The 115,343-nt window shown below is 57.3% G+C and carries 91 protein-coding genes and 1 tRNA gene (2 of these 92 cut by a window edge); 56 read left to right on the top strand and 36 right to left on the bottom strand.

Annotated elements, in window-relative coordinates:
• Both OHL21_RS12875 and OHL21_RS12870 read left to right on the top strand, forming a co-directional pair.
• Positions 1–996: the 3' portion of an ABC transporter permease gene (locus OHL21_RS12875; RefSeq protein ID WP_263417677.1), read on the top strand. The gene continues 366 nt to the left of window position 1, outside the view; 996 of the gene's 1,362 nt are visible here — the last part of the coding sequence; its start codon lies off the left edge, out of view; it ends in the stop codon at positions 994–996.
• Positions 997–1,004: 8 nt separating this feature from the next.
• The gene (locus OHL21_RS12870; protein WP_263417676.1) at positions 1,005–2,609 is read left to right on the top strand and encodes an ABC transporter permease; all 1,605 of its coding nucleotides are present in this window, start codon (positions 1,005–1,007) and stop codon (positions 2,607–2,609) included.
• A gap of 61 nt (positions 2,610–2,670) precedes the next feature.
• Here the strand turns inward: OHL21_RS12870 and OHL21_RS12865 are convergent, their stop codons facing one another.
• Positions 2,671–4,257, bottom strand: a complete 1,587-nt coding sequence (locus tag OHL21_RS12865) for an amidohydrolase (protein WP_263417675.1) — start codon at positions 4,255–4,257, stop codon at positions 2,671–2,673.
• A gap of 34 nt (positions 4,258–4,291) precedes the next feature.
• Complete coding sequence (locus tag OHL21_RS12860; RefSeq protein ID WP_263417674.1) at positions 4,292–7,660, bottom strand: TonB-dependent receptor; 3,369 nt, start codon at positions 7,658–7,660, stop codon at positions 4,292–4,294.
• Between the two features lie 328 nt (positions 7,661–7,988).
• Between OHL21_RS12860 and OHL21_RS12855 the strand changes: the two genes are divergently transcribed.
• The 4 genes from OHL21_RS12855 (at position 7,989) to OHL21_RS12840 (ending at position 12,556) form a co-directional block, all read left to right on the top strand.
• Positions 7,989–9,212: a hypothetical protein gene (locus OHL21_RS12855; RefSeq protein ID WP_263417673.1), complete on the top strand. Its 1,224-nt coding sequence runs from the start codon at positions 7,989–7,991 to the stop codon at positions 9,210–9,212.
• Between the two features lie 244 nt (positions 9,213–9,456).
• A complete protein-coding gene (locus OHL21_RS12850) occupies positions 9,457–11,049 on the top strand; it encodes a carboxylesterase/lipase family protein (protein WP_263417672.1) in 1,593 nt (530 codons plus the stop codon).
• Positions 11,050–11,115: 66 nt separating this feature from the next.
• Positions 11,116–11,192, top strand: a tRNA-Val gene (locus OHL21_RS12845).
• A 209-nt stretch (positions 11,193–11,401) separates the two neighbouring features.
• Positions 11,402–12,556, top strand: a complete 1,155-nt coding sequence (locus OHL21_RS12840) for an ROK family protein (protein WP_263417671.1) — start codon at positions 11,402–11,404, stop codon at positions 12,554–12,556.
• Positions 12,557–12,674: 118 nt separating this feature from the next.
• On the opposite strand, the gene OHL21_RS12835 is transcribed toward OHL21_RS12840, so the two are convergent.
• From OHL21_RS12835 to truA, 5 genes are all read right to left on the bottom strand, one after another.
• Positions 12,675–13,259 carry a hypothetical protein gene (locus OHL21_RS12835; protein ID WP_263417670.1) on the bottom strand — a complete coding sequence of 195 codons (585 nt, stop codon included), beginning with the start codon at positions 13,257–13,259 and terminating at the stop codon, positions 12,675–12,677.
• A gap of 152 nt (positions 13,260–13,411) precedes the next feature.
• Positions 13,412–13,957, bottom strand: a complete 546-nt coding sequence (locus OHL21_RS12830) for a peptidoglycan-binding domain-containing protein (RefSeq protein ID WP_263417669.1) — start codon at positions 13,955–13,957, stop codon at positions 13,412–13,414.
• Positions 13,958–13,992: 35 nt separating this feature from the next.
• Positions 13,993–15,579, bottom strand: a complete 1,587-nt coding sequence (locus OHL21_RS12825) for a trypsin-like peptidase domain-containing protein (protein ID WP_263417668.1) — start codon at positions 15,577–15,579, stop codon at positions 13,993–13,995.
• A gap of 176 nt (positions 15,580–15,755) precedes the next feature.
• Positions 15,756–16,946, bottom strand: coding sequence for a M20/M25/M40 family metallo-hydrolase (locus OHL21_RS12820; RefSeq protein WP_263417667.1), 1,191 nt, complete (start codon positions 16,944–16,946; stop codon positions 15,756–15,758).
• Complete coding sequence (truA, locus tag OHL21_RS12815; RefSeq protein ID WP_263417666.1) at positions 16,946–17,740, bottom strand: tRNA pseudouridine(38-40) synthase TruA; 795 nt, start codon at positions 17,738–17,740, stop codon at positions 16,946–16,948. Before truA ends, OHL21_RS12820 begins: the two co-directional genes overlap by 1 nt.
• A gap of 322 nt (positions 17,741–18,062) precedes the next feature.
• Here truA and OHL21_RS12810 point away from each other — a divergent pair, with 322 nt between their 5' ends.
• Both OHL21_RS12810 and OHL21_RS12805 read left to right on the top strand, forming a co-directional pair.
• The gene (locus OHL21_RS12810; protein WP_317889981.1) at positions 18,063–20,126 is read left to right on the top strand and encodes a TolC family protein; all 2,064 of its coding nucleotides are present in this window, start codon (positions 18,063–18,065) and stop codon (positions 20,124–20,126) included.
• 292 nt (positions 20,127–20,418) lie between these two features.
• Positions 20,419–22,557, top strand: a complete 2,139-nt coding sequence (locus OHL21_RS12805) for a thioredoxin domain-containing protein (RefSeq protein WP_263417665.1) — start codon at positions 20,419–20,421, stop codon at positions 22,555–22,557.
• 92 nt (positions 22,558–22,649) lie between these two features.
• Here OHL21_RS12805 and OHL21_RS12800 read toward each other — a convergent pair whose 3' ends face one another.
• On the bottom strand, positions 22,650–23,588 hold the full coding sequence (locus OHL21_RS12800) for a mechanosensitive ion channel family protein (RefSeq protein ID WP_317889980.1): 939 nt from the start codon (positions 23,586–23,588) through the stop codon (positions 22,650–22,652).
• Positions 23,589–23,628: 40 nt separating this feature from the next.
• Here OHL21_RS12800 and OHL21_RS12795 point away from each other — a divergent pair, with 40 nt between their 5' ends.
• The 4 genes from OHL21_RS12795 to OHL21_RS12780 all read left to right on the top strand — a co-directional run bounded on the left by OHL21_RS12795 (position 23,629) and on the right by OHL21_RS12780 (position 30,019).
• Positions 23,629–24,000: a hypothetical protein gene (locus OHL21_RS12795; protein WP_263417664.1), complete on the top strand. Its 372-nt coding sequence runs from the start codon at positions 23,629–23,631 to the stop codon at positions 23,998–24,000.
• A 179-nt stretch (positions 24,001–24,179) separates the two neighbouring features.
• Entirely contained in the window at positions 24,180–26,351 is a 2,172-nt protein-coding gene (locus tag OHL21_RS12790; RefSeq protein WP_263417663.1) for an alpha-ketoacid dehydrogenase subunit alpha/beta, read from the top strand.
• A gap of 81 nt (positions 26,352–26,432) precedes the next feature.
• Positions 26,433–28,601, top strand: a complete 2,169-nt coding sequence (locus OHL21_RS12785; RefSeq protein ID WP_263417662.1) for a DUF1800 domain-containing protein — start codon at positions 26,433–26,435, stop codon at positions 28,599–28,601.
• A 176-nt stretch (positions 28,602–28,777) separates the two neighbouring features.
• Positions 28,778–30,019 carry a DUF1501 domain-containing protein gene (locus OHL21_RS12780; protein ID WP_263417661.1) on the top strand — a complete coding sequence of 414 codons (1,242 nt, stop codon included), beginning with the start codon at positions 28,778–28,780 and terminating at the stop codon, positions 30,017–30,019.
• Positions 30,020–30,317: 298 nt separating this feature from the next.
• Here OHL21_RS12780 and OHL21_RS12775 read toward each other — a convergent pair whose 3' ends face one another.
• Positions 30,318–30,734 (bottom strand): DoxX family protein, encoded by a 417-nt coding sequence (locus OHL21_RS12775; RefSeq protein ID WP_263417660.1) that lies wholly within the window; start codon positions 30,732–30,734, stop codon positions 30,318–30,320.
• Positions 30,735–30,829: 95 nt separating this feature from the next.
• Here OHL21_RS12775 and OHL21_RS12770 point away from each other — a divergent pair, with 95 nt between their 5' ends.
• The 4 genes from OHL21_RS12770 to carB all read left to right on the top strand — a co-directional run bounded on the left by OHL21_RS12770 (position 30,830) and on the right by carB (position 36,246).
• The gene (locus tag OHL21_RS12770) at positions 30,830–31,144 is read left to right on the top strand and encodes a Rieske (2Fe-2S) protein (protein ID WP_263417659.1); all 315 of its coding nucleotides are present in this window, start codon (positions 30,830–30,832) and stop codon (positions 31,142–31,144) included.
• A 143-nt stretch (positions 31,145–31,287) separates the two neighbouring features.
• Positions 31,288–32,424, top strand: coding sequence for a glutamine-hydrolyzing carbamoyl-phosphate synthase small subunit (gene carA, locus OHL21_RS12765; protein WP_263417658.1), 1,137 nt, complete (start codon positions 31,288–31,290; stop codon positions 32,422–32,424).
• Complete coding sequence (locus OHL21_RS12760) at positions 32,421–32,945, top strand: hypothetical protein (protein WP_263417657.1); 525 nt, start codon at positions 32,421–32,423, stop codon at positions 32,943–32,945. The genes carA and OHL21_RS12760 overlap by 4 nt, the downstream gene beginning before the upstream one ends.
• 13 nt (positions 32,946–32,958) lie before the next feature.
• Complete coding sequence (gene carB / locus OHL21_RS12755; RefSeq protein ID WP_263417656.1) at positions 32,959–36,246, top strand: carbamoyl-phosphate synthase large subunit; 3,288 nt, start codon at positions 32,959–32,961, stop codon at positions 36,244–36,246.
• Positions 36,247–36,332: 86 nt separating this feature from the next.
• On the opposite strand, the gene OHL21_RS12750 is transcribed toward carB, so the two are convergent.
• Positions 36,333–36,824, bottom strand: a complete 492-nt coding sequence (locus OHL21_RS12750) for a hypothetical protein (RefSeq protein ID WP_263417655.1) — start codon at positions 36,822–36,824, stop codon at positions 36,333–36,335.
• Between the two features lie 138 nt (positions 36,825–36,962).
• On the opposite strand from OHL21_RS12750, the gene OHL21_RS12745 reads away from it, so the two are divergent.
• Entirely contained in the window at positions 36,963–37,976 is a 1,014-nt protein-coding gene (locus OHL21_RS12745) for a dihydrodipicolinate synthase family protein (RefSeq protein WP_263417654.1), read from the top strand.
• A gap of 73 nt (positions 37,977–38,049) precedes the next feature.
• Here OHL21_RS12745 and OHL21_RS12740 read toward each other — a convergent pair whose 3' ends face one another.
• The 6 genes from OHL21_RS12740 to OHL21_RS12715 form a co-directional block, all read right to left on the bottom strand.
• Positions 38,050–39,027 carry a tetratricopeptide repeat protein gene (locus OHL21_RS12740; RefSeq protein WP_263417653.1) on the bottom strand — a complete coding sequence of 326 codons (978 nt, stop codon included), beginning with the start codon at positions 39,025–39,027 and terminating at the stop codon, positions 38,050–38,052.
• 108 nt (positions 39,028–39,135) lie between these two features.
• On the bottom strand, positions 39,136–39,882 hold the full coding sequence (gene pal / locus OHL21_RS12735; RefSeq protein WP_263417652.1) for a peptidoglycan-associated lipoprotein Pal: 747 nt from the start codon (positions 39,880–39,882) through the stop codon (positions 39,136–39,138).
• Positions 39,883–39,996: 114 nt separating this feature from the next.
• The gene (gene tolB, locus OHL21_RS12730) at positions 39,997–41,352 is read right to left on the bottom strand and encodes a Tol-Pal system beta propeller repeat protein TolB (RefSeq protein ID WP_263417651.1); all 1,356 of its coding nucleotides are present in this window, start codon (positions 41,350–41,352) and stop codon (positions 39,997–39,999) included.
• Between the two features lie 49 nt (positions 41,353–41,401).
• Entirely contained in the window at positions 41,402–42,190 is a 789-nt protein-coding gene (locus OHL21_RS12725) for a TonB family protein (RefSeq protein WP_263417650.1), read from the bottom strand.
• A 3-nt stretch (positions 42,191–42,193) separates the two neighbouring features.
• Positions 42,194–42,604: an ExbD/TolR family protein gene (locus tag OHL21_RS12720; RefSeq protein WP_263417649.1), complete on the bottom strand. Its 411-nt coding sequence runs from the start codon at positions 42,602–42,604 to the stop codon at positions 42,194–42,196.
• Between the two features lie 14 nt (positions 42,605–42,618).
• Positions 42,619–43,413 (bottom strand): MotA/TolQ/ExbB proton channel family protein, encoded by a 795-nt coding sequence (locus tag OHL21_RS12715; RefSeq protein WP_399258334.1) that lies wholly within the window; start codon positions 43,411–43,413, stop codon positions 42,619–42,621.
• A gap of 101 nt (positions 43,414–43,514) precedes the next feature.
• On the opposite strand from OHL21_RS12715, the gene recN reads away from it, so the two are divergent.
• The 9 genes from recN (at position 43,515) to OHL21_RS12670 (ending at position 55,782) form a co-directional block, all read left to right on the top strand.
• Entirely contained in the window at positions 43,515–45,224 is a 1,710-nt protein-coding gene (gene recN, locus OHL21_RS12710; RefSeq protein ID WP_263417648.1) for a DNA repair protein RecN, read from the top strand.
• Between the two features lie 15 nt (positions 45,225–45,239).
• Positions 45,240–45,851, top strand: a complete 612-nt coding sequence (locus tag OHL21_RS12705) for a YdcF family protein (protein WP_263417647.1) — start codon at positions 45,240–45,242, stop codon at positions 45,849–45,851.
• Between the two features lie 488 nt (positions 45,852–46,339).
• Complete coding sequence (gene dnaE, locus OHL21_RS12700) at positions 46,340–49,858, top strand: DNA polymerase III subunit alpha (RefSeq protein WP_263417646.1); 3,519 nt, start codon at positions 46,340–46,342, stop codon at positions 49,856–49,858.
• A gap of 347 nt (positions 49,859–50,205) precedes the next feature.
• Positions 50,206–51,948 (top strand): DUF885 domain-containing protein, encoded by a 1,743-nt coding sequence (locus OHL21_RS12695; protein ID WP_263417645.1) that lies wholly within the window; start codon positions 50,206–50,208, stop codon positions 51,946–51,948.
• Positions 51,949–51,962: 14 nt separating this feature from the next.
• Positions 51,963–52,373 (top strand): DoxX family protein, encoded by a 411-nt coding sequence (locus tag OHL21_RS12690; RefSeq protein ID WP_263417644.1) that lies wholly within the window; start codon positions 51,963–51,965, stop codon positions 52,371–52,373.
• Positions 52,373–53,218, top strand: a complete 846-nt coding sequence (locus tag OHL21_RS12685; protein ID WP_263417643.1) for an acetyl-CoA carboxylase carboxyltransferase subunit alpha — start codon at positions 52,373–52,375, stop codon at positions 53,216–53,218. Before OHL21_RS12690 ends, OHL21_RS12685 begins: the two co-directional genes overlap by 1 nt.
• 15 nt (positions 53,219–53,233) lie before the next feature.
• Entirely contained in the window at positions 53,234–54,292 is a 1,059-nt protein-coding gene (locus OHL21_RS12680) for a CPBP family intramembrane glutamic endopeptidase (RefSeq protein ID WP_263417642.1), read from the top strand.
• 67 nt (positions 54,293–54,359) lie between these two features.
• The gene (locus tag OHL21_RS12675; RefSeq protein WP_263417641.1) at positions 54,360–55,448 is read left to right on the top strand and encodes a DUF2845 domain-containing protein; all 1,089 of its coding nucleotides are present in this window, start codon (positions 54,360–54,362) and stop codon (positions 55,446–55,448) included.
• A gap of 154 nt (positions 55,449–55,602) precedes the next feature.
• Positions 55,603–55,782, top strand: a complete 180-nt coding sequence (locus OHL21_RS12670; RefSeq protein WP_147648351.1) for an Rcat domain-containing protein — start codon at positions 55,603–55,605, stop codon at positions 55,780–55,782.
• A 50-nt stretch (positions 55,783–55,832) separates the two neighbouring features.
• Here OHL21_RS12670 and pyrF read toward each other — a convergent pair whose 3' ends face one another.
• Together pyrF and OHL21_RS24400 are read right to left on the bottom strand one after the other, a co-directional pair.
• On the bottom strand, positions 55,833–56,567 hold the full coding sequence (pyrF, locus tag OHL21_RS12665; protein WP_263417640.1) for an orotidine-5'-phosphate decarboxylase: 735 nt from the start codon (positions 56,565–56,567) through the stop codon (positions 55,833–55,835).
• A gap of 10 nt (positions 56,568–56,577) precedes the next feature.
• Complete coding sequence (locus OHL21_RS24400) at positions 56,578–57,129, bottom strand: septal ring lytic transglycosylase RlpA family protein (RefSeq protein ID WP_317889979.1); 552 nt, start codon at positions 57,127–57,129, stop codon at positions 56,578–56,580.
• Positions 57,130–57,334: 205 nt separating this feature from the next.
• Between OHL21_RS24400 and thiD the strand changes: the two genes are divergently transcribed.
• Entirely contained in the window at positions 57,335–58,186 is an 852-nt protein-coding gene (gene thiD, locus OHL21_RS12655) for a bifunctional hydroxymethylpyrimidine kinase/phosphomethylpyrimidine kinase (protein ID WP_263417639.1), read from the top strand.
• Between the two features lie 139 nt (positions 58,187–58,325).
• Positions 58,326–58,547: a sulfur carrier protein ThiS gene (gene thiS, locus OHL21_RS12650; RefSeq protein ID WP_263417638.1), complete on the top strand. Its 222-nt coding sequence runs from the start codon at positions 58,326–58,328 to the stop codon at positions 58,545–58,547.
• 3 nt (positions 58,548–58,550) lie between these two features.
• Here thiS and OHL21_RS12645 read toward each other — a convergent pair whose 3' ends face one another.
• From OHL21_RS12645 to OHL21_RS12635, 3 genes are all read right to left on the bottom strand, one after another.
• Complete coding sequence (locus OHL21_RS12645; protein ID WP_263417637.1) at positions 58,551–59,687, bottom strand: glycosyltransferase family 77 protein; 1,137 nt, start codon at positions 59,685–59,687, stop codon at positions 58,551–58,553.
• 8 nt (positions 59,688–59,695) lie between these two features.
• A complete protein-coding gene (locus OHL21_RS12640) occupies positions 59,696–61,222 on the bottom strand; it encodes a lipopolysaccharide biosynthesis protein (RefSeq protein ID WP_263417636.1) in 1,527 nt (508 codons plus the stop codon).
• Positions 61,223–61,443: 221 nt separating this feature from the next.
• On the bottom strand, positions 61,444–62,781 hold the full coding sequence (locus tag OHL21_RS12635) for a sensor histidine kinase (RefSeq protein WP_263417635.1): 1,338 nt from the start codon (positions 62,779–62,781) through the stop codon (positions 61,444–61,446).
• Between the two features lie 111 nt (positions 62,782–62,892).
• On the opposite strand from OHL21_RS12635, the gene ribA reads away from it, so the two are divergent.
• Positions 62,893–63,537 (top strand): GTP cyclohydrolase II, encoded by a 645-nt coding sequence (gene ribA / locus OHL21_RS12630; protein ID WP_263417634.1) that lies wholly within the window; start codon positions 62,893–62,895, stop codon positions 63,535–63,537.
• Between the two features lie 309 nt (positions 63,538–63,846).
• On the top strand, positions 63,847–65,325 hold the full coding sequence (locus OHL21_RS12625) for a porin (protein WP_263417633.1): 1,479 nt from the start codon (positions 63,847–63,849) through the stop codon (positions 65,323–65,325).
• A 5-nt stretch (positions 65,326–65,330) separates the two neighbouring features.
• On the opposite strand, the gene OHL21_RS12620 is transcribed toward OHL21_RS12625, so the two are convergent.
• From OHL21_RS12620 to OHL21_RS12600, 5 genes are read right to left on the bottom strand one after another with little or no spacing between them, the layout of a single operon-like run.
• Positions 65,331–65,810 (bottom strand): DinB family protein, encoded by a 480-nt coding sequence (locus OHL21_RS12620; RefSeq protein ID WP_263417632.1) that lies wholly within the window; start codon positions 65,808–65,810, stop codon positions 65,331–65,333.
• Between the two features lie 20 nt (positions 65,811–65,830).
• Entirely contained in the window at positions 65,831–66,712 is an 882-nt protein-coding gene (locus tag OHL21_RS12615) for a glycine betaine ABC transporter substrate-binding protein (RefSeq protein ID WP_263417631.1), read from the bottom strand.
• Complete coding sequence (locus OHL21_RS12610; RefSeq protein WP_263417630.1) at positions 66,709–67,341, bottom strand: ABC transporter permease; 633 nt, start codon at positions 67,339–67,341, stop codon at positions 66,709–66,711. Before OHL21_RS12610 ends, OHL21_RS12615 begins: the two co-directional genes overlap by 4 nt.
• Positions 67,338–68,105 carry an ATP-binding cassette domain-containing protein gene (locus OHL21_RS12605; protein ID WP_263417629.1) on the bottom strand — a complete coding sequence of 256 codons (768 nt, stop codon included), beginning with the start codon at positions 68,103–68,105 and terminating at the stop codon, positions 67,338–67,340. Before OHL21_RS12605 ends, OHL21_RS12610 begins: the two co-directional genes overlap by 4 nt.
• Positions 68,106–68,132: 27 nt before the next feature.
• Positions 68,133–68,918, bottom strand: coding sequence for an ATP-binding protein (locus OHL21_RS12600; RefSeq protein WP_263417628.1), 786 nt, complete (start codon positions 68,916–68,918; stop codon positions 68,133–68,135).
• 263 nt (positions 68,919–69,181) lie between these two features.
• Between OHL21_RS12600 and gap the strand changes: the two genes are divergently transcribed.
• From gap to OHL21_RS12565, 7 genes are all read left to right on the top strand, one after another.
• Complete coding sequence (gene gap / locus OHL21_RS12595) at positions 69,182–70,186, top strand: type I glyceraldehyde-3-phosphate dehydrogenase (protein ID WP_263417627.1); 1,005 nt, start codon at positions 69,182–69,184, stop codon at positions 70,184–70,186.
• 5 nt (positions 70,187–70,191) lie between these two features.
• Positions 70,192–70,566 carry a cupin domain-containing protein gene (locus OHL21_RS12590; protein ID WP_263417626.1) on the top strand — a complete coding sequence of 125 codons (375 nt, stop codon included), beginning with the start codon at positions 70,192–70,194 and terminating at the stop codon, positions 70,564–70,566.
• The gene (locus tag OHL21_RS12585) at positions 70,563–70,937 is read left to right on the top strand and encodes a RidA family protein (RefSeq protein WP_263417625.1); all 375 of its coding nucleotides are present in this window, start codon (positions 70,563–70,565) and stop codon (positions 70,935–70,937) included. The genes OHL21_RS12590 and OHL21_RS12585 overlap by 4 nt, the downstream gene beginning before the upstream one ends.
• Before the next feature lie 23 nt (positions 70,938–70,960).
• A complete protein-coding gene (locus tag OHL21_RS12580; RefSeq protein WP_263417624.1) occupies positions 70,961–72,175 on the top strand; it encodes a phosphoglycerate kinase in 1,215 nt (404 codons plus the stop codon).
• Positions 72,176–72,179: 4 nt separating this feature from the next.
• The gene (locus OHL21_RS12575; protein WP_263417623.1) at positions 72,180–72,401 is read left to right on the top strand and encodes a hypothetical protein; all 222 of its coding nucleotides are present in this window, start codon (positions 72,180–72,182) and stop codon (positions 72,399–72,401) included.
• A 24-nt stretch (positions 72,402–72,425) separates the two neighbouring features.
• Complete coding sequence (tpiA, locus tag OHL21_RS12570; RefSeq protein WP_263417622.1) at positions 72,426–73,172, top strand: triose-phosphate isomerase; 747 nt, start codon at positions 72,426–72,428, stop codon at positions 73,170–73,172.
• Between the two features lie 122 nt (positions 73,173–73,294).
• Positions 73,295–75,040 (top strand): thiamine pyrophosphate-dependent enzyme, encoded by a 1,746-nt coding sequence (locus tag OHL21_RS12565; protein WP_263417621.1) that lies wholly within the window; start codon positions 73,295–73,297, stop codon positions 75,038–75,040.
• Between the two features lie 421 nt (positions 75,041–75,461).
• Here the strand turns inward: OHL21_RS12565 and OHL21_RS12560 are convergent, their stop codons facing one another.
• Both OHL21_RS12560 and OHL21_RS12555 read right to left on the bottom strand, forming a co-directional pair.
• Positions 75,462–76,286, bottom strand: coding sequence for a fumarylacetoacetate hydrolase family protein (locus tag OHL21_RS12560; protein WP_263417620.1), 825 nt, complete (start codon positions 76,284–76,286; stop codon positions 75,462–75,464).
• A gap of 12 nt (positions 76,287–76,298) precedes the next feature.
• On the bottom strand, positions 76,299–78,257 hold the full coding sequence (locus OHL21_RS12555) for a YjhG/YagF family D-xylonate dehydratase (RefSeq protein ID WP_263417619.1): 1,959 nt from the start codon (positions 78,255–78,257) through the stop codon (positions 76,299–76,301).
• 251 nt (positions 78,258–78,508) lie between these two features.
• Between OHL21_RS12555 and OHL21_RS12550 the strand changes: the two genes are divergently transcribed.
• The 5 genes from OHL21_RS12550 to OHL21_RS12530 all read left to right on the top strand — a co-directional run bounded on the left by OHL21_RS12550 (position 78,509) and on the right by OHL21_RS12530 (position 84,316).
• Positions 78,509–79,507 (top strand): HPr kinase/phosphorylase, encoded by a 999-nt coding sequence (locus OHL21_RS12550; RefSeq protein ID WP_263417618.1) that lies wholly within the window; start codon positions 78,509–78,511, stop codon positions 79,505–79,507.
• A 96-nt stretch (positions 79,508–79,603) separates the two neighbouring features.
• Positions 79,604–80,335, top strand: a complete 732-nt coding sequence (locus tag OHL21_RS12545; protein WP_317889978.1) for a response regulator transcription factor — start codon at positions 79,604–79,606, stop codon at positions 80,333–80,335.
• Between the two features lie 14 nt (positions 80,336–80,349).
• Positions 80,350–82,134, top strand: coding sequence for an ATP-binding protein (locus OHL21_RS12540; RefSeq protein ID WP_263417616.1), 1,785 nt, complete (start codon positions 80,350–80,352; stop codon positions 82,132–82,134).
• Positions 82,131–83,615, top strand: coding sequence for a hypothetical protein (locus OHL21_RS12535; RefSeq protein ID WP_263417615.1), 1,485 nt, complete (start codon positions 82,131–82,133; stop codon positions 83,613–83,615). Before OHL21_RS12540 ends, OHL21_RS12535 begins: the two co-directional genes overlap by 4 nt.
• On the top strand, positions 83,615–84,316 hold the full coding sequence (locus OHL21_RS12530; protein ID WP_263417614.1) for a hypothetical protein: 702 nt from the start codon (positions 83,615–83,617) through the stop codon (positions 84,314–84,316). Before OHL21_RS12535 ends, OHL21_RS12530 begins: the two co-directional genes overlap by 1 nt.
• A gap of 57 nt (positions 84,317–84,373) precedes the next feature.
• Here the strand turns inward: OHL21_RS12530 and OHL21_RS12525 are convergent, their stop codons facing one another.
• The gene (locus OHL21_RS12525; RefSeq protein ID WP_263417613.1) at positions 84,374–84,649 is read right to left on the bottom strand and encodes a hypothetical protein; all 276 of its coding nucleotides are present in this window, start codon (positions 84,647–84,649) and stop codon (positions 84,374–84,376) included.
• Complete coding sequence (locus OHL21_RS12520) at positions 84,649–85,563, bottom strand: hypothetical protein (RefSeq protein WP_263417612.1); 915 nt, start codon at positions 85,561–85,563, stop codon at positions 84,649–84,651. The genes OHL21_RS12525 and OHL21_RS12520 overlap by 1 nt, the downstream gene beginning before the upstream one ends.
• A gap of 335 nt (positions 85,564–85,898) precedes the next feature.
• Between OHL21_RS12520 and OHL21_RS12515 the strand changes: the two genes are divergently transcribed.
• From OHL21_RS12515 to OHL21_RS12480, 8 genes are all read left to right on the top strand, one after another.
• Complete coding sequence (locus OHL21_RS12515) at positions 85,899–86,255, top strand: cupredoxin domain-containing protein (protein WP_263417611.1); 357 nt, start codon at positions 85,899–85,901, stop codon at positions 86,253–86,255.
• A gap of 76 nt (positions 86,256–86,331) precedes the next feature.
• Positions 86,332–87,522: a nucleotidyltransferase domain-containing protein gene (locus OHL21_RS12510; protein WP_263417610.1), complete on the top strand. Its 1,191-nt coding sequence runs from the start codon at positions 86,332–86,334 to the stop codon at positions 87,520–87,522.
• On the top strand, positions 87,519–90,290 hold the full coding sequence (locus OHL21_RS12505) for an SLBB domain-containing protein (RefSeq protein WP_263417609.1): 2,772 nt from the start codon (positions 87,519–87,521) through the stop codon (positions 90,288–90,290). Before OHL21_RS12510 ends, OHL21_RS12505 begins: the two co-directional genes overlap by 4 nt.
• Positions 90,287–91,525: a GumC family protein gene (locus OHL21_RS12500; protein ID WP_263417608.1), complete on the top strand. Its 1,239-nt coding sequence runs from the start codon at positions 90,287–90,289 to the stop codon at positions 91,523–91,525. Before OHL21_RS12505 ends, OHL21_RS12500 begins: the two co-directional genes overlap by 4 nt.
• Positions 91,522–92,823, top strand: coding sequence for an oligosaccharide flippase family protein (locus OHL21_RS12495; RefSeq protein ID WP_263417607.1), 1,302 nt, complete (start codon positions 91,522–91,524; stop codon positions 92,821–92,823). The genes OHL21_RS12500 and OHL21_RS12495 overlap by 4 nt, the downstream gene beginning before the upstream one ends.
• Positions 92,820–94,010, top strand: a complete 1,191-nt coding sequence (locus tag OHL21_RS12490; RefSeq protein ID WP_263417606.1) for an O-antigen ligase family protein — start codon at positions 92,820–92,822, stop codon at positions 94,008–94,010. Before OHL21_RS12495 ends, OHL21_RS12490 begins: the two co-directional genes overlap by 4 nt.
• A complete protein-coding gene (locus OHL21_RS12485) occupies positions 94,007–95,173 on the top strand; it encodes a glycosyltransferase family 4 protein (protein ID WP_263417605.1) in 1,167 nt (388 codons plus the stop codon). Before OHL21_RS12490 ends, OHL21_RS12485 begins: the two co-directional genes overlap by 4 nt.
• Positions 95,170–96,006 (top strand): WecB/TagA/CpsF family glycosyltransferase, encoded by an 837-nt coding sequence (locus OHL21_RS12480; RefSeq protein WP_263417604.1) that lies wholly within the window; start codon positions 95,170–95,172, stop codon positions 96,004–96,006. The genes OHL21_RS12485 and OHL21_RS12480 overlap by 4 nt, the downstream gene beginning before the upstream one ends.
• A gap of 64 nt (positions 96,007–96,070) precedes the next feature.
• On the opposite strand, the gene OHL21_RS12475 is transcribed toward OHL21_RS12480, so the two are convergent.
• Together OHL21_RS12475 and OHL21_RS12470 are read right to left on the bottom strand one after the other, a co-directional pair.
• The gene (locus tag OHL21_RS12475) at positions 96,071–99,532 is read right to left on the bottom strand and encodes a TonB-dependent receptor (RefSeq protein WP_263417603.1); all 3,462 of its coding nucleotides are present in this window, start codon (positions 99,530–99,532) and stop codon (positions 96,071–96,073) included.
• A gap of 222 nt (positions 99,533–99,754) precedes the next feature.
• Positions 99,755–101,620 (bottom strand): glycoside hydrolase family 2 protein, encoded by a 1,866-nt coding sequence (locus OHL21_RS12470; protein ID WP_263417602.1) that lies wholly within the window; start codon positions 101,618–101,620, stop codon positions 99,755–99,757.
• Between the two features lie 359 nt (positions 101,621–101,979).
• Here OHL21_RS12470 and OHL21_RS12465 point away from each other — a divergent pair, with 359 nt between their 5' ends.
• Entirely contained in the window at positions 101,980–103,479 is a 1,500-nt protein-coding gene (locus OHL21_RS12465) for a methyl-accepting chemotaxis protein (protein WP_263417601.1), read from the top strand.
• A gap of 97 nt (positions 103,480–103,576) precedes the next feature.
• On the opposite strand, the gene OHL21_RS12460 is transcribed toward OHL21_RS12465, so the two are convergent.
• Positions 103,577–103,882: an ASCH domain-containing protein gene (locus OHL21_RS12460; RefSeq protein ID WP_263417600.1), complete on the bottom strand. Its 306-nt coding sequence runs from the start codon at positions 103,880–103,882 to the stop codon at positions 103,577–103,579.
• Between the two features lie 332 nt (positions 103,883–104,214).
• On the opposite strand from OHL21_RS12460, the gene OHL21_RS12455 reads away from it, so the two are divergent.
• The 3 genes from OHL21_RS12455 (at position 104,215) to OHL21_RS12445 (ending at position 107,700) form a co-directional block, all read left to right on the top strand.
• Entirely contained in the window at positions 104,215–104,535 is a 321-nt protein-coding gene (locus OHL21_RS12455; RefSeq protein WP_263417599.1) for a rhodanese-like domain-containing protein, read from the top strand.
• A 101-nt stretch (positions 104,536–104,636) separates the two neighbouring features.
• On the top strand, positions 104,637–105,557 hold the full coding sequence (locus OHL21_RS12450; protein ID WP_263417598.1) for a family 2A encapsulin nanocompartment shell protein: 921 nt from the start codon (positions 104,637–104,639) through the stop codon (positions 105,555–105,557).
• Positions 105,544–107,700 (top strand): family 2A encapsulin nanocompartment cargo protein cysteine desulfurase, encoded by a 2,157-nt coding sequence (locus OHL21_RS12445; protein ID WP_317889977.1) that lies wholly within the window; start codon positions 105,544–105,546, stop codon positions 107,698–107,700. Before OHL21_RS12450 ends, OHL21_RS12445 begins: the two co-directional genes overlap by 14 nt.
• A 24-nt stretch (positions 107,701–107,724) precedes the next feature.
• Here OHL21_RS12445 and OHL21_RS12440 read toward each other — a convergent pair whose 3' ends face one another.
• Positions 107,725–108,375, bottom strand: a complete 651-nt coding sequence (locus tag OHL21_RS12440) for a fused MFS/spermidine synthase (protein WP_263417597.1) — start codon at positions 108,373–108,375, stop codon at positions 107,725–107,727.
• Between the two features lie 66 nt (positions 108,376–108,441).
• Between OHL21_RS12440 and OHL21_RS12435 the strand changes: the two genes are divergently transcribed.
• The gene (locus tag OHL21_RS12435) at positions 108,442–109,263 is read left to right on the top strand and encodes a helix-turn-helix domain-containing protein (RefSeq protein WP_263417596.1); all 822 of its coding nucleotides are present in this window, start codon (positions 108,442–108,444) and stop codon (positions 109,261–109,263) included.
• 115 nt (positions 109,264–109,378) lie between these two features.
• Here the strand turns inward: OHL21_RS12435 and OHL21_RS12430 are convergent, their stop codons facing one another.
• Positions 109,379–111,289, bottom strand: a complete 1,911-nt coding sequence (locus tag OHL21_RS12430; protein WP_263417595.1) for an FG-GAP-like repeat-containing protein — start codon at positions 111,287–111,289, stop codon at positions 109,379–109,381.
• 224 nt (positions 111,290–111,513) lie between these two features.
• On the opposite strand from OHL21_RS12430, the gene OHL21_RS12425 reads away from it, so the two are divergent.
• A complete protein-coding gene (locus tag OHL21_RS12425; protein ID WP_263417594.1) occupies positions 111,514–112,605 on the top strand; it encodes a four-carbon acid sugar kinase family protein in 1,092 nt (363 codons plus the stop codon).
• Between the two features lie 186 nt (positions 112,606–112,791).
• On the opposite strand, the gene OHL21_RS12420 is transcribed toward OHL21_RS12425, so the two are convergent.
• Positions 112,792–115,343 carry the 3' portion of a DNA topoisomerase 3 gene (locus tag OHL21_RS12420; RefSeq protein WP_263417593.1) on the bottom strand. It continues 52 nt past the right edge of the window, so 2,552 of the gene's 2,604 nt are visible here — the last part of the coding sequence; the start codon falls outside the window, past its right edge; its stop codon occupies positions 112,792–112,794.

Genomic DNA, 115,343 nt, shown 5'->3' with positions numbered 1-115,343 from the left:
TACACCCAGGTCTATGGCGTCGATGCGGACTACGCTGAGATGTATGACTGGAACTTTGAAGAAGGGAAGTTCTTCAAGAAAGGCGCGGTGGAGGACGCCGAGAATGTGGCTGTCATCGGCGCCACCTTGGGGGATAACCTCTTTGCCGATGTCAATCCAGTCGGAGAAGAGATCGAGATCCACGGTGAAAAGTTCAAGGTGAAGGGCGTCTTCTCCACCAGCGACGAAGAGCAGTCGCAGATGGCGATCATCCCTTACACCAAGTTGCAGAAGATGCTTGGTATCAGCTATCTGTCGAACATCATGGTTTCGGCGGAAGAAGCCGGCAAGGCCTCAGACGTCGCCAGGGATATAGTCCCGCTGCTTCGCTCACGTCACAAACTCGAGTCGGTCCCAAAGCCCTCAACCTCTGCCGGCCTCGGCCTGGGAGGTCTGCAGGGCGCCACTATGAGCGGAACTCCGGATGACTTCACCGTCAAGACACAGGCCTCGGAGGCTCTGACTAAGGGGCTGAATACTTCTGTGGCCGCCTTCATTCTCGCTAATATGCCTCAGATGGATCAGGTCAACATGCAGGAGATGTCCGGAACCCTGAACCGTGCCGGGCAGACGATGACGGCCCTGTTAGCTGCAATCGCGACTATCTCACTCATCGTCGGGGGCATTGGCATCATGAACATCATGCTTGTCTCAGTCACGGAACGGACGCGTGAGATCGGCATCCGTCGCGCGGTTGGGGCACGCTCCTACGACGTCCTGATGCAGTTCCTCGTCGAAGCCGTGACCCTCGGCGTCTCAGGGGGAGTTCTCGGAATCATCCTCGGATTTCTAGCTTCATTCACCATCACACGTACGTTGCAATGGGATGCCACCGTGTCCCCCACGGCCGTTGCCATGGCGTTTGGCATCGCCGCGGCCACCGGTGTCTTCTTTGGTTTCTACCCGGCCCGCCGTGCTTCGAAGCTGAATCCCATCGACGCCCTGCGTTTCGAGTAAGACACCGCATGGCAGACCTCACTTCGATTCGAAAGAGTACAGCCATCGCCTGGCGAGCGCTGCAGCGGAATAAGCTGCAGACGATTCTTACTATGTGTGGCATGACGATTGGTGTAGCTACCGTGCTTACCATGATTGCCCTGGGCAGCGGAGCACAGGCAGCAATTCAGGACCAGGTCCGCGCCGCTGGTATGAACGTGATCGTCGTCAGCTCCGGCAACTACAAGATGCAGCAGCAGTGGACGAGCCAGGGCGAGGCGGAAGAGCCAGCAGCCTATCTTCCAGAGGGCTATCGTGCTCGTTTTCGAACGCTAGAGCATTTTCCCTGTAGGTGTAGAGTCGAGCATCCGCGTCTATGGGCGTTTTCCGCAATGAAAATGCCGCTGCACGCTCCTTCCGGGATACCCAGCAACAGGGAAAATGCTCTAACGTGGAAGCCATCGTCTCCTGTGTCGTTGACAAGAGTGTTCCAGCCGGGAACGAATCCGCAACAGGGGATCGCTCATAGCGGTGAGAACGCGGCAGGTCTTGGAGCTTCTGACAAGCTCAGCCTCTCCGATGCAGATGCGATTGCCGATCTGAATGGTGTTCAGTGGACCTCCGCCGGAGTTGCTGAGAACGTTCTGGTCAAAGCTGCTGATGCTACCTGGTACACACGTATGCATGGAGAGGGAAAGGATCTGCCTTCTATAAGAAGGGCATGGACCTTTACGAAAGGACGTTTCTTCTCCGGAAATGAGATCGCAACTGCTGCGAACACGATCGTATTAGGAAGCATTGCCGCAGAGAGGCTCTTCGGAAATGCGAATCCGATAGGCAGGAACGTTACGATCCGGGGAAGAAGCTTTCATGTTGTCGGAGTGGTTGGCAGTAGTAGCTGGATGGTGCCGGCAGCGATCGGTGACGATCAATTCGATGCTATCTATGTGCCGGTAACGACAGGGCAGAATCTGCTTGGCAAGCAGGCGCTAGACTCGATCACCGTATCCACTGTCTCAACCGGCGACGTCACGCGCGTAACGAAGAGCATCGCAGCTCTCCTTCGGCAGCGTCATGGATTGGCGCACGAGGATCCTGATGACTTCGTTGTCTCCAGCCAGGCACGCAAGTCGCTGGCGCGGGGAGGCATGCGCACCGATATCGCGCGTGCTATCACCGGGAATGTCACTAACCTCGATAAAGTGACACTGGAGCAGTTAGGTAAGACCCTCGACCGGGCAAGCCGTACCATGACAGCTCTGCTGGCCAGCATCGCTTCGGTTTCGCTGATCGTCGGCGGTATCGGCATCATGAACATCATGCTGCTCTCAGTGACCGAACGTACAAAGGAGATCGGCATTCGGCGTGCGGTGGGTGCACGGTCGAATGAGGTAATGCTGCAGTTCCTGATAGAGGCGGTGACGCTGAGCCTTACGGGAGGAGTGCTCGGCATCCTGTTTGGAGTGCTTGCCTCCGGCTCCATTACCAGGATGGTTGCCTGGTCGACGAGTATCTCCCCCCTCGCGATCTTCATCTCGTTCGGTCTCTCAGCCGTGGTAGGAATCTTGTTCGGTTACTATCCAGCCCGCGAGGCCTCGCGGGTGACGCCAATGACTTCGCTCCGCTATGAGTAGGTAGCGGTACGATTGCGGCAAGGGTCGCGGAGATAGAACTCCGCGGCCCTTTGCTCGCCTCCTACCTGCTTGCTGGTTTGGTAAGGGTCGGGTACTTGATCCCAAGTTGGTCGAGGTAGGTCGGATACTTCGAGGCGTCGTAGTAGTACTTCTGCATCTCTGCCCGATACTTTTCCATCGTGGCCTTGTTCATGAAGATCGCGGGCTTATCTTCCGGCCGAACAAGAGACTTGTACTTTACGGTCTTGGTCTGGACGTTGATGAAGTAGTCCTTTGCCGCGGCTACCAGCTCAGGTTTGGTCATCAGGTCGTAAAGCGTCATTGCCTGTACCTTGGCGCCAGTGATGACACCTTTATGTGCGATGGGTGTTGCCATAGCGATAGCGTTAGCCCAGTTATGTCCGGGAAGGTTGGGAATGTTGGCGGGATAGGAGAGAACGATGGTGGGTACGTTCCATGAGATGTCGCCGATATCGTCAGAGGGACCACTCTCTGAGCTTGCCATGGTCGATGGTGGACGCGGTGTATGCAACTCGGTGTCCAGGCCACTCTCCGGAGCTCCGATTTCGTGCTGCAATGCCTTGGCCAGCGCCTGGTCATCAGCGGACCATACCGGCAATCCGATCTGTGTCGCATTGGCATTCAGATCTTCGGCGATGGGCTTGTTGTAATGTCCAGGCCACGCGGAGCCGAGGATGGTTTCGTCCCATGTGGTCTGGGTCATGAGAGCGGCGCCTTTGGCCATACGGTCACCGTCTTCCCAAAGACCTTTGATGTGGTCGTAGTCGAGTTCACGGAAGTAATACCAGGCCGCAGCAGATTGAGGAACGACATTCGGCTGATCGCCGCCATTGGTGATGACATAGTGTGAACGCTGCTGAGGGCGGAGATGCTCACGGTGGAAGTTCCAGCCGGCATCCATAAGCTCGACAGCGTCAAGAGCTGACTTACCCCGCCACGGGGCAGCAGCCGCGTGAGCCGACTCTCCATGGAAGTTGTACTGAAGTGAGATCAGTCCGGTTTGTCCGCCCTCTCCCCAGCGAGCCCCCAGATTGGTACCGACGTGGGCGAAGAGGACAGCATCAACGTCTTTGAAGTAGCCATCACGGACGTAATAGGCTTTTGCGCCCAGAAGCTCCTCGGCAACACCTGGCCATATCTTGATTGTGCCGGAGAGATGGTTCTTCTCCATCTGCTCCTTAACCGCCAGTGCCGCGAGGATATTGAGCGGAACGCCAGAATTATGTCCTTCACCGTGTCCTGGAGCTCCCGGAATAAGCGGCTCGTGCCATGCGACACCTGGTTTCTGCGATGCCTGTGGAATGCAGTCGATATCGGAGCCGAGAGCGATCACCGGCTTACCGGAGCCCCAGCTTGCCATCCACGCCGTGGGGATACCGGCGATGCCACGTTCGACTTTGAATCCATTCTTCTCAAGGATTCCAGTCAAATATTTCGACGTCTCGAACTCCTGGAAGCCAAGCTCGCCGTAGGAGAAAACGGTATCGACCATCACCTGCGCCAGCTTTGCGTTTTTATCGACATGCTGGACCAACGCGGTCTTCTCTAGTGTCAAAGAGTTCTGGCCGGGGCTGATGCCCCCGGCCAGAAAGGGAAGAAATGCGAGACTGCTGAATTTGAGCTTCACGTCTACGTTCTCCGTGTTGATTGTGTTGACGCGATTAGTACAGGATACGCATGCTGAATTGCATATCGCGCGGTGTATTGGCCTGAGTAAGGGCGCCGAATCCGGTTGCGCCAAACTGAACGCCAGTTGTCAGCGGATTGAGGAAGTTCGGATGATTCAATAAGTTGAAAGACTCGGCACGGAACTGTCCTCTCAAGTGTTCGAGGATCGGGAACTCACGAGAGAGCGTCAGGTCCAACTGCGTGAACTTCGGTCCGATGACAATATTACGGCCGGCATTTCCGAATCGGGTTGTTGGCGCTAGAGCAAAGGCTGCGGTATTGAACCACTGCGCCACAGTCTTCGGACCTGCGTTCGGGTCCTGTCCGGCCACGATATTGGGACGATCAGCATTCCCGAAAGAACGGCTGTTGTTGCTGGAACTATTGGAGATGGTGAAAGGCCGTCCCGTCTGGAACTGGAAGATACCGGATAACTGCCATCCGCCGGCGATAGCGCCGCTCACACCGGAGTTGAGCCATTTCTTCCCCTTGCCAAAGGGGAGTTGTGCGACCGGGCTGAATACGAGACGGTGCGCCACATTGAAGTCAGATAAGGCACGTTCCGCCTTGAGGTTGTAGATATTCTGCGGTGATCCCGATGAATTTGAACCGGAACCGATACCGCCGCCCCCGTCGATGGATTTACCCCAGGTGTAGGAGAGGATGAAGGTCACACCGTTCGAATAGGATTGCTTCAAACTGTTCTGCCAGGAGTGAAACTCAGAGTTGGAACGCGTGTCCTGATTGGATACGGTTGAGAAGTTTGCGAAAGGGCGCATCGCTTGCGTCGTTGTCGCACCCTGCGCCAGATTATTCACATTGATCTGGTTGAGATTGATGCTGAGAGGGAGCTTGGTGCCTTTTGAGGCGAAATAGGTACTTTCAAAGACCATGCTCTTGCCCAGGGACTGCTGAAGCCCAAAGCTCCATTCATTGATATACGGCGTCCGATAGTTCGCATTCACCGACAGGGGAGAGAGAGATGCGGAGCACGATGTCTGCGTGCCGGTTGCGCAGGAGGTAGCAGCGCCCGCAAAGGGAGCATCCAGCGAAACCGTATTGATCGAGTTGGCGGTACTGGCCGTTGAGGTAGAGGTTCCAATAATGCGATAAGGATACTGTGTTCCGAAGTTCAGGAACTGATTGTAGAGAAGCGGCGTGTTGTAAAACGTTCCAAACGCTCCTTTGACAACGGTCTTGTCATCCGAAAACGGCTGCCACGAAAAACCCAGTCTGGGTGCCCAGTTATTCCAGTCGTAGTTGTAGAGATGCTTGAAGGCTCCGTTACGCGAATCGACAAAGGTTTGGCTGGCAATATCGAAACGGGAGACTGTTCCATTTGGCGTGTAAACAGGTGTATCCAGCTCCCAGCGCAAACCAACATTGAGCGTAAGTCTCGGAGTGATACGGTAATCGTCCTGCACAAAAAGATGATTGCCGAAGAAGTTCAGATAGACAACCGGAGCTGTTGTGCCGACGGTGGATGTGTAGCTCAGGCCGAGGAGAAGATCCGCCATGGAATCTCCGACCGAACCAAGATGGCTGCCGCCGTTCGCCGAGACGATATTCGCATCGTTTACCGAGAATGCGCCACGGCCGGAGGAGGTAATGAGGTTGATCGAACGCGCCAGCAATAAATCGATACCCGTTTTTACTGTGTGCTTGCCGTGGGTCCAGCTTATGGAATCCACCAACTGATAGTGGCTATCCCAGCGGTTCTGCGGAAGGTTTGTGGCGCCACCAATCGTGGCGAAGCCAGAAACAGCAGTGTTCGGAAGTCCGCTGTTATTGGCGTAACCGGCCTGTGTGAAGTATGGGCCTCCCGGAAGTCCAGAATACGATGAGCCAACCGCCGTATTGTCTTCCTGAATGCGAGGCTGCTGCAGACGCTGATAGCCTGCACGGAACTCATTCAACAGACTTGGTGTCAGCACGCGAGTGTAGGTCACGTTGGCGAGGGTCGAGATCTGATTGGTGTAGCAGCCGAACTTCGGCACGACGTAGGACGAGCAGAGTGAGTTCGACGGCTCGAATGCCGGGTCCTTGAAGATATTGAAGCTGCCGCTGAGACCATCCTTCTCCGTTAGCTTGTGGTCCACACGGATGGTGTACTCATCCATATTTTCAGAGCGGGTCTCCTGGAAGGAGTAGTTGTTTGCCGGATAGATTCCAGTACCCGTTGCTAATGATGGTGTCGGAAAACCAAGTTTCGCAATCGCCTGGCCTGCCGCGGCGCCTGTTGAGCCCCACTGGCCACGTTGCGTGCCGGCAAGCAACGTGGTCAGGTTGTAGCAGCCCGTCCCGCAATTGGCGGTGAGGGCCGTGCCGGTACGCGGGTTGTACAGCGTCTTACCGACATTGAAGATGCCGCTCAACATGTCTGTCGTTGGTACCGTTGCAACAGCCGTCACTGCCTGGCGGATGCGCTGGCCTTCATAGCCGAAGAAGAAGAAGGTGTGATCCTTCCAGACCGGGCCACCCAGCGTAGCACCAAAGGTGTTCTGCTTATACGACGGCTTCTTCGCACCTGCCTGGGTAAAGTAAGGCTTTGCATCGGTGATCTCATTACGAAGGAACTCATAGACTGAGCCATGGAAGGCATTCGTGCCGGACTTGGAGATGACGACGACCTGGCCGCCGGCCATGCGCCCATATTCTGCCGGATAGACACCGGTAAGCAGGCGGAACTCCTGAATGGTCTCTACCGATGGGCGATAAGAGGGTTGAGCGACACCCATATCGTTGTTGTAGATACCGTTGAACGTGAACTGATTCGAGATTTCGGAAGCCCCGGCGATGTTGATACCGCCACGGAAACCGAGTGTCGAGTTCTGCGCAGGCTGATAAGCAGCAGGCGAGAGCAGCGCGAGCGAATAAAACTGGCGGTTCGCAAGGGGCAGCTCTACGACCTGCTTGTTGTCGACCAGGGTTCCGTTGGATGAACTCTGCGTCTGTAGCAGAGGTTCTGCGGCCTCAACGTTCACGGTATCATTCACGCCGCCGACGATCAGAGAAATTGGAAGTTCCTGCGTATCACCGACGTTCAGCGTAAGCCCCGTTAAGGTCTTGGTGCTGAACCCGTTCATTGTCGTGGTGACCTCGTAGGCGCCGGGTTGAAGGTTGGTGACGGTGTACAGGCCGTTTGGATCGGTAACGGTCGTACGAACAGCGCCGGTGCCGGTATTTTTAACGCTGACGGTAGCGCCTGGAATTGTTGCGCCCTGCGAGTCTTCTACGTGTCCTGTGAGTGTCGCATTGACTGTCTGCGCCGACGCGGACTGCAGGAACGTAACTGCAAACAGCAACATCAACGACAGGGAGATAGAGATAGACGGGTAGCGTCTACGTCCAAGTGACGACATGCGATGCCTCCAGAATGTGTTAAACGTGCAGCAGAGTGGCTGTGGAACGGCTCGTTTTCTGGTTACGGACGACTCGTACGACTACAGGAAAAAGCCAACAGTACTTCGCAGGTACAGAGGTCAAAACGACGAAAGACACTACGCCGGGCACGCCGAAAAGAGAAAGGAATGCGGCCAGATGCGCTTCGGCGTTCTTACAAACTGCATTTGGACTTTTCTGTGATGTCCCGGATGAACTATCTATAACAAAGGTTCACACAGCCGTAAAATTAGACTTTCCTATCACGTGATAGCTAAATTCAAAAGATCTCGTAAACCCTTCTGGGTCATGCTGCTGTTAGCTCTGGTGTGGCAGATCAACGGCTGCCGGTCTACCGGCAACGGTACCGGAATTGTGGAGCAATACCTGAAACTTGCCGTGTCGCTCGGCGAACGAGATCCCGATTTTCTTGACTTCTATACCGGCCCAGAACCTTTGGCACTGGCCGCAAGAACTCCGCTCCCGTCGCTGGAGAAGATCGAGCAGGACAGGAAGCGCCTGCAGGCACAGCTACTCGACAGCGGATTAGACGCTGGGCGCGTTACCTTTCTGGGCCAGCAGCTCAACGCCATGAATCAGCGTGTGCGCCAGTTACGCGGCGTGACTGCCGGATTCAATGAAGAGAGCCGGAACTATTTCGGCGTTGTCGCTCCTCCGGATACCGATGCTGCGCAGCGAGCTAAGGTGCGAACCGAAATCTCTACGCTGATCGGCCCCGGAGCGAAAGCTTATAGCTCCTACGAGGCGATGTTCGTGGTGCCTGCGAAACACATTCCTGCAGTGTTCGAGACAGCTTTGAAGGTGTGCCGAGAACAGACACGGGCGCACATCTCGATGCCGGCAGGGGAGCAGGTTGATGTCGTCTATGTCATTAATAAGCCGTGGGCAGCCTTCAGTCGCTATCTTGGCAATGCTCATAGCCAGATTCAGGTAAATCTTGAATTTCCGCAGACGGTCGACCGGCTGCTTGACCTTGCCTGCCATGAAGGCTATCCCGGCCATCATGTCTTCAACACGCTGCGCGAGGAGGCCCTGGTCAAGCAACGTCGTCAACTGGAATGGACGGCACAGCCTGCCTTTTCTCCGCAGTCGTTCGTCAGTGAAGCCGCAGCCAGCTATGCGCCTCGGATGGTGTTGGAAGATGCAACGCGGATGCAGATCGAGCATGATGTTCTGTTTCCCATAGTCGGTCTGCCGCAGCGCGATATCGAACGCTACCTTCGCGTCGAAAAGCTAATAGCGATGCTGCACACCGGTGAGCCGGAGATCGCTCGCGAATATCTGGACGGTCGGTTGGAGTTCGCCCGCGCCTTGTCGCGGTTAGAAGAAGAGCTGTTGATGGAGCATGGAGAGACCATGCTGACCTACCTGAACGAATATCGCAGTTATATGCTCACTTACACGGTCGGCCTGGATAGGGTAACGAAATACGTCAATGCCGGCGGTCCACAGAATCGCTGGCAGCGGTATACAGAGCTCATGACGACTCCCATGACCAATCTTCCTGAGTAAGTGCGGTGTCTCAGAAGTTGTTGCCATACATGTTGTCATCCTGAGCGAACGGGGTCCCCGGCCAGCTTCGCTGGCTGGGGTTGGAATGCGAAGGACCCGCTTTTCAACGCTTCGGATGGCAAAAACTCTTCATGGAGCGCTTTCGGGCCTTGTCCTGTTGAATCGTCGAAATGATTTCGGAGGCCTGCATGGCTCAGATACCTCGGTTCATATCAGTGTGCTACCGTAGCTCCCGAGGTTCTTCATGGAATTTGCACGCTCTCTGTTTTCGCTCGCTGCAACCTTTGTTCTTGGAGCATCCGCCTTCGCCGCAATCGGACCGCAAATCAAAACTGCCAGCGGTGTTGTTGAAGGAGAACCGACAACCGATGGCAAGGTTATGTCCTTCAAGGGCATTCCTTTTGCAGCTCCTCCGATAGGCAAGTTACGCTGGGCGCCGCCCGCGCCTGTTGAACCGTGGACCGGTGTACGGTCCGCACACGATTTTGGATATCACTGTGTGCAGTCCGCCAGCTACGCAGATATGGCCTTTCATGATCCTGGAGCCTCAGAGGACTGCCTGACCCTCAATGTTTGGACACCCGCGGCCTCTGAAACCAGCAAGCTGCCGGTCATGGTCTGGATCTACGGTGGCGGCTTCGCCGGCGGCAGCACATCGGAGCGCCGGCAGGACGGCCAGTATCTCGCCCATCGCAACGTCGTGGTTGTCTCCATGAACTACCGGCTCGGGATCTTCGGTTTCTTCGTGCACCCGGAGTTGACGGCAGAGTCTCCGAATCACGCTTCGGGGAACTACGGTCTCCTGGATCAGGCAGCAGCCATTCAGTGGGTGAAGCAGAATATCGCGGCATTCGGTGGTGACCCTTCCAACATCACTATCTTCGGCGAGTCGGCAGGCTCGATGTCCGTCAGTGCGCAGATGGCCTCGCCGCTTTCGAAGGATCTCATTCAGAAGGCAATCGGTGAAAGCGGAAGTGTGATGACCACCGGCACCTTCCCAATCGAGAGCCGTGAGCAGCGGGAGAAGACAGACTCCGCCTTCGCGCTTACGACCTATGGCACGACCAAGCTTGCGGAACTGCGGCACATTCCGACGGAAGACATCATTCGTCCCATCATGGCAACGCGGCCCGGACCCTCGTTCCGCCCGGTGGTCGATGGGTATTTCTTCCCGAAGCCGCCGGCGGAGATCTATGCCGCGGGTGAGCAGGCACATATTCCACTGCTCGCAGGATGGAATGCGGATGAAGCTCGCGGAGGAGTAGTGGGCGGAAACAACCGCTTCAGCGCCGAAGGTTTCGCCGCACAAGCGAAGCGTGAGTTCCCAACGCAGGCCGAGGAGTTTCTGAAGCTGTACAGCGCAGCAACTCCTGAAGAAGCAGTGGCGTCCGCCTCCGACTATGCAGGTGATCGCTTCATCGCCTACTCGACATGGAAGTGGCTGGAGGCACACACGGCAACCGGCACGAAGCCTGTGTATCGCTACAAGTTTGCTCTACCGAATCCGGGTGACCGCTACCATACTCCTGCGGTAGGAGCGTTTCACTCCGACGATATCGAATATGTCTTCGGAACACTGGACTCGCGCCTGGAGGTCGTAGTGCGTCCAGAAGATCGCAAACTCTCGGAGCAGATGCAGGACTACTGGACGAACTTCGCGCGTACCGGCGATCCCAATGGACCAGGGCTACCGAAGTGGCCTGTTTATGGCCCGAGTCAATGGCAGGTAATGGTGCTGGATAAGAATTCGGCAGCGAAGGCAGATCAACATCGAGAGCGCTATCTGTTCCTCGACAGTGTGTGGGGTAAACCGCAGCCAGTAGCCAGACCGCAATGATGAAATGATGGAATATGAGGACAAGGCAGTCATCCACACAAATTTGCGATAAACTCATAGAGGAATGGGCGGATAGCTCAGTTGGTTAGAGCGCCTGCCTTACAAGCAGGATGTCGGGGGTTCGAGTCCCTCTCTGCCCACCATTCCCCAACATGGATTGCAAAGAAGACGAAAGACTTCCATATGGTGGTCTGCTCCAGCTAGAGCATTTTCTCTGCAGGTGTAGTGTAGGGCTTCCGCATTTATGGGCGTTTTCCGCAATGAAAACGCCGCTGCACTCCTCTTCCGGGATACCCAGCAACAGGGAAAATGCTCTAAGATGCTGGGAACGTAACGTACGGACGACCCAAGCTTGCAACGATTCCGCCTTACACGTCACCAGAGCGCTTCGAACAAGACTCCACGCCAGATCAATCTCTCGCTGGTCTTCAATCTTGTCCGTACACGCCAGCCTGTCTCCAGGGCAGAGCTCTCACGTCTCTCCGGCCTGCAGCGCAGCACGGTCTCTCTCATTGTTGAGGAACTGATCTCCGGCGGATGGATCATCGAAGGTGAAGTTGGCCGCCTGCCTCGCGGTCGTCGGCCAACCTTCCTGCAGGTGAATGACAAGCGCGCTGTCCTTGCACTCGACATTCATCCGGCACAGACGACGCTCGGCATCGTTGATCTCGGTGGCCGTGTGATCTCGCAGAGTCTTGTCCCGCTTCCCGATGATTCCAAGCTGGCGATGAATGCGATCATCAAGGCAGTTCGCAGAATGGTGGATACCCATCCCGAACGCGCTCTGGATGGCATCGGTATCTGTGTTCCAGGCCGTGCCGATCTCGATCAACAGAAGCTTATCTTTGCTCCTAACCTTCATTGGCCGGTGCTGGCCGTCAAGCAGCGCATCGAGCGTGCCACAGGTCTGCGCGTTGAGATGGACAATGTCGCCAATGCCTGCGCTCTCTCCGAGGTCTGGTTCGGAGAAAGCGATGGGATGCACGATCTTGTCGTCGTGAACGTTGCCGAGGGAATCGGTACAGGCATTTTTGCCAACGGTCAGCTTCTTCGTGGTGAGGCCGGTATGGCCGGCGAGTTCGGCCACGTGCAGATGGAAGAGGGCGGACCGGCCTGTGCCTGCGGCAATCACGGCTGCTGGGAGGTTACCGCTTCGAACCGCGCGGCACTGCGTTATTACGAGCAGCAGGGCGGCAGCCGTCTGGCGGCCTTCGATACGTTGTTGCACCTGGCGCAAATCGGGGAGGAACACGCAGTTGCTGCCATTCAGACAATGGCCCGCCGCCTCGGCAGAGGTCTGCGCATGATTGCTTCAGGCCTTGCGCCGAGCGAGATCGTCATCGTGGGTGATATCACCACGGTCTGGCAACTGGTCTCGCCGGTTATTGAGGAAGAGATGCGCCGGAATGCCTTCCACAGCGGTCCAAGGCTCCGTCCAGCATTTGAGGGAAGTCTGGCCCGTCTGCGTAGTGCCGTAGCTCTCGTAATGAACGACCGCGCGCTGTAGAGCATTTTCCCTGTTGCTGGGTATTCCGGAAGAGGAGTGCAGCGGCGTTTTCATTGCGGAAAACGCCCATAGATGCGGAAGCTCTACACGACACCTACAGGGAAAATGCTGTAACGGTCTACTTCACGGTCACAGCTCCATCCACATCCACAACCAGCGCTCCCTGCTCGATCAGCATGGAGTGAATCTTCAGTCGCTCCAGCGCCAGCAGGTATCCGGTGGAAGTACCTGACTTGGTCAGCGCCTGGCGCAACAGATCCGCTGCATTGACTTTCATATTCTGCGGCAGCTTGCGGCTGAGAAAGGGAACCAGAAGAAAGCCTAACTCTTTCGAGGTACTTAGCTGGTCGATGTGAGTATCGCGGAAGCCGATGGTTTCACCTTCGGCCTCCGGCAACATGGATACATCGGCATCCGTCGTCAGTCCCACCCCGATACATGCGCCGCGCAATCCGGCGCCCACGCGGGATCTGGTGTGCACGCTGACAATGATGCGATCTTCTTTGAAGCTGACATGGGGTTTCTCGGCGTAGACATAACAGGCTGACGCCGCATCGCCGCGGAGATAATAGCGGCCGTCGGGAGTATTGAATAACTGCTGTTTCAGGGTGCGCTCCAATGCATCGGCTGAGATCTTCAGCTCAACGGCATGAGCGCTTGCCGCTATTGCCAGAAGGAAGAGAACAACGATCCGTCGCTTCACTCTTCCAGACTAGAGCATTTTCCCTATTGCTGGGTATTTCGGAACAGGAGTGCGGGGGCGTTTTCACTGCGGAAATGCCATAGACGCGAAAGTCCTTCACGACATCTACAGGGAAACGCTCCGTCGTGTCCAAACGCCTTCCGGAAACGATCTTATTTCGATCCGAGTGTTGACAACGTGCTGTCGGAAGCAGTGGCCGAACTCTCCTGATGTGGTCCAAGGCCCAGCTTGATCAGGGCGCGGGAGTCCGGCACCAGCTTGGTCTGCCAGCCATTGTCAGATTGCAGCTTCTGCATTGCGGCTTCCGTTGAAGAATCCCAGTGGCCGCTCGGGTCGCCGTTCAGGTAACCTGCCTTGATCAGTGCCTGTTGGATCTCGGTAGCGCGATTATCATCAATGCCACGCTGGCCCGGCTTGAATGAAGTATGACGTACCGCCCCCGGTTTGTTCGATCTTTTCTGGACATGTGGCGCTGTTGGACCCCGCCGCGAACGCATCATCGCGTGGGATGGAACAGCGGTAACGACTGCAAGCGCAACGACAAATGAGACTTGGGAAATACGCATCATTTCAACACCTGCAATGCCCAGTATCAGGCGATTTTCAATTTTGTCTGACCTTGATTTGCTTTCAAGGTTACTGACAAAGTAAACCCGCGGCAACAGAAAAAGAAGCGGCGCAAAGGGCAGATTTCCCATTTTGCGCCGCTCTTTTCTGCGAGTGAATTGCAGGATTACGGCAGGGTACCGCCCACATAATTGTTGCCGCCAGTCGGAGAGTTCGGCGCACGAACCAGGAAGACCACATCATCACCTGACTTCAGGCTCTTGATGGCGGCCTGGAAGCTGGCCATGTCGGTCACCGGCTTGCGGTTAATCTCAACGATTACTTGTCCACGGCCCAGTCCGATCTCGTCTGCAAACGATCCCGGCTTCAGGGCGGAAACGATAACTCCACCTTTGATGCCGAGCTTGGTTGCTACGTTGTTCGGCAGAGCGCTGACGGTCAGGCCCAGCTTATCGGCAGAGACATCAGAGGATTGTGCCTCCTGTGAGTCGTCCTGCCCATTGCCATTGAGATCGGCGAAGATCTTCGAGCGATCGCCGATGGAAACCGTCGTCGAGGCCGGCTTACCGTCACGCAGATAGCCGAGCTTGACTGTTGATCCCGGGCGGCGTCCCGCAATGTCGTTCACCATGTCATCGCCGTCCTTGATCTTGCGGCCGTCAATCGACTCGATCACATCGCCCGGTTGCAGGCCGGCCTTCTCTGCCGGACCGCCCTTGGTGACGGTGCTGACGATGACGCCCGAACCATACATACGGGAGACTGCCGAGGAGATGTTCGACTGGAAGCTGATTCCGATCGATCCACGGGTCACCTTATGTTCCGGTCCGATGAGCATGTTGTAGACATTGACGACGGTGTTCGCGGGCATGGCAAAGCCGACACCCTGCGAGCCCATTGACTGTGTATAGATCGCCGTATTGACACCGACGACAGCACCCGTCATATCCACCAGCGGACCACCGGAGTTGCCAGGATTGATTGCCGCATCGGTCTGAATGAAACGCTGGAACTGGTTTTGCGCAAAACCGCTCTGCGATGGCTCGTTAATCTGGCGGCCCTTCGCCGAGATGATACCTGCCGAGACCGTCTGCGACAGACCGAACGGGCTTCCGACCGCGAGCACCCAGTCGCCTACCTGCGCACCTTCGCTATTCCCGAGCTTGACGGTCGGAAGAGGGGTAGGGGCGTCGATCTTAATGACCGCGATATCGGTGTCCTTGTCGGTGCCGATCACCTTGGCCGGGCGTCCGGTTTCGCTCTCAGAATCCGTCGAGAGTTTTACGTAAATCTTGTCGGCTTTCTCCACCACGTGATTGTTGGTGATGATGTAGCCCTTCGGATCGACGATAAAACCGGAGCCAAGAGCTCTGCGCTCGCCTACGCCATCATCATCCTCGTCATCACCGCCGCCAGGATTTCCGCCGAAGAACCGGTTAAAGAAGTCCTGCATGTCCTGCTGATCCTGGCTGCCGTTACCGCGACGGCGGCGCTGGGTAGCTTGTTTGGGCAGGCTCTCGGTGTTGATGTTGACCACCGCGGGTCCAACCATCTTGGCAATCTTCGCAAAGCCATTGCCCACGCTTTGGGGCTCAGGAATACGCAGAGGTGTTGCGTCGGAGGACTCCTGCGCTTCCTTGCCATGAACCTTCGCGGTCAGAACCGAGCCGGCCACAATGCCGATCGACAGCGTTGCCAGCAACGCGAAGGTCGAAGTCAGACGACGGGCCTGAATCCGTTCCCACAATGACATCTTTTTCTCCATGTAGTGTGTTTCCCTCAAAAAAGCACGCGCGCCAAAGACACCATGCAATACGCCAGTATATCGCCGAAAACGGACAATTTTGTGCCTGACGGCGTTCGCAGGTTAGACGCTGGCCAACCTTGGAAAGGTGTTTTGCGTAATTCCGGCTGCGTAGTCTGGCCACATCACCTTGCGGCATCCAGCAAGATCAACAAAACGCGGCGCAACGCCAGTTCTCTCCCGGCAGGGTCAAACCATTCACCGTGGGTATGGATACCTCCGGCGACACCCCCGGCTCCTACCGCGATCGCCTCCCGTCCCAGGGCAAGAGGCACATTGGCATCGGTCGAGCCGATGCGGAGCTCGGTTCGCAGGCGCAGATGGCGGTCAACCGCGTGGACGGTCTCAAGAAGAGTAGCCTCTTTGGAGAGGGCTCCTGCGGGGCGGTCGCCAATCGTTGCCACCTGGAGGCCCAACTTGCGATCAGCCTCATTTGCCTCCAGAACGGCATCTTCGAGTGCCCGGTGGACCTGGACCTCGAGAGAGATCAGTTGGTCCATATCGACAGAACGCAGATCGATAAGGCAACTCGCACGCTCAGGAACCGAGGTGACGGACATGCCGCCCTCGATACGCCCAATATTCCAGGTAGTGCGCGGCTGGCGCGGGAGTTTGATTCGTTCCATCGCGGCGATTGCCTTGCTCAGGACAACGATCGGGTTGGGAGCCCCCGCCTCTGTCCAGGAGTGTCCGCCCGGGCCGGTGACAGTTGCCTGGAGTCTTCGGCTGCCGATGGCGCCGACTACTACGTTTTCGGTACCTGCCCCTTCCAGACAGATCGTGCAACGGATCCGCCCCGCGTACTCCGAACGGAAGAAGAGGTGGCGCATGCCGCGCAGGTTTCCCTCCGCCTCCTCACCGACATTGGCTGCAAACAGGATGGTGTGCTTCGGTATGAGCTGTGCTGCCTTTATGGCGGCAGCAACCGCCAGCAGGCCGGTGAGTCCGGCGACATTGTCCGCAGCGCCGGCGGCATAGATCCGCCCCTCGTCCAGGCGTGGCTCCGGCAGCATTTCATCGGGAAAGATGGTATCCAGATGAGCCGAGAGCATGGCAATTGGGCCATTCCGAACCTGACCGGAGATCTCCCCCAGGACATTTCCTTCGGCATCGATCTGAACCTGCTCCAGACCGAGTTCTACAAATCGGTCACGGACCCACAAGGCGCGTTGCTCCTCCTTATAAGGTGGAGCAGGAATCCGCAGCATCTCCATCTGCCAGGCAAGCAGCCGTTGTTCCTGAAGATGCAGCCACTGAAAAGCGGCATGGACGCCACGCAGACCTGCCAGTTCTGTAATTCTCTGGTTCGCGCGCATCAATATTGCACCTCAACCAGGAAGAGGCCTCTGGCAGGAGCCGTCGGCCCCGAGATCGACCGGTTCCGGGCTGCCAGGATCTCAGGCATCTGAGAAGCGGACATCCGCCCGCACCCCATTTCAACGAAGGTGCCAACCAGATTCCGGACCATGTGGTGCAAAAAGCCATTGCCGTTGACCCGATAGATCAGAATGTCACCTTCGCGCCGCCACTCGGAAGAGGAGATAGTTCGCACCATTGTCGGGGGAGTAGCGCCCTGACGTACGGAGGCATCCGGATCGTTTGCCGCGAACGAACTGAAGTCCATTTCACCAATTACAGTTGTGGCTGCCTGCTGCATTGGAGTAATGTCCAACGGCCAGCGGCAGTCCCACACGTACCTGGAAAGCAGGGGAGAGCAGATGCGCTCATGGCGCGTCCCAGCATCGCGACGGACAAAGATGCGGTACTCATAGGTCTTACCGCAGGCCGAATGCCGTGCGTGGAAGCCCGGCGGCGTGACCTCTGCCTGCATCACTCGCACACTTGCAGGCAGCGCTCGGTTCAGAGCCCGCAGCAGGTTCTGTTGCGGAATGCCCGCCTCCAGATCGAAGGTCGCCACCTGACCCAGAGCATGCACGCCGGCATCGGTTCTACCAGAGCCCTGTGGCAGAATCTCTTCTCCTGTGACCTTTCGGATGGCCTCTGAGAGTAGACCTTGAACGGTGCGTAATCCCGGCTGTACCTGCCAGCCATGAAAGTCGCCGCCGTCATAGCTCAGGGTCAGCTTCCAGGTGTTCCGAGAAAAAGCCATCTTTGCACGGTAACATGCTGCCGCATGTGTCACTTGCTATACTCATCGCTATCCCGCCAAAAGCCATGTCCCTCGCTTCCAACGAACTCCACGGAACCTACAGGAACCTGTTTACGTATCAGCCCCTGAACCTGTCGTGGAATGATTTCAATGATTTCGTAACCGGAAGCCACTCTGAAACATCTGTCACTTGGTATCCGTACAACACTTACACCGAGAAAAGGGAATAGCCGTACCACCCACTCGCCAACCCGGAACTGCGACCCGAAAAACTAAGGCAGACCGGCGACCCTAAACGATCGCATTAGCTGGAGAGCGCAACGTGAAATTGAGACATCTGCAAGCCACAGCGAGCATTGCTTTGCTCCTGATGGGACCCGCCGCACAGTACGCTGCCGCACAGCAGCAGCAGACCGTCCCCGGAGGCGGAACGCCCGCACAGGCACAGGCCAACGCCACTCTTCCTGCGGTACCCGAGCCCAAGCTCACGGAGCCTTTTGACCTGCGCGATACAGCCCGGGATTATTCCAAACCCAAGAGCCACCTTTTCAAGCCCTGGGCGCCTTATACCCCTATCAACGTCGGGGAGCCTCGTCTCGGCAACACGCCGCGGCTCGACCAGCTTCTACGCGATGGCAAGATCTACCTGTCTCTCTCGGACGCCGTCATGCTGGCGCTGGAGAACAACTATGACATCGCCATCTTCCGTCTGAACCTCGATATCGCGGATACGGATCTTCTCCGTGCACGCGCCGGCGCTACCCTGCGCGGCGTCTCTTCAGGTCTGGTTTCGAATACCCTCGGCGGCACCACGACGACAATCACCGGAGGCGGCGGTCCTGGCGGTACCAGCACCGCGGCCGGAGCAGCCGGTGCGGGCGCCTCGGGCCTGGTGCTTACCACCAACGGCGCCGGCCCCACACCGATGAGCCTGGATCCGGTACTGACCAGCACGCTGCAGCTAGAGCGTGCCCGTACCCCGCAGACGACGAATTTCATCACTGGAACGTTCTCGCTGAACCAGGCGACGGACACCTATAACTTCGCCTACTCGCAGGGCTTCATTACCGGCACTCAGGCGACCATAGGCTTCAACAACTCACGCACCAGCAACAACAGTAGCCGTAGCGTATTCAGCCCACAGCTCCAGTCCACCTTCCAGCTCCGTCTGCAGCAGCATCTGTTGCAGGGCTTCGGGCCAAGTGTGAACGGACGGTTCATCGTGCAGGCGAAGAACAACCGCCGCATTGTGGACTCGGCGTTTCGTCAGCAGCTCATCTCGACCGTAACCCAGATTGAGAGCATCTACTGGGCTCTGGTTTCGGCCTATGAGGACGTACAGGCCAAGACCCGCGCTCTTGATCAATCGACCAAGCTCGCGTCTGATAATCGCAAGCAGCTCGAGATCGGTACCCTGGCTCCTCTCGACGTCGTCAACTCCGACTCTGCTGTCTCTACGGACAAGCAGGCGTTGATCACCTCGCAGTCGAATCTCGAGTACCAGCAGTTGCTGATCAAACAGGCCATCGCTCGCAACACGAACGATCCTCAAATCGCGGCTGCCCCCGTGGTGCCGACGGATCGCGTCAGCCTCGACCGTCTTCCGGAAGAGGATGTACAGATTGAGGACCTGGTGAAGCAGGCCTACGTTAACAATCCTCAGATCGAACAGGCCATGCTGGCCATGAAGAATAACGAGATCTCAATTAAGGCGCTGAAGAACGGTCTGTTGCCGACGGTTGATGTCTTCGGGTTCTACGGTGCCGCTGCGATCGGCGGCGCATGGAACCCGGTCTGCGCCGGTGGTGCACAGACCGGATGCCAGGGCCTGGCGCAACGTGGCTACGGCGGAACGTTCTCTGATCTGTTCAATTCCTCAAACCCAGATAAAGCTGTTGGTCTCTCGATCAACATCCCCATCCGCAACCGCGTCGCCCAGGCTGACCAGGCTCGTTCCCAGATGGAACTTCGCCAGTCACAGATGCGTCTGCAGCAGCTCTACACGCAGATCCGCATGCTGGTCACCAACGCTCAGTTTGCACTTACGAATGACCGTGCGGCGGTACAGGCGGCTCAGGCTGCCCGCGACTTCCAGGCGCAGTCGCTTGACTCCGAACAGAAGAAGTACCGTCTCGGTGCTTCAACCACCGCGAATGTTCTTCAGCAGGAGCGTAACCTCGCAACTGCGGAGAACAGCCTGATCTCGGCGACGGCAGCCTATGCTCGCGATCGTGCGTCGCTCTATCAGTTGCTGGCAAATACGCTGGACCGCTACGGCATCTCGCTTACGGATGCTGCGACCGGCACCATCAACCAGGCTCCGGTAATCCCTGGCCTGACAGCTCCAAAGGAACCGGAAGCGCCTAAACCGCTTACCCCGCAGTAGTCCAGCAACAAGGAGATAGCAAGAAGCCCAGCCTGATGGCTGGGCTTCTTGCGTAAAGACAAGTGGGCCGCCCCGGCGCGAGGCGGCCCGCAGAGGGTTTTACGTTCTAAAGAGCGCTCACGGGACTCCGTCTTCAATCCCCAACAGAAACTCGCGAGCGTCCCCAGTAATCTGGAAGGGTACGCCCGATTATTCCGATGGTTGTCACACTCGTGTCACTTTCAGCACGCTGAAAGTGACACGAACAGACGAACCGGAACAAGGATTCGGCAAACCAACTATCCTAGAATCGATGTCTGAATCGATGTCTCACGAGCCGAACGCCCTCGCCGCTGCCTCCTCCGCATATCTTCGTTCCGCCATCAACCAGCCAGTCCGGTGGCATGAGTGGAGCCCCGCGGCCTTTGCGCTCGCCGCGGAACAAAACAAGCCGATCCTCCTCGATATAGGCGCGGTCTGGTGCCACTGGTGTCATGTGATGGATCGTGAGTCGTATGAGAACGATCAGACTGCAGCCGTCATTAACGAGCACTACATTGCCATCAAGGTCGACCGGGATGAACGTCCCGACGTGGATGCTCGCTACCAGGCCGCTGTCTCCGCGATCAGCGGGCAGGGAGGTTGGCCATTAACCGCCTTCCTTACTCCGGAAGGAAAGCCTTTTTTCGGCGGCACCTACTTTCCTCCGCAGGACCAGTTCGGCAGACCCGGATTTCAGCGCGTTCTCCTCACGATGGCCTCTGCCTTCCACGAGAAACGTGATGAGGTGGACGATTCCGCGGCTTCCGTGATGGCCGCAATTGAGCATAATGAGACCTTCTCCGGCCGCTCCTCCCGCATTACGGCAGAGTTGGTTACCAAGCTCACCTCCGCCATTACGGGCATGTACGACCAGCGGCACGGCGGCTTCGGCTCCCAGCCGAAGTTTCCGCACTCAACCGCGATCGATCTATTGCTGGACAGCGCGCTTCGTCCTGGCGCCGACGAGAAGATCGCCGCCTCTGCACTCGGTACGCTCAGCGCCATGTCCAGAGGTGGAATCTATGACCATCTCGCCGGCGGCTTCCATCGGTATTCGGTCGATGAGCAGTGGATCGTTCCTCACTTCGAAAAGATGCTCTATGACAATGCCGGTCTGCTGGCAAACTACGCCCACGCGTTCCAGAGTTTTGCCGAGCCGGAGGCTGCCCGGGTTGCACGCGAGACCATCCTGTGGGTCGATACGTGGCTCTCAGACCGTGAACGTGGTGGCTTTTACGCTTCTCAGGACGCTGATATCAACCTGGACGATGACGGCGACTACTTTACCTGGACGCTTGACGAAGCCCGTTCCGTGCTCACCACCGAGGAACTGGCGATTGCGGCTCCGTTCTATGACATCGGCGACGTGGGCGATATGCACCACAACCCGGCGAAAAATGTGCTCCATGTGAAGCATCCGTTCGGGCAGGTGGCGCAACGGGTAGGAATGTCGCTGGAACGGGCGCGGGAACTTCTCGGTTCCGCGAAAAAGAAGCTGTATGCGGCCCGGCTGCAGCGTCCGACACCCTATATCGACAGGACGATCTATACCGGCTGGAACGGCATGATGATCTCGGCCTACATCGCGGCCGGCAGGGCATTGGCGATTCCGGCCGTAACTGCCTTCGCGTTGAAGTCACTGGATCGGATTCTGGCCGCAGCCTGGAATCCTGGGGTGGGACTCTCCCATGTCGTCGCTTACGCTGACGGAACACCCGTACAGAAGCCTGTTCCCTCGACACTGGAGGACTATGCATTTTTGGCAACATCCTGCTTGGATGCATGGGAATGCAGCGGAAATCTAAAGTATTACCTTGCAGCAAAGGGCCTGGTGGAAGATGTTGTCGCGAATTTCTGGGATGCGACGGGGCTTGGGTTCTTCGATACACCTCTCACCAATGAACCGGCGCTCGGGGCCCTTTCAGCCAGGAGGAAACCTTTGCAGGATGCTCCGGCGCCGGCGGCAAATCCGACGATGGCTTCGCTACTGGTGCGGCTCGAAGAGCTTTCCGGAAAGCAGGAGTACCGGGACATGGCCTTCGACACGCTGGAGACTTTCGGCAGCATTGTGGAGCATTTCGGACTCTACGCGGCGAGTTATGGTCTGGCCCTGCAACGGTTGGTCCAGCCATCGCCTCAGGTAGTGGTCCTGGGAGACGATGACGCCGCAAAGATGTTGGAAGCAGCGGCATTGACGCGTTACTCGGTTTCCAAAAGCGTCATCCGCCTCTCGCACGCACAGCTTTCTGCTCTTCCGGAGACGTTGGCGGACACCATCCCCAATCTCCCCGGCATTGAGTCCGGAAAGAGCGTCGCGATTGTCTGTGCGGCGAAGACATGCCATCCGCCTGTCAGCGATCCAGAGAGCCTGCTGGAGATTTTGAATCGCGCACTAGAGCAATTCTCCTAATACTTTGGTGTTGGATAAATCTGTGAATGCCGTTTTCTTCGAAGGAAACGGCGCAAACTGCCCAACTCCGCTCTACACCTTTAGGAGAACTGCTAGTCCCCGCCTCCCGGTAACACCGTCGTGGGCGCGGAGGGAAGTGTGGGGTCCTGCGCGTTAAGGATGACGGCGCTGGAAGGAATACCGAGCCGGATCTTGTTCTTCTCGAAGCCGAGCAGGATCCGCCGCCGCAACTCACGCAGTACACCATCTTTCTGGTTAGCGCGCACTTTCGTATTCACCAGGTACATGACTTCATTGCCATTGATCTTGTCGACACCCAGGACCTTTGGGTCTTCAATCGTCACCTGGGCAAAGGCGGTATCTCTTCGGACATCCATCGCCAATTGGCTCAGTAGTTCCATCACCTTGTCTGGGTTCTCTCCGGCATCGACGCTTACATGCAGCGAAGCGACGGAGTAGTCGCGCGACAGGTTCTGAACTGTTGTGATCTGCGAGTTGGGAATGATGTTTTGGGTTCCGTCTCCGTCACGCAGAATGGTGCAGCGCAGACTCATATCTTCGACTGTTCCGGTAAGCCCGGCCATCTTTACCGAATCGCCCACGTTGAACTGGTCTTCCAGCAGAATGAAGATCCCGTTCAGCATGTCCTTGAAGATGGACTGCGCTCCGAACGAGATGCCGAGTCCGACGACGCCGGCAGACGCCAGCAGGGGCTTCAGGTCGATATCGAAGATCGGCAGAATCTGCAGCAGAACATAAAAGCCTATAGCTGTGTAGGCCGTGGCTCGCAGCACGGACGACATGGTGCGCAACTGCGAGGCGCGTTGCGAGTTGCCCACCTGACGGTCGGCCATGCGGCGCATGCGTCTAACAAAGAAGAGGGTGATGCGCTGCAGGATGAAGCCGAAGATAAGGATGAAAGCGATTTTCGGCAGATCGTGGTGAAGAAAATCACTCGCCTGCTCATGCCAGTTGCGTTCCACCTGCAGGGTGCGAACTTCTTGCGGGGCGAAGATCGAAAGGTGCATCATAAGCTTCTATTTCATCACGGCGGTTTCGAAGGGGGTTCCCATGAAAGTCACGCGTATTCTGCTTCTCAGTCTGCTTATGACGGCCTCGGTGGCTCAGCAGGGCGGCAATACCGGTGGCTCGCGCGGCTCCCGGCCCGGGCCGCCGACAACGCTGCCGGATGTAACGATGGGGGCTCCGGATGAGCGCCCGGGGACTTTCGATGCAGCCATGGAGAATCAACGGGCCAAGATGCGTAATGAAGACCGGCAGAAACGGCTGGTGGAAGACACGCAAAAGTTGCTGACGCTGGCCAATCAGCTGAAGGAAGAGGTAGACAAGTCCAGCAAGGACACCATGTCGATCACCGTCATCAAGAAGGCTGAAGAGATCGAGAAGCTGGCTAAGTCTGTCAAGGAGCGGATGAAAGGGTAACAGCCAAACCCCTAACTGACCGCGAGCAGGCAAGCACAGAGATACATGATCGTAAACAGGAGGCTGCGGCTCATTTTCGTCCTTCGAGAAACGGTGTTTTGACCCTCAAGGGGAGTCATCGGCAATCGTGGGATTTGCAATAGGGGCAAAGGGTTACAATCGAAAAGCAGAAATTAACGATGCCTCGCAACGCCGCAGCAGCTACGACCCCGAAGCAGGCCGCCGATTACGGTGGCCTGAGCGCCGACCAACTCGTCGAGTTCTACCGGTATATGTATCTGTCGCGGCGCATTGACGACCGCGAAATTCTGCTGAAACGGCAACAGAAAATCTTCTTCCAGATCTCCTGCGCCGGCCATGAGGCCCTGCAGGTTGCGGCTGGTTTTGCCCTTAAGCCGGGCTACGACTGGTTTGTGCCGTACTACCGCGACCGCGCCATCAGCCTGGTGCTGGGTCAGACGGCGGAAGATCAGCTCCTGCAGGCGGTGGGAGCCGCAACCGATCCCCAGAGCGGTGGACGGCAGATGCCCTCCCACTGGACCAGCAAAAAGCTCCACATCGTCAGCCCCTCGTCCGCAACTGCAACCCAGTGCCTGCACGCGGTCGGCGTGGCCGAGGCGGGGCGCTACTTCAGCCATCATCCAGACGCAGCAGCTAAGGTTGAGGGAGACTATCGTCAGTTCAAAGATGTTGTTTTTTATAACGACGAGATCGCCTATACCTCGATCGGTGAGGGTTCCACCTCTCAGGGCGAATTCTGGGAGTCGCTGAATACAGCCTCAAACAACAAGCTTCCGGTGTTGTTTCTAGTGGAAGACAATGGCTACGCCATCTCCACGCCGGTCGAGTGCAATACGCCGGGCGGCAACATCTCGCATCTGGTGGCGAACTTCCCAAACTTCTTTTTTGCCGAGATCGATGGCACCGACGCTGTTGCCAGCTACCGTGCTCTGGCCGAGGCTGTAGCCTGGTGCCGCAGTGGCAAGGGGCCGGCGCTGGTCCATGGCCATGTGATTCGGCCATATTCGCACTCACTGTCGGACGACGAACGCCTCTACCGTACCGCGACAGAGCGCGAGGCCGACGCACTGCGGGATCCCATCTCAAAGATGCAGGCATTCCTGATCCAGGAGGGGATTCTGGACCAGGAGGGTGTTGCGGTGCTGGAGAAGGCCGTCGACGAAGAGGTGCAGCGTGCGGCAGACGCTGCGCTGGCTGCTCCGCTGCCGCCGGAAGATTCGATCCTGGTCCACCAGTACTCCGAAGACCTCGATCCAACGTCATCTACCTTTGCTACGGAGCCGAAGCCGACCGATGCTGCCGAGCGGACGATGGCCGACCTGATCAATCTTTGCCTGCACGACGAGATGAGGCGTGACGAACGCGTCGTCGTCTTCGGTGAGGACGTTGCCGATGTCAGCCGTGAGGATGGCCTGCGAAGCGGGGAACTCAAGGGAAAGGGTGGAGTATTCAAGCTCACCTATGGCCTGCAGAAGGCGTTTGGTAGCGACCGGTGCTTCAACTCTCCGCTCGCTGAGGCGAACATTGTTGGCCGAGGGATTGGAATGGCGGTTCGGGGCCTGAAGCCCGTGGTCGAGATCCAGTTCTTCGACTACATCTGGCCGGCTGTCCACCAGATGCGTAACGAGTTGAGCGTGATGCGGTGGCGCTCGAATGGCGCCTACTCTGCGCCGATGGTCATCCGCTGCCCGATCGGGGGATACCTGACCGGTGGTTCGATCTATCACTCTCAGTCGGGTGAGAGCATCTTTACCCATACACCGGGGATTCGGGTGGTGATGCCATCCAACGCCCTCGACGCCAACGGCCTGTTGCGCACCGCCATCCGCTGCGATGACCCCGTGCTGTTTCTGGAGCATAAGCGGCTCTATCGCGAGGCCTATGGCCGCGCTTCCAATCCAGGGCCTGACTACATGATTCCGTTTGGCAAGGCAAAGATCGTCAAACCGGGCAAGCATCTTACTATCGTCACCTACGGCGCCGTTGTGCCGCGTTCGCTGCAGGCAGCACAGAAGCTGGAACGCGAGAAGGGAATCAGCGTTGAGGTGATCGACCTGCGCTCCCTGTCGCCTTACGACTGGGAAGCGATTGCCGAATCAGTCCGAAAGACCAATCGTGTCCTGATCGCTCACGAGGACATGATCAGTTGGGGATACGGCGCCGAGATCGCGGCCCGCATCGCCGACGAACTCTTCCACGACTTGGATGCGCCTGTTCGTCGTGTAGCCGGCATGGATACTTTTGTCGCCTACCAGCCAGTTCTGGAAGACATCATCCTGCCTCAGCCGGAGAAGATCTACGCCGCGATGAAGGATCTGATCGAGTTCTAACTCGCCGGGTATTTCGGGTAAAAAGTCGTTTCAAACGGCAACTTGTGGGGTAGATTGGGTTTCTTCCCCACAGGTGTTGTTATGCTTCACTCTGACTCTTCCTTCCAGGCCGTTTGTTCCGCCGTACTGTGCGGTATGTTGCTCTGCCAGCCGTTGCTGGCGGAGAGACCGATTTCCAATAAAGCGAAAACTGTGGGAATTATTGCGGCATCACGCAGTATCGCTGCGTCAGGCAGTATTGCTGCTCAGGATCGCGCCCGTTACGCCCTGAGCCGGTTTACCTTCGGCCCTCGTCCAGGCGAGATCGAGGCTGTAGAGAAGACCGGACTGGATCGCTGGTTCGAGCAGCAACTCCATCCCGATCGGCTGGATGACACAGCGATGTTGTCGCGGCTGGACGAGTATCCGGCCATGAAGCTCTCTACTGCGGAATTAATGCGGCGCTTCCCAAGTCCGCAGATGATTCGCGTGATGGATCGGACCGGAGCATCCCTTCCCAGCGACCCCATCGAGCGGGCGATCTACCGCAGCCAGATCGAGCAGTACAGGCTGCGGACTGCCGCGCAGGAAAAGGGACAGAATCTCGATGAGATGCAGCCGCAGAATGCGATGGCTGCCGGCGAAGACAATCCCACCAAACGCGAAGCACGCATGCAGGCCGCGGGCATTGCTCCAGGACAGCCGCAGCGGCTGATGAAGGAACTCGCGGCTCTTTCACCGCAGGATCGGTTCCAGAAGATTCTCGCGATGAATACCAGCGATCTGATGGCGCTACGCATCGCGGGGCAGCAGCGGTTATTTCTTCTTGTAGAGGGAATGTCGCCCGCACAGAAGGAGACGCTGGCAGCACTGGGTGGGACACCGCGGCTGGTCGGCGCAGAGCTGATGGAGCAACGGCTTATTCGCGAGATCTACTCGACACATCAGGTCGAAGAGGTGATGACGAACTTCTGGATGAACCACTTTAATGTGTACATCCGCAAAAACGCGCAGGAGCCGTACTATCTGCCGAGCTATGAGCGTGACGTGATTCGTCCGCGCGCGCTCGGGAATTTTGAGGACTTGCTGGTAGCCGTTGCCCGAAGCCCAGCAATGCTGGTCTATCTCGACAATTTCCAGAGCACCGGCCCCAATTCTGTCGCGGCCGGCCAGGGAGGTTTTCTGCGTGCAGCGGCACAGCAGAATGCTCCGCGAGGCCTGAATGAAAACTATGCCCGGGAGCTGATGGAGCTGCACACACTGGGGGTGAACGGCGGATATACGCAACAAGACGTCACCGAAGTAGCGAAGGTCTTTACCGGATGGACACTCGATCCGGGATTCCGTCCAAAGCAACTTCGCGGCGCCCTTGGCCGGGGACGCAGGCCGCAGGCAGCGCAACAGGTCGGTATGGGCATCGCATCAGCGAACAGCTTCGCTTTTCTGGAACGGAGGCACGAGCCTGGGTCGAAGACTGTGCTGGGTGTCACAATCAAGGAAAACGGTGAGAAAGAGGGGCTTGAGGTACTCCATATGCTTGCCACCAGCCCGGCAACCGCGCACTTCATCAGTCAGAAACTCGCCGAGCGTTTTGTCAGCGACCATCCAGATCCAGGATTGGTTGATAAGATGGCAGCCAGCTTCACGCGCTCCCATGGAGAGATAAAGGCTGTACTGAAGACCATGTTCGATGCGCCTGGATTCTGGGCGAAATCGAACGAAGGCGCCAAGTTCAAAACTCCTGAGGAGTTCCTTGTGAGTGCCGTTCGTGCAACCGGAGCCGAGGTAAGTAATCCGTTACTTTTGGTTCAAGCCATGAACACACTCGGTATGCCGCTTTACGGAGCGCAGCCGCCCACGGGTTACAAGTGGGACCAGGAGACATGGCTGAACACAGCGGCCCTGGTCAATCGAATGAATTTCGGAGTACGGCTCGGACACAGCCTGCCTGGCGTGACTGTTGGAGACCCATCCGTCGAGCAGCAATCGGTAGAAGCGAAGGAACAGGCTCTGGAGAAGGCACTCCTGGGGAGGCCGGCCGGTGAGGGAACGCATCGAACGGTCCTTGCTCAGTTCCGCAATCCAGAGCTGCAGGCCCAGGCTGAAAAGAGTCTTGCTGCTACCGAGGAACAGACTCAGAACAACGAAATGGCCCCGACGGGCATGTCTATGCGGCGCTTCCGTACTGGAGAAGCAGTCTCCCCTCTGGATGATCAGACGGCGAATATGATCGGTCTTTTGATCGGATCGCCTGAGTTCCAACGGCGATAAGAGCATTTCCCTGTAGGTGTAGGGTAGGGATTTCGCATCCATGGCGTTTTCCCCCATGAAAACGCCGCTGCACTCCTCTTCGGGATACCGCAACAAGAAAATGCTTCAGGAAGAATCTTCTGCCCGGCGAGAGAAATACTCCCGACACGGGTCAAAAATGTAGAGAGGTTGTGGCGATGCGGATAACACGGCGTGGATTCATGAAGGGTGGCGCACTGGCGCTGGTGGGTACGTCGACGATTCCAAGTTTTTTGACGCGATCCGTGATGGCTGAGGTTACAACAGCCGCGGAGAACAAGAAGAAACTCGTCGTGCTCTTCCAGCGTGGTGCTGCGGACGGTTTGAATATCGTTGTGCCGTATCGCGAAAAGAACTACTACACCATGCGTCCGTCGCTTGCTATCAAGGCGGAACAGGTTCTGGACCTGGATGGCTTCTTCGGCCTGCATCCATCGATGGCATCTTTCAAGCCGCTCTATGAGCAGGGACATCTCGCGATCGTGCATGCGGTGGGCTCGCCCGATATGACGCGGTCTCACTTTGATGCTCAGGACTTCATGGAGAGTGGTACGCCTGGTCTGAAAGCTACGCCCGATGGCTGGCTGAACCGGGCGTTACAGGAGGAGAAGCTGCGTGAGGAATCTCCTTTCCGTGCGGTCGCCTTAGGCGGTCAGGTTCCGCGTACGCTGCAGGGCAAGCTGCCTGCGATCGCCATTAGCAACCTGCAGGACTTCTCCGTGGGTGGACGCGGTCCCAACCCATCTCCGATGTCGAATGCGTTTCAACAGATGTATGCCGATAGTGTCGACGCGGTGTTGCACGGTACGGGGCAGGAGACGTTCGAAGCGGTTCGCATACTGAAGTCAGCAGATCCGGCGCACTACACGCCTGCGAACGGAGCCGCATACCCCAATACACCGTTCGGTAACAGCATGAAGCAGATTGCACAGTTACTGAAGGCAAATCTTGGCGTGGAAGCGGCATTCGCGGACATCGGTGATTGGGACACACATCAGAATCAGGGCAACGTGAACGGACGCCTCGCGAATCGTCTCAAAGAGTTTTCCGATTCGATTGCTGCCTTCTGGAAGGACATGGGTGACGATACAGAAAACATTACGTTGGTCACGATGTCTGAATTTGGACGCACCGCGCGTCAAAATGGCACAGGTGGCACGGATCATGGTCACGGCAATGTAATGTTTGTTCTCGGCGGAACTGTAAAGGGCGGTAAAGTCTACGGCAAATGGCCCGGCCTTGAGAACGAACAATTGAATGAAGGCCGCGATCTGGCGGTGACGACCGACTTCCGTCGCGTTCTGGGTGAGGCAGCGTACAAAACGCTGGGAGCGAAAGATCTGAAGCTCGTTTTCCCAAATGCGAACGTACAACCGCAAGAGTTCTTAAAGTTTTTGTGAGTCTCAGTCGTTAACTGCGTTATCAGATATACGTGAGACAACTTTTTCAGATCACAAGCGTCTGATGAAGTGTTGTCAATCAACACAGTCTGGGTTACCGACTACGACCTGGGCTTCCATAATCCGCACCATCACTCCCTCCCATTCGGGGCTCCCAGAGTATCGGGGGCCCTCACTTCTTAAGGTCAGAATGATATTTCATGAGAAGAGAGCTTCTGCTCACAGAGCGTTTGCGTCTGATTAGTGTTTTCATTGCGGAAAACATCCATAGATGCGAATGCGCTGCAAGGAAAATGCTCTAGTCCAGGCCGATGCGATGATCCGCTGCCATAACGCCGGGGCCATAGGTAGCCAGCATCAAGGCAATCACAAGGCAGGAGAGCGCGTACTGTGAGCCGACGAAGCCTTTGTGAATCGTCACCAGACCGATCGCGAAGCCCATATTGATTGCAGCGAGAATTGCCCAGAAGCGAGTGAGTAGTCCCAGGATCAGGCACAGACCGCCGACGAACTCCGTGATGGCGGAGATGTAGCCAAGCCAGTACGGCATGCCGAGCGAATGCACAAAGGCTGCGTGATGGTTCATGGCAGAGAGCGCAGGTGCTCCATGCGATGGAATCACCTTGCCCCATCCCCAATACATCAAGCCAATGCCAAGCGTAAGGCGGAGCAGAAGAGCGGCGGTCGGTTGCAAGCCATCGAGCCATTTACCCATATGGTTAGTTAACCTCTCTTTGCGTACGCCTGTCAGTGTGAAAACAACAGAAAGGAATCCGGTTCGTTAGCATAGATGATTGGAGAGGCTTGTTCATGTCGCAGTGGGTCCGCTTGTGTTCTATCAAGGAAGCGCCGGAGGAAGGCAAAGCAATGCAGGTAACAACAGCCGATGGTGTTGATATCTGCCTGGCGAGGTTGGACGGCGAACTGCACGCGCTGGATAACTGGTGCCCACATCGCCGGGGTCCGCTGGGTGAAGGGTGGGTGGAAGGCGGAGCGATCGTGTGTCCGTGGCACGCCTGGGCCTTCGACCTGAAGACGGGAGTAGCGCACCCGCCCGAGCGGGCAAGCGTGGAAGTTTTTGGTCTAAAAGAGGAAGGCGACGATCTGCTCGTTGATCTCGCGTGAATGCAGCCAGGTTTGGGCGTCGTTTCACCGGGAATGGCGGTTTTTTGCTGAAAAACACAGGGTCCGGAGCATCTTCGGGCCTTGCGCTTTTTAGGCGCGGCAAAAGCTGATAAAATCGATTGAATCCACTCCTTGGAGAGGCGATGCAAGCCATCCTGGCGCTCGAAGACGGGCGCATCTTTCGCGGCAAGGGCTTCGGCGCGAAGGCCGAATGCTACGGAGAGGTCGTTTTCAATACATCGCTGACCGGATATCAGGAGATCTTTACGGATCCCTCATATGCCGGGCAGATCGTTGTCTTGACGAACCCGCAGATCGGGAACTACGGCACCACTCCCAGCGACGCAGAAGCGTCGCGCCCCTACATTGAGGGGCTGGTTGTTCGTGAGTTCTCTCCTATAAGTTCCAACTGGCGATCCACTCAGGTTACCGATGAGTATCTGGAACGCTATAACGTACCAGTCATCTCCGATATCGATACGCGCGCCGTGGTTCGCCATCTGCGCACCAACGGTGTCATGCGCGGCGTTGTATCCACCCTGGAAACGGATGCGGACAAGCTGGTTGCCAAGGCACGTGCGATCAAGAAGATGGACGGCACAGATCTGGCCTCAGTGGTCACGACCAAGTCTGTCTACGAGTTTGATGCCGACGATCCACGCAACCAGGCCGGCGATCCGTTGCTGCCGCAGGTGCGCGATGCCAAAGGTCAGCCACTGCATGTGGTGGCATATGACTTCGGCATCAAGCAGAACATCCTGCGCATGCTGACGCGCGAGGGCTGCCGCGTGACCGTTGTCCCGGCGACCACGCCCGCGGAAGAAGTGCTGGCGATGAATCCCGACGGTGTCTTCTTCTCGAACGGCCCCGGCGATCCGGAGCCGTTGAGCTATGCCATCGAGAATGCGCAGAAGCTCAAAGGAAAGACTCCGATGTTCGGGATCTGCCTTGGGCACCAGATCTTCGGTCTGGCCCTGGGCGGCAAGACCTACAAGCTGAAGTTCGGTCATCATGGCGGCAATCATCCGATCATGAACAAAGAGACCAGCAAGGTTGAGATCACGGCGCAGAATCACAACTTCAACGTCGACCCGGCAAGTTTGCCCGCAGATGTTGCGGTGACTCACGTGAATCTCAACGACGATACGCTTGCCGGTCTGAAGCACAAGACTGATCCGATGTTCAGCGTGCAGTATCACCCGGAAGCAAGTCCCGGGCCGCATGACTCGCACTATCTCTTCCAGGACTTCCGCAAGATGATGGAGGAGTGGAAGAAGTGATTCGGAGCCTGGCAAAGACGGTGGTGGTGTTCTTTCTTACCCCCGCCGTTTTTGCAGGCGAAAAGCCGAAATCACTGAAGTCATATTTCTGTGTTCCGGCCTCACCGTCAGAGTGGAAACTTCAGGGGTATCCGCCGCTGATCAATCCGAAAGCGGGCACAACCTACGCGGAGATATGGGCGAGCGGAACAATGGTAGAGCGGGTTAAGTGGCGCCGCTTTCAGCGGAACCGTGACGTAATGTTCGAGTATCACTACGACACGGCTGGAAATCTGAAGTCTCTTCAGGCTTCGTTACATTACTGGGGCTACTGGGTCGCCGAAGCGGAACTTACGCTGGATGGCGAGGCAGAGAAAGGCCTCACAACAGTTCACTACTACAAGGCTCGTGCAGTCACCGGGGAGCAGATGCGCGCGCCAATGAATAACCCGGAAGAAAAAGGCCGCTACCTGGACGAACTGAATGCGGCCACACGTTGGATGACAACGCAGGCAGTGCCCTGCGCTGACAAGCTGAGTTAGGAAGAGAGACGCAATGCCACGCAGGAATGACATCGCGAAGATTCTGGTGATCGGCTCAGGTCCGATCGTAATTGGCCAGTCGGCAGAGTTCGACTACTCCGGCACCCAGGCGTGCAAGGCCCTGAAGGCCGAGGGCTATGAGGTGGTGCTGGTGAACTCCAATCCGGCCTCCATCATGACGGATCCGGAGGTTGCCGACCGCACCTACATTGAGCCGCTGAGCTTTGCCTATCTGGAAGAGATTCTAAGACTGGAGAGCGAGCTGCTTGCCGAGACCGGCAACACAGGGAAGTTCGCCGTACTGCCGACCGTAGGCGGACAGACTGCGCTGAACCTCGCTGTCGATCTGGCTGATGCCGGCGTTCTGGAGCGCTACAACGTCGAGTTGATCGGCGCCAAGCTCGACGCCATCAAGAAAGCCGAAGATCGTCTCCTGTTCAAGGACGCGATGAACAAGATCGGTCTCGATATGCCGCGTTCCGCGCTCGTCAACAACCTACGCGACGGTCTCGAGTTCACCGCGAAGATTGGCTTCCCGGCGGTGATCCGCCCCTCGTTCACGCTTGGCGGCTCTGGCGGCGGTATTGCCTACAACCGTGAAGAGCTGATGGAGATTCTTTCTCGCGGTCTCGATCTCTCTCCTGTCCACGAGTGTCTGATCGAAGAGAGCGTACTTGGATGGAAAGAGTATGAGCTTGAGGTCGTGCGTGATCTCAAGGACAACTGCATCATCATCTGCTCGATCGAGAACTTCGATCCGATGGGCGTGCATACCGGCGATTCCATTACCGTTGCTCCGGCGCAGACGCTGACCGACCGCGAGTATCAGGTCATGCGTGATGCGGCCATCAGAGTCATTCGTGAGATCGGTGTTGAGACCGGCGGCAGTAACGTGCAGTTCGCAGTGAATCCGCAGAACGGCCGCATGACCGTCATCGAGATGAACCCGCGCGTCTCGCGCTCGTCGGCTCTTGCCTCCAAGGCGACAGGCTTCCCGATCGCAAAGATCGCCGCGCGCCTGGCCGTCGGCTACACGCTCGATGAGATCAAGAACGACATCACCAAGGCCACGCCTGCCTGCTTCGAGCCCACCATCGACTACGTCGTGGTGAAGTTCCCGAAGTGGCAGTTCGAGAAGTTCCCCGGAGCGGAAGAAGGCCTTGGACCGCAGATGAAGTCCGTCGGCGAGGTTATGGCCATCGGCCGTACCTTCAAAGAGGCCATGTTCAAAGCTGTCCGTTCGCTCGAGACAGGCAAGAAAGCTACTGCTACGGACATTGAACCTCGCCGCCTGACGCAGCGCCTGGTTACGCCTCATCCTGACCGTTTCAGCTACATTCGCTACGCCTTCGAGAAGGGCATGAGCGTGCGTGAGGTTGCGCGCCTGACCGGCATGGATCCCTGGTTCCTCTACCAGGTCAAGCAGGTTGTCGACGAGATCAAGGCTGTCAGCGAGAAGCCGAAGGCTGAGATCAGTGCAGACGATCTGCGCACGGCGAAGCGCATGGGTATCTCTGATGAGCGCCTTGCCGCGGGTTGGGGACTTGAGGGACGCGATGGCGCGATCGAGGTGATGAACCTTCGCAAGAAGCTGGGTGTGACTCCGGTCTACAAGCTGGTGGATACCTGCGCCGCTGAGTTCGAGAGCTTTACTCCGTACTTCTACTCCTGCTTCGACGAAGAAGACGAAGCGACGCCGACGGCAAAGAAGAAGGTCATCATCCTTGGTTCCGGACCGAACCGGATCGGACAGGGCATTGAGTTCGACTACTGCTGCTGCCACGCCGCCTTTGCTCTGAAGGACGACGGTTACGAAACCATCATGGTGAACTGCAATCCCGAGACGGTCTCGACCGACTACGACACGGCAGATCGCCTCTACTTCGAGCCGTTGACCTACGAGGACGTCCTGGCTGTCTATGAGCACGAGGCGGCAAGCGGGGCCGAGGTTGGCATGATCGTTCAGTTCGGCGGTCAGACTCCGCTGAATCTTGCTCTGCCTCTGAAGGCTGCAGGCGTACCGATCATCGGTACCTCTCCCGAGTCCATTGATCTCGCGGAGGATCGCAAGCGCTTCGGCAAGCTGATCGAAGAGCTAGGAATTCCGCAGCCACAGGGCGCGATGGCGACCTCGGTGCAGGAGGCCCTCGAAGGCGCCAACCGTGTCGGTTACCCCGTGCTGGTACGGCCTTCGTATGTTCTTGGCGGACGCGCCATGGTAATCGCCTACGACGACGATGCCATCGTGAAGTACATGAGCACTGCGATTGAGTATTCACAGGAGCGGCCGGTACTGATCGATCACTTCCTCGAAGACGCTACCGAAGTCGACGTCGACGCCCTCTGCGACGGCAAGGACGTGATCATCGCCGGCATCATGCAGCACATCGAAGAGGCCGGCATTCACTCCGGTGACTCCTCCTGCGTGCTGCCAGCGGTGGATATCGCTCCGGAGGTTCTGGATACGATCCGCACCTACACGCGGAAGCTGGCCCTCTCGCTCAACGTCGTTGGCCTGGTGAACATCCAGTTTGCGATCCAATACGGCAAGGTTTACGTGATCGAGGTCAACCCGCGCGCGTCACGTACGGTGCCGTATGTCTCCAAGGCAACCGGCATCCCGCTTGCGAAGATTGCGTCACGGCTAATGATTGGCAAGACGCTAAGAGAGTTGCTGCCGGAGCAGCTCGCCAGCGGCAAGGATCTTGGAACCGGAAGCCACTACTTCGTAAAGAGCCCGGTCTTCCCATGGGGCAAGTTCCCGGGCGTGGATACTGTGCTCGGACCGGAGATGAAGTCCACCGGTGAAGTGATGGGCGTAGCTGACAACTTCGGCGAAGCTTTCGCCAAGGCACAGCTCTCCGCCGGACAGGTGCTGCCGAAGAAAGGCAATGTCTTCCTGAGCGTAAACGACCACGATAAGTCTCAGGTGGTTGGCCTTGCGCGTCAGTTCCGGGAGATGGGCTTCCACATCGTGGCAACCCACGGAACGGCCGATGTGCTGGAAGATGCCGGTCTGCAGGTAGAGCGCGTCTACAAGGTCAAGGAAGGCCGCCCCAACGTCGTGGATTACATCAAGGGTGAGCGTATCCAGCTCATCGTGAATACGCCGCGTGGGCAGGATACCTTCTTCGATGAAAAAGCGATCCGTCGCGCCGCGGTTCTGGCTCGTATTCCAACCATCACGACGATTGCCGCGGCACGCGCTGCGGCAGAGGGAATTGCATCCATCCAGGGCGGTTCCGTCAATGTCAATGCGCTGCAGACACTGCATGCGGAGCGCGAAGCGGTACAGGCATAACAAACCTTGCTTCATACGGAAGAGGCGTGAGCTCAATGCTCACGCCCCTTTTGTCTTGCAAGTGAACCAGATGTCTTGCAAGTGAATCAGAACTCTTCTTTGGGAAGACCGAAAGTCGCACCGATCGAGTACGAGATCAGCGACAGTGGAATCCAACTCCCGGCCGCGAAGCCATAGCCGCCCATCAGGCCGCTGGGATTGGAGATGTCGAAGAACGTCCGATAGAGTTTCTCCAGCGCGCCGCAGCCATTGCACAGACCAGGCCCAGTAGGAAGATCCAGAACATAGACGCACAGAATCGAAAACATCAGCAAGCCGGCGATCCAGATGTAGCGTGCGACTTCGTTCTTTGTCACCTTTGCGGTTGCAAAGCCGGTGATGATGGCTGCCAGAAAGATAACGGCGGTACAGAGCAGCTTCGGTTGAGTAGCAGTCGGGTCAGGCCTTGAGAATCCGAAAACACTGACTACAACAACGACTACAAGAAATGCCAGGAGTATGTGCCCTGCAAACCAGACGGCCTCAAAGCCCAGATCTGTTGCAGACTTCCCACCTACATCTTCGATGTCTTCTGCCATGCCTCGAGCTGTTGTCTCCCAGAATGATCTATTTGGCTTGCATACACGGTACGACATCGAGGGAAGTGATGGAAATAGCCTTTCGTGGTATTGCCCTTGGTGCCGTCAACTGCTACGAAGCGGATTAAAATAAAAGTCATGCTGCTCGATGGATTGCATATCCCTGCCACCACTCCGTTTTATTCCGATGGCCGCGTATACCTGCGTAAGCTGGAGCACAATGTAGCGCGCTATTCCATGACTCCTGCCGCCGGCATCGCGATTCTTGCCGGGCCGGGCGAAGCGGAGATGCTGGATGATAGAGAGACTCGGGATGTCCTGGCAGCAGCCGTGGGCACTGCTGCCCCCGAGAAGCTCCTTTGGGCTGGTGTTGGCCGCCCTGGTGTAGCTGCCACGCTGGATCTGATCCATTACGCGGCAGGCCTTGGTTACGATGTGGCCCTCGTCCGCGTTCCTGCAGTCGAAACTTGTGTGTACTTCGACGCCATCGCAGATGCCAGCGAACTTCCCGTTGTGATCTTCGACCCCGGATCAGCGCTCGACACGGAAGAGGTTTCACGGCTGTCGCTCCATGCCAGGATCTTTGGCATCGTGAGTGGAACCAGCGATATCGCGGCTGTGATTGCTGCGTCGTCCAAAGCTCCGCGGCGCGATGTCGTGGTCACGCCGGTATTCTCCGCCGTAACCGGACGGATGCAGGCGGCGCAGAGTACGGACGCTGCAACCTTTGTGAGCGCCGGCAGTCTCGCGGGTGGAGGCGCTGCTCTCGCGGTCGCTCCGCCGAAGCCGGCACTCAAGACACGCACACGCAACGTAGGTTTCCAGGTCCTTTCCGCCTCAGATGCCGGCATGGTCGATGCTTTGGCTGCCGGAGCACAGGGACTGTTGACGACCTTTACGGCCAGCGCGCCGCAGGCATGTCACGAAGTCTATGCCGCGTGGAAAGACGGCGATCCCAACCTTGCCGCAGAAAAGCAGGCTCGTGTCGCGGTTCCGGCGGCTGAGATCGTAGGGGGATTGGGAATCGCTGGCGTGAAGTATGCTGCAGAACTGACGGGATATTACGGTGGAAAGCCTCGTTTACCGCGTCTGCCGCTCACCGCTGATCAGCGCGCAGAGGTAGAGCGCCATATGTACGGAATTCGGAGCTAGAGAGCATTTTCCCGTAGATGCAGTGTAGGGTTCCAGCACCCTATCGAGATACCCCAGCAACAGGGAAAAGGCTCTAGCGGCTGGCTTTCAGTCCGTTCAGCTTCGCCTTGGCCTGATTCGCCTCAGGTGTGCCAGGATAACGGGCAATCAGGGCACGCAGCTCGCGAGCGCCGGCAGCCTCCTGCCGTGTGGCAATTAAGGCGTAGCCCTTATGCAGGTGAGAGAGGGCAATTTTGTTATTGCCTGGGTACTGCTCCAGCACCTTGTCATAGAACTTGATGGCGGTAGGAAACTTTCCGGCGCGATAGTCGATCTCGCCCAGGTAGAAGTTCGCATTCCCAGCCAGAGCGTTGTCCGGATAGTACTGGATAACACGATTGAACTCCGCTGACGCCAAAGCATACTTGGCGGCAACGTAGTCGCCATATGCGGTCTGGTAAAGATCAGCAACCGGCGGCGCTGCGTCTGCCACGGGCTGGGCGGCCGGAGCATCGCTTGGTTGAGCCTGACTCATCGGAGTTCCGGCGGTGGGCTTGCCCTTGCGCGAAGGAACCACCGGCGCCGGAGGCGTATATGGGGTCATATCAGGAGCCGGATTCGTTCCCGAAGGCACTGCGGTATTCCCACCGCCCGAAGGTACGCCGTTATCCAGCTTGGCATTGATGGACTGCTGCTGATTTTGTACGTCCGTCAGCGACTTTTCTATGCGGCCGAGGCGAGCCTTCAATTCGTCCAAAGCATCGTTCAGCGCCTGCACCTGATTGTTGATCTGGTCGGACTTGCCGCTCTGGGCTTCTGCGCTGGTGGTCATCTGCTTATGCAAACCGTCCACCGTGACAGACATCCGGTTGACGGAGTCGGCAGTCTGCTGAACCAGATCCCGCAGGACTCCCATTCGCTCATCATTGGCCTGCTGCAGACGCGCGACGGCGTCCTGCAACGCCTGCACCTGGGTCTGCAGTTGCACCATGTCCTTATTCACGGCGAATGCTGGAGGGACAAAAAGAGAGCAGGTCAGCAGGGCGACTGGTGCAAGACGTGTAAGCTTCATGGCGGTTTCCTCAAACGCTTTTGACGCGGAAAAGGCGCTTGCCGCGAGCAAGCGCCTCTCCGGGTTGTTGATCCAGTCTACGACGCCCCGGCATAGCCAGGACCAGGACTAGCGGTCCAGCGAGAACTGCGCACGGCGGTTCTGCTGCCAGCACGACTCGGTCTGTTCGGTGCAGAATTGCTTTTCCTTGCCGTAGCTGATGACGCGCATCCGCGATGGCGCGATGCCGGCATTGACCAGCGCGGTCTTGGCGGCATTGGCGCGATTCTCTCCCAGGGCGAGGTTGTACTCAGCCGAACCACGCTCGTCGCAGTAGCCGCCGATCACGACCTTGATCGCCGGGTGAGCGGCCAGGTAGCTGGCGGAAGTGGCGATGGAAGACTGAGCATCGGCGCGGACATCGTAGCTGTCGTAGTCGAAGAAGATGTCCTGGACATTCCGCGCAAACTCGGCATCCGAACCCATATCAGCGTTGCCGGTGGGCGCAGTCGGGGTCTCCGGAACACGTACCGTCACACGGACATTGGCTTCAGCCGAGCCCCCGTCGCCACGAGCAACCAGATGGAAGTTCGTGGAGCTCGACGGAGTCACCGTCTGGGTTCCGTTCACGTTAACCGCACCGATGCCGTCGATCGATACCGAGGTGGCGTTGGTCGTGCGCCAGTTCAGCACGACCGACTGACCAAGATCGATGGCCAGCGGTTCAGCCGTAATGTTGGCTGTAGGAGCGGGAGTAGGCGGAACTTCCGGGGCGGTATACGGTGGGGGGGCAGAAGCCTTCTTATGGCAACCGGCAGCGCCGAAAGCCAGCGCGATCGCCAGGACGGTCATCTTACGGAGTGCGGGTACGTTCATCGGAAATCTTTCCTCCTGCCTCGGCGCGTTCTCAAACGGCCGGGTCCTACTTTTTTGATTCAAAACTGTTGGTAAGTTGCTGCAAAGTAAATAGAAATACAGGTGCCAACGAGGCTATTTCCAACTCCAGTTTGGCATGTCATTGCCGCCGTTTGTAGTCAGGCGACGTTTCTGTGTGCCGTCAGCCAGCATGCTCCAGATCTCCATTTTGCCGCTGGCTGTACTGGCATAAACGATATGGCGTCCATCAGGGGACCACGACGGGAAGTCGCAGCGCCCACTATCATGCGTCACTTGAACCCAGCGATAAGAACCGCCGGCCCCAGGTGAGACCTCCTGCACATAAATGTCCTGTCCTCCTGGAGCACCGGGGCCGTATTTCCGGTTCCAGGCAAAGGTAAGGAATTGCCCGTTCGGCGACCATGACGGAGAGGTCGCGTACCCGGTGTCGGTCAGACGGGTCACGCCGGCTCCGTCGGCGTCCATGATGTAGACCTGCGGAAGGCCGCTGCGACCGCTGATCCAGGCGATCTGTGCGTTTGTCCGGGGATTCCATACGGGGGAGACATCAGGACCGCGGAAAGAGGTCAAGCGATGCGCTCCGTTGCCATTGGCGTCCGTGGCCCAGATCTCCGGGTCACCAGTGCGTGAACTCGAAAAAGCGAGGCTGTTGCCGGTCGAGGCCCAGGCGGGTGAAAGATTGGTTCCGCCAAAGCTGGGGAAGTTCACCAGGCGTCCCAGAACCAGCGAATACATCCGGATGCCCCAGCCATCTTTGCCGAGGGAGGAGAAGGCTATACGGGTGCCGTCGGGCGAGATGCGGGGAGACAGGGAAACCGTGCCCAGATGCGTGATCTGGTGCTGGTTCGCGCCGTCATAGTCCATCATCCAGATCTCTTTTGTGGCGCCCGCCTGATGGACGTAAACGATCTTAGTCTCCGCGATACCCGGAATGCCCCCGCCCAGACGGAAGATGATCTCGTCGGCGAAGCGGTGCGCTATCTGGCGGGCCATGTCATCGGTGGCGTCTTCGCTGTACTGCTTGGCCAGAACCTGCGGATACTGCACGTTTTTGGTGTCAAAGAGCCAACCGTTGACGACCAGCTTGCCAGACTGCACAGTAGCAGAACCGAAGGCCACCATAGCGGCGCTGACGGGAGCGGACGACCACTGTTGGACGTTCATCTCGCTCGGTGCTCCCGGCGTTGCCTGGGGCAGCAGACTCTTCGAGACCAGGTCAAAGATGCCGGCATTGGAAAGATCGGCATAGAAGACCGAATCGAAGGTGCGTTTCAGCGCAGCGGAATCGGCTGATCCCTGTTTAAAATCGGCGGCGGCGATGCGAATTTTATCGACGCCGGTGCTGGTCTCAGTCTTGAACCAGTCCTGAGCGCGGGCGGGGACCACCGTTGTGACCACTGCAGCCACGAACGCTAGAAGAACGTTGAACTTACGCGACGGACTTTGCATTCTCATCCTATGGTATGACGGAACTTAATCCGGTTTGATGCGGTAAACCTCAATGGGGCTGGTAATGAAAGGTGTACTCCACCGTAATGTGGTCGCCTGCGGGCAAGGGCCCGAAGCCGTCCACACGTTCCAGGGCGTGCAAAGCTGAAGCGTCGAGCGACGGTGAGCCCGAGCGTTGTCCCATGCGGACGTTGGTTGGGGTACCGTCCCGCAAAATGTCAAAGATGATGGTCACGCTGCGTCCTACAGAGGTGACGGGATCAGCCTCTCTCGTGAACCAGTTCTGCGCCACCGTGCGGTTCACAACGTTGACGTAATAAGCATAGCGGGCTCCGAATGCAGAGTCCTGAACAGCAACCGATGCCGTTCCATTGGTTACCTGCATCGTCGACTGCTGGATCCGGATGCCTGAAGTCTCACCTGTTTGCGCCACATTCGGCTTGGGTGGCTGTACCGGCTGCGGATGCTTCGGCGGGGCAGGCGTCTCCTGTTGGGCGATCTTCGGTGGTTTCTGTGGCTGTTTTACCGGGATCGGAATTTCATCCGGTTTCGGCGGTGCAACCGTCTGCGGCGTAGGCTCTTTGGGAGCGGGACTAGGCGTATCTGAGGTAAGCACCTGATCCTTGTCAAAGCGCTGTGTTGAAGGCAACGGAATCGCCGTGACCATCGTTGCCTGAATTGCTCCCGCCTGAGCGGTGGCGGCGCCCCAGCTCGATCCGCGATGGACTAGGAAACCCGCAGCGACTATCCCGCCGACAACAAGAGCATGCACAATCGCCGACCCGGCGAGATTGCCACCGAGTGGGTCCTGCTCTGTCCATGTGTGATCGTTCGCCATGGTCTACTTCTCGATCGGCTGGGTCACTATGCTGATGTTGGTTATCCCGGCCTGTTTCACGGCGTCCATCACCGAAGCGAAGGCGCCGAAGGGAACACGTTCATCCGCTCGCAGGTAAATGATCTTCTTCGCAGGGTTCGCTGAGCCGGCCCGCAGTAGTGTCGGCAGCTCATGGATATTAACAACCTTGTCCTGCAGAAACACCTGCTGATCTTTGTTGATCGTGACGACCTGGCGCTCCTCCGTGACCTGATTGACGGAACGGGTCTTGGGTACGGCAACATCAATTCCAGACTGTAGTACCGGTGCGGTCAGCATGAAGATAAGTAGCAGCACCAGCACGACGTCGATCAACGGTGTCATGTTGATCTCTGCGAGGGAGGTTTGCGTTCTACCGCCGTTGGAGAAGGCCATATCGCTCGTCTCCTTTAGTACTGCCGTACCCGGCGCTCTTCTACCTGAGGAGCAGCGGGCTGAGCCATGGCTGAGTTTTCGATCGCAGAGAGCAGCTCGCGTGCGAAATCATCCATGCGCGCGCCGAACTCCCGCAGACGTGCAGTGAACTGGTTGTAGCCGATAACGGCTGGAATCGCCACAACCAGACCGGCAGCGGTTGTAATCAGAGCTTCGGAGATGCCGGGCGCCACTGCGCGCAGCGTCGCTGCACCCTGGGTGCCAAGGCCGTGGAAAGCATCGATGATGCCCATTACAGTTCCGAATAGGCCGACGAAGGGAGCGATGGCAGCGATCGTCGCAAGCCACGTCAGTCGCGATTCCATCCGGGTCAGCGCCTCAGAGGATGCAGTCTGGGCCGCACGCTCCAGGGCCACCGGGTTCCGGGGAAGTCCGCGACCGCCAGTCTGACGCTGGTATTCGTCGTTGATCTCGTTAAAGACAGTAACGAGAGGCGACGGTTTGAACTGTTCTGCTACCGTGGCGATTTCGCTCAGACGCGAAGATTTGCGGAAAGCGCGAACGAAGCGTTGCGACTGCGTCTGGGCGCGGCGAAAGCCTGACCATTTCGCAAAGATAATGGCCCAGGAAAAGACGCTTGTGAAGGCCAGTATTACCAGCACACACAGAGCGACCGGACCAGAGTTATGGAGCATCTCGAGCAGCGCGGAACCGCCGGTCCCTGAGGGAGGAAGCGGCGCGGCCTGCTGGTCGGCGGCGGTCTCCTGCATCCGCAGGAGAAAAGAGGCGAGGAGATGTACGTGGGTCATCGTCATCACAAAATGCTTATTCCCAGTGTAAACGCGCAAAATGGGCAGAAGTTGGGTGAGGTTCCCAGTTTGGTGCACGCGTTTGTTATGCTCAGGCTGCCATGCTGTTGGAATTACGAGCCGAAAACTATGCCGTAATGGACCACGCCGTGGCCGGATTCGGTCCCGGCCTGAATCTCCTGACCGGCGAAACCGGCGCCGGTAAGTCCATTCTGATTGATGCTCTTGCGCTGCTGATGGGCGGTAAAGCGTCCAGTGACGTCGTTCGCCACGGGGCAGAAAAGGCCGTGGTGAGCTGCGTCTTTGAGGCCACCCCCGGGGCCGAGGCGCTTCTTGAGGAAAACGGAATCGACATCGAATCTGACGAGATTCTGCTTCGCCGCGAGATTGCCCTGAACGGCAAGGGGCGCGTCTGGGTGAACAACCAGCCCGCGACCGTCGCCGTACTGCGGCAACTTGCGCCCGAGCTCGCCCTGATCCATGCCCAGAGCGACACGCTGGCGGCCTTCGACCAGGCACAGCAACGCGGGCTTCTGGACCGATATCTAGGTGAGGGAGGGTCCGTATTCTCTGACGTAAGCGCTGCTTATGCGACATGGAATGAGGCCAGTTCGCGCCTTCGCGAGCTGGAAGGAGATGAGCAGGACCGCCTGCGATCGGCCGACCTTTGGAGTTTTCAGGCGAAAGAGATCGAGGACGCCGGTCTCACCAGCCCTGACGAGGACACCGCTCTCGAGACCGAAAAGCGTGTTCTGGCAAATTCGGAAAAGCTTTACTCCTGCGCCATGACCGCTCTTGATCTGCTGTACGAGGGAGAAGGGGCCGCTGCTTCCAAGCTCGGAGCGGCGCTTCGCCAGGTTGAGGAACTCGCGCGGTTCGATGTCAGGTTCGCCGATTCGGTGCAGCAGCTCGCTGGCGCTAAGGCATCCGTCGAAGATGTAGGAGCTTTGGTACGGGATTATGCCGATGGGATCAATGCGTCTCCGCAGCGTCTGGAGGAGATTGAAGACCGTCTCGCTTTGCTCGATCGGCTGAAACGTAAGTACGGTCGCACGCTGGCCGAAGTCATCGCACACGGGGAGGAAGTTACCCGCAAGTTGGGTGAGATTGAAAACCGGGATGAGCTCGTCAAGCAGATACGGAAGCAGTTGGAGGCCGCAGCATTGGAATATCGCCTCGCGGCAGGCCGGCTGACGGCTGAACGCAAGAGCGCTGCCGCACGTCTGGAAAAGGTCGCTGAAAAGCAGATCAACGACCTGGCCATGAAGGTTCGCTTCGAAGTAAAGGTCACGTGGGAGGAAGACGAGGGCGCGTGGACCGCACATGGCTGGGACAATATTTCGTTTCTCATCGCGACCAATGTCGGTGCGCCTCTCGCTCCATTGACAGAGATCGCCTCCGGCGGCGAGATGTCGCGTGTAATGCTGGCGCTGAAGGTGTCGGTGGAGGACGGCGTGAGTAAGCTGCGCAAAAAGATGCCTCTACCGCGCACACTGATCTTTGACGAGATCGATATCGGCATTGGTGGACGCGCTGCCGAAGCGGTGGGACGCAAGCTCAAGCAGCTCAGCAAAGGCCAGCAGGTGCTCTGCATTACGCATTTGCCACAGATTGCAGCTTTCGCCGATACCCACCTTGTGATCGAGAAGACGGTAAAGGCAGGCAAGACTCGCACTGGCGTAAGGGAGACGACCAGGGAAGAGCGCGTGGACGAAATTGCCCGCATGCTGAGTGGCGCCACGATCACGGAAGCCAGTCGTAAGAATGCCGAGCAGATGATCGGCGAAGCCGAAGTTGCAGAACCTGTGTAAGAAGCGAGAGAGCTGATGCGAACGCTGAAGTGGATCGGGTTGGTGCTGTTATTACTTGCCGTCGTCATCGTGGGAGGTCTGGAGGTCGCTCACTGGACTTTGCCAAACTCCAACACGCAGCAAGCCAAGTTTGACGCTATCGTTGTGCTCGGCACGCCTTCGAAGGACGATGGAACACCTTCACCGGAGCAGAGAGAACGTGTGCTCGAAGGCGTCAGGCAATGGAAGGCAGGCGTCGCTCCGGTCATCATCATGACCGGAGGAGCCGCGCACAACAAGTTCGTCGAGGCCCACTCAATGGCTGTTTATGCGGAGCAGCAAGGCGTTCCGGAATCTGCCGTCATTGAAGAGAACAAGGCTCAGAATACGGTTCAGAACATCTACTACTCGAATGAGATCATGCAGCAGCACGGCTGGCACTCGGCGGAGGTGGTCAGCTCAAAGAGCCATCTGCCGCGCGCGGGCATGATCCTGTCACACTTCCCGTTGGCATGGAAGACGGACGGTTCGGCCAAGCCTGCCGAATACGGCTGGTGGCGTGAAGCGCTCTTCGAGTTCAATGAAGCGCAGTACTGCTGGACGCTCCGCCGCAAGGGCTTCCCGAAGTCAAAGTTCCTGCCACAGTAACTCCACTTTCTAAGGCACTGGTTATCGTTTTGGAAGGGTATAAGGTTCCGAAGCTTGGACGATGTCATCTAGCAACCAGGAACCAGGGTGTATCGACAAGTTCAATGAATCTGAGACGTTCAGGGCATATCTAAAATCGGTGGGAGCAGCGGGCTTCAGCCCGCTGATTGAAGCACAAAAATAGATGGGGTTTAGCCCTGGGCCTTCTTTGTCCGTTAGCAGAAGGCCTAAGACTAAAGCCCTTTTTTTGGTGAGGCCAATGCCCGTGGGCTAAAAGCCCACGGCTTCCACCGGATTCGAGCTTCGCTCGAACTCCGACCCGTCGCGATGTAATGGATGGGGCCGGTGCATGAGCTCTATCGGACTTGTCGATAAAGCCAACTAGCAACCAGGAACTAGCAACCGGCGACTGGCTCGCCTGGGAGCCAAATTTGGTACCGCCTTTTCAACATCCTGCGGTTCCAGCCAAAGCTCACTAAAATTAAGACATGGCAGCCGAGTTCACCCATCTTCACCTGCACACCGACTACTCGCTTCTGGACGGCGCCTGTGACGTCGATAAACTGGCCTCACATCTGGCCAAACTAGGGCAGAAGGCCGCCGCCATGACCGACCATGGCAATATCTATGGCGCAGTGCACTTCGCGGCCGCCATGGAGAAGAAGGGCATCAAGCCCATCATCGGCTGTGAGCTCTATCTGTCGAAGACTGCGGATCATCGTGAACTCGCTGATGGCTACAACCACTTTCTCGTGATCGCCGAAAACGAAGAGGGTTACAGAAACCTCGTCCGCCTTACCAGCGAAGCAGCTCTGCACGGCTTCTATCGCAAGCCGCGCGTCAGCAAGGAGTTTCTGTCGAAACATACCGAGGGTCTGATTGCTTTCTCCGGATGTCTTGCCGGTGAGTTGAACCAGCATCTGATGGCCGGTAAGTACGAAGAGGCCAAGCGCACTGCCGGCATGTTTGAGGAGATGTTTGGGAAGGGAAACTTCTTCCTTGAGATCCAAGACCACGGTCTCGAACCGGACAAGCCTGTCTGCGAGGCGCTCTTCAAACTAGAAAAAGAACTCAACATCCCGTTGATCGCCACCAACGACAGCCATTACGTGGCCGATGATGACAGTCGTGCGCACGAGATTCTGCTGTGCGTTCAAACAGCCGGATCGATCAACGATCCAAATCGGTTCCGCTTTGATACCAACGAGTTCTACATCAAGAGCGCGGAAGAGATGCATCGGCTGTTCAAGCATGCGCCCGAGGTCTGCACTCGGACAATGCAGTTCGTTGAACGTTGCAATGTGAAGCTCAATAAGGTCAAGAATCCCTTCCCGGAGTTTGTCGTTCCCGAGGGACATACGATTGACAGCTACTTCGAACAGGTCTGCCGCGAGGGCTTCCAGAAGCGGAAGGAAACGGCCATCCGCCATCTGCAGGAGCGTGGCCTGCTGCGTAAGACCATTGCTGAATACGAAGAGCGCCTGAACCGCGAGATCGACTGTATCAAGCAGATGAAATTTCCGGGCTACTTCCTCATCGTATGGGACTTCATCAAGTACGCACGCGAACGCGATATTCCTGTCGGTCCGGGCCGTGGATCCGCTGCCGGTTCGCTGGTTGCGTACTGCATGGAGATCACCAACGTCGATCCGCTGCAGAATGAGCTGCTCTTTGAACGCTTCCTGAACCCTGAGCGTATCTCCATGCCTGATATCGATATCGACTTCTGCATGAACCGCCGCGGCGAAGTCATCGAGCACGTCACCCGCAAGTACGGGCGCGACCAGGTAGCGCAGATCATTACCTTCAACACGATGGCCGCTAAAGCCGCAATCAAAGACGTCGGTCGCGCCATCGATATGCCGTACGGCGAAGTCGATCGTGTGGCAAAGCTAATTCCGGCAACCATCGGCATCACCATCGAACAGGCACTCAAGGATTCACCTCCGCTGGCGCAGGCCTACGAGGATCCGAAGATCCGTGAGCTGATTGATACGGCGATGAGGCTGGAAGGCCTGGTGCGCGGAGCCGGCGTACACGCCGCCGGTGTCGTGATCGCGCCGACCAAGCTTACCGAACTCGTTCCCGTCACACGCGCCAAGAACGACGATATCGTCACCGCCTACGACATGAAGGCCGTCGAGAAGATGGGTCTTCTCAAGATGGACTTTCTGGGTCTGACGACACTCACCGTCATCGACGACTGTCTGAAACTGATCAAGTCCAATCGGGGTGTCGAAGTCGAAATGGACAAGGTGCCGCTCGACGATGAAAAGACCTACGAACAGGTCTTCCATCGGGCATTGACCTCCGGTGTCTTCCAGTTTGAATCCGGCGGCATGCGCGATGTATTGCGCCGTTATAAGCCGACATCCGTAGAAGACCTTACCGCTCTCAACGCGCTCTACCGCCCCGGTCCGATTCAGGGTGGAATGATCGATGACTTCATCGAACGCAAGTGGGGACGCCGCGCTGTCGAATATATGTTCCCGGAGCTTGAGCCCATCCTGAAAGAGACGCTCGGTGTCATCGTCTATCAGGAGCAGGTGATGCAGATCAGCTCGGCCATCGGCGGTTACTCGCTCGGTGGCGCTGACCTGTTACGCCGCGCCATGGGTAAGAAAGACCCGGCTGAAATGGCGAAGCAGCGCAGCATCTTCATGACCGGTGCTGTGGAGCGGAAGTTCAATAAGGATAAGGCAGGTCAGCTCTTCGACCTGATGGAGCAGTTCGCCGGATATGGCTTCAATAAGTCGCACTCGGCTGCATATGCCCTGCTGGCCTATCACACGGCTTATCTAAAGACGCACTATCCGGTCGAGTTCATGGCTGCGCTTCTGACCTCGGAAACCTCCAAGCCGGAGAACGTGGTGAAGTACATCCAGGAGTGCCGTGAAATGGGAATCACGGTGCTGCCGCCGGATGTGCAGATCTCTGCGGCGAACTTCACACCGACCGGTGACGCGATCCGTTTTGGTCTGGCTGCAATCAAGAACGTCGGCGGCAATGCCATCGAATCCATTCAGCAGGCGCGTACTGCATTGCAGGCGGAAGGGAAGCCGGGCTTCTCCACGATCTGGGAGTTCTGTGAGAAGGTCGACTTGCGCTTGATGAACAAGCGCGTACTGGAGTCATTGCTCAAAGCCGGCGCCATGGATAGCTTCGGTGCACGTGCTCGCGTCATGGCGGCCCTGGATAGGGCAATTGAACGCGCACAGAAGTCACAGCGCGATGCCGAGACGGGACAGCACGGCCTCTTCGGCATCTTCGATGCAGAGCCTGATGTCACGAAGAAGGCAGATGATGATCTTCCCAAGGTTCCCGACTGGGACGAACACACCCGTCTGCAGAACGAGAAAGAGGTGCTCGGCTTCTTTGTCTCCGGTCACCCGATGGACAAGTATCGCGAGAAGCTGCGTAATCTCAAGGTGGTCGACACGGCCACCGCGTGCGAAATGAAGCCAGAGCCGCAGGTCTTCCGCCGCGGTCAGGACAACAGCGCCAATGAGATTCAGATCGCCGGCGTAATTACGGGGTTAAAGGTGGCCAAGTCCAAGCGATCCGGGGAGATGTATGCTGCGGCTTCGCTTGAAGACCAGACGGGAAAGATCGACATCATTGCCTTCCCGAAGGACTACGAGAAATTAGCCGAGAAGCTGAAGATTGACGTTCCGGTGCTCGTGCGCGGCTCCCTGCGCGGGGAAGAAGACTCAGCGCCAAAGCTCTCGATTACCTCGATCCAGGCGCTGGAAGACGTGAAGATCAAGCTGCCGGCTGCGCTTCGCGTGAAGGTACCTTTGCATCATCCGGATGCCGCACTGCTTGAGAAGCTGCTTGCACTCTTCCAGGGGACCCCCGGACCGGGGAAGGTGTTGCTCGATCTCGAAGAGCCGGGACAGTTCTGCGCGGTCCTGGAACCACAGGGACTTTCTGTCGCCGCGGACAAGCTCTTTATCGACCATGTCGAAGAGCTTGTAGGCCAGGGAGCCGTCCGCGTCATCGACTAAAGCGATCGGCATACGTTGCTGAACAAGCCGATCAGGGCGTTGTCTCAGATCGGTCTTCGATGTCTATTCTGCCGAGTGCCTGATCCTCGGTGTCACCGCAAAGAACTTTGTTCGTCTGGATGAACGTTCAACGCCAGGGCGGGTAAAGAAATACCCCAAATTCCGACGAAGCCAACCGGATTCGTCACGCCCTAAGTTCTAAACCTCCGAGCTAATGATTCGTAGTCATCAGGTTTATCCAGCGCGGCGGATCACCAGCAACGTGTAGCCGGTTGCTCGACCGGAATGTCGCTTCAGAGATACCTTCTCGCGTGCCACCATCTTCGTCAAGCTGTTAGTTTGTCTGCATGCCTCTCAAACGGTTTCTCCTGCTCTCGCTGTTTGCAGTTGCATCATCTTCGTTGCCTGCCGCAACGCAAACCTCCACGTTTCAAACGAAGCTTCGTAACCTGAGCGAAGAATTCTGGACGTGGCGCGCTACAGAGCAGCCCTTTACCAACGATGACATTCCCCGCATCGAGCGTGCGGAACCTTTTGTCGTTCATTGGGCGGCAGGCGATGTCACCCAGTACAAGGCGAAGATCGATGCGTTTGAGAAACAGTGGCGCGCCCTTTCCGCAGCGCAGGAATCGGTCGCCGATCAGGTGGACTACCGGCTTCTTGGCTCCGCTATCGCGCGAGTGCACTGGGAGTTGACGGTCTTTCCGATGTGGAAGGAGAACCCGTTCTTCTACGTCGATCAGAGTCTCGGTTCGGTCTACGCCGCTCTTCTGCCGAAGCCGCCGATCACTCCTGCGCGTGAAGAGATCATTCTCTCCCGCCTGGAACGCATGCCCTACACGCTGGAAGAAGGGAAGAAGAACCTTACGGACATCCGCGCCCCTTATGTTCGAGCGACGCTCTCTGAACTGAAAGAGATCGAAGAGCAGATGCAGCAGGTTCACGATGGGCTGCTGCCTGTCCTCTCTGATGCGAACAAGCCGAGGTTCGAGAAGGCCGAGTTTGCCGCGGTAAAGGCACTCGTGGACTATCGCGAATGGGTTACCAGACGAGGGAAGTCCGCGTTACCGGAGAAGACCGCGGTAGGTCGGGAAGGCTATATCTGGTTCCTCCGCAATGTCGCGCTGATGAAGTACACCCCGGAGGACCTGTTGCGGATGGGCCGCCAGGAGTGGGAGAGGTCCGTAGCCTTTGAGACTCTGGCCAAAGCTGCGAGCACCGGTGTCCCAGAGGTTCCGTTCTACGGCGCCCTGGAAAAGCAGATGGATGCGGAGAAGGCGAATGAACTGGCGATCCGGAAGTACATGGTTACGCATGGTGTCCTCTCCGATCCTGCCGAGGTGAAGCACTATTACTACCTTCCCGTTCCTCCCTACATCGCTGCACTCAGCTTTATGGGCGTGACCGACGATCTGACCGGACCGTCGCGCCTTGATGAAGACGGCACCAGCTACAAGGGAACGCCGCGGCCGACGACCAACTTCTGGGGTGCTATCACTGGGCGGGATACCCGGCCGCTAACGCTGCATGAAGGTGCTCCGGGGCACTACTTCCAGATGGCCTGGAGCTGGCATCATCCAGATCCGCTCCGCCGACACTACTACGATTCGGAATCAAATGAGGGCATTGGATTCTATGCCGAGGAGATGGCGCTGGAAGCTGGCCTCTTCGACGACTCGCCGCATATGAAAAAGGCCATCTACGGCATGATGCGCTTGCGGGCGTTGCGAGTCGAGGTTGATGTCAAACTCGCTCTTGGTGAGTTCACGCTGGAAGAGGCGGCTGACTATCTAACGAAGGTCGTCCCCATGGATCGCGGCACAGCGACCAGCGAGGCCATCATGTTTGCCTCCACACCAGGACAGGCGATCACCTATCAGATCGGCAAGCTCGATATACAGCGGCTAATGACCGATGCCCGCCAGAAGCAGGGTGAGAGCTTCAATCTCCAGCGGTTCCACGACTTCGTCTGGCTGAACGGCAATCTACCGTTTTCGCTGGTTCGGTGGGAGATGCTCAACGACTCCAGTGATGTCCCTCCTGTTGCGCCGTCCTTTCTGGAGACGAAACGAAACTCGCAGGCGATGTAGGCAGTCCAACGAGTATGGCTACCGACCGCCAGTTGGCGTACGCTCTGCTTCGCATCGCCTTCGGTATCAATTTCGCCGGTCACGGATTTACGCGGATCCACTCCGGCGTTGCTGCCTTCGCTGCTCATACGGCACAGCATCTTGCGAATGCTCCATTACCGCATGGCCTGGTACTCGCTCTCGGTTACGTCATCCCATTCGCGGAGGCTGCCCTTGGATTGGCTTTGATCTTCGGCGTCCTTACCCGCCTTGCCCTGATCTGCGGATCGATCTTCATGATGATGCTCACCGCTGGAACCACCGCCAATCAGCAGTGGGATGTGGCCAGCCAGCAGGTGCTCTATCTCCTCGTCTTTTTCATGTTGCTGCACTTCCGCAGCGATAACTGGCTTGCGCTCGACCAGCTTCGATACAATCGAACCTGATGGCAGATTTTGAGGCAGCAAAGCCCGCCGTGGCCGAGACATCTGAAGCCTGGCGAAGGACTGAGATGGCGCGGCATCCCCAGCGCCCATACCCGATGGACTTTATCCAGGCACTCTTTACCGACTTCAGCGAGATCCACGGAGACCGTGCCTTCGGCGATGACCCCGCCATGGCAGCCGGGATGGCCCGTTTTCATGGGGAAGAGGTCATGGTTATCTGCAACCTGAAGGGCCGCACGCTGAAGGAGCGCATGCTGCGCAAATTCGGCAGTCCCGACCCCGAGGGATACCGCAAGGCGTTGCGAGCCATGAAGCTGGCGGAGAAGTTTAGCCGGCCGGTCTTTACCTTCATCGATCTGGCAGGCGCCAATCCCGGTCTGGGCGCGGAAGAACGTGGCCAGGCGGAGGCCATTGCCCGCAACCTGATCGAAATGGCTCGCCTGCGCGTGCCGATCATCGCCACCATCACCGGTGAGGGGGGCTCCGGCGGAGCACTCGCACTCGCTGTCGCCGATCGGGTTCTGATGCTTGAGAACGCGATGTACTCGGTGATCTCTCCCGAGGGCGCGGCGTCCATCATGTGGAAGGATGCCGCTAAAAAGCAGAAGGCCGCTGAGGCGTTGAAGTACACCGCGGACGATGTGCAGCGGCTGGGCTGCGTCGATGAGATCGTTGCCGAGCCGGAGGGTGGCTCACAGAATGATCCGGCCTATTCGGTCTCTATTCTGAATGACCGCCTGGAAGCCAATCTGGCTCAGCTCCGTGCGCTCAGCGTTGATGACTTGCTGGCCCAGCGCTACGGTAAGTTCCGCAACATGGCCCAGTTCTTTGAGGTAGCCTCCTAAGCTGCATTTCCCACGATGACTTTGCAGACCCAGGACCGTATGCGTGCTTCCGGCGGGCTCTTTGGAGGCCAGACGCGGGGCAGTGCAGCCGTGCGTTTCGTCTTTGGCACCATCTGGGTCTTTGCGTCTCAGATCATTGCCGTGATGGCGACGTCGAATATCGACACTTCGGCACACGAGCTGTTTTTCCGGACATTCTGGCTGGCTCTGCTGCTGCTCGGCTTCTGGGGAATGGGACGTGCGCTTGATGGGCAGGAAAGTCCGATTCGGGCCATGGGGCTTATCCGGCGAGAAGGATATGGCAAAGAGATGGCCATGGGCGTGGCTACAGGATGGGGACTGATCATGGTTCTGGTTTTGCCGATTATGCTCTCCGGCAGACTTGACCTTAGCTTCTGGTGGAGTGCCCGCTCCATCCTTCTTACAGCGAACAACCTGATCGTGCTCGCGGTCGCGGCGCTGGTCGAAGAGGTTGCCTTCCGTGGCTATGCTTTTCAGCGACTTCGCGACGCCGTTGGCCCGACGGTTGCCACCTTATTGCTCGCCGCCGTCTTTGGTCTGGTTCATTTGAACAACCCCCACGGAGGCTGGCCGGCGGTCTTTGTCACCATGCTTGCGGGCATCATGCTGTCGGTGGCATATCTGCAGACACGCAGTCTGTGGATGGCCTGGGGACTGCACTTCGGCTGGAATGCCAGCATGGGAGTGCTCTTCGGTCTGCCGGTAAGTGGGTTGGATTTCTCCACCGTAGTGCAGGCTCGTCCCAGTCTTCCAGTCTGGCTGACGGGAGGCCTTTACGGCCCTGAAGCATCAGTGCTGGCCCCATTTGTTCTCCTGGCAGGCATTGCCGTCGTTGTCCGGGTAACTCGCGATCTCCATTGGAAATACGGATTTGATCCGATCGTACCTGGCGGGTACCCAATGGATGCTCCGCCCCCGCCGCAGCATGCCGCCATGGAGGCGGAAGCTGCTCAAAAACAAGCGGCTCTGGTCCAGATCATGCCGGCTTCCACACCCCTGCCGATAGCGCCACGACCGGCCGAACAGAAGGATTTCCCATCCGGGGAAAAATGACAAAACGCTGACTTGCCAAGCCCCGCAGGGAAGGCGCAAGATGCTGGTAACTTGAGGTGACACCTCCATGGCATCGCGGGCTCAGTATTGGGTGGTAGCAGCTTCGCTGGCCGCCCTCTGGCTGCCGGCGGCACGGGGACAAGTCTTTGTCGTTGGCAAAAACACCGCCACTGACGGCCTGGTCACCCAATTTCATCCCACAAGAGTCCAGCTGCCATCTCAGCCTCTGACAGAACGAGGCCGGCGAGATTTGCTACGTATGCTTGAAGCGGAGCAGGGCTTCGCCCACACGGCTTTGCCGATGGGTGGTCAGGGATTGACCCTGCAGGCCAATGGGACACTCTCTCCGGACCCTGATGCTATCCGGGATGCCCTTTATAAGAAGGGCGTCTCTGCGCAAGCCGGCGACCGGGTCGTCGTGACGAATCTGCATTTCGAGAAGGATCGCCTCATCATTGATCTGGACGGCGGCCCATTCAAGAAGCACCGCTGGCTTTCGCATGTGCAATTCAACGACAACAATGTGGTCGCCCCGGAAGACCAGCCGACAGGCTCGCGGATCACGCTCGCCTTCGAAAAATTCATCCCTGACCTTACCCCTGCCGAGGTCAAGAGCCTGTTAGAGCCCGTCATTGACTTTGGTGTGAAGACAAGCGAAGAGGCTTACGCCAATACCTTGCCGGAGCCGCTTAAGCTTGCGGTCGCTGATCATCGCATCCTGGTCGGCATGAATCATCGCATGGTGCTGGCGGCGCTGGGGCAGCCGGTCATGAAGGTGCGGGAAAAGATCGACGACGCGAGCGGTAATAAGTACGAGGAGTGGATTTACGGCCGTACCCCGCAGACGATCCGCTTTGTCCGTTTTGTGGGTGATCGTGTCGTGATGATCAAGATCGCAGAGTTGGGCAAGCCGATCGAGGTGCACGACAAGGACGAGATGGCAGGTTATATCAATCCAGATGCCGTCCGTACAGTGGCCTTGGGCGACGCTAAGCCCGATGAAGAGGGAAGCGGCAAACAGGCGCCTCCTCCTTCGCTGCGGCGTGAAGGAGAACAGCAGACAGCCCCTGGCTCTCCATCACTGGTCCAGTTACCTCCGGACAAGAAGGATCAGCAGGACAAGCCTGAGCAACAGCTCCAGTCCAACTTGAGGTAAGATAGAAACGATCGCTCGCCCGAGCGGGTTCCTTTTCCAACGCACAATGCGGGATTGGGGCAGGATAAAAGCAGATAGCGATTTCGCGTGTCTGCGATGGGGCGAACGATGAGAGATTTTCTTCGCGGCCTGGCCCGAAGACGAAGGAGCTACCATGGCAAAGATTGCCAAGACTGCAGATCGTAAGAAGGTGATGGACACCTCCAAGAGCACGGATTGCCCGAAGTGCTCCAAGCCCACGCGCATCGTGAAGCGCGTAAAGGATCGTGAGCGCAACGTTCCCGGCGGCGTCTATATCTCCTGTTCTGCGTGTGACTTCTACGAGAAGCTCTAAGCACCACTTGAGGTTAAAGCACAAACCCGGCTTTTGCCGGGTTCTGTTGTTTAACCCTGTAGCGTCGGTAAGGCGGAGCCGATCTCGTCCAGGATGGAACGGGTCGCCGCAGCCGGATCAGTTGCCTGAGTAATGGGGCGGCCGACAACCAGCTTGCTCGCGCCGGAACGGATGGCTGATGCGGGTGTCACAACCCGCCTCTGATCCCCAACCTCCGAGGTGGCGGGGCGGATGCCTGGAACAATCAGCAGCGGTTCATCACCGATGGTCTCGCGGAGTAACGCAATCTCTTCGCCAGAGCACACCAGGCCGTCCATGCCGGCATCGATAGCCATTTTTCCCAGAACAGCGACCTGCTCGGCCGGTGTGCGGGTGATCCCAGTCGCGGCAAGTTGGCTACGGTCCATGCTGGTGAGCACGGTAACTGCCAGAAGCTTGGGAGCGCCGGGAATCTTCGCTGCGGCATTCGCGGCGGCTTCGAGCATCTGGGGTCCGCCGGAGGCATGCAGGGTCAACAGGCCGACACCTAATTCGGAGACGGAACGAACGGCTCCTGCCACAGTGTTGGGGATGTCGTGGAGCTTCAGGTCGAGGAAGATGTTGAGCTTGCGCTGCAGGAGGGAATGAACAACGGAGCGCCCTTCGGCGAGATAGAGTTCCAGCCCGACCTTAACCCAGGAGATGAGGCCGTTAAGAGCCTCGACCGCCGGGAGCGCTTCAGACTGAGTGGGATAGTCGAGAGCGAGGATGAGGCGGTCGAGGGACTGACGTTGTGGAGAGCTCATGCTCTCGATTTTAGCGGGACGCCAGCAGCAAAGGCTGCACTGAAGCGGTCTGTGCCACCAGGGCGCGCACCTGATCTGGATTGCTACCATTTACGGGGTCAATGCGAACCTTGCCCAGGCCGGCAATCCCGAGTTTGCGGGCAGCAGCATAGGAAAGGTCGACGATCCGATCTTCCAGCAGAGGACCACGGTCGTTCACGCGGACAAAGATGGACTTCTTCGTCTTGAGGTTCGTAATGCGCGCCCAGCTTCCCAGAGGAAGAGTCCGGTGGGCGCAGGTCAGGCCGTTCATGTCGAAGCTTTCGCCATTGGCAGTTGTCTTTCCCTGGAACTCGGAACCATACCAGGATGCTTTGCCAATCTGATACCAGGGCTTCTTGGATGTCACCTTACGGGTCTTGCCGTCGTTCGGTGCTTTATTGAGATCGCGAGGGAGATCTGTAGGAGTGTCAGCCGGAGCGGCCGATGTAGCTGTTGCTGAAACACCCAAACCGAAAGCCACAAATCCTGTCAGCAAACGTGGAATACGATTCAGCAGCCTGGAAGAAAATTGTTCTTGCATACGTTCTTGCTCCCTTGTTATTTTCTAGTTTCCGGAAACGCTAAGTCAAACAAACCCAGAGACTTACACCTATTTTTGGACTTGCCATCCTAGCCTCACCGTGATAAAGAAAAACGGAGGCCAGAGGGGCTTCTGCGGTTTTTCTGGGGCCCAGTGCTACATTGCATACTGAAAGAGGGATGCCTCCCGTACCAACTTCAGTTGGTTGGGGAGGACCTTTCCACAGATTTTTTTCGCCTTTTACCGTGGAGAATCACTCCTGAAATCCTCCAGAAACCTGCTTACGATTGCTGGGTTCGACCCTTCGTCCGGTGCCGGCATCACGGCCGACCTTGCCGTCTTTGCCGCCCATGGCTTCTTTGGAACCAGCGCTATCACCGCGCTGACGGTCCAGTCCACGACTGGAGTCACGTCGGTTCACCCTGTAGAGCAGGCGGTCCTGACCGACACGCTGTACGTTCTTGATGAGGACCTGCCGCCCTCCGGCGTCAAGATCGGTATGTTGGGCTCAGAAGCGGTCGTGGAGGTCGTCGCAGAGTATCTTCAGCGGCTTGCCTGTCCGGTAGTCCTGGATACGGTGCTTCGCTCCAGCTCAGGTAATGCATTGCTGAGCCCCGAGGCCATGGGCGTGTTCCGCAGCCTTCTGCAGCAAGTCGACTGGGTTACACCAAACGTCGACGAACTGTCGCTTCTGACGGGTATGCCGGCTACTACGCAGGCGGAGATCGAGGGTGCCGCCCTTGCATTGGGGCAACAGTACGGAGTCGGTGTGATTGCGACCGGTGGCCATCTGGACACCCCGGACGACTATGTCCTGCCTCCCGCTTACACGGCAGGGGATTGGCTTGCCGGTGAGCATATCGCCACCCGTGCAACTCACGGCACCGGCTGCGCCTTTTCGAGCGCCTTCCTGTGTGGCCTGGTGGAGAGAAAGCTGCCATTGGTGGCAGCCAGAGAGGCGAAGGAGTACGTCCGGCAGGGGATGCTGCGGGCCGCGGCGATCGGACACGGGAAGGGGCCATTGAACCTGTTATGGCCGCTTACGGAGAAGCCATAGAGCATTTTGCCTGTTACCGGGTCTCCCGAAAGCGCCGTGCAGTGGCGTTTTCATGGCGGAAAACGCCCATAGGTACGGAAGCTCTGGCCTACACGCAGAGGGAAAATGCTTAGCAGAAATTTAGGGTAGAACTAGAGATATGCCGTTGCTGATTACGCTCAATGGAAAGAGCAAAGAGTTTCCGGATCTGAACGAAGGCGCGTCCGTTAAGGACCTGGTCAGCGCCTCAGGCCTTAAGGGCGACCGCGTCGCCGTGGAGCTCAATGAGGAGATCGTCTCCCGCCGCACCTGGGACGAGACCTTTCTAAAGAGCAATGACCGGGTAGAAATCGTCCACTTCGTAGGTGGCGGTATCTCGTAAAGACTAGGCAATCTCCAGCTTCTGCCGGAGCTCAGCAATGCTCTCGTTGCGCTGTTGGAAGTGACGCACCACGGTTCCATAGGAGACATCCCGGGAGACTCGCTGTTTGTCCGGGCAGACGATCACCGCCCCATCCGCTGTGAAGCGGCGATAGGCAGCCTGCGTTTCCATGTTAGTGATGCCAGCTTCCGCGATCTGATGGTTGAGCGCGAGCTGGTCATCCAGCTCCAGAATCACCTGGTCAGTGAAGCGCTTCATGAACGCCAGGGTCGCTGCTGTGGGGTGCAAGATCATGAAGCCGCAGCAGAGAATGAACCCCTGCTTGCGGGCGACATCCATGGGAATGGAAAAGTCTTCCTGGGCAACGATGTCGGCCTGCGGCAGGGTAGCAAGCATCGCATCGAGATCGGTTACCGGAACCGCGTCGATATCCATCGAGTAGACCGTATGTCCGCGTTCGAGCAGCGTCTTCAGGATCAAGGAGCGCAAAACCCAGAGCAGATGGCGGCTGTGGGGATTGATCTTGCCGTTGGCGTCGAAGAGGAAGTAGGGCGAGATGTCCAGAACGCGGCAGCACTCCAACTGAGAAGCCACCTCGACCGCTTTCGTATCGAGAGCAATCACCAGGAAACGCCGGTCGACATACTTCAGCGCCTGTTCTTTCCAAAGTTCGAACATCTCAAGGTAGTGGCCGCTGAGCGTAATGACCGTAACCCGGCTGCCGGATCCGAGATCGAGAGCCTCGATCTGCTGATTGAAAGTAGCGGAAACAGTCCCATCCAAAATTTGAGTGATATACCGGTACATCGTCGCCGCGACCGTGCCGGCTGCCCCTTTGTCGCGCTGAGCGACTTTTAGCAACAGGTCTCTTCCCAGAGAAGGGTTGCCAAGACGCATGGCCATTTCGGCGATCTCGAGATCGATCGCCGCATCTTTACCGAAGTCGCGCTTCAGCAGCCGAACGAAGAGCGCCTGGGATACGCCGCTCCTCCTGGAGAGCAGGAGAGCATAGGACAACCTGCCGCGGTCAAAGACAGCAAGCGACGGCAGGGGACCGGTGTAGACCAGGCTGGCGACCGTCATGGTCCACCACCCCATCCGGGCAGAGAGGCGGCTGCAAACGAGGAAGAGTCGCTTCATGTCTTCTCTCAAGCCGAGCGAGTCTTGAGAAGCCGGTTTCTGAACCGTTGCTGCAGAAGGTCTTTCAATTCGCCGATCCCGAAGTAGGCGTACGCGGCAGCCGCAAACAATAGAACCGTGACGCAGGAGAAGCCTACAACGGCCCAGAGCGACCAATTAACCTCGAGCTTGGAGGGATAAAAGGACAGGGCGAACGCGATGCTCATGAAGATAGCCAGCCGGGTAATCGGCTGCAGACTGACCTTGTATTCGGCCGGGAAGATGTCTTCGTTGAAGCGGACGACCGCATAGGTCTGGATGATCTCCCAGACCAGCCAGCAGAGAATGAAGCCGGTAAGGCTGTAAAGCTTCATGATGGGGAGGGAAACTCCCAGCATGACCAGATAGCCAACCACGGCGAAGACGGCGAAGCGCTCGTGTTTGTTCGAGGAGGACTGGAACTGGGTCTTGTGTTCCTTGATTCCGAGTACCGCCGAGACAATGGCCATCAGGAAACAGAGTTTCGGATCATACAGATTCCGTTTGTGCAGCCAGACCGTAAAGAGGAATGGGCACATCAGGAAGCTTCCGATCGTGACAATCGGCGTCAGGAAGAGGACGACGCGTTCCGAGAGGTCGTATAGCTTATGCAGGGCGTTCCAGTCGCGCTTGCCAAACAGCATGGTGATGTCCTGAGAGATAGTGGAGCTGGCAATCGAAAGAATCTGCCGAGCCATCTGGAAGACCACGCGTACCAGGGCGAAGGTTGCCACGGCCGCGGGGCCAAGCATGCGCTGGATGATGATGATGGGCCCCTGCCAGGTAAGAAATCCCGCCAGCGCAATCAGCAGGAAGTGACCGCTGGGTTTGATGATGGCGCGGACATGCTCCATGCTGCCGTACCGTAGTGACGGCAGCAGGATCGGTGCATTCCGCCGCATGTCGATCATCACCAGGATCAGGAAGGTGAAGAAGGTTCCTAACTGCGCTCCGGCGACCACTGGGAACGAACCGTGCATCTTCACGGCCAATGCGATGGCGAAGATGGCAACGAGCCGCTGCGCACTGGCCCAGTAGTTTCCACGGTGCAGTTGGCCCACGACCATGTAGCTGTTGGTCATCAGACTGAACAGCATGTTCAGGGCAATCTGAAGGATCAGCAGATACAGCGCCAGGGCGTTCTGGAACGGGGACTGGATCTTCAGGTTCAGGTACGACGAGATCGGCAGAACAAAGACGATCAGGCCTGCGACGGCAAAGAGCGTAAAGAATCCCACCAGCAACCGCAGAGCTGCACCCTGGACGTTCTTGGCGCCCTCGATGTCGCCGCTGTTATACAGGATCGACATCTGGTTGTTGGAGTAGTTCTGGACCCCGTAGTTGAGAGTGCCCAGGTAGCTGACGGCGGCGCTGAGCGCAATCCATTCGCCGTAGACCATGATGCCGTTGGAATAGGACCGGAGAAACAGCGGCGGCACGATGAGCTGCGAGATGATCGTGACACCTTGACCTAGAAAGTTCGTGAAGAGCGTCTTAAAGATTCGGCGCAGATTCATAGAAAGCGAGTGCTGTAGGTCCTTTAGGCTGATGCTGGAACAGGAAGGTCGAAGAGGAACCGCATTTTTCGCATCCTAGCACAGCGACATTGCAGGTCTTTGTAAATACAGAAAGGAAAGATGATCCCGGCAGAAGGCAGAATGGATACGGGCTCGAATCATTGGCCAATTCGACTCTACAGAATATGTGTTATCAGACGTAAATCATATCGTCGGAATGGCTATGTCTCCGACAGTGCTGCCGCCTCGTGCGCATGCATGACCGGCATTCTGAGAGTCACTTTGGTCCCCCTGCCTGGACGGCTGTTGGTCTCCATGGAGGCGGAGTCGCCATAAAGCACCTCCAGCCGTTCCCGGACGTTTCGCATTCCGATACCCGTCCCCGGGCGTACGAGGCCGCTGACTGGTGATGGTGCGTTATTCTCCGGAGCCATTCCAATGCCGTCATCTTCCACTTCGATCAGGAGCTGCTCACCATCCAGCTTGCTGCGAAGCGTGACCGTACCTCCGGTAATCCGAGGCTCCAAGCCATGCTTGATACTGTTCTCGATCAGTGGCTGCAGGATCATGCTGGGCACGACCAGGTGCTCCGTCTCTGGACTGATCTCCTTGGCAACGTGCAGCTTATCGCCAAACCGGACGACCTCGATTCGAAGATAGTCGTCCGTAAACGCCAGCTCTTCTGAAAATGGGACGAAGGCTTCTCGATCCTTGAGCAGTACCCGCAGGATGTTTGCCAGTTTCACCACCATCTCCCGCGCCAGCTCCGGCTTGAACCGGACCAGCGAGGCGATGGAGTTCAAGGTGTTGAAAAGAAAGTGCGGATTGATCTGCCGCTGCAACGCGTCCAGACGGGCTTCCAGCAATAGACGAGTCTGCTCCTCTAGTTTTCGTTCGATGCGGACCGCATTCCAGATCTTCAACGGAATGCCGACCACGACAGGAGAACAGGCGCAAATGGCTAACTCTACAAGCCATTTATTCGAGTGAAGCGAGAAGAATCGCCGGGGAAATACTGTTGCTAAACCGCTTGCGCCAAGTTCGAGAACCGCAATCAGAAGCAGCAATAGCAATTGCCGGTCCAGATGAGGCCTGCTGAGGTTTCGGCGGACCCAGCGGTAGAGGCTGAGGTCAATAAGAGGTGTGAACGACCAGACATCCTCCAGGCTGGTAAAGGAACGAAATCCTCCGGCAAGGCTGCCCACCAGCATGTTCACCGGCAGTGCCAGGTACTCATGATGGAGCAAGGCCGGAAGGGCCAGGAAGAGACCGCCGAGCATCGCAGGTCCCGCACCCAGGACGAGGCCCAGCAGGATCACGGCTTCGAAGCTGATATCTGCGGCCAGAAAGTTGGGGACGATGCTCCGCAGCCAGACACCCAACATCAATGGCGTACAGATGAGTGCCAGCAGAATCAGGGTCTGCCGCCGGGTCCGATGGTGCGACAGCAACAGGTCTTTGAAGAGGCTCGACCGCGAGAGCGAACTGGAGACAGCCGCCGCAACACCAAGCTTTACCAGGAGGGTGATGAGGATCAGCTTGGGGTCAGTGGGATGCATGCGTCTTCCCTACTTTAGAACGCTCTCGTGGTCTTTTACGAGATGGTGACAACTCCTCCGAAGCCAAAGCCGCACCATATTCATCTAAATAGCGGAACTATAATCGACACAATGCCCTTTGACCGAGTTAGTAAAGTAGCCGAAGCCGAACTGCCCACCCGTTGGGGTCAGTTCCGGATTCATGGTTTTGAGGGCGTCGTCGCCAATCCAGAGCCGTGCAATGAAGCTATGCCCTCGCCTGCGAAGCGGATTGAAGGTGTGGTCGCGCTGGTCCATGGCGATGTCTTCTCTGCCCCTCCTCTGGTACGCGTGCATTCCCAGTGTCTGACCGGCGATGTTTTTCATTCCCTCCGCTGCGATTGCCGCCTCCAGCTGGAGCTGGCGATGAGCATGATCATCGAGGCCGGAGCCGGCATTCTGATCTATGAGCAGCAGGAAGGCCGCGGCATCGGCCTGATGGCTAAACTGCGAGCCTATGCGCTGCAAGACCAAGGACTCGATACGGTCGAGGCGAATGAAGAACTCGGTTTTAAGGCAGATTGCCGCGACTTTGAGCTACCGGCCGAAGCGTTGAAGCTGCTCGGCGTCACCGCCGTAAAGCTGATCACCAACAATCCTGAGAAGGTGGCGGCGCTGGAGGCCGGCGGAATCAAAGTGCTTGAGCGAATCTCTGCCGAGGTGGAGCCTGAGGCGACCTTCGAAAAATATCTCCAGGTAAAGCGCGAGAAGATGGGCCACCTGCTCGAAAGCATCTAGTGTGTGTCTCGGAACTTCTTGTCATAAATGTTGTCCTCCTGAGCTTAGCGAAAGACCTGCTTCACTACCGCCGGGTGGCCCCCTCGCAACGCTAGGGTGGGCTGGAAGGCCAAGCCAAGCCCATAGTGCGGAAGCCCTACTCTAGACCTAGGGCGAAATGCTCTATCGCCTGCACGACAGTGGAATCACTCATCCGTGGTCAATGGCGTATTTGGGATGCTAGACTCTCCGGGTTCCGATAAACGTACAGCGTTTTGGACTCCGGCGCAGGAGTCTGTTTTGTGCGCGGAACCACGGGAGAACTAGATTTTGAATCGACATGCCCTCCACGCTGCAGGGCTGTGCCTTATCTTGCTGTGCGCGCCAAGGGCTCTGTTCACGCAGGAGTCATCCAGCCATAGCATTACGGACACGTTGACCGCTCGAACTGAACCGGGGCTCAACGTGGAGACCGCGGGCCCTGCTGCTGCCGTCCATAAGCCTGCCGAAGGCTTTCTTGGCCGGTTGACCCATTTCTACCTCAACGATTGGCATGCGGCGCCCAGCACAGAGCCGGCGCCGCGCCGTGCGCTTGACGCTCCCATGGACTCACCTCCCTTTCCCAGCTCGGACTGGGGGTACGGCGGTGCTCCCACGATCGGCACGCCGGACAGCAATGTCTATCCCACGATGGCGGCGCTCCGGCGCGAGGGCGCGAAGACGCACCTGTACGGATGGGTGGAGGCATCTGCCAACGTGAGCACTTCGTCCCAGACCAACTACCCGTTGGCCTACAGCGCGCTCCCCAATCGCGTGATCCTGAACCAGGCGGTTGTTGTGCTCGAGCGTCAGCCCGACACGATGCAGACGCAGCATTTCGACTGGGGCTTCCATTTCTCGGGACTGTTCGGGGCTGACTACCGCTACATGTCGGCCAAGGGGTACTTGAGCGGCCAGCTGCTGGATCATAATCGCCAGTATGGTTTCGACCCGGTATGGGAGTCGCTCGACCTCTACTTCCCAGTCAAAGAGGGACTGGTCATCCGCGCCGGTCGCTTCCTCGCTCTGCCGGGCATCGAGACGCAGATGGCGCCGGGCAATCTGACTCACACCCACTCACTCATCTTTGCCATGGCTCCTTCCACCGAGACCGGTGCTGTCGCGACGCTGAAGCTCACGAAGCAATGGATGATACAGGCGGGCATCTCGGCAGGACACGATGTCGCTCCCTGGACGGTGGACCGCACCCCTTCAGCACTGGCCTGCCTTAACTACTCGACCCGCTCGAACCACAACAACATTGAGGTCTGTGCCAGCGGTATCAACGGCGGGCACTATGCCTATAACAACGTGCAGCACTTCGACGCGGTCTGGAATCACCGATTCAACAGCAAGTGGAACACTTCCACTGAGGGATGGGTCATGTACGAGCGCGATGTGCCGAACGTCGCCACTGGTGCTCATCCCGTCGTTCCGGTTGAGACTGGCGCCAATGGAGCCTTCTGCTCCGCCGAACAGGCAAGCTGCTTCGCCCCCGAATATGCAATGTTGAACTACCTCAATCGTGCCGTGAACTCAAAGCTCTACATCGGCATGCGCAACGGCTTTATGAACGATAAGAAGGGCCAGCGGACAGGCGTTCCCGGCCGCTACACCGTCAACACCGTGTACGTCACCAAAGACTTCGGCTCAACAGTCATGCTGCGTTCCGAACTGCGCTTCGACCACTCATGGGACCGCCAGGGCTACGACAACGGTACAGAGAGCAGCCAGCTGCTGTTCAACATGAATTTGATCTATAAGTTCTAAGTGATTCAGTCCTTCTGCCGAAGCGCAGCGATAACCTTGGCGGTCGTGATCGCCTGGCCGACATGACGTTGCGTGTGATCGGCGACGTGGACCAGCAGGCCACCCAGCGTGACCGGAAGTCTGTCGCGTCCGACATGGCGAACTTCGCCAAAGTCTGAAGTTATCGCGAGAATTCGGTCACGAGTGGCGGCGAGCGCGCCACCCAACTCCGCAAGAATCTCTTCGGAAGTTCCCTGCGGATCGGCTTCAGAGCGAAGCAGGATCAGTTGTACTTCGGTCAGCGAACCGCCTTCGGCGTAGGTCAACAAACGATCGAGAGAGCGTGCGAGGTGACGAAGCTGAAACGCGACCGAAGGCAGGTTATGCGGCCGCGCGTGCAGCTCCTCCTGAGAGAGATCCTTCGACCATCGATAGAGATCTTCTTCCGCAAGGTCGAGGGCGTGCAGCACCGCTCGGCGAATAGGTTCGACTTCGGTGCGGCTCATCCGGAGCCAGGGTTCTACCATCACAGTCCCTTTCTTTGGCGGAACTCTCGTACGACCTCGGCAACATCCCGGTGATTGCCGTCAATCTCGTGATTCAACGTTTGCATCTCTTCGGCAGAGATCTTTCCAGCGAGCTGCTGCAGCGCTACCGCGAGCCTCGGATGACGCCGCAGTGCATCCTCCCGGACGAGCGGCACGGCCTCATAGGGAGGAAAGTAACGCTTGTCATCCCGCAATACAACCAGGCCCAGCGCACGGATGGCTCCATCGGTCGAGTTGCCGGAGACGATATCCACCTGATGCCCGGCGAGGGCGCGATACAGCAGACCGAGATCCATAACCCGCGGAGCTCCATTGAAACGGAGCTGATAGGTCTGCTCCAGTCCTGGCAGCCCATCCGGGCGCGATTCGAACTCGTAGCCGGTGCCAAGCTTCCACTGTGGAGCAAACTGGGCGGCTTGGGAGAGGGTCTGTACGCCCAGACGGGTGGCATCATCCTTCCGCAGCACCATGGCAAATGTATCTTCGAAGCCTAATGGTTGTGCGACGGTGACGTGATACTGCCTGGCGTAGATGGTACGAATGGTGGCCAGTACTCGCGCCGGATCGCGATCAAGCGGTTGTTTGAGCACAGCGGTCAAAGCAGTTCCGGTGTACTCCGGATAGAGATCGATGCGTCCCTGCACTAGCGCCTGATGCGCGATATAGCTGCCCGCAAGATAGAAACGGCGATCGACACGCTCGTGGGTTGTGCTTTCGATTTGCTGCGCCAGCAGCTCGCCAAGGATGACCTGCTCCGTAAAGTTCTTGCAACCAACCACGATGCGAGATACTCGTGGAGGAGCGCAGGCCACAAGACCAAGCAGAGCCAGAACTAGCAGCAGAAGGAATCTGCGGCTCATGCGCGCTTCACCGTCAGCTTCTTTTCTGCAAATCCAAGGGCCGCATCCGCCAATAACGCCAACAGGGCTGCCGGAATCGCCCCACCGAGTACCAGGCCGTTATCGACCGAGGCGACACCGCGGAAGATCAGCTCACCAAGACCGCCCGCGCCAATGGCTGCTGCAATCGTCGCGACACCGACGCAGGTCACAGTGGCGGTCCGCAGGCCTGCCAGAATGACAGATGCCGACAGCGGCAGCTCTACCTTGAGGAGCCTCTGGCGCGCCGTCATACCCAGTGCCGTAGCAATATCGGTCAGCGTCGGATCGATACTGCGGATTCCGGCATATGTATTGCGAAGGATTGGCAGCAATGCGTAACCAGTGAGCGCCAGGATGGCCAAACGAGCTGCATTTTCTCCGAGCCACGGCACCGGCAGAAGCAGTCCGAACAGTGCGAGAGACGGCACAGTCTGCAGCACATTGGCAAAGCCGATGATGGGTTTAGCCAGCCTCGGCCGGCGGGAGAGCACGATGCCCAGCGGCAACCCGATCACCGTCGCCAGCAGCATCGCAAATAGCGTAAGCCACAGGTGCTCGAAGGTCAGACGGGCCATCTCATACCCATGGGCTCGCAGGAAACCGGTCATGACGCCGTCTCCTCGTGGTTGCGATGATTGTGCCGGACGGCGCGGATGTACTGCCGTACATGGGGATCACTGGAAGGCATGACCTTGTTTGAAGGAAGGTCTGCGACGACGCGGCCGCCTTCCAGAAAAATCACTCGTTGCGCAAGATAAAGAGCCTCTTCCAGATCGTGCGTCACCAGCAGGACTGTCTTGTGGAGACGCTCAATGAGTGACGCCATCATCTCCTGCATCTCCACCCGGGTTACCGGATCCAACGCCCCGAAGGGTTCATCCATCAACAGAATTGGCGGATCGGCAGCAAGAGCCCGGGCGAGGCCCACCCGCTGCCGCTGGCCCCCGGAGAGCTGCCAGGGATAGCGGCGGGCGAAGCTCGTCCCTTCAAGGCCGACCATGGGCAGCAATTCGGCGACGCGCGTAGCGATCTGCGTCTTCGATGCCCCCGCCATCTCCAGCGGGAGCCCGACATTGCGCTCGATCGTCATATGCGGGAAGAGGCCTGTTTCCTGAATGACGTAGCCGATGCCGCGGCGGAGCGACGTACAGTCCTGAGAGGCGACAGGCTCCCCCATCACACGCGCCTCTCCGGCGGTGGGCGCCGCCATAGCGTTCACCATGCGTAAAAGGGTTGTTTTGCCGCTACCGGAGCGGCCAAGCAAGGCGGTCGTGCTTCCCTGCTCAATGGCGAGATGAATTCCGCTCAAAATGGAGCGGCCGCCGGAGAGTACGAGCGATAAGGCGTCGAACTCAACGGCGGCTATGGCCATAAAAGGGCCTCCCCTGAATGCCGGACTTCAGGCCTCTGCGGCAGGCGCAGAATCGTCGTTAGTGCCGCTCTTTACACGGACAACGGTGACCTTCGAGAACCCTTCTTTGAAGCTTGGCGGTCTCAGTCGCTCGGCCATCTTTTTCATGACATCGTCAGAGACACTGCGCTCACGCTTATGATTGCGCTCCATGCAGATCTCGAGCGGTACGTCGAAGTACACGGCATGCACCTCGTAGCCGAAGCTCTTGGCCATCTTGATCCACTGGCGACGCTCATGCGCCGAGAGATTGGTGGCATCAACATAGTTCCATGGCATCTTGGCGATAAGCCGGGCCCGCAGCAGCGACCGCAGGGTGGAAAAGACCAGCCCCTGATAACGCTGCTCGGTGATGTCATCAAACAGAATGCTGCGCAGCATATCGCTCGAAAGCGGGGTTACGCCACGGCGCTTGTACCAGGTGGTCTTCCCGCTTCCGGGAAGACCGATGGTCAGCACCACAAAGCCGCGTGGCTGTCGCGGAGATGCCGTCGAGGGCTCGTCTGGCTGGGATGTCGGCGGCTCAGCAGGCTGAGTCTCGACCTCTACCTTGCCCTCGGCAACGGCTTCTGGAGTAGCCTCAAGCGCCTCTGCGACTGCGGAAACCTCACTTGCCGCGACAACGTCGGGCGGAGGTTCAGCCGCAGCTTGCTGGGCAGCTGGCTCATCGGGATAGGCGGGACGCAACGGAGCCGGCTGGTCGGTCGGCAACTCCTGACCGATCTTGCCAGTGGACTCCGAGTTATTCGGCCCGCGGCGGGAACGTCTTCTCATCTTTTCGCGCATCCATTCGCGCATATGTTTCTGCTTGTAACACAGTGACTTGCCAGCCGCAAACTACTCCCTCTCCAGAGGTATTCGGCTGGGTAATGGGAGGCCATAGTTTTGGCTAATGGTCAGTCCACCGACTATTTGCGGGGGCCTTTCCCATGCTGGTAGCATCGGTCTTTAGATGTGCGTTTGCCGCCAACCAGCGGCCTGGAAACGCGAAATGCTACCCGTTTCAACCTGTGAATTGAATAAGGAGCCAACTGCATATGGCAGTGAAGGTAGGAATCAACGGCTTCGGCCGCATCGGCCGCAATGTCTTCCGCACCGCAATCAATAACCCTGAAATTGAATTTGTCGCCGTTAACGACCTGACCAGCCCGGCGACGCTGGCACACCTGCTGAAGTACGACTCCATCCTGGGCAACCTGCCGAACGAGATCTCGGCCGGTACGGACTACATCCAGGTGGATGGTAAGAAAATCAAGGTCTACGCTGAGCGCGATCCTGCCAAGCTTCCCTGGGCCGAAGTCGGCGCTCAGATCGTCGTGGAATCGACCGGCCACTTTACCGACGCCACCAAGGCGAAGGCTCACCTCGGCGAGACCGTCAAGAAGGTCATCATCTCCGCCCCCGCCACCAACGAGGACATCACTCTCGTGCTGGGTGTGAACCAGGAGAAGTACGACCCCGCCAAGCACAACGTCGTATCAAACGCATCGTGCACCACGAACTGCCTTGCTCCCGTGGTGAAGGTGTTGCATGAGAGCTTCGGCATCGTTAACGGCATCATGACGACGGTCCACAGCTACACCAACGATCAAGTGATCCTGGACTTCCCGCACAAGGATCTGCGCCGCGCCCGCGCCGCAGCCATCAACCTGATCCCCAGCTCCACCGGCGCCGCCAAGGCTCTGAAGCTGGTGATCCCGGAGATGGCCGGCAAACTGGACGGCTTCGCGATCCGTGTTCCAACCCCGAACGTCTCAGTCGTTGATCTGACCTTTGTCGCTGAAAAGCCGGTGACCGTTGAAACCGTCAACGCCGCGATCAAGGCCGCATCGGAAGGTCCCCTGAAGGGCATCCTCGGCTACACCACGGAAGAGCTGGTCTCCTCTGACTTCAAGGGCGACAACCGCTCTTCGATCTTCGACTCGTCTCTGACTAAGGTCATTGGCAATACGGTGAAGATCATCAGCTGGTACGACAACGAGTGGGGCTACTCCTCACGCGTGAAGGACCTGATCCTCTTCCTTCAGCAGAAGGGGCTCTAAGGCACGTGGCCCCGCTTGAGGTCATCCTGAAGCGATTCGAGACACCGGACGAGATCCGGATCTTCGAAAAAGGCAGGTTTGAGGTAGTGCGGCTGGGTGGCATGTCCATCGGCCGCGCTACCTATGAACCAGGATGGAAGTGGAGCGAACACGTAGGTAAGGCCTCGGGCCAGACCAGTTGTTACGTGGAGCATGTCGGTATGGTGGTCTCCGGCCAGGCTACCGCCGCGATGGATGATGGCAATGTCATCGTCATGAAGCCGGGGGATCTCTTTTACATCGCGCCGGGACACGATAGCTGGGTAGTAGGCGACGAGCCGTATGTGTCGTTACACTTTCTTGGCGCTGATAGTTACGCACAAAAACAGGAGCCTAAGTGACACGCACGAATATTGCAGGCACATCTCCTTATGAGCCGATCATCGGTTTCTCCCGCGCGGTCAAGGTTGGCGGACACGTCCATGTCTCCGGTACTGGACCGGTAGGCGCCGATGAGGAAGACGTAGCCTCTCAGACCCGCAAAGTCCTCGAAATTATTCAGACCGCCCTGGAAAAAGCCGGTGCCCGGTTGGAGCATGTAGTGCGGACCAGAATGTTCCTGACTCATGCTGCGGATTGGGAAGAGGTGGGCCGCGTGCACGGCGAATTTTTCGGCAGCATTCGTCCCGCGGCGACGATGGTGGTCGTCAAGGAACTGCTCAACCCCGACTGGCGTATCGAAATCGAAGCCGACGCATTCATCACAGACTAGTTTTAGACAGGACACCAGACAGTATGGCCAAGCTCTCCATCCGCGATCTCGATTTGGACAACAAGCGTCTCTTCATCCGCGTGGACTTCAATGTTCCGCTGGCGGACGGAGGACACTCGATCACCGACGACACCCGCATCCGTGAGACCCTTCCCACGATCGAATATGCCATCCGCCATCATGCAAAGGTCATCCTGGCAGCGCATCTTGGCCGCCCCAAAGGCAAAGTGAATCCTGAAATGAGCCTGCGTCCGGTAGTCGATCGCCTGCGCCAGTTGCTGGATCACGCGTTGGGCGAGCAGATCAATGTTGCCTTCTCCCCCGACTGTGTCGGCGAAGTCGCGGAAGAGCTGACGCGTCAGCTTGAGAGCGGGCAGGTGCTCCTGCTCGAGAATCTGCGCTTCCATGCCGAAGAGGAGAAGAACGATCCCGCCTTCGCGAAGAAGCTGGCCAAGCTGGCCGATGTTTATGTGAATGACGCCTTCGGCGCTGCCCACCGCGCCCATGCCTCGACCGAGGGAATTACGCATTACGTACAGCAGTCTGCCGCCGGCCTCCTGATGGAGAAGGAGCTGAACTATCTCGGCAAGGCGCTTCATAACCCCGATAAGCCGTTTGCCGCCATCATCGGCGGCGCCAAGGTCTCCGACAAAATCGAAGTCATCGAGAGCCTGCTCGATAAGGTCGACACTTTGCTGATCGGCGGAGGCATGGCTTATACCTTCCTCAATGCCAAGGGTCAGAAGACCGGAAAGAGCCTGGTAGAGACCGATAAGATTGAAGTCGCCAAGGCAGCCATGGATAAGGCTGACTCTAAGGGCGTGAAGCTCCTGCTGCCGGTCGACCATGTGCTGGCTGACAAGTTCGACGCTAAGGCAAAGACACAGATCTTCGACGGCGAGGGCGACTTCCCGGCCGACTGGATGGCCTTGGATATTGGTCCGAAATCGATTGAACTGTTCAAGCACGTCATTGCGGATGCACGCACGATCGTCTGGAATGGACCGATGGGCGTCTTTGAGATGCCGGCCTTCGCCAAGGGCACGATGGCGATTGCCCGCGCCGTAGCGGCAAATCACGATGCCACCAGCATTGTGGGCGGAGGCGACTCTGTCGCAGCCGTACATGCAGCCGAGGTCACGGATCGGATCACGCACGTTTCAACTGGCGGCGGGGCCAGCCTGGAGTTCCTCGAGGGCAAGAAGCTGCCTGGTGTGGAAGCTCTGACGAATAAATAACCTGATGCGAACGCTGCTGATCGCGGTCCTGATAGTCATTTCCGCAGTACTGGGAGGCTGCCTGATCGCGCTCAGCACGCTCGTCAGGAGCGGTGCTCAGTTCTTTCACTCCAATAACGCTGTCGCGGTCGATGCAAATGTGTCTGTCATACCAGTGATGGTCGGAGCGATCTTCGGAGCGGCCGGTGGCTACCTTTTGGCGCGGGTCTTTCTTCCTCGTGGTTAGTTCGAATCGTTAGAATGGTTGGCCATGCGTAAAAAACTGATCGCTGCCAACTGGAAGATGTACAAAACTCCTTCCGAAGCGCTGAGCTTTGTCGAGGCTTTCCTTCCCCTCGTGGCTGGACATACTCGAGATGAGATCGTGCTCTTCCCTTCCATCACATCGCTCGCGACAGTCATCAGCCGCGTCCGCGGCACCAATGTCGCAGCCGGCGCGCAAACCATGCACTGGGCCAATGAGGGAGCCTATACCGGCCATACCTCGCCGGTCATGCTGACTACGCTTGGCGCGACCCACGTACTCATCGGTCATTCCGAGAACCGTCAGTACGATAACGAGACGGACGAACGCATCAACCTGAAGGTGAAGGCGGCTATCTCTCACGGACTGACACCGCTGCTCTGCATCGGCGAGCAGCTCGATGAGCGGGAGTCTGGAAAGACAGAGGATGTTCTCGCCAGCCAATTGGCCGGAGCGCTCGCCGGCTTTCCAAAAGAGCATGCGGACAAGCTGGTTGTTGCCTATGAGCCGGTATGGGCTATCGGTACCGGCCTGACCGCCACGCCCGAGATCGCCGAAGAGACGCACGTCATCGTTCGCAACCATATGGCGCAACATCTGGGCGATACAGCCAACGAGATCCGCATTCTTTACGGCGGCTCCGTCAAGCCGGAGAATTCCAGATCACTCCTGGAACAGCCCAACATCGATGGAGCCCTCGTCGGCGGCGCCAGCCTGAAGGCGGACTCCTTCGCCGCTATCGTGAAGTACTAAATTGAGGTTCCCATACACCGGTGATGACCTCCCGGTGTATGGGCGAGACGGAACTTCCCCTTCGATAACCGGGAAACTGCCCCACGAAACGCGGCATCAGAGTTTCGCGAGGGGACAGACCTATGTCAAATACATCGGATGTACTGGTGGAGCGGCTGATCGCGTGGGGCGTGGACACGATTTTTGGTCTTCCCGGCGATGGCATCAATGGGGTCTTCGAGGCACTGCGGCAGCGGAAAGACCGCATCCGATTTATCCATGTGCGGCATGAGGAGGCGGCAGCTTTCGCAGCATGCGCGTATGCCAAGTTCACCGGCCGGCTGGGCGTGTGTATCGCGACCTCCGGGCCTGGGGGAATTCATCTGCTCAATGGCCTTTACGATGCCAAGATGGATCACGCTCCCGTCCTTGCGATCACGGGACTGCAACATTCAGATCTGCTCGGGACCTTTTCCCAGCAGGATGTCGCGCTGGACAAGCTCTTTATCGATGTGTGTGAGTACAACGAGCGGGTCATGAATGGAGCTCATATCGAGAGCCTGACCGACCTCGCAATACGGACAGCGCTAGCCAAACGAGGTGTCGCGCATCTTACGCTTCCTGTCGACGTACAAACACAGCCGGTTAAGCAAGGACGATCTGAACGGAATCCTCCGCATCACACTACCGCAACGCCGGCCTTTGATACACATCTGCCCTCCCAGGTCGACCTGCACCATGCCGCCGACATCCTGAACCGTGGCAAGCGAATCGCTATCCTTGCCGGTCAGGGCGCATTGCATGCGACTGACGAGTTGGAGCGTATCGCGGCCGGACTGGGAGCTCCCATTATTAAATCGCTGCTCGGTAAGGCTGCGGTTCCGGATGATAGTCCCTACACCACCGGCGGCATCGGTCTGCTGGGAACGGAGCCATCGCAGACAGCACTCGAAGATTGCGACACCCTGCTGATGGTGGGCACATCCTTTCCCTACATCGAGTTCCTGCCAAAGCCCGGCGATGCAAAGTGCGTCCAGATCGACTGCGACCCACAGCGTATCAGTCTGCGATATCCAGCGGATGTCGGCATCGTGGGAGATGCCAGGGTATGTTTGCGCGTTCTCCTTCCGATGTTGAAGAAGCACGACGACCGCTTCCTGCGCAGCGCCCAGAAGGGTAAGCAGAAATGGGCGGAACTGCTCGAGAAGCAAGGAACTCATCTCGACAAGCCGATGAAGCCCCAGGTGGTCGGTTGGGAGCTGGGCAAACGGATTCCCGCAAACGCGATTATCACTTCGGACTCCGGAACGATTACGACCTGGTGGGCCCGTTATGTCCCGGCTCTCCGCGGACAGAAGCATAGCTGCAGCGGCAACCTCGCCAGCATGGCATGCGGTCTTCCTTACGCGATCGGGGCCGCCATTGCGTATCCGGACCGGCCGGTCTACTGCATCATCGGGGATGGCGGCCTTTCGATGCTGATGGGCGAACTGATAACCATCGCCGCCTACCAGTTGAATATCAAAGTCATCGTCATCAAGAACAACACTCTCGGTCAGATCAAATGGGAGCAGATGGTGTTTCTCGGAAACCCTGAGTACGCCTGCGATCTCTTCCCCGCTGACTTTGCCGCGATTGCGCGGGGCTGCGGCATCCCCTCATGGAGGATCGAGGATCCGGCACGTTGCGGCGCAGACCTGGACCTTGCGCTGCAACGGCAAGGCGCCGCTCTGGTGGAAGCAGTGGTCGATCCGTTTACGCCACCCATGCCGGCGAAGGTCAAGCCTGCGCAAGCAGCTAAGTTCGCAGAGTCGCTCATGCGGGGAGAACCAAACCGCGGGAAGATCGCTCTGACAGCCGTCTCCGATGCCGTCCGCGAACTGGTCTAACTATCATTCCCTTTTTGTACTGAGGAGCAGACTCGAAGAGAGTCTGCCCTTTATTGCTGAGAGATGAAATGAGATCACCTCGTCTTCGCACTTTGTCATCCTGAGCAACCGGGGTCCCCGGCCAGCGTGGCTGGCTGGGGTGGAAAACGATGGAGCTGCTTTCTTAGCTGATCACAGAATCTGGACTAGAGTGGGTTTCAGTGTTTGGGTAGAGAAGCAGATTTCTCCGCTACGCTGCGAAATGACCAAAATTACGCTGTTTGGTGTCCCGAGACCTGAATCGACCGAGACGCCTCTTTGTTTGTCATCCCGCAGGGATCTGCTTCTCTACCGATACTTCTCCGGCAAACGCCACCTTGTCATTTGCGCAGCATAGCGGAGAAATCTGCTTCAACGTACCAGGAACCTGGGACTGCCGTCGTTAGGCAACGTGGTTCTCCAGTGTTCCGATTCCATCAATCGTGATCCGAATTTTATCGCCTGATTCCAACGTGAAGTTGTCCGGTGGCACCACGCCTGTGCCGGTCATCAGGAACACGCCATCCGCGAAGCTGCACTCACGGAAGAGATAGGAGGCAAGCTCTTTCAGTTCACGTTTCATCTCTGCCATGGAGGTCTCGCCTGTGAAGACGATCTCGGCGCCACGGGCGATCGCGATTGAAATCTTTGTGGACTTCGCAATCGGTTCCGTCGCCAGCAGGACGCACGGCCCTAGAGCACAGGCGCCGTCGTAGTTTTTTGCTTGCGGCAGATAGAGGGGATTCTGGCCTTCAATATCGCGTGAGCTCATGTCGTTGCCGATGGTGTAGCCGGCAATCTCACCTTTGGGCGTAAGCAACATGACAAGCTCCGGCTCCGGTACCGACCATGTGGCATCGCGGCGAATCCGCACCGCGCTGCCCGAACCCACGACACGCTTCCCTGCAGATTTGAAAAAGAGTTCCGGACGTTCCGCATGATAGACACGATCATAGAAGTCACCACCTCCGGCATCTTTCGACTCCTCCATGCGTGCACTGCGGCTGCGATAGTAGGTCACGCCGGAGGCCCAGACCTCCTGGCTCTCCACCGGAGCCAGCACCGTCAATCCATCAAGTGAAGCGCGGCCCGTGCCCTGCGTAGCAGCCTTGGCACGCTGTTGCAGTTCGGCGGAGGTCAGCAGTTCATCCCAGCTGGTTGCCGCTACCGGATAGAACACCTGATCTGCTTCAACAAAAGCTCCGCCTGTAGTGCGATAAAGTCTCATTTCCCTCTCCTGTTATCCCTGCAGCTTTTGCAGGATTGCATCAACGTCATAGACACAGCCGCCCCAGACTCCGCCACTGGCCTGCACCAGGCCGGCCCACAGCCGTGTATCTGCGGGCAGACCTGGATGCGGTGCAAGGTCGGGCCGAGGTGACCGCGCCGCCAGCCTCATTGCTCCCTCTTCCGGGGTGAAGCGCTCGTCTCCTTCACCGACCAGGTTTACCGAGCCGTGAAGTTGTTTGCGATCGATCACGATCTCAATCGTGTCGCCGTCCCGCAACCTGCCTACGGGGCCTCCCGCGAGCGCCTCCGGCGATACATGGCCGATGCATGCACCGGTCGACACTCCGCTGAATCGTGCATCGGTGATCACTGCGACATGACGGCAGTACGGCAGATTCTTGAGCGCAGAGGTGATCTGATAGATCTCCTGCATGCCCGCTCCTTTAGGGCCGCTGCAGATCAACGCCATCACATCCCCTTCACCGATGCTTCCCTGTTTAATCGCGGCGATTGCAGCTTCCTCTGTCAGGAAGACTCTTGCGGGACCTGTATGGCGATAGACTCCATCGGCATCGATCAACGCGGGATCGATGGAGGTGCTCTTGATCACGCTTCCATCCGGTGTGAGATTACCGGAGGGGAAACAGACAGTGGAGGTGAGTCCAGCGGAACGCGCCCGGTCCGGAGACATGATCACCTCCTCGGCATCAACACCATCCAGATCGCGCAGGCGCTGCTTCAGGATGCGCCTGCGATCACTGTGTTCCCACCATTCCAGGTTCTCGCCAAGAGTCGTACCGCTGGCCGTCATCACGCGGAGATCCAGCAAGCCGGCATTCCTCAGGTGCAACATCACCTCAGGGACACCCCCCGCCAGAAAAACCTGAACCGTGGCGAAGTTTTTAGGACCGTTTGGTAAAGCATCGACCAGTCGAGGAACGCTGCGGTTGGTATGCGTCCAGTCCTCAACCGTTGGACGGCGAAGACCGGCGGAATAGGCAACGGCTGGAATATGCAGCAGCAGGTTGGTGGAACCGCCGATAGCAGCATGAACCACCATCGCATTGTGGATGGCAGCGTCAGTCAGTACATCGTGTGTTCCGATGCCGAGCGCCGTCATCCTCAGCATCGCCCGTGCGCTGCGCGTCGCGGCATCGAGCCAGATATCCTGTCCCGAAGGCGCAAGCGCCGTATGCGGCAAGCTGAGCCCCATCGCTTCGGCAACCGCCTGTGCGGTCGCGGCCGTACCGAGGAACTGGCATCCGCCTCCAGGTGAGGCACAGGCCCGGCAACCCATCTCGGCGGCGTACTCGAGCGTGATCTGGTGCTGGGAATAGCGTGCGCCGATCGTCTGTACCTTACCGGCATCTTCGCCATTCTCAGGCAGGAGTGTGACGCCACCTGGAATTAGAACACTGGGATAGGCTCCCGAAGATGCCAGCGCCATCATCATGGCAGGCAGCCCCTTGTCGCAGGTTGCCACACCAAGCACACCACGGCGGGTCGGCAGCGAGCGCATCAAGCGGCGCAATACAACAGCGGCATCGTTCCGGTACGGCAGAGAGTCCATCATGCCGTGGGTTCCCTGGGTTCGGCCGTCACAGGGGTCGGTGCATGCGCCGGCAAACGGCGTCGCGCGGAGATTTCTGAGCTCACGGGCGGCCTCTGTTACCAGCAGGCCTACCTCCCAGTGACCGGTATGAAAGCCAAGCGCAATGGGGGTTCCATCCGCCGCACGTACACCACCGTGTGTGCTCAGGATGAGATATTCGGGGTCATTCAGGCGCCCAGGTTCCCAGCCCATGCCGGCGTTCTGGGACAGGCCGAAGAGATTGCCCGATGGCTGCCGCACCAGCATCTCCGGCGTAATCGGCAGTGCTCCCTCAGGACCGCGTGCGTGCGTCTTCACTGCCTGAAACAATGACAGATCGCTATTGAGAATCGTTTCTATCCCGACCGCTTCAGACATACAGACCGCTAAACAATGGTGGAGTGCCGATAAAATTCGACCCACAAAGAAATGTACAGGAAGCGGGTAGACTCTGGCGACCGCCATCAAGGTATCGCCACAACCTTCCCCGCTGAGTCTCTGTTTTCATCTGTTTCAACCGGTTCGGATTCCTTTTCTGGACGAGTTCTCCGCCTCAGACAAAAAGATGACATTCGACCAACAATTCAGCGAACCGGCCACTTCATACTGAACTTTCGACGCAACCCGCAATGAGTCTACCGATCGCCCAACATGGATTCGAAACAGCCGCACCGCTACAGGACGGCCATCTGGTGCACGGCCCGGAGTTACACATCCGCCGCCGGTTCAATTGTCTCGGCTTTGCCATCGATCTCGCTACAAATCATCCTGAAGTGGAGATAGCAGCCGCCGAAAGCTGGAGCACGGCTCCTGCCCTCTTTGCCGACGATCCGATTCATATTGCGGTGACCGTCGTAGAGAACGGAGATACTATCTGCCCTCCGGCGCCTGTCTTTCGCTCTCTCGGCCACGTTGGCATGCATATTGCGGACTCGTCCAACGTCCTGCTGTCGGATATGGAGACCGGCAATTCGCAGATCTGCATTTCGACGGCAGCCTTAACATCCCGCTCGTATCTACGATATTTCTTCCTCGAAGCTGCGGCGCTCACGATGATCTCGACCCGGCACTGCGTCCCCATTCATGCCGCCTGCGTCTCTGCGCAGGACCACGGAGTGCTGCTATGCGGCGAATCCGCGGCGGGAAAGTCTTCGTTTGCGTATGCCTGCGCCCGGGCCGGCTGGCGTTATACCTCCGATGACGCGTCCTATCTCCTGTTGCGGCAATCTCCCTCTACCGTCGTCGGCAACTGCAATCAGTTTCGTTTCCGGCCAGGAGCCCGCGAGCTCTTTCCGGAGCTTCGCAACTTCGAGATCACTCCACGAGCAGCCGGGAAGCCGTCGATGGAGTTGCCGGTAGCGAAGCTCAATGGCATCAAAAGCCAGCAGAGATCTTCGGTATCCCTGCTTGTCTTTCTTGAGCGCGTGTCCTACGGTCCACCGGCGATTCTTCCTCTTCAGTCGGGCCATGCCCGGTCCTTTATCCGGCAACACTGGTCCGGCATGCGCGAATCGCAACATGCAGCGGTAGATCGGCTATTGCGGGAGGCGCCGGTTATCCGGTTGACCTACAGCGGGTTTGGAGATGCCATCCAACATCTGGAGCAGTACCTTCACAGCCTGCACTAAGGCCAAATCACTCCGTACCGTCTCCCCCTTGTCACAAGATTGTCACTTTGCTACCTTTTTTGGCGGACGCGGGGCTTTCAGAGTGACAATTAGCCCATGCTCCAGATGGGAACTCAAGAATTGACTCATTCCCCCGTTGTGATGCCGACTCGCACACACATCCTCGTCGTTGAAGACGACCCACGGATGCAAAAGGTTCTTCACAGGACCTTCCGTGAGCTTGGATATAGCGTGACGGTCTGTGGCGACGGCAAGACGGGCCTCGACGCCTTCCATAGCATTCGGCCATCAGCCGTAATTCTGGACCTTGTCTTACCCAATATCACCGGACGCGACCTCTGCAAGATGATGAAGGCAGAGCGGCCGGAGACACCGATCATCGTCGTCTCAGCCATTAATGAAGTCGCGGACAAGGTTCTTCTTCTTGAATTGGGCGCGGACGATTACGTCACCAAACCCTTCTCTCCAAGAGAGCTGACTGCCAGGCTCCAGGTCGCACTTCGCCGTCAGCAGAAGCCAAGCACGGTCACCACTTATACCTTTGGGGACTGCACCATCGACTTCGCACGCATGACTGCTCACCGCGCGGGAGAGCCTGTCACGCTGACGGCCCACGAATTCAAGCTTCTGAAGTACTTTGTTGAACATGCGGAACGCGTGCTCAGCCGCGAAGAGCTGCTGAACGAAGTCTGGGGGTACAATTCCTATCCAACGACGCGGACCGTTGACAATCAACTTCTAAAACTTCGCCAGAAACTCGAAGTCAATTTTGCGGAACCCCAACATTTTCAGACGGTCTACGGCGCAGGGTATAAATTCGTACCGTAGGTCTGAGATTGAAAATGTTAACGAAAGACACGCCAGGCATTCGTACACGCGTCCTTCTGCTTGCCTCGCTGGTCCTCGTCATTGCGGGATCTACCGCTGCAAGTCTCCTCATTATCCGCAGCCGTCTTCAACAGCATGCCCAGGAGGCATTTTCAGCCGACCTCTATCGCTCGGTCGAGCTCTTCCAAAAGCTGCAAACGCAAAAGTTAGTCAACCTGCGCAGAGCCAATGCGCTGATCGCCGATCTCCCCAGCCTGAAGGCGTTGATGACAACCCGGCACCAGGAGACGGTAGCTGACGGCTCAGTGCCCTTCTGGAAGGTCAGCGGAAACGACCTGTTCGCCCTTGCAGACCGGGATGGCAACATCCTGGCCCTCAATACCCGCCGGCCTTCGGCGCAGCTTTTACCTGCCCTGCGGCAGAAATTTTCAGACCCATCGCAACACCTTCTGCTTGCGGGATCCGATTTATACGAATACACAACGACGCCGATCTACTTTGGCGACCCGGCATCAGGAACTCTTCTTGGCTACGTTATCAGCGGCTATGCGATCGACGACGAGCTTATGCAGGACGTGGCCAGCAGCGCCGGTTCCGATGCCGCAGTCTTCCACGGCTCCCAGCTTATCGCCAGCAGTCTCCCGGATGCGCGAGTTACCAGGATCTCCGCTGACCTGCATACCATCATCGGGGCATCTGTTCCCGTTTCGGCAGTCCTGAATGGCGAACGCTATCTTGCGATCACAAAAAATTTCGAGGCCAACGAGATTACGCCGATACGGCTCGTCATGTTGAAGTCATTTGCGCAGACGGACGCCGCTGAAAAACAGATCAACCGTCTCGTGGCACTGGCGGGCGCCATTGCTCTTGCTGGTGGCACCATCTTGATGCTCCTGCTGTCGCGCATGCTTACCAGTCCCATCGAGCGGCTCACTTCGGGTGTCCGTGCCTTCGGCACAGGAAATGACACCTACGTTCTACCTTCCAACGGAACGCAGGAGGTCCGTTTCCTAAGCAAGACCTTCGCGCAGATGCGCGAGCAGATACAGACAACCAATTCGAAACTGTTGGAGTCCGAGAGGCTGGCCACAATCGGCCGCATGGCTGCATCCATCTCGCATGACCTGAGACATTACCTTGCAGCCGTCTACGCCAATGCGGAGTTTCTGGCATCCCCAAATCTATCGGAGCCTGAGAGAAATGAGCTGTATGAGGAGATCCGGCTCGCTGTCCAGGGCACCACGGAGATGCTCGATTCGCTGCTCATCTTCGGCCGAACTGGGAATGCGCTGCTACGTACGACCGCCTCGGTAGAAGTTCTTGCAGAACGCGCGATTACTCTCGTCAAATCACATCCTGACTCTGATGGAGTCGCGGTTACTTTCATCAATAACGCCGCAGATACCACAGCTGCCGTAGATGGCCGCCAGATTGAGCGCGCTCTGTACAACCTGCTGCTCAATGCCTGCCAATCGGCAAGGCAAAGTCCCACGACGCGCAGCGTCTCTCTTACACTGACGGCGACACCGAAAACCATCTCCGCCAGCATTGTCGATTCCGGCCCCGGCGTTTCGGAAAGCATCCGCGATAATCTCTTCGCACCGTTCGTGAGCGAGGGACGTCACAAAGGTACCGGTCTGGGGCTTACTCTGGCATGGACCGTCGCGCGAGAACATGAGGGTGATGTACGACTCGTGGACGGGCGTGCCGGTTCAACGACATTCGTCTTTACGATCTCTCGCACTCTTCATTCCGGCGACGGAACGTCACATCTACGAGATGGGGTATTGACCCAATGATGCGCGACACTCTCAAACTCCAGAGCATGATCCTGGTCTTCGCGCTGCTGCAGCCATCCATGAGTCAGGCGCAATCTGCGCCGCCTGGGAATGTGTCTCAGACGCAGGAGACTCCGGAACAAAAGATCACCCGGCTTTCAACGGCAATCACGCGGGTGCAGTCACAGGTGGAGGACTACCAGAAACAAATTCAGGAGATGCAGCGGCAGCTTGCGGAGTTGAAACAACAACTTGCTGCCTCGGCAACCACTGCCGCCACAACTGGAACGACGCCATTGCCCGCCGCAACGCCAACCCTCGAAGAACGGGTCGACGCACTGGAATCTGCCGTCGCGACCCATGATTCGTTGAAGGTTGAGTCTGAATCGAAGTATCCAGTTTCAGTCACAGGCCTGGTGCTGTTCAATACCTTTGTCAATACGCATCGTGTCGATGTGCCGGCTACTCCGACGTATGCCTTGCGAGGTGGCGGAACTACAGGATTCACGATGCGTCAAACCGTGCTTGGTATTGACGCGCGTGGACCGCACTTCCTGGGTGCGACCAGCCGGGCTCAACTCCGTACAGACTTCTTTGGCTCCGCCACGAGTTCCGAATACTCCGCCGGAGGTCTTATCCGTCTTCGTACCGCCTTGGCCTCCCTGGACTGGAAGAATACTCAGGCCTTCTTCTCGTACGACCGGACGATCCTCAACCCTGACGCGCCAACATCTCTTGCTTCGGTAGCCGTTCCCGCGCTCTCCTGGTCCGGCAATCTGTGGACATGGAACCCACAGGTTGGTGTAAGTCAGTCTATCCCTCTTTCCACCACATCGAAGCTCACGCTCCAGACGGCGTTTATCGATGTCAGCGATCCTTTGCTTCCCTCTGCCAGCAGCAGCTCCACTTCGACTCTGGCAGAACGCAGCAGATGGCCGGGCGTTCAGCTTCGTACCGGCGGCAGCTTCGGCCCAGCCGACCGTGAAACCCGGTTCGGACTTGGCGGCTACTTCAGCCCACATCGCGCGGCCGATGGAAGCCGGTTCGATGCCTGGGCGGCCACGGTCGACCTCCATCTGCCCTTTGGGAAATACCTCATGCTCACCTCCAATGCCTACCGCGGACAAGCCCTGGGCGGACTCGGTGGCGGAGGCTATGCCGACTTCATCTATCGCGATTACGAAGGGGCAACTGCAATTCAACCAATCGACGATGTTGGTGGCTGGGCCCAACTTGCTATCAAGACTGGTCGTTTTGAGACGAACATTGCCTATGGCCTCGATAATCCCTTTAGTAAGCAGATCCGCTCCAGGACGGCTAATTCTACGGCTCCCACATATTCAGGGCTGACACGCAACAGCACACTCATGCTGAATACGATCTACAGCCCAAATGCCTACCTGCAGTTCTCACTCGAATACAAGCGGTTGCAATCCACCTTCCCAAGCCGCGACCGCTATGCAAGCGACGCAATTGGACTTTCAGGGGCTTATCGATTCTGATGACTACCGGCGCCTTTATTCGCAACATCGCGGCCGTCTGCCTTATCGCATACGCATTACCCTCCGCTCACGCTTCGGACGCAACCGCGCGGTTACGTCTTATGGATGCAGCATCAGCGAAACGACCGGCAAAGCTTCCTCCAGCGGTACTTTGGCTCAAACCTCTGAGCTTTCCACCGCCTCCGTTTCCTGCCGGCCCTAGCCCAGTCATGCTGCAGAAGAACAAGACGTTCACTCCTCATCTTGTGGTGGTTCCTGTAGGCGGCAACGTAATCTTCCCGAATGCCGACCCCTTCTTCCACAATGTCTTCTCGCTCTTCGATGGCAAACGATTTGACCTGGGCCTTTACGAGGCCAACTCAAGCCGTTCGGTTAACTTCTCACGCGAAGGCATCTCATACATCTTCTGCAATATCCACCCGGAGATGTCGGCGGTGGTTATCTCGCTCAGCACGCCCTACTATGCCATCGCGGATGCCGGTGGGCAGTTTCGTCTTACAGGACTGCCTGAAGGAGAGTATGAGATGCATGTGTGGGTCGAAGGCGAACGCCAGCCGATACTCGACCGCTACACCAGGCGCGTCCATATCACCGCAGAGAACATCAATCTCGGCGATATTGCCATTGAACACCCTCAGCCCACACAGCACCTGAACAAGTTCGGACAGCCTTATGGTCCGTCAGACCATGAGATCTACTAATCACCGCAGCCTTCGGCATCGCCTTATCTGAACGAATTTCGCTCGTAAGATTGCGCCCTATGGGTTGAAGAAACGCAGCAGAGCTTCTTCATCCTTCTTGCTGAGCGATGCACGCACCCGCATGTGCCTTACGATCGTTCCCGAGATCCGTGGCGAAAATCCCTGCGGCGGATTGTGGCAACGTGAACAGTTCTGTTGAAAGACGAGTTCCCCGGCACTCGGCGTCCGTTTGGGTTTTGGCTTGGCCGGGGCCACCGGCTGGGGTTGCTGCGCAAAACACGGCAAAGCAATGGCAAGCAGGAAGGCGAGAAGTCCATTTCGTCTGGTGTGCATTACTTCTTCCCCTTCCATGCCGGGAATAGAAACCGGTAGGTCACATTCGCAGCCCAGATGTTTTTGTCGCCGGCTGCTGAAAATTGCCTTGAATAACTTGCTCGCAACCGCACCTCATGCGGAAGGTTGTAGACAAGTCCGAAATCTGCCAATCGCGTATTCACGCCAGGCAAGCCATCCGATGGGTCCGGTTTATTGCGGAAGGTCTGCTGCATGCGGAAGGCCGGCTGAAAACGGCCGATCCAGCTGTCATATCCGCCCCAGAAGATTGGCCGCATTTCAGCTTCGAACCAGTATCCGGAGGAGTGTGCTCCATGCGCATACTCTGACCGGAACCGGACTCCGGTATTTGCAGGTTCCCACCAGAGATGAACTCCTTGAAAGTTGGCCTGCTGCCCCTGAAGCAAGCGGCCGTACGACGTACCAAGCTCCAATCTCTGCTTCGGAAGATAGACAGAGACGCGCCCACCCGAGGATCGCTGTGACAGGAATTGCTCATTCCCGCTCCGGGCTGAAAAATACCCGGCGTAGTCGATAGAAAAAGAGGAGCGGGAGACTGCAGAACCGCGCACCATGCCCCCTGTCCCCGTACTGGACATGGTTCCGAGCGGAAGAATGAGCGGGCCATTCTGAAAATTACTGATCCAGATTGGCGTCAGCCTCTCGTTATACGTACCGAATGGAGTCAGATAGCTACCCGCTACCACGGTGAGATGAGGAGAGACAAGGAAGTCTCCCTGAAGATAGGTCAGCGCGGCATAGTGTGACGTATCGTAGCCATGTCCATTCGCGGTGAACGACTCCAGAAGAGTCGCCCTGGTTTCCACCAGCACATGGTCGCCGAGAGGCACAGCGGCGAGCGGAGAGATGACCGGAAAGTAGCTGTTCTGGCCGCCATTCCGGCTGACGAACATGCCCCCGCCTCCCGAGATAATAGGCGTCTTCTGGGCCTGCACCGCTACACCCGGAAACAACGCAGTCACGATGAGATAACAAAGCACCCAATGGACGGGTATACAACGCTTCACACTTTGCATGAGGCAGACGATAGCGAGACATGACCCGGAATGTGTCGCGGGTTCGTCGCCGCATTGTCAAAGCATTGTCACCGTAAGGGCCAACATTTCACTGACAATCGCCTGACAGACACATGACAACACTGTTTTAGCGGCTAACTACAGTCAACGAATCGAAGGATCCCCATTGTGGATGATCTTTCACTGACGATCGTTGCAGGAGCCGATAGCCGATGAAATTCAAGTGGACCCTTCTTACTTCTTTCACACTGATGTCTGCGATATCATTCCGCCCGATTCATGCCGGCACTGAGCCGCACCGTATCGAAATCTCAGCAAAGCGCTTTGAGTTTTCTCCTTCAGAGATCACGGTCAAAAAAGGTGAACCCGTCGAATTCGTAATTCAAAGCAGTGATGTCACTCACGGACTCCAGTTTGCCGATCTCGACCAGAAGGTCCAGATCAACAAAGGCACACCTGCAATACTCTCATTCACTCCTGAAAAAGCCGGTGACTTCACGGGTCAATGCTTCATCTTCTGTGGGACCGGCCACGGACAGATGGCTCTCACGCTCCACGTCGTTGAGTAGGGTTCGACCAATGCAAGTTCCGCGCACGTCCGTACGTCCTCCAATCAGACGCCATGATCGTCTGCGGCAGGCCGTAATGGAAGTTTTTTGCTCAAACGAGATTAACAATCTGCTCAACGTCAATCCATCGGCTGCTGAATGGCTTCGCCTGTTGCAGTGGCTGCACGTGAGCGGACTTGCACTTTACTTCTTTGATCGGCTCAGATCCCTGCAGTTGTTAGACAGCCTGCCACCAGCTATCCACGCGGAGCTGGAACAGGCTCTTGCCGACAATACCCTGCGCTCAGCGGCGTTTCTCGAAGAAACTCTGCGACTCAATCACGCGTTCCAGGACGAGGACATTCTGTACGCCAACCTGAAGGGCATTACGCTGTGTCCCTTCTCAGTACCTCGCATGGAGTTGCGATCTCAGCTAGACCTTGACTTTCTTGTAGATCCTGCCTGCGCCGAACGAGCTCATGCGGTCCTCGAACGATGCGGCTATCGCTTGCACGCTGTAAGCGGCAAGAGTATGGAGTTCAAGACACCTGGACGTTCCAATCCCCGGCTCAGCGACCTTTACAGAGTTACGCCCCACCGGTCGGTCGAATTGCACCTGGAGCCGGAAGGCTCGCAACGACTCCATCGAGTGGAGTGGATTCAACGAGAAGGAGTCTCCATTCCATCGTTATCGCCCATCGATCACTATCTTGGCCAGGCGCTTCATCTTTTTAAACACATCCGCGGAGAATTTACGCGGCTCTCCTGGTTTCTTGAATTCCGGCACCATACGCAGGTACGTAAGCCGGAGGCCGCTTTCTGGACCGATCTTCTTTCACGCCTGCAAGAAGATAAGAAGACGGCCCTTGGGTATGGCATTGCGGCGGCAACCTCCCAGGAACTCCTGGATGAATTTGTTCCCTCGTGTGTATCTGCCGTCACCGGGCCCCTCCTCTCGCCCGCGACTCGGTATTGGATCGCGCACTACGGCCGCACCGCCCTGCTTACCGACTTTCCCGGAAGCAAGCTATATCTGCTTCTCGAAGAAGAACTGACTCGGAAAGAAGACTTTGCGGGACGTCCGCTTCGCGTAGCGCTTCTTCCGCGCCGGCTTCCCCCAGCCATCCACTGCAAACCCGAACAGGATTCCCTGGCTGCGAGGCTCTACCGGTTACGGCAGCAGATTCCCTATATCTTTTTTCGTCTTCGCTTTCATCTGGTAGAAGGAGCGCGTTACATCATGGCGTCCATGCAATGGCGGCAGGTTCTTTCAGGGAGTGTGCGATGAAACGGCTCGTCCTTATCTGCTGCTGCATCTTCGGGTTGTCTACGCATCTGCCGGCACAGTCGCCTTCCACTGCCGGCACGGACGACACTCGGGCTTCGCAGCAGGAGAATCTGCGTCCCCAATCCCTGACGGACACCAGTACGCAGGAGGGCTCCGCCTCCTATCTGGAAGTGATCCGTGTTCTGCAGGACAATCCCGATGCGATGATCGAGGTCAAGACGGTCATCGCCGAATATCTGACGCAACAAGGCAATCCGACTCAACCGGACTCCATCTCAGATCAGGCTCTCTATACGCGCCTGCAGACCAATGCTGAACTCCGCAACAACGTCATCACCTTTCTTCGCTCACGTGGCTATCTCACCGACGCCGAAGCTCCTGGCGTGACCTCTCCTGTCGATGCCGGTCCGCGGAATCTGAGGCCATCTAACGACGCCGTGACAGACAATGCGGATCTACTATCCAGTACCACCGCGGGACGAAAGACGCCGAAACAGCCTGTCGCACAAAAGGAGACTCCGGAGCGGCAAGAGGATCCGGCAACACGTGACCGCGTGCTTCATCGCGATACGCCGTATAACCTGACATCGCTCCGCGATCTCTACACACAGATTCCTCAACCCTCGCGATCGCTCAAGCGATTTGGTTCCGAAGTCTTCCTCCGTAGAAACAGCCAGAATGCCCAGACCACGCCTGACATCGCTGCCGATGTGCCCCTTGGCCCGGAGTACGTGCTGGGAGTGGGAGATAACCTGACCATTGCTCTTTGGGGCAGCGTCTCTCAAAACCTGCAGCGCACGATCGACCGGGAAGGCAAGATCGTTCTGCCGGAGGCCGGAGCGATCGAAGTCGCTGGAATATCCCTTGAGAAGGCGAAGCTCATGGTGGCAGACCGCCTTCGGACACAGTTCCGGGACATTCAGGTTGAGCTCTCCGTAGCTCGTCCGCGGAATATCCGCATCTATGTCGTCGGTGATGTACAGCGCCCCGGAGCTTACGAACTGACTTCGGTCTCTTCGCCACTCAGTGCACTCTATGCTGCCGGAGGACCTACCGCCGTCGGATCGCTGCGGATACTGCGGCATTATCGCGGCACCCGCCTGCTGGACGAAATCGACCTCTATGACTTCATGCTGCATGGCGTCAGATCCGAGATCCGATTGCAGTCCGGAGATACCCTGCTTGTCCCTCCATCGGGACCCCAGGTCTGGATCGACGGAGCCATCAAGCGTCCCGCCATCTATGAGCTAAAAGGTAATACCGCTGTCTCGACTCTTGTAGAAGATGCCGGTGGGCCCGCTCCTTCGGCGGAGACGAGCCAGATTCGGATTGAACGAATTACACCCGATCACCAGCGTGAAACCGTAGCGTACGACCTGCGCACGACACAAGAGAAACCGTTCTACCTTCGCGATGGCGATCGTCTGTTTGTCGGCAGTGTTCTTCCGTATAGCAGCCGGGTCATTTATACGGAAGGACATCTCGTCCGGCCGGGACGCACGGCATATCGCGATGGCATGCGCATTACAGATGTTCTTCACAGTTATCAGGACCTGCTGCCGGAACCGGCGGATCGGGGCGAGATCGTACGCCTTCAGGCTCCCGATCTGCGGCCTTCGACAATCGAGTTCAGCGTCTCGGAGGCGCTCGCAGGCAACATCGATCTCATGCTGCAGCCATTCGATACCATACGCGTTTTTGGACGATATGAGGCCGACGCTCCCCGCGTAACGATCGCAGGAGAGGTCCTGCGTCCAGGAATCTATCCGCTCTCCGAAGGGATGACCGCCGCTGACCTGGTCCGCACTGCAGGTGGCTTCAAGCGGGATGCGCTGCTGGAAGCCGCCGACCTTACCAGTTATCAGATCGTGAATGGCAACCGCGTCGTCAGTCAGCGTTCTTCGATCCCGATTGGCGCCGCAGTCACAACCCGAAAGGGTTCCTCCGACGTTGTGCTTCGCCCCGGGGATGTGCTGACCATCCATCAGATCGCAGGCTGGAACGATATCGCCGCCTCCATCACGGTGGAAGGCGAAGTCTCCTATCCCGGTTCCTATGGAATCCAGCAGGGAGAACGGCTCAGTTCCATCCTGAAAAGGGCCGGGGGCTTCCGCGAAACAGCATACCCGGCCGGGGCCGTCCTGATTCGTGAAGAGGTTCGCGTCCTTGAAGAGAAGACGAGGCAGGAGCTGATCCGGCAGATCGAGACAAGTTCTTCGGCTGCCAGGCTGGCGCCCGCAGTCTCTGCCAATGATCAGTCCTCAACACTGCAGATTATTCAGGCGCAGCAGGAACAGGTGTTGAGCCGGTTGAAGAACCAACCGGCGGTCGGCCGCCTTGTCATCCACATCTCCAACGACATTGCCTCATGGGAAGGAACAGCGGTGGATATCGAGGTGCGCGCCGGTGACGTCCTACGGATTCCGAAACGTCCTGGCTTCGTGCTTGTGAACGGACAAGTCTACAACGCGACGGCGATCACCTTTGCAGAAGGTAAGGCTGCCGGCTGGTATCTTCGCCGCGCAGGCGGAGTTACCGAGGTTGCGAATGAGAAACAGATCTTCATCATCCGCGCCAATGGTTCTGTGGTGGGACGCGATAGTGGCTTCCTGCCGCGCAGTGTGCTCTCTACCAAGCTCAATCCAGGCGATGTGGTTGTCGTTCCACAGAAGATTCTTGGGGCGTCTCTTTTCTGGCGCAATCTCCTGACAACGGCGCAACTGGCCTCATCGATTGCAATCACGGCCGCTGTGGCAGGTGTGCTATGAGCGAGACTCCAGTCTGGGTTCATAACGGCGAGATTCTATGGCAACATCGGCGACTGCTGATGCGTGTCTTTCTTGTCGCTGCTACCTGCTCCCTTGTCCTGGCATTCCTGATTCCGAAGCGCTACACGTCAACGGCGATGATCATGCCACCGGCGAATGCAAACTCCAGTTCGGTGATGATCGCCGCGTTGGCAGGGCGGGCTCTCGGAGGTGGCTCCAACAGCTTCAGTAATCTTGCCGGAACCCTACTCGGCACAGGAAACACGACAGCACTCTACATCGACCTGATCAAGAGCGGCACAATCAGCGGTCACCTCATCGAACGCTTCGATCTCCAAAAGGTCTATGACAAACGTTACCGCATCGACACTGCCAAAACGCTTGCGCGGCGCACCTCCGTCACCGAAGACAAGAAGAGCGGCGTTATCACCATCACGGTACAGGATAGTGACCGTATCCGCGCCCGCGATCTGGCTCAGGGATACCTCGACGAACTGAACCTCCTGCTCACGCACACATCGACAACTTCGGCACATCAGGAACGCGTTTTTATTGAACGACGGCTGCAAAACGCACATGCCGACTTAATACGTGCGCAGCAGGAGCTGAGCAACTTCTCAAGCTCGCATACAACCATCGACATCAAGGAGCAAACGCGCGCCATGGTCGATGCGATGGCGCGCGTCCAGGCGGAGCTGATCGCCGAACAGTCAAGTCTGAGCTCTCTTCGACAGATCTATGGCGACCAGAACATCCGGGTTAAGTCCGCGGAGTCGCGTATTGGAAGCCTGCAGCAAAAGCTCAATTCCATTGCCGGACCGTCCAGTTCCGGCGTGGACGTTCCGGTATCGAGCGATCAGCCGTATCCTGCGCTTCGCAGCCTGCCACAGCTCGCAGTTCCCTATGCCGAGCTGTATCGTAACCTTCGTATCCAGGAGACGCTATTCGAGTTGCTTACACAGCAATATGAGCTCTCCCGCATTGAAGAAGCTAAAGACGTTCCAGTCGTCAGTGTCATCGACGCACCTGGCATTGCAGAAAAGAAGTCATTTCCTCCCCGCACCTTGCTCGTTCTCGCTCTCACTGCGGTAAGCCTTTTGCTGACCGTAGCCTTACTCCTCATTCGAGATCGCTGGGAACAGATACCGGCCGAGACAGCACAGAAGGTCTTCCTACAACAAATTGCGGCCTCTGCAAACCGCACCCTCCATCGAATCCCCGGAGTACGCAGATGAAACGGCATCTGGCCAATGCGGCGTATGGCGTCGTCGATTACCTGGCGTTTCCACTGGGAATGCTGATTGTCGCTCCCGTCGTGCTGCATCATCTCGGAGCCGCGCAGTATGGCCTTTGGACTCTTGTCACCAGCGTTGTAACGATCGGAAGCGTTGCAGCCTCCGGCTTCGGTGACGCCAATATCCAGAGGGTGAGCCGCTGGCTTGAACAGGACGATCCGGTTGCCATTCGACGCACCGTCCGTAACACCCTTAGCATTCATATCGCTCTTGGATCTCTACTGGCAATCATCCTTCTTGTGTTCTCCCGCGAGGCCGCAGAACGCTTCACACTGGTTACCCCTGAGCTGACCCGCCAATGTTTTTTCAGTCTTTGCCTGGCTGCGCTGATCGTACTCTCAAGAGCGCTGGAAACGGTATGCGTCAGCACACAACGCGCCTTCCTGCGGTACGCAGCCAGCATCAGGATCAGCCTCTGCGCCCGCGTTCTTACTCTCTTGGTCGCCGCGTTTTTGAGTATCCTGCATGCATCGATCCTTTCGATCGTCGCCGCAACCGCTCTCATCACCGTGATAGGGACAGCATGGCAGTTCTATGAACTTGCAAAGCTGATGCATGCTCGCTCGGTCACTCCTGCATTTGATCGGGACGTTCTCAAAGACCTGTTACGGTTCGGAATCTATAGCTGGCTTCAGGCCGTATCGGCCGTCATCTTCGTCCAGGTCGACCGCATCTTTCTCGGCATGCATCTTGGCATGCAGGCGGTTGCAGCGTATGCCCTGTGCCTGCAATTAACGCAGCCACTGTATGGAGTCGCCGCGGCTGGACTCCATTTTCTCTTCCCTCACTTCGCGTCGGGCGCCGGCACCAGGCACGATCAGGGGAGACAGGTTCTCATCGCCACTGTTTGCAACGTAATCCTGGTCACGATTGGAGCGGCAATTCTGGTAGCGTTCGGGCTGCCCCTGTTGCGGATATGGGCTTCAGACACGATCGCCGAGGCCTCTGCCGGTGTCCTCCCGTTTGCTGTCATCAGTACGGCGTTTGCCGGCATGGGCGTCACGGCTACATACACCTTGCTCGCGCATGACCATTCCCGGATGGTCATGCTCTTCAATGTCATTGGCGGAACCATCTCTGTCTGCCTGATGCCCTATCTGCTTTCCCGCTTCGGTATCGTCGGACTTGCGGCGGCGCGACTTCCCTATGGTGTCGCGAACCTGCTGCTGTATCTTCCGCTCTTCTCTGTGCTTGCGGCACGTAACCTCCCGGCTGCTGCCTATGAGGAGGTGCGATGATGGCGGCCGAAACTCTTGCATATCCTGTCTCGCGCACGTCGACCTATCTTTTTCCCGCGTCCGTCGGCTTCTACTTCGCGGCCCGACTGGCTCTCTCGTATCTGTTCTTTCAAGCCGAACCGCGGACAGGAGCCATTGCTGGCCTCGCTCTGAATCTCGCCTTCCTTATCGGGTCACTCTTCTATATCTTCAGCGGCCATGCGAATGCCGTGCCTGTCACGGCTCCGTTCCGTTGGGTTCTCTGCTTTCTGACCGTTTCCCTAATCAGCCTTACTTGGAGCGTAACCGTATCGATTCCGATTGCGGCGGGTTACTGGAGCGGTATGGCCGCCGATGTCGCCATCGTCTGGATGATCTTGCGTTACCAACCGCTCACGGCCGCCGGGGAATCTCTCATGAAGGGGTATGTATGGGGGGCATGTTTCATTGCGGTAGTGACATGGTTTTCGCCCACCATGCAGGACTTGCGTCCTGGCGATGATGAGTATTTCAGTCCCAACGCCATTGGCTTCATCTGCGTGTTAGGGGTGTACTTCTCTCAATACCTTAACCGCGCTGCACGAGGCTGGCGCTTCACCCCGGTCTTGCTCTCCATTACCTTAGTGCGAACTCTGAGCAAGAGCACCATCCTCGCCTTTTGCATTGCTCAGACCTATCTCCTGCTCCGTGACCGTACAGTATCAGCAGCTACTCGCAGAACAGCTATCCTGGGCGCCATTGTCGTCTTCGCGCTCTTCTGGCCGCTGATCAGTAGCTACTACGTCGTCTATACGAATGCGGGCAACCAGGCCGAAACACTCACCGGACGTATCGGGATATGGGGCTTCGTTCTTCTGCGCGCATTAGAGAGCCCATGGATTGGGCACGGCTTCCACGGATTTCGAAATGTCATTCCGGCCTTTGGCGACTTCGAAGCGTGGCACGCCCACAATGAGTTAATCCAGCAGTTTTATACCTACGGTGTCCTCGGCCTGGTCATGTTCGCCGGCATCTACAGCAGCTTCTATCAGCATATCCGCCGGGCAAATCCTCAGGTACGAACACTGTTCCATAGTCTGCTGCTCTTCATCCTGATCCGGGGCCTGGCCGATACCGATCGCTTTGAGCTCTCTTTGCCAATGTGGGCCATCCTGCTCATAAGCACTTTGGCCTGTGCGCCGGCACTTCAGAACGAGGTGACAGCATGAATCTGCTCCTCACGCTCGTCTCTGCTTCGGAATATATCTCCGGCATCCAGCGCCACGCTCTGGACCTGGCCCAGGCACTCGCACTTCATTCTGAGATCGACTCTATCCATCTTGTCGCCTCCCCTTGGCAGGAGGAACTGCTTCGTGCTTATCTGCATCCTTCTCCGCGATTGCACGTCCACTTTGCGAGGATTGGCATGTCACCGGTCGAGAGAAACTTTTGGTACTACACGCAGCTCCCGAGACTCGCCAGGACATTACAGGCAGATGTGGTCCATCTCGCCTATCCGATGCCGACCAGGAGATCGCGCGACCATGCGACCATCGTCACACTGCACGATCTCTATCCGATCGATTCGCCGGAAAATTTCACGTGGCCTCATGTCCTTGTCAACCGTGCAGTCCTGACGCAGTGCCTTCACGCTGCGGATGCCATCGGGTGCGTCTCACACAGCACCCTGGATCGGCTGACGCAGTACATCCCCCGGATAGCTTCGCGCAGAGCCCGAGTCATCCACAATATTGTCGAACTGCACGATGCTGGCCGGCAGGCGCCATACTCCGGGCCTCCATTCATTCTGTGCATTGCACAACACCGGCACAATAAAAACATCCCGCTCGCGCTTTCTGTATTTCACTCTCTCCTCTACCGGAATGTCGTTCCCCCTCTGACGCGATTTGTACTTGTCGGGATCCAGGGACCGGAGTCTACGGCCATTCGAGCGTGGATCAGCACCCTTGGTCTTGTGGACCACGTCGACTTTTGCGCAGGTATCAGTGATGCAGAACTAAACACACTGTATGCCAACTGTGAGTGCGTGCTCGCGCCCTCCCTGACCGAGGGGTTTGGACTGCCTGTCGTTGAAGCACTGCAGCGCGGCGCACGTGTGGTCTGTTCTGACATTCCTGCCTTCCGTGAGATGGCCGACGGCCTGTGCACGTTTGTGCCGCTGTCAGACCATGGCAAGGAAGACTTTATCAACGCCGCGGCCGCGGCGCTGCAATTACCCAGGCCAGCACCCTCCATCTTTCCTGAGCTCTCTGGTGAGACGATCGCCGCCAAATGGGTCAACCTCTACCAACAGGTAATCGTTGCAAATGCAACGCAGTACCTGGCGACTCGCGGCGCCGATGTCGTTGAGAAAGGAACGCACCTCTCATGACTTACCAGAAACAAGTAAATGTCCTTGGAGTCTCTCTTGATCCTGCCAACATGGAACAGGCGATGGCAGCAGTCCGCCAACTCCTGGACCAGGGACAGAAGGGCTTCATCTGCATGGTCGGAGTGCACGGTGTGATGGAAGCGCAACGAGATTCCGATCTCGCGGCAATTTATGATGCAGCAACCTTGATGCTTCCCGATGGCATGCCCACCGTGTGGGTCGGCCATTGGCAAGGCTTTGACGAAATGCGCCGGGTCACCGGCCCCGATCTCATGCTCGAGATCTTCCGCCGGCCCGAGTTCTCAAGTGTTCGACATTACCTGTACGGCGGCAAGTCCGGTATTGCTGAAGAGCTGAAGCAGGCGCTCACCCGGCGATTTCCTCATGCTCAGATCGTCGGGCACTACACCCCGCCCTTTCGCGAGCTGAATGTGCAGGAGTGGGAGTTCCTGCGTTCCGAGATCCAGCGGCTCAAGCCCGATATCATCTGGGTTGGTATCAGTACACCGCGGCAGGAGAAGTTTATGTATCACGCCCTCGCCGGACTCGATACAACACTCATGTTCGGAGTCGGCGCAGCCTTTGACTATCACACCGGTCGCATCAAAGATGCTCCGGAATGGGTCAAGACAATAGGAATGCAGTGGCTGCACCGTCTTATCCAGGACCCAAGGCGACTGCTGGCCAGGTATCTTCGTAACAATCCGGCGTTTGTTGGAAAGATCATCCTCCAGCTCCTGAGAGGAACTTCTCAGAAGGTACAGCAACCGGTTATCACTGACCCGCGCGAGTACAAACTGGCAGTCAAAGCCGTGAAGCATTCCAGACAATGATTGATTGGCATACAAACGAAAAGGAGAGGCAGTCGCCTCTCCTTTTCGTTTGGGTTGATAGCTCTTAGAACAGAATACGAGCACCAAGCTGCATCTGCCGCGGAGGAAATGCCGAGGAGATAGTGCCGAAATTGCTGTTGCTTGCATTCAGGTTCAAACCGTTGAAGTTCGTGCGATTTAGAACGTTGAACATATCTACCTGTGCCTTCAGGCGAACACGCTCCGTAATTGGAAATATCTTGGAGAGAGTTGCGTCAACTTGAGCGAGGCCGGGTCCAACAACTCCACCCACAGGCGCATTCCCGTAGTGATTGGCTTGGTTCTTGGCCGTCTGGATATAAGCCTTGGCGGTGGCATTGCAGCTTCCGCCTGAGCCGTTATTCAGATAGCCGCAGATGCCTGCGTGATCGTTATAGACACGCACACCTGGAACGTAATCGGCGCGCACCGTACCAAGCTGGATGGTAGAGGTCTGCTGAACGGTGTAGTAGGCGCCGCTCTGCAGCCGCGATACACCACTGAGCTGCCAACCACCCGCAGCCGTACGCATCAGGAACGATTTTCCATGCAGCTCGGGTGCCTGAATGACGAAGCTGGCGACAAAAGCATGACGCCGGTCATTCGACAGCGGACCATAGTTGTACGCCAGGTTCTGCCAATTCTCGAGTGTGATGTTGTTGCCATTCGAATCTCCAAGAGCCTTGGAGAACGTATAGGCGAGCGTCGTCGTGACAATACCCTTACGTTTCGAAGCAAACAACTGCAGTGCGTTGTAGTTGTAATTGGAATCGAAGCGGTTGGAGTTGATCGTGGTAAAGCCTTTGTAGGGGTTCAGCGAGGCAATGGATGTAGGCGCCGAACCGGAGGTTGGATTTTGATTCGTGTATGCACTCAGCACGTCAGGAATGTTGACGTTGGGTTGCCGCAGTTGGTGGCGCGAGACACTACCAACGTAATTGGCTTCGAACAGGACCGCCCAGGGAAGCTGGCGTTGTACCCCGAGGCTGTACTGCCAGGTATACGGGTTCTTGTTAGCGGGATTGACCGCGCTGATCGTCCCCTGCAGACCGTTATTAGCCGCCGAAAGCGATGTCAGCGTAGCCAGGTTTCCATTCGAAAACTGGGTGTTCTGCAGGAATGGCGGCAGGTTAAGCTGGCTGAACACCAGGTTGCCCTGCGGGCGATAGAAGAACAGTCCTACGCCGCCGCGAATCGAGGTTTTGTCATTCGCTGCATACGCGAAGCCGAACCGCGGGCCTACGGCGCCATTCATCTTGTAGAAACCGCGGGGAGCTCCCGCCGGAATCTGCGAGAAGAGTGCAGTGTTGACATTCGGTACCCGCTTCTGCTGGTCCGCAGGTACACCGTCACCTACCCTGATAAGGCCGTTATATGGATTGCCAACGCTGGGATTTACGATCGTTCCGCTGGAGCTGACAGTAACTGCATTCGCCGGGTTATACACCGCAGGATCGAAGTTCGTCATATTGTTGCCCTGCGCATAGAAGGGCTGCAACCACTGGAAGCGAACTCCGTACTCCAGGCTGAGCTTGCGGGTCGCTCTCCACTGGTCCTGCGCGAACCACTCAATCTGATTGAAGCGGAAGTGCCCGACCGGATCAGCACTGGCCTCTGAATAGTTCTGGAAGTTCCCCAGGAAAGCGTCTGCCAGCGAGTAGCAGGTGGTGTTCGCGTTGGTCTGGCGGCAATTGGAGGAGGCGGCAGTTGCCGTGCCATTCTGGCTGAAACCTACCGTACCGGTGTAGTTCGAGCGGCCGTTCTGATCGACACGATCGCGAATGTAGGCGAAACCGAACTTCATATTATGGTCACCCTTCACATAAGTGATGGTGTCCGCAACCTGAATATCCGTGGACGGCGACAGGAGAGAAAAGTTTGGTCCCTGGAAGCCGGCGAAGTTGGAGATGTTGATGATCGGAATTCCGTTCGGATAGGGACCCACTCCCGGATAAAGTTTCTGATATTGGAAACCGTAAGTCTCACGCTTCCAGTTGTTGCCGTAAGGAGGAATACGCTGTGCGGCCCAGCTCGCATTCGCTTGTGCCTGGTTGATAAGATTCGGACGGATGGTCCAGGTCTCACTCAACAGGTAGCTCTGGCCAGGGCGATTACGCTGCGTGGGCGTGGTGTTGAGAATGCCAGTGTTCGAAAAGGTACCGTACGGGTCGATCAGGGTGTTCTGGTCGTGGATCCAGCGACCGAAGAGTGCGTGGCTCTGATTGATGACGTAGTCGAAGCGAACGAGATCCTGGTGAAAGTTCAGAGGGTTGGAGGGGGCGAGCGTAAGGTTATTGGCTTGGAGCGAGTCGCGATAGCTTAGCCCCCCCGCAATGATCGTCTTGTAGATATTGCCGATCGCCTTTCCGTCCGTGGACATCTGGCTGGCAATATTGTTGAACGGGATCGGGTTCGCCGTACCTGGATAGTAAAGCTGGCCATAGGTGTTGGTCGGCGCAGAGCACACACCAGCGCCGTTGAATGAACCACCGGCAGAGGTGCAAAGCGCCGAGAAGTCGCCGTTCAACATTGCCGTGGTCGGCACATTGAAGGTGGTGGCGACGGCCTGCTGCCGCAAACGCTTCCATTCCTCGCCAACGAAGAAGAAGAGCTTGTTTTTGATAATCGGACCGCCAATAAAGAATCCGAAGTCGTTATAAATCAACTGGGTCTTCTTCTTGGCAATGTAGTTCGTTGCATCCAGATAGTTGTTCCGGGCGAATTCAAAGACGCCACCATGGAATGCGTTTGTGCCGCTCTTCGTCACGATATTGAAGGTAGGTCCCTGAGTCCGTCCATACTCGGCCGAGGAGTTCGAGGTATTGATCTTTACCTCGCCGATGAAGTCGGCGCCGACGTTGTTCATCAGTGAACCGTTGGAACCGGCCACTTGGTTGTAGGCTCCGTCCACGGTGAGATTGTTCGAGTCGGAACGGTTGCCGTTAATGGTCTGGTTGTTCGAGGCCAGAGATGTCGTGACCGAAAAGATATCCGGATTTGTAACGACAGCACCCGGTACCAGTGTCAGCAACTGGGTGTAATTCCGTCCGTTCAAAGCCAGGTTTTCTACCTGCTTTGAATCGATCACACGAGCCAGTTCGCCCGAGGTGGTATTCAGCGCTTCGATCGCGCCTCCCTGCACCTCCACAACCTCCGTCGTACCACCGAGGGAAAGGCTGAAGTTCGAGGTCAGCTTTGCATCTGCCGAGATGCTCATGCCGCTCTGCTGTACTGTCTTGAAGCCTTCATGAGAAACAGCGAGCGTATAGGTTCCGATCGGGAGATTGGTAACAATGTAGCTGCCGTCCTGGTCGCTCTGGACGGTGCGGGTATTCCCCGTGTTCTGTTCCGTAATTTTGATGGTGGCTCCCGGCAGGCTGGCGCCACTTACGTCGGTGACTGATCCTGTAATCTGCCCGAAGCTGGTCTGTGCCTCCATGCGTCCACTGACCGAAAACGCCAAGAGGAGCAACACACATGTGGCCACGCTGTATAGGAATTTCTGCATCTGAAACCTCCAAAGGCTGCCGATCTTCCCGGCTAGCCCAAAAATCACTGCGGTTTTACCTGAGGCGCTCAGAATCTATAGTTCTGAGGCCGTTCGAGATTTTGTTGCATCTTTGGAAGAATTGTCAAACTGTAAGTTTCGGGCCCGTTTATTCCAGGAAGTGAACAAAAGCCGGCCCGCACAGGTTGAAGTACAAAATCGTTTGTTTCTAGAGAAAACGAGCTACTCCGGTTTCACCGCCGGATCTTCGGTATATGTCTTTACCACTAAGGGAACGCTCATCTTCTTTTCCATCTTTTCCGAGAACAGCCCCTTACGGTTGTATCCATCCTGCAGCCTGGGGATGTTGCGGGTTGACGAACGGAAATCCATCAGCACCCACGGCGTCACCCCGCGCATCTGCGGAATCTTCCGGATCATCGCAAACTGGTGTTGCAGCACGTTGACCTGCTGCTCTTCCGTCCACCGGTCATGGGGACCGCCATGATTCCCGAACTTGGCCTCAGCTCCAAACTCAGACATGATGAAAGGCTTCTGCGGAAGCACCCAGGTCTTGCGATCGGCATCTTCGGCAGTTCCCTCATACCAGCCGATATATTGGTTCTGGCCGACGACATCCAGAGCCTCCATCAGCGGATCGTCCTGCACAATGCGGTCCTCACTGACCCGGGGCCCGATCAGTGCTGACGTGATCAGGCGGGTCTGGTCCTCGTGCCGAGCCTCATTGGCAAGTGCCGTAAGAAACCTGGTGCGGTCGGCATTATTCGGTGTCTCGTTCGAAACCGACCAGAAGATAATCGCAGCCCGGTTCCGGTCGCGGCGGATCATCTCATGCAGCATCACGACGGCCTTGTCGTAGACCTCCTGCTTACTGAACGAGATTCTTTGCCATAGCGGAATCTCAGACCACACCATAAGCCCTTCACGGTCTGCCTGCCGCACCATCCGCTCGTCGTGCGGATAATGGGCAAGCCGCACGAAATTGGCATGAATCTGGTGAAGCATGCTGAAGACGTTTTTTACATCTTCGTCGGTGCTTGTACGTCCCCCTCGAACGGGAGCTTCCGCATGCATATTGGCGCCCTGCAGGGCGATCGCCTTGCCGTTCAGGAGAATGCGTGTGCCGTCGACGCGAATGTCGCGGAAGCCGATATCGTCGGTGAGCGTGTCCGTACCGGCCTGAAGTTCAACCTTATAGAGCTTCGGCGAACCTGGGTTCCAGAGCTGCAGCCCGTTGACCTTCACCTCGAACGTAGCTTTTCCGGTGGCGTCCGTGACCGCTGTCGTTGAGGCATTGGCTTCAGGAATGCGAACGGCAACGCTTCTTCCCTCTCCTGCACCTTCCACATGAACGTAGCCGCTCACAGTATTAGCGTCGCCTGCGGAGAAAGATGCTCCATGCTTTAGATGAACGTCATAGTCGTCAATAAACTCTGACGGTACTGTGACCAGGGATACATCCCGCGTAATTCCTCCATAGTTGAACCAGTCATAGCTGACGCTGGGGATATCGTCCTGATGTCTGGTGGAATCCACGGCAATCACGACAAAGTTGTTGCCGGGCTTCAGCAATGAAGTGGCATCGCAGTCGTAGGGAGTGAAGCCCCCTTCGTGATTGCACAGACGTTTTCCATTCAGCCACACGACCGAGCGGTAGTTCGCTGCACCTACATGGAAAAACGTGCGTGTGGCGGGCGCCGGCTGGAACTCGAAATCTCGCTGGAACCAAACTACTCCTTCAAAACGGAAGAGAGTCGGATCCTGTGTATTCCAGTCACCGGGAATCTTCATCGTGGGTGCGGTGCTGAAGTCGTATTCGGAGTTATGGGGCCCGCTGCTGATGTTCGGATGAGTATTCAGTGCATACCCGTTGTCGCGGATGTTGCCCTTCTCGTCATAAAGCTCTCGTGCTGGCGGTTGTTCAACCAGATAGTGCCAGGGGCCATTCAGAGAGACTGCCTTTCTATGATCGACGCCAACCAATAACGTGCGGAGCGGCACCTGTGCCACAATCGCCGATCCAGTTGTAAAACCAGCGAACGCCATTGCCAAAACAAAGTGCGTCATTCTCCGTGTCAGGTCTTTCATCCTTCTTCCTTTATTTCAGCGTTGCCATTCGGACTTCCGATCGGCAACAGATCTTTTATGGTTTCGCAGCAGCAGTGTCAGGGGAAGCTCCGGCGAAGGGAAGTTTACAGAGGTCTCTTGGGGTTTGTCTTCTTCAGCAGTTCCTTGCTTTTCGAAGAGTGCTCGGAGAAACCGCGCATCAGGCCTAATCTGCTCAGGCCTGCTTGACGCGACCTTATCTACCGGCGTAGCGGCTGAACAGCATCCGCGGCGAGAACACTTTGGTAACGCTTTCTGATGACCATGTTCTGCCGGCGGTGTTCTACTCATTTCCCTCCTCTGGCCGATAGACCGTACATGAACCCCTAGAGGACACACCAATGTCAACCCTCACCATCAAACAAAAGCTCCTCAGCGCAGTAGCAGCATTGACTCTACTTTCCATCTCCCTCGCAGTTGCATCCATCTACCGCACCATAGCCTTCGGAAACACAATTCACCACCTTGGCGTTGAAGAAGGCAACCAGTCCTTTCTTTCAGGCCTTGCTGACGCTTCGGGTTCTGAAATGGTAGCGGCACAGCGCGGTGTGATGGTGCAGGCCGCGACTGGGAATTGGGACGCCGCCGAAAAGCGGAAAACCGAGTTTGCGGAACAGGAAACGACTCTCCGTAAAGCACTCAAGGAGCTACGGGCAGGTGGGGTATCTGCACGTGGAACGATCGTCATCGACAAGATCGAGGCCGCGCTTGAGCGCTTGGACCCGATCTATGCGCGCTTTATCTCCGCGATCGACGCCCATGATGTTTCCCGTGCTACCGAAATCAATATGGGCGAGCTGGGAGCGGCAATCCAGAACCTCGATGACCTCACTACTGAAACCATTGCCTTTGAACGTGAAACGATGACGCAAGCAAATACGCTGGCACAGGCCGAGGTTTCGTCGGCCATGCGTGTCTCGTGGATCCTTCTGAGCATCGTTCTCGCTGTACCGTGTGTCATTGCCCGCATCGTCATTAACCTCGAACGTCAGTTACGCAAGAATGTGATTGAGCTCAATCAGGGTTCTGAGCAGATCGCTACAGCTGCCGAACAGATCGCTTCCAGCAGCCAGGTTCTGGCGCGAGAGAGCTCAAATCAGGCAGCAATGATTGAAGAGACGTCCTCTTCTTCAGCAGAGATCTCATCCATGGCCAAACGCAATGCAGATAGTGCCCACGTGACAACTGGAATCGTCGGCAACGCGGTGGTAACAGCGCAACAGAGCAGAATCGCTGTAGATGAATGCGTAAAGTCGATCAAAGCTATTGATGACAGCTCTGAGAAGATCGCTAAGATCATTGGCGTCATTGACAAGATCTCCTTCCAGACCAACATCCTTGCCTTGAACGCCGCAGTTGAGGCTGCACGCGCCGGCAATGCGGGCTCAGGATTTGCGGTCGTTGCCGAAGAGGTGCGGAATCTCGCTCAGCGTTCGGCAGAAGCGGCTAAAGAGACCTCGGCACTTATTGGAACCGCTCTGGCCAATGCCGCAGACGGCCGAGAGAAGATCCGGTCGGTCGTCTCGTCGGAAGAACAACTTGAATCCGCATTCGGAGAGATCAGAACTCTGGTCGAGAATATCGGCGGCAGTTCGTCGGAACAGTTAGCGGGTGTCCAGCAGATTACCCAAGCCATCTCCCGCATGGAGCAGACCACACAGACGAGCGCGGCCAATGCTGAAGAATCGGCTGCGGCGGCTCAGCAACTCCATGCTCAATCGGATGCTCTGCGGGTACTCGCCGCTCGCCTGGGGCAGATGGTCGGCTTCGGGAACGATGTCCAACGTCAGCCTCTGGCTGTTCGCCCCATCGCTGGCCGTCCAGCCGCTGCTCATATCTAACCGTTCCTTTCGTCGAGAGGCGCTCTTACGCTCTATGCCGAACCGTCCGATGCTGGATGGTTCGGCATTTCCTCGCGGACAGCGCGATCCATGGATGCTATTTCGGGGGGATGTAGTGGAAACGGATCAGGTAGATGTTTTGCCCTTTGCCGTGCTGTGCGACCTTGAGCAGATCGATGACACCCAGGAATCCTGACTCCCGTGCGAGCTGCGGAGTGATATCAGGCAGGCCGATAGGTTCGACGGAGTCAACCTCGATGAGACCTTCTTCCATCTGATAGCGACGGCCGGCAGTAACCCGCGGACTAACCCAGAAACGGACGGTAGTGGTGATTTCTCCACTCCGGATACGTCCGCGCAGGCGTTTGGTGAAGGTCATTGGCGTATCCAAGATAACGCGCATCACCTCCTTTAATCTCGGCCAAAGCTAATGCCCGCAACCATTGTGGAATCAAATAGATACATAAATCACGCGCCCACAGAGTAAACCTGACCCTGTCAGCCGTGGCTTGGAGACAAGCCTGAATGCGACCTGTGGTAGCCTTTTAAAGATGAAGTTTGCCGGTCAGAGCCGTGTATGTTGTGCCACCTGTATGGTGCACACACATCCGCGTGTCTTCTGGCTGAGCGCGATTCCTGAATAACCTGTTCGGTTTCAGTAATCGAGGTTGATCGTACCCACCACCAGAAGGCCTGGTTGGTGGGTTTTGTTTTTTCAGCGAAAGAAGGTTAAACGTGAGTGTTCCAGAGATTCAAGCCGAAGAGTTGAAGCAGCGTCTCGATCAGGGGGACAAGCTCTTCCTGCTAGATGTCCGTGATGAATATGAATATGAGATCTCTAACATCGGCGGCCATCTCATCCCTTTGCCCGAACTAGCGAAACGCCTGGATGAGTTGAGCGTCGATGAAGAGATCGTCGCAGTGTGCAAGCATGGCCCCCGCGGTGTAAAGGCGGCAGAGTACCTGCGAAAGCATGGGTTCAAGAAGGTATTGAACCTGCGCGGGGGGATCCACGCCTGGTCTGATCGCGTGGATCGCAAGATTCGCAAATACTAAAGCCCACGATCTTGTTCTATCGGCTTTCTTTTTTATGCGTCGGCTGGTAGGCTTCCGCTACAATCTGACGCATTCGATACCTTGCGCAAGGAGCTTTCCACGTGGCTGATACAACGCCCCAGTCTTCACTCGGTGAACAAGCAGCATATCAATTAGCCAACGTAACCAAGACAGCTCCGATCTATGGCGCGGTAACACCAAGATGGCTGGTTCGCCTGCTGGACTGGAAGCCGCTGGAGTCCGGCATCTTCCGCCGTAACCGTGTTGTCGAAGAGAAGCCGATCGATGTGCTCTGCGGCCATGTGGACGAATCTGAGATCCCCGAGACCTATGCACAGTACGAAGAGGAACCTCGCGAGTACCGGTTGAGCAGCATCAACGCCCTGGTCAACGTGCAGACGCGCATCAGCGATCTCTTCAACAATCCTTACGATCAGGTGCGTGAGCAGCTTCGCGTCACGATCGAAGGCGTGAAGGAGCGGCAGGAGAACGAGCTTCTGAACAATGCCGACTACGGTCTATTGAATAACATTGCTGATTCGCAGAAGATCTCAACGCGCAAAGGTGCTCCTACTCCCGATGATCTTGATGAGTTGCTGACAAAGGTCTGGAAGGAGCCATCCTTCTTCCTGACCCATCCGCGTGCCATTGCCGCCTTCGGCCGTGAGTGCACCCGGAGGGGCGTTCCTCCTCCGACCGTAACGTTGTTCGGTACGCCCTTTCTGACGTGGCGCGGTGTCCCGATCATTCCGACCGATAAGATCCGCGTCTCCGGTAAGACATCCAAGACCCAGATCCTGCTGATTCGTTCAGGAGAGCGCAAGCAGGGCGTGATCGGTCTCTTCCAGCCTGGTCTTACCGGGGAACAGAGTCCCGGACTTTCGGTGCGATTCACAGGAATCGATAAGCGCGGCCTGGCCTCCTATCTGATCTCACTTTATTGCGCAGCTTCGGTTCTGACTGATGATGCGATTGCGTCTCTGGAGAACGTCGAGGTAGGCAACTACCATGAGTACAAGTGATCTGAACTCGCTGGTACTGCATGACGAGAGGGGACAAGGCGAAGCTCCCGCGTTTCCAACGGGAGAATCGTTGCCAGCCGGCCTACCGGACCCCCTCGTTCTAGCACGCATGGCGAACGAATTGTTTACCGCGCTTCCCTCTTCTCTCGATGTACCGCAACATCCCGCAGCCATCGATCCACCGGCAAGCTTGCCGGTAACGCCGCCTGCCTTCCAGCCCGAAGTTCAATTGCCTTCGGACAAACACCTTCCAACGCTGCCTGCCAGTATCGGTCCGGCGCAGGTTGCCCCGATCTCTGCTCCTTACCAGGCAGGACCTCCCGCTGTTCCCGGCATCCTGGGCACAGCGACGGATACCGGTTTGAGCAGTGGAGCTATTCCTCCTTCGCCGGCGTTTTCTTTCCTGCAGGATGCTCGGCCCATCTTCAGCGAAAGGCCCGCCTATGCTTCGTCTCCGGGGCTGGGGTATCCGACAAGCGTTCCGGCGACTCCTCAGGCAGCGCCCCCATCTTCGAGCGCCCCTCAAGGGCGTACGGGTATCATCGAAGACAGCCTCTCCAGAACTGCAATCGAGCCGCAATCTCCATCGATCAGCGTCCTCCCGATGCCGCCCCTGACGGAGTACGCACCGGCTCCTCCTTTCTCGTTTCTTGAGGAGCTCCGGCCGCTGTTTTCGTATCCGCCTTCTATTCCGGGGCCTGTCCCCGCCGGAGCGGGACTGATCGAAGAGAGTCCCTTCGATCTTCAGCTTCCCAATGATCTTGGCCGCCTGCAGGAGATGAGTCAGCTTGCGGACCAGGACCCATTGAGCCGCTTCCATACGACAAGACCGCTTGAACCGGCCGATGCCACCGTCCTCTACGAACCAGCAGGTATCGAACGGGATGTGCCTCGCGAGCTGGATCTTTCGAAGTATCCCTTTGATTCCGAAGCCATCAAGAGAGACTTCCCCATCTTGCGCGAACGCGTCAACGGCCGTCCCCTTGTCTGGCTGGACAACGCAGCCACAACCCAGAAGCCGCAGAGCGTCATCGATCGGCTGAAGTATTTTTACGAACACGAAAACTCCAACGTGCACCGCGCCGCCCACGAACTTGCAGCGCGAGCGACGGATGCCTACGAGTCGGCGCGAGAGAAAGTACGCCGCTTCGTCAATGCATCGTCCACGCAGGAGATCGTCTTTGTTCGCGGCGCCACTGAAGGCATTAACCTGATTGCCCAAAGCTGGGGCCGGCGCAATGTGCGCAAGGATGATGAGATCGTCATCACCTGGCTCGAACATCATGCCAATATCGTTCCGTGGCAGATGCTCTGCTCCGAAGCCGGAGCCAAACTTCGCGTAGCACCTGTCGATGACAGCGGACAAGTCCTTTTGGACGAGTATGAGAAGCTGCTTGGCCCAAAGACCCGCCTGGTCTCGATGACACAGGTCTCGAATGCATTAGGAGTTGTTACACCCGCAGAGAAGATGATCGAGATCGCCCACCGTTATGGAGCCAGAGTCCTGCTGGACGGGGCGCAATCGGTCTCGCACATGCGCGTCGATGTACAGTCACTCGACTGCGACTTCTTCGTCTTTTCAGGGCATAAGGTCTTTGGCCCTACCGGAATCGGTGTCGTCTACGGCAAGCCCGAAGTCCTGGAAGGGATGCCTCCCTGGCAAGGCGGCGGAAACATGATCCAGGATGTCACCTTCGAGAAGACGCGTTTCCACGGTCCGCCACAGCGTTTCGAGGCAGGCACAGGCAATATTGCAGATGCTGTCGGGCTGGGTGCAGCCATCGATTATCTGGATCGGGTAGGAATGCCGAATGTCTCCCGCCACGAGCATGAACTATTGGTGCAGGCCACAAAAGAGCTGCTGCGAGTCCCCGGGCTCCACATCATCGGCACGGCGAAGGAGAAGGCAGGAGTCCTCTCGTTTGTGCTGGACGGATTCCGGACCGAAGATGTCGGATCGTACCTGAATAAGAATGGGATCGCTGTCCGCTCCGGGCATCATTGTGCCCAACCGATCCTGCGACGTTTCGGCTATGAAAGTACTGTCCGCGCATCGCTGGCGTTGTACAACACGCATGAGGACATCGATAAGCTGGTCACAGCGATCTGGGATCTGCGTCTCGGCCGCACTTCCATCGCCTGACACTTCGCGATCCGTTTAAGCCGTCTAGAGCCCAACCGCCGGCGCGGGCCACAACTGCAGGCGCAGTTTTTTCATGAGTTCATCGTAGGGCTCTTCACCCATCCGGCGATGCTCACCCTTCGTCGCGAGAACGATTCTGTTCTCGCTGTCTTCGGGGCTGGCGACAAGTACGCGATCCTTAAAGCTACGCCGAATGTATTCGATCGCAGCCTCACTCTCCGGCCCGCACAGGTTCACAACCAACACTCCATCCGGGGTCAAGGCGCGATAGCAATCATCGTAGAACGCCTGTGAACAGAGCTGGGGCGGCTGTCCGTATCGATCGAATCCATCAACGAGCAACACCTCGATCCTTCCTGGCGCCCGAGCAACATAGTCCGCGCCGTCGTCACCAATGACACGAAAGCGATCGTCGTCCGGCGGAATATGGAACCGATCTCTCAAGGCAATGACCTGCGGATCGATTTCGATGACCGTTATGTCAGCAGCAGGCATTTCGCGATAACACCATTTCGGAATCGATCCCCCACCCAACCCGATCATTACGATATAGGTTGGATTTCGATGACAGAGCATGAAATCGATCATCGTGCGGGTGTACGGAAGCGCCAGGGCAACTGGGTCATCCACGAGCATCTCACTCTGGATCTCACCGATCTGAAATTGCAGCGACACACGATTTCCATCGCGATGGACAATCGGTTCCACTCTCGCTGGTGTTCGAAGTTGACTCCGGGATGCGTGATCGAGATAAACACTATCCATTCGTTCGGCCTGTATCAATCCAATTGGGTACTTAAGCGTGTTGACTGGGGTTACTTGGAGGGATTCCTGGTGAAATCTCGTATTGTGGCACTCTCCGTTGAGACGCTACTCTTCGAACAGATTCCTTTATATAAGACTGTTTATCCGATGCGTTCCGGACCAGCAAGTCAGTTTACGTCTGCCGAACAAGCAGCGGCACCAAGTGCTGCACAGCCGGCATCATCGTCACTCTCTCGACTCGAACAAGTCCTGCCTCTCCTCTTTTTACTGCTTGCAACCGGCTTGGCGCTCGTTTCCCATCATGTTTTACCGTCATTCGCTGGTCTGCCCGCAATGCTATTCATCGGTTCGGTGATCGGGACCGCGCTCTGCAGTAATACTCGATGGATCATCATTACCATTGCGGTCGGGGCGGTGGCACTGAATGTCGTCTTTCCAATCGTTACTCACAATCTGCCCGTTTCCCTTTTGCTGATTATTCGAACGACGGGGTTCACGGTAATCGCTGGTTCTCTTGCATACCTTGCCACAAAAGCGCGCATCTCCGTTATGGGAGACCACCGCACGGCAAAGTCAATCGCGCAGGTTTTACGGGAGCGGGAAAATGCATGGACCGTCACGGAGTTGTCCGCGTTGTTTCAGATCCCATACCGCGAGTTCTATGAACTTGTTGACCGAGGAGAACTCGAAGCATTCGGCCCGATCGGGGCTCTGCGCATCTGCCCGCGGGAGATTGAGCGTTGGTACCAGTCATCGATCCGCAAAAGCGTGCCTGGTATCGCTCCAGAAATCTCTTAAAATTGTTTTTGACTGTTGAAGCGTGTGTGGTGAGAGGGAGAGGCTTCCTCTCACCACATGTGTTCTTGCTCAAGAAAGTCCTCCGCCCGGAACCGACAGAAGATTACGATCGTGCTTACTTCTTCGCCGACGCAGCAACTTGTCGCGGAATCCCCCAGTAAATAAACGTCCCAAAGCGAGTGGAGGTTATGACATCGATGGCTCCATCATGATTCAGGTCGACAGCAAGCACATCCGAGCCGACACCGCTATGCGTATCGATCAGCTCAGGAACCAGCTCAGCTCCTCCGGGTGCCTGGCGGTTTCGAACGGTCTTGTACCAGTAAAGAACCGGAGCTCCTCTCGGATCGGGATCGATATTCGTATCGAGATGCGAGAAGTACCGCTTCCCGGCGATAAAGTCCGGTATTCCATCGCCATCAACATCCGCGTACGAGGTCCCGTGCAGTTCTGAGAACACTACCCCGCCGGCGTTTTTGGCTGATCGGTCATTCATCACCATGTGTTCGATGAAACTGATCTTGCCAGTGCTGTCCTGCTTCTGCTCGTACCAGGCAAGCCCCCAGCCATGAGCATTGAGTGAGGTCACAATGTCGTTTTTCCCGTCACCGTTCACGTCATAAACGGCCATCACGCTGCCGCCCATCAGACCTCGACCGAACTGTGCGAAAGCGGCGGGATGATAGGTCCACGGACCTGAGCCGGCTCCCGCGGCCGGCTGCTCCCACCAGCCGTAGGGGTTCACGACATCGAGCCGTCCATCGCCGTTGACATCACCTACGCCAATTCCATGAGCGACACCATAACCCGCGTCTGAGATGTCATGCACGATCCACTTCTCAGTTGGCCTGGCAGGATCAGGCTTGGCATAACGAACGTGTCCGGCGCCGCTGTAGACCAGCTCAGGCTTCCCATCTCCATCAATGTCCCGCAGTAACGCGATCTCACTTTGCACCCCTGTGCCTACCGCATACTTCTGCCAGCGTCGATTCTCTCCCTTTGGATTGATATAGAGCTGGGCGCCAGGGCCGCCGCCAAAGTTTACGGTGAGTACATCGGGCCAACCGTCTCCGTCGAAGTCTGCGGCAAACTCCATCGTCGAATCGCTCGCAAACTCGGTCAACGGATTGGAGGGGAATGCATAGTAGATCTCACGGGATTTTCGGTAGTCAGGACCATAGTAGATGTAAGGCCCGGAGACGACATCCAGCACGCCATCCTTGTTGAAATCCGCGGCGGCTGTTCCCCACGAGTAATAAAAGTCGCTCAGTCTCTGCTTCCGGAAGTGCGGACCGACCTTCTCTTCATCCCGTGTCTTCAGGGACATATCCATATAGGCGACGTTGCGAAAATGAACAGCCCCCTTGCCACCGGCATACAGTGCCACAGGTCCATAGCCACCGTCTTCGACCATCGCACCTTGCTGGCGGCCATCGTTGAGAAAAGACCGAACCGTATTGGCATCAAAGAAGATCTCCACCGAGTTCCACTCGTGAGCTCGAAGGGAGGTATCGGCAGGTTTGAGCGGAAGGTCGACGCTAGGGCTCTGCGGTCTGGGCCGGTTGTCATTCTGCGCTTGAGAAGCAGACGGGGGAGGAGTCAGGCGAGCCAGTACACCACCTCGAGGTAGCTTCTCCTGCTTCACTATCTTTCCGTTGGAATCAATCGCAACCGCGTATGTAGCAAGCGATGAATCGTCAAGCGAGACATAGACACCTTTCATGCCGCCGTCCGACGTCTTCTCCGCGCGCAGCAATACTCCGGTCACACAACTGTCTTCACAACGAAACTCCGTATAGAAGCTGACGTCCTGGTACGAATTGTCCAGCAGGAGCCAGCCTCCGCCGTTCTCTGCCGGTTTTCCCGTAATCGTGCCGGCATCCGCAGTCCAGTTAGCCTGGCCTACCTTGTTCCAGCCCTTCGCCGCCGGTCCTGTAAATCGCACATCGGGCACGAAAGAAGGTCCTGACGCAAACGCACTCGCCGCGATCAAGCACACATTCAACAGAATCAGGCCTTTTCTCACCGCACCCTCCTTGGACACGCAACTGCCGAATAACAATTGCATAATACGCAATTGTTATTGCAATTGATGCGACCCTAACTATAGGTTAGCGAGCGCGGATCGTCAACGATGTAGCGTACCCACTCTGCAATCTCCGAACGGTCTCTTAAGATACAGGCACAGGGGGTACCGTTGAACGATATCTCCAGGCTTCTCTATATTTGAAAATTATCCTGAGAAAGCGAATGTCCAACGGAGCATCAGAGATGATTGGCGGATTGCCCGAACCCCTGGTCATTCTGGCTGACGATCTTACTGGTGCAGCCGATGCAGCGGTCGCATTTACGCGCATCTGCTCCGACGTCACGGTCGACATGAGCACGCCTGCGCCTCGCCCCGGCGCGGTTGTTGCGTGGAGTTCCGACACGAGAGATACGGAACCGGCTCAACTCAAAGAGCGGATACAGGCTGTCTTACGTAACCTGCCGGCATCCACGATCCTCTTCAAGAAAATTGACTCGGTCTTTCGCGGGAATACCTTCGCAGAGATTCGCGAGTTTCTTCATACAAGAGTTTACGATCTGGCCATTCTCGCTCCGGCCTATCCGCAGGTTGGCCGGCGGATCGAAAAGGGGGTGCTGCACATCGACGACATCACGGGCTCCCGGTCGATGAACCTCGTCGAGGAGTTCCCCGAGATTCCCCTTCTTCCTGCAGGACTCCCGGAAGATCAGATCCAGGCTCGCTTCAGATCTGTCTTAAATCAAAAGCAGCGAGCTGTTTTATGTGACGCACATACACAGGAGCATCTGGAAGATGTGGCACGTGTGGCGCGGTCCTTGCAAGTGCGTACTCTATGGATTGGTTCCGGGGGGCTCGCCCATGCGCTCGCCGCAGCATCCTCAGCAATTCAGCCCTCTCCCCTGGTACAACGAAAGCCGGCGGGGATAGCCTGTTACTTCATCGGTAGCGACCATCCTGTTACGGTTAGGCAAATAGCGCACCTTCAATCCAATTGTGAGCCGCGCAGCTTTTTTCTCAAGAAGGTTTTAAGGGACACTCCCGAGTCCACGATTCGAAGTGCATTGGAAGTCGCCAAACACCCTATAGGCACGTTCGTCATGACCGGAGGAGACACCGCAAGCCTGGTTTGCCGCGCCCTGGGGATCACGGCAATTCGTTTATATCGAGAGCTCGTACCCGGCGTCCCCTTGGGAACTGCAGTAGGCGGGCCCTATGACGGGACTCCTCTTCTATTGAAGAGTGGCGGGTTTGGATCAGATGAACTGCTGTGCAACATACAGGCGCAGTTTTCGAATCAGGAAATCTATCTTTGAGTCCCGGATACCGCATTGTTCAGGATGACAACATTTGCGATGAACTTCAGACTCACCACGCTAGAGCATTTTCCCTGTAGTTTGTAGCGCAGGATTCTACATTTATGGGCGTTTTCCACGATGAAAACGCCGCTGCACGCCTTTTCCGGGTTACCCGGCAACAGGGAAAATGCTCTAGTCCAGAACCTACAGCGATAATCCAAAGACCTCTGCAATGGCCGCATGAACTGCGGACGTCTGCTCGCGTGTCAGTGCCAGTACTGGTGCCGGCCGTAACGCCGGAAGGTGCTCGCGCAGAAGTTCGTAGTCGGCCAGGAAACCCTGGTTCGACCGTACCGCACGCTCTGCCTCTTCAATCGCGATCAGGGCCGGAGCCCGTTTCGCCAGCATCTGCGGAAACCCCGTCACGCTCAGCCGCTCCGGTGCGACATACAGGAACTTCAACCGCCCATTGAGATAATCCACGCACGCAGCTCGAAGCGCCTCGCGGCTACGGTTCGCGTGAATGCAGTCGCACGCTATCCCACGCTCGCGGAGCTTCGCCACCTCGGCCTCCATCCACTCCATCTGCACACTTACCACCAAGGAGGTTCCTTCCTGCGCGAGCCCGGCAAGTTGGTAACACAACGTCTTTCCCGCACCGTCAGCAAGCGCCAGCAAATGATCTTGACCCGACAGTGCAGCCATACATGCGGCTTTCTGTCCTGGAAGGAACGATTTGTGACCGAACCGCTCTTTGAGAAGCGCGTTCACCTGTGTCGTCTTCGATGGCTTCTTCGCCCTATCCTTCGCCTTGCTTTCCGTCTTGCCGGGTGGCGGCGTATCGGCTGCTTTCTTGTCACCGGCACTCTGCGCGGCCTTCGTCATCGGAGCGAACCGGCGCCGCGGCGTTACCCGCACCTTCTCCACCACCCCGCTCACATATGCGTTGATGCCTTCGATGAATGGTGCAAGATGAGCCTCTCCCTGGTTGATCTTTTTGAGGTTCGCTTCCCACTGCCCTGTCATGGCCGGGGTCTTCACCTCAGGATGCACCACGTCGATCAGGTGAATCCCCTTGTCCGTGGCTTCCAGCGTTTTGCCGCTGCGCACAATGTAGCCACGCTTCAGCAGAGTTTCGATGATCGAGGCCCGCGTGGCCGGCGTCCCCAGGCCCGTGTCCTTCATCGCCTCCGAAAGCTCTTTTTCGTCCAGCGTCTGCCCTGCCGTCTGCATGGCAGTCAGCAGCGTAGCTTCCGTAAAACGCTTCGGCGGCTTTGTCTTCTTCTTCTTCGCATCGATCGCAGCGACCTGCTGCGGCTGGCCCTCCGCCAGATCCGTCGGCAATACCTGCGCCGCCTCTTCCTCTTCGCCGTCTTTGCTGCCCTTCTTCCGCTTCTCCGGCACCGGGTCCAGAACCTTCCAGCCCATCTGTTGGACCAGCGTTCCCGTTGTCCGGTACCGATCCACGATTGGCTCCGCTCCATCCTGTCCAAGATTCGCAATCGCCGTAATCACCGTCGTTACGGCCTGCAAATGATCGTCGTGCCACATCATTAAAAAGCGGCGGCACACCAGGTCGTAGATCCTGCGTTCCTGCGGGCTGAGGTTCAATTTTCCAGGGTTGACAGCATTCGGCAGAATCGCATGGTGGTCGCTTACCTTGCTGTCGTCCACATAGCGTTTGCTGAGTGTACGCGTCCCGGTCCCCTCCGCCACCGTCTGCGGATACTGCGGTGCAACCACATTCGCGATCTGACTCACCGTTGCCGCCACATCGGTCGACAGATGGCGGCTGTCGGTACGCGGATAGCTGATGAGTTTATGGCGCTCGTAAAGCGCCTGCGCATACGTTAGCGTCTCCTGCGCCGTGAATCCGAACAGCCGGTTGGCGTGGCGCTGTAACTCTGTCAGGTCGTACAACAATGGCGGCTGCGCGCGTTGCGTTTCCGACTTTACCGATTCAATAGCCACCGTGCCCGTACGCGCGCGTTGGACAATCTGCTTCGCCTCTTCCCCGTCTGCGGCAAGTCGCGATAGCTTGGCCTGGGTCTCTTTCTCGTTCCCCTGATCTCCACGCGGCCGGAACCACGTGCCTGTATAGGTCTCTTGCTTTCGCTCGGCCAGACCTTCGAATTTGGCGATAACCTCGATGTACTCTTCCGGCACGAACTGCCGCAACGCCAGTTCCCGCTCCACCACCATCGCCAGCGTAGGTGTCTGCACGCGGCCGACCGAGATCTCCTCGTTGTAGATAAGCGAATAGGCCCGCGACAGGTTCATCCCCACCAGCCAGTCGGCACGGCTTCGCCCATGCGCGGCATCAGCTAGTCCGTCGTAGGCGCTGCTGGGCTGCAGCTTCTCAAAGCCCTTGCGAATCGCCTCTGCGGTCATCGATGAGATCCACAGCCGGTTCACGGGCTTATCGCACAGTGCCGCGCCGTAGATGTAGCGGAAGATCAGTTCGCCTTCGCGCCCGGCGTCGGTGGCGCACACCACCTGCGTCACGCGCGGCGAGGTCAGAATCTTCCGAACCACCTCAAACTGGCTTTTGGTCCTTTCATACACCACCAGCGGCCACTCGCCGGGCAGCATCGGCAACAAATCCAGTCGCCACTGTTTCCACTCGGGACGCATCTCGTGCGGCTGCGCCAGAGAAACCAGGTGCCCCACAGCCCAGGTCACCACATATCCGTTTCCGTGCAGAAATCCGTCGCCCTTCTTCGCGGCCCCGAGAACGCGGGCAATATCGCGCGCAA

This window comes from Terriglobus albidus (assembly GCF_025685425.1).
Lineage (GTDB): Bacteria > Acidobacteriota > Terriglobia > Terriglobales > Acidobacteriaceae > Terriglobus > Terriglobus albidus.
The sequence above is the reverse complement of the archived record's forward strand: the minus strand, read 5'-3'. Positions and strand labels throughout refer to the sequence as shown.

What these genes read in the sequence shown, in the direction of transcription:
- OHL21_RS12690 (WP_263417644.1), top strand. Translation starts at nt 51,963, where the DNA reads ATGGCTACCGACCGCCAGTTGGCGTACGCTCTGCTTCGCATCGCCTTC.
- tpiA (WP_263417622.1), top strand. Translation starts at nt 72,426, where the DNA reads ATGCGTAAAAAACTGATCGCTGCCAACTGGAAGATGTACAAAACTCCT.
- OHL21_RS12605 (WP_263417629.1), bottom strand. Translation starts at nt 68,105, where the DNA reads ATGGCCATAGCCGCCGTTGAGTTCGACGCCTTATCGCTCGTACTCTCC.
- OHL21_RS12675 (WP_263417641.1), top strand. Translation starts at nt 54,360, where the DNA reads ATGGCATCGCGGGCTCAGTATTGGGTGGTAGCAGCTTCGCTGGCCGCC.
- OHL21_RS12620 (WP_263417632.1), bottom strand. Translation starts at nt 65,810, where the DNA reads ATGAGCCGCACCGAAGTCGAACCTATTCGCCGAGCGGTGCTGCACGCC.
- truA (WP_263417666.1), bottom strand. Translation starts at nt 17,740, where the DNA reads ATGGCTTTTTCTCGGAACACCTGGAAGCTGACCCTGAGCTATGACGGC.
- OHL21_RS12725 (WP_263417650.1), bottom strand. Translation starts at nt 42,190, where the DNA reads ATGGCGAACGATCACACATGGACAGAGCAGGACCCACTCGGTGGCAAT.
- OHL21_RS12795 (WP_263417664.1), top strand. Translation starts at nt 23,629, where the DNA reads ATGAAAGTCACGCGTATTCTGCTTCTCAGTCTGCTTATGACGGCCTCG.
- OHL21_RS12530 (WP_263417614.1), top strand. Translation starts at nt 83,615, where the DNA reads ATGACTACCGGCGCCTTTATTCGCAACATCGCGGCCGTCTGCCTTATC.
- gap (WP_263417627.1), top strand. Translation starts at nt 69,182, where the DNA reads ATGGCAGTGAAGGTAGGAATCAACGGCTTCGGCCGCATCGGCCGCAAT.
- OHL21_RS12720 (WP_263417649.1), bottom strand. Translation starts at nt 42,604, where the DNA reads ATGGCCTTCTCCAACGGCGGTAGAACGCAAACCTCCCTCGCAGAGATC.
- OHL21_RS12425 (WP_263417594.1), top strand. Translation starts at nt 111,514, where the DNA reads ATGTCCAACGGAGCATCAGAGATGATTGGCGGATTGCCCGAACCCCTG.
- OHL21_RS12670 (WP_147648351.1), top strand. Translation starts at nt 55,603, where the DNA reads ATGGCAAAGATTGCCAAGACTGCAGATCGTAAGAAGGTGATGGACACC.
- OHL21_RS12520 (WP_263417612.1), bottom strand. Translation starts at nt 85,563, where the DNA reads ATGTTCGTCAGCCGGAATGGCGGCCAGAACAGCTACTTTCCGGTCATC.
- OHL21_RS12495 (WP_263417607.1), top strand. Translation starts at nt 91,522, where the DNA reads ATGAAACGGCATCTGGCCAATGCGGCGTATGGCGTCGTCGATTACCTG.
- OHL21_RS12640 (WP_263417636.1), bottom strand. Translation starts at nt 61,222, where the DNA reads ATGAATCTGCGCCGAATCTTTAAGACGCTCTTCACGAACTTTCTAGGT.
- recN (WP_263417648.1), top strand. Translation starts at nt 43,515, where the DNA reads ATGCTGTTGGAATTACGAGCCGAAAACTATGCCGTAATGGACCACGCC.
- OHL21_RS12550 (WP_263417618.1), top strand. Translation starts at nt 78,509, where the DNA reads ATGAGTCTACCGATCGCCCAACATGGATTCGAAACAGCCGCACCGCTA.
- OHL21_RS12750 (WP_263417655.1), bottom strand. Translation starts at nt 36,824, where the DNA reads ATGGCAGAAGACATCGAAGATGTAGGTGGGAAGTCTGCAACAGATCTG.
- OHL21_RS12525 (WP_263417613.1), bottom strand. Translation starts at nt 84,649, where the DNA reads ATGCACACCAGACGAAATGGACTTCTCGCCTTCCTGCTTGCCATTGCT.
- OHL21_RS12850 (WP_263417672.1), top strand. Translation starts at nt 9,457, where the DNA reads ATGGAATTTGCACGCTCTCTGTTTTCGCTCGCTGCAACCTTTGTTCTT.
- OHL21_RS12860 (WP_263417674.1), bottom strand. Translation starts at nt 7,660, where the DNA reads ATGTCGTCACTTGGACGTAGACGCTACCCGTCTATCTCTATCTCCCTG.
- OHL21_RS12545 (WP_317889978.1), top strand. Translation starts at nt 79,604, where the DNA reads ATGCTCCAGATGGGAACTCAAGAATTGACTCATTCCCCCGTTGTGATG.
- OHL21_RS12475 (WP_263417603.1), bottom strand. Translation starts at nt 99,532, where the DNA reads ATGCAGAAATTCCTATACAGCGTGGCCACATGTGTGTTGCTCCTCTTG.
- OHL21_RS12745 (WP_263417654.1), top strand. Translation starts at nt 36,963, where the DNA reads ATGCTGCTCGATGGATTGCATATCCCTGCCACCACTCCGTTTTATTCC.
- OHL21_RS12540 (WP_263417616.1), top strand. Translation starts at nt 80,350, where the DNA reads ATGTTAACGAAAGACACGCCAGGCATTCGTACACGCGTCCTTCTGCTT.
- ribA (WP_263417634.1), top strand. Translation starts at nt 62,893, where the DNA reads ATGCCCTTTGACCGAGTTAGTAAAGTAGCCGAAGCCGAACTGCCCACC.
- OHL21_RS12790 (WP_263417663.1), top strand. Translation starts at nt 24,180, where the DNA reads ATGCCTCGCAACGCCGCAGCAGCTACGACCCCGAAGCAGGCCGCCGAT.
- OHL21_RS12715 (WP_399258334.1), bottom strand. Translation starts at nt 43,413, where the DNA reads ATGACCCACGTACATCTCCTCGCCTCTTTTCTCCTGCGGATGCAGGAG.
- OHL21_RS12705 (WP_263417647.1), top strand. Translation starts at nt 45,240, where the DNA reads ATGCGAACGCTGAAGTGGATCGGGTTGGTGCTGTTATTACTTGCCGTC.
- OHL21_RS12615 (WP_263417631.1), bottom strand. Translation starts at nt 66,712, where the DNA reads ATGAGCCGCAGATTCCTTCTGCTGCTAGTTCTGGCTCTGCTTGGTCTT.
- OHL21_RS12600 (WP_263417628.1), bottom strand. Translation starts at nt 68,918, where the DNA reads ATGAGAAGACGTTCCCGCCGCGGGCCGAATAACTCGGAGTCCACTGGC.
- OHL21_RS12460 (WP_263417600.1), bottom strand. Translation starts at nt 103,882, where the DNA reads ATGCGCGTTATCTTGGATACGCCAATGACCTTCACCAAACGCCTGCGC.
- OHL21_RS12485 (WP_263417605.1), top strand. Translation starts at nt 94,007, where the DNA reads ATGAATCTGCTCCTCACGCTCGTCTCTGCTTCGGAATATATCTCCGGC.
- OHL21_RS12575 (WP_263417623.1), top strand. Translation starts at nt 72,180, where the DNA reads ATGCGAACGCTGCTGATCGCGGTCCTGATAGTCATTTCCGCAGTACTG.
- OHL21_RS12465 (WP_263417601.1), top strand. Translation starts at nt 101,980, where the DNA reads ATGTCAACCCTCACCATCAAACAAAAGCTCCTCAGCGCAGTAGCAGCA.
- OHL21_RS12870 (WP_263417676.1), top strand. Translation starts at nt 1,005, where the DNA reads ATGGCAGACCTCACTTCGATTCGAAAGAGTACAGCCATCGCCTGGCGA.
- pal (WP_263417652.1), bottom strand. Translation starts at nt 39,882, where the DNA reads ATGAACGTACCCGCACTCCGTAAGATGACCGTCCTGGCGATCGCGCTG.
- pyrF (WP_263417640.1), bottom strand. Translation starts at nt 56,567, where the DNA reads ATGAGCTCTCCACAACGTCAGTCCCTCGACCGCCTCATCCTCGCTCTC.
- OHL21_RS12490 (WP_263417606.1), top strand. Translation starts at nt 92,820, where the DNA reads ATGATGGCGGCCGAAACTCTTGCATATCCTGTCTCGCGCACGTCGACC.
- OHL21_RS12740 (WP_263417653.1), bottom strand. Translation starts at nt 39,027, where the DNA reads ATGAAGCTTACACGTCTTGCACCAGTCGCCCTGCTGACCTGCTCTCTT.
- OHL21_RS12635 (WP_263417635.1), bottom strand. Translation starts at nt 62,781, where the DNA reads ATGCATCCCACTGACCCCAAGCTGATCCTCATCACCCTCCTGGTAAAG.
- OHL21_RS12510 (WP_263417610.1), top strand. Translation starts at nt 86,332, where the DNA reads ATGGAAGTTTTTTGCTCAAACGAGATTAACAATCTGCTCAACGTCAAT.
- OHL21_RS12470 (WP_263417602.1), bottom strand. Translation starts at nt 101,620, where the DNA reads ATGAAAGACCTGACACGGAGAATGACGCACTTTGTTTTGGCAATGGCG.
- OHL21_RS12825 (WP_263417668.1), bottom strand. Translation starts at nt 15,579, where the DNA reads ATGTCATTGTGGGAACGGATTCAGGCCCGTCGTCTGACTTCGACCTTC.
- OHL21_RS12780 (WP_263417661.1), top strand. Translation starts at nt 28,778, where the DNA reads ATGCGGATAACACGGCGTGGATTCATGAAGGGTGGCGCACTGGCGCTG.
- OHL21_RS12505 (WP_263417609.1), top strand. Translation starts at nt 87,519, where the DNA reads ATGAAACGGCTCGTCCTTATCTGCTGCTGCATCTTCGGGTTGTCTACG.
- OHL21_RS12555 (WP_263417619.1), bottom strand. Translation starts at nt 78,257, where the DNA reads ATGTCTGAAGCGGTCGGGATAGAAACGATTCTCAATAGCGATCTGTCA.
- tolB (WP_263417651.1), bottom strand. Translation starts at nt 41,352, where the DNA reads ATGCAAAGTCCGTCGCGTAAGTTCAACGTTCTTCTAGCGTTCGTGGCT.
- thiS (WP_263417638.1), top strand. Translation starts at nt 58,326, where the DNA reads ATGCCGTTGCTGATTACGCTCAATGGAAAGAGCAAAGAGTTTCCGGAT.
- OHL21_RS12785 (WP_263417662.1), top strand. Translation starts at nt 26,433, where the DNA reads ATGCTTCACTCTGACTCTTCCTTCCAGGCCGTTTGTTCCGCCGTACTG.
- OHL21_RS12445 (WP_317889977.1), top strand. Translation starts at nt 105,544, where the DNA reads ATGAGTACAAGTGATCTGAACTCGCTGGTACTGCATGACGAGAGGGGA.
- OHL21_RS12805 (WP_263417665.1), top strand. Translation starts at nt 20,419, where the DNA reads ATGTCTGAATCGATGTCTCACGAGCCGAACGCCCTCGCCGCTGCCTCC.
- OHL21_RS12515 (WP_263417611.1), top strand. Translation starts at nt 85,899, where the DNA reads ATGAAATTCAAGTGGACCCTTCTTACTTCTTTCACACTGATGTCTGCG.
- OHL21_RS12685 (WP_263417643.1), top strand. Translation starts at nt 52,373, where the DNA reads ATGGCAGATTTTGAGGCAGCAAAGCCCGCCGTGGCCGAGACATCTGAA.
- OHL21_RS12830 (WP_263417669.1), bottom strand. Translation starts at nt 13,957, where the DNA reads ATGGGAAATCTGCCCTTTGCGCCGCTTCTTTTTCTGTTGCCGCGGGTT.
- OHL21_RS12800 (WP_317889980.1), bottom strand. Translation starts at nt 23,588, where the DNA reads ATGATGCACCTTTCGATCTTCGCCCCGCAAGAAGTTCGCACCCTGCAG.
- OHL21_RS12565 (WP_263417621.1), top strand. Translation starts at nt 73,295, where the DNA reads ATGTCAAATACATCGGATGTACTGGTGGAGCGGCTGATCGCGTGGGGC.
- OHL21_RS12775 (WP_263417660.1), bottom strand. Translation starts at nt 30,734, where the DNA reads ATGGGTAAATGGCTCGATGGCTTGCAACCGACCGCCGCTCTTCTGCTC.
- OHL21_RS12820 (WP_263417667.1), bottom strand. Translation starts at nt 16,946, where the DNA reads ATGCGCGCGAACCAGAGAATTACAGAACTGGCAGGTCTGCGTGGCGTC.
- OHL21_RS12695 (WP_263417645.1), top strand. Translation starts at nt 50,206, where the DNA reads ATGCCTCTCAAACGGTTTCTCCTGCTCTCGCTGTTTGCAGTTGCATCA.
- OHL21_RS12580 (WP_263417624.1), top strand. Translation starts at nt 70,961, where the DNA reads ATGGCCAAGCTCTCCATCCGCGATCTCGATTTGGACAACAAGCGTCTC.
- OHL21_RS12770 (WP_263417659.1), top strand. Translation starts at nt 30,830, where the DNA reads ATGTCGCAGTGGGTCCGCTTGTGTTCTATCAAGGAAGCGCCGGAGGAA.
- OHL21_RS12535 (WP_263417615.1), top strand. Translation starts at nt 82,131, where the DNA reads ATGATGCGCGACACTCTCAAACTCCAGAGCATGATCCTGGTCTTCGCG.
- OHL21_RS12610 (WP_263417630.1), bottom strand. Translation starts at nt 67,341, where the DNA reads ATGACCGGTTTCCTGCGAGCCCATGGGTATGAGATGGCCCGTCTGACC.
- OHL21_RS12560 (WP_263417620.1), bottom strand. Translation starts at nt 76,286, where the DNA reads ATGAGACTTTATCGCACTACAGGCGGAGCTTTTGTTGAAGCAGATCAG.
- OHL21_RS12480 (WP_263417604.1), top strand. Translation starts at nt 95,170, where the DNA reads ATGACTTACCAGAAACAAGTAAATGTCCTTGGAGTCTCTCTTGATCCT.
- OHL21_RS24400 (WP_317889979.1), bottom strand. Translation starts at nt 57,129, where the DNA reads ATGCAAGAACAATTTTCTTCCAGGCTGCTGAATCGTATTCCACGTTTG.
- OHL21_RS12500 (WP_263417608.1), top strand. Translation starts at nt 90,287, where the DNA reads ATGAGCGAGACTCCAGTCTGGGTTCATAACGGCGAGATTCTATGGCAA.
- OHL21_RS12855 (WP_263417673.1), top strand. Translation starts at nt 7,989, where the DNA reads ATGCTGCTGTTAGCTCTGGTGTGGCAGATCAACGGCTGCCGGTCTACC.
- carB (WP_263417656.1), top strand. Translation starts at nt 32,959, where the DNA reads ATGCCACGCAGGAATGACATCGCGAAGATTCTGGTGATCGGCTCAGGT.
- OHL21_RS12645 (WP_263417637.1), bottom strand. Translation starts at nt 59,687, where the DNA reads ATGAAGCGACTCTTCCTCGTTTGCAGCCGCCTCTCTGCCCGGATGGGG.
- OHL21_RS12680 (WP_263417642.1), top strand. Translation starts at nt 53,234, where the DNA reads ATGACTTTGCAGACCCAGGACCGTATGCGTGCTTCCGGCGGGCTCTTT.
- dnaE (WP_263417646.1), top strand. Translation starts at nt 46,340, where the DNA reads ATGGCAGCCGAGTTCACCCATCTTCACCTGCACACCGACTACTCGCTT.
- carA (WP_263417658.1), top strand. Translation starts at nt 31,288, where the DNA reads ATGCAAGCCATCCTGGCGCTCGAAGACGGGCGCATCTTTCGCGGCAAG.